At 64.0% G+C, this 90,470-nt stretch carries 76 protein-coding genes and 1 pseudogene (1 of these 77 running past the window's edge); 47 read left to right on the top strand and 30 right to left on the bottom strand.

Annotated elements, in window-relative coordinates:
- Together E0702_RS07820 and E0702_RS07825 are read left to right on the top strand one after the other, a co-directional pair.
- Nucleotides 1–352 carry the 3' portion of a cytochrome b gene (locus E0702_RS07820; RefSeq protein WP_132042559.1) on the top strand. It extends 200 nt beyond the left edge of the window, so 352 of the gene's 552 nt are visible here — the last part of the coding sequence; the start codon falls outside the window, past its left edge; its stop codon occupies nucleotides 350–352.
- 61 nt (nucleotides 353–413) lie between these two features.
- Nucleotides 414–998: a YceI family protein gene (locus tag E0702_RS07825; protein ID WP_132042560.1), complete on the top strand. Its 585-nt coding sequence runs from the start codon at nucleotides 414–416 to the stop codon at nucleotides 996–998.
- Nucleotides 999–1,231: 233 nt separating this feature from the next.
- Here the strand turns inward: E0702_RS07825 and E0702_RS07830 are convergent, their stop codons facing one another.
- The gene (locus E0702_RS07830) at nucleotides 1,232–2,026 is read right to left on the bottom strand and encodes a 2OG-Fe dioxygenase family protein (RefSeq protein WP_132042562.1); all 795 of its coding nucleotides are present in this window, start codon (nucleotides 2,024–2,026) and stop codon (nucleotides 1,232–1,234) included.
- Between the two features lie 265 nt (nucleotides 2,027–2,291).
- On the opposite strand from E0702_RS07830, the gene E0702_RS07835 reads away from it, so the two are divergent.
- Nucleotides 2,292–4,121 carry a putative bifunctional diguanylate cyclase/phosphodiesterase gene (locus E0702_RS07835; RefSeq protein WP_132042564.1) on the top strand — a complete coding sequence of 610 codons (1,830 nt, stop codon included), beginning with the start codon at nucleotides 2,292–2,294 and terminating at the stop codon, nucleotides 4,119–4,121.
- 124 nt (nucleotides 4,122–4,245) lie between these two features.
- Nucleotides 4,246–5,529: an MATE family efflux transporter gene (locus tag E0702_RS07840; protein WP_132042688.1), complete on the top strand. Its 1,284-nt coding sequence runs from the start codon at nucleotides 4,246–4,248 to the stop codon at nucleotides 5,527–5,529.
- A 35-nt stretch (nucleotides 5,530–5,564) separates the two neighbouring features.
- Here the strand turns inward: E0702_RS07840 and E0702_RS07845 are convergent, their stop codons facing one another.
- Nucleotides 5,565–6,155, bottom strand: a complete 591-nt coding sequence (locus E0702_RS07845; RefSeq protein WP_132042565.1) for a cupin domain-containing protein — start codon at nucleotides 6,153–6,155, stop codon at nucleotides 5,565–5,567.
- Between the two features lie 192 nt (nucleotides 6,156–6,347).
- Here E0702_RS07845 and mobA point away from each other — a divergent pair, with 192 nt between their 5' ends.
- From mobA to E0702_RS07880, 7 genes are all read left to right on the top strand, one after another.
- Nucleotides 6,348–6,953, top strand: coding sequence for a molybdenum cofactor guanylyltransferase MobA (gene mobA / locus E0702_RS07850; protein WP_132042567.1), 606 nt, complete (start codon nucleotides 6,348–6,350; stop codon nucleotides 6,951–6,953).
- Nucleotides 6,950–7,540 carry a molybdopterin-guanine dinucleotide biosynthesis protein B gene (gene mobB, locus E0702_RS07855; RefSeq protein ID WP_132042568.1) on the top strand — a complete coding sequence of 197 codons (591 nt, stop codon included), beginning with the start codon at nucleotides 6,950–6,952 and terminating at the stop codon, nucleotides 7,538–7,540. The genes mobA and mobB overlap by 4 nt, the downstream gene beginning before the upstream one ends.
- A complete protein-coding gene (gene moeA, locus E0702_RS07860) occupies nucleotides 7,537–8,805 on the top strand; it encodes a molybdopterin molybdotransferase MoeA (protein WP_132042570.1) in 1,269 nt (422 codons plus the stop codon). The genes mobB and moeA overlap by 4 nt, the downstream gene beginning before the upstream one ends.
- 11 nt (nucleotides 8,806–8,816) lie before the next feature.
- Nucleotides 8,817–9,629, top strand: coding sequence for a cyclic pyranopterin monophosphate synthase MoaC (gene moaC, locus E0702_RS07865; RefSeq protein WP_132042572.1), 813 nt, complete (start codon nucleotides 8,817–8,819; stop codon nucleotides 9,627–9,629).
- 3 nt (nucleotides 9,630–9,632) lie between these two features.
- A complete protein-coding gene (gene moaE, locus E0702_RS07870; RefSeq protein ID WP_132042573.1) occupies nucleotides 9,633–10,082 on the top strand; it encodes a molybdopterin synthase catalytic subunit MoaE in 450 nt (149 codons plus the stop codon).
- Between the two features lie 24 nt (nucleotides 10,083–10,106).
- The gene (moaA, locus tag E0702_RS07875; protein ID WP_132042690.1) at nucleotides 10,107–11,099 is read left to right on the top strand and encodes a GTP 3',8-cyclase MoaA; all 993 of its coding nucleotides are present in this window, start codon (nucleotides 10,107–10,109) and stop codon (nucleotides 11,097–11,099) included.
- Nucleotides 11,100–11,326: 227 nt separating this feature from the next.
- The gene (locus tag E0702_RS07880) at nucleotides 11,327–11,617 is read left to right on the top strand and encodes an H-NS family histone-like protein (RefSeq protein WP_132042575.1); all 291 of its coding nucleotides are present in this window, start codon (nucleotides 11,327–11,329) and stop codon (nucleotides 11,615–11,617) included.
- A 144-nt stretch (nucleotides 11,618–11,761) separates the two neighbouring features.
- Here the strand turns inward: E0702_RS07880 and E0702_RS07885 are convergent, their stop codons facing one another.
- The 4 genes from E0702_RS07885 to E0702_RS07900 form a co-directional block, all read right to left on the bottom strand.
- Entirely contained in the window at nucleotides 11,762–13,372 is a 1,611-nt protein-coding gene (locus E0702_RS07885; RefSeq protein WP_132042693.1) for a ribonuclease J, read from the bottom strand.
- A 168-nt stretch (nucleotides 13,373–13,540) separates the two neighbouring features.
- A complete protein-coding gene (locus tag E0702_RS07890) occupies nucleotides 13,541–14,302 on the bottom strand; it encodes an amino acid ABC transporter ATP-binding protein (RefSeq protein WP_132042577.1) in 762 nt (253 codons plus the stop codon).
- A complete protein-coding gene (locus E0702_RS07895; RefSeq protein WP_132042579.1) occupies nucleotides 14,299–14,973 on the bottom strand; it encodes an amino acid ABC transporter permease in 675 nt (224 codons plus the stop codon). The genes E0702_RS07890 and E0702_RS07895 overlap by 4 nt, the downstream gene beginning before the upstream one ends.
- A gap of 17 nt (nucleotides 14,974–14,990) precedes the next feature.
- Entirely contained in the window at nucleotides 14,991–15,758 is a 768-nt protein-coding gene (locus E0702_RS07900; protein ID WP_132042580.1) for an amino acid ABC transporter substrate-binding protein, read from the bottom strand.
- Between the two features lie 225 nt (nucleotides 15,759–15,983).
- Here E0702_RS07900 and purU point away from each other — a divergent pair, with 225 nt between their 5' ends.
- The 5 genes from purU (at nucleotide 15,984) to E0702_RS07925 (ending at nucleotide 21,543) form a co-directional block, all read left to right on the top strand.
- Nucleotides 15,984–16,838: a formyltetrahydrofolate deformylase gene (purU, locus tag E0702_RS07905; protein WP_132042582.1), complete on the top strand. Its 855-nt coding sequence runs from the start codon at nucleotides 15,984–15,986 to the stop codon at nucleotides 16,836–16,838.
- Nucleotides 16,839–16,850: 12 nt separating this feature from the next.
- Nucleotides 16,851–17,522 carry an energy-coupling factor ABC transporter permease gene (locus E0702_RS07910; RefSeq protein ID WP_132042584.1) on the top strand — a complete coding sequence of 224 codons (672 nt, stop codon included), beginning with the start codon at nucleotides 16,851–16,853 and terminating at the stop codon, nucleotides 17,520–17,522.
- Between the two features lie 5 nt (nucleotides 17,523–17,527).
- A complete protein-coding gene (locus E0702_RS07915) occupies nucleotides 17,528–18,892 on the top strand; it encodes an MATE family efflux transporter (protein WP_132042586.1) in 1,365 nt (454 codons plus the stop codon).
- 100 nt (nucleotides 18,893–18,992) lie between these two features.
- A complete protein-coding gene (locus E0702_RS07920) occupies nucleotides 18,993–20,174 on the top strand; it encodes an acyl-CoA dehydrogenase (RefSeq protein WP_132042588.1) in 1,182 nt (393 codons plus the stop codon).
- A gap of 163 nt (nucleotides 20,175–20,337) precedes the next feature.
- On the top strand, nucleotides 20,338–21,543 hold the full coding sequence (locus tag E0702_RS07925; protein ID WP_132042590.1) for a CaiB/BaiF CoA transferase family protein: 1,206 nt from the start codon (nucleotides 20,338–20,340) through the stop codon (nucleotides 21,541–21,543).
- Nucleotides 21,544–21,670: 127 nt separating this feature from the next.
- Here E0702_RS07925 and ppsR read toward each other — a convergent pair whose 3' ends face one another.
- Nucleotides 21,671–22,504, bottom strand: coding sequence for a posphoenolpyruvate synthetase regulatory kinase/phosphorylase PpsR (ppsR, locus tag E0702_RS07930; RefSeq protein WP_132042592.1), 834 nt, complete (start codon nucleotides 22,502–22,504; stop codon nucleotides 21,671–21,673).
- 431 nt (nucleotides 22,505–22,935) lie between these two features.
- Between ppsR and ppsA the strand changes: the two genes are divergently transcribed.
- A complete protein-coding gene (gene ppsA, locus E0702_RS07935) occupies nucleotides 22,936–25,308 on the top strand; it encodes a phosphoenolpyruvate synthase (protein ID WP_132042594.1) in 2,373 nt (790 codons plus the stop codon).
- Nucleotides 25,309–25,678: 370 nt separating this feature from the next.
- Here the strand turns inward: ppsA and E0702_RS07940 are convergent, their stop codons facing one another.
- The gene (locus tag E0702_RS07940; protein ID WP_205741901.1) at nucleotides 25,679–26,548 is read right to left on the bottom strand and encodes a glycine betaine ABC transporter substrate-binding protein; all 870 of its coding nucleotides are present in this window, start codon (nucleotides 26,546–26,548) and stop codon (nucleotides 25,679–25,681) included.
- Between the two features lie 184 nt (nucleotides 26,549–26,732).
- Here E0702_RS07940 and ggt point away from each other — a divergent pair, with 184 nt between their 5' ends.
- Entirely contained in the window at nucleotides 26,733–28,568 is a 1,836-nt protein-coding gene (gene ggt / locus E0702_RS07945; RefSeq protein WP_205741902.1) for a gamma-glutamyltransferase, read from the top strand.
- A 65-nt stretch (nucleotides 28,569–28,633) separates the two neighbouring features.
- On the opposite strand, the gene E0702_RS07950 is transcribed toward ggt, so the two are convergent.
- The gene (locus tag E0702_RS07950; protein ID WP_132042597.1) at nucleotides 28,634–30,532 is read right to left on the bottom strand and encodes a glycerophosphodiester phosphodiesterase family protein; all 1,899 of its coding nucleotides are present in this window, start codon (nucleotides 30,530–30,532) and stop codon (nucleotides 28,634–28,636) included.
- A gap of 30 nt (nucleotides 30,533–30,562) precedes the next feature.
- Nucleotides 30,563–31,090: a ribonuclease E activity regulator RraA gene (gene rraA / locus E0702_RS07955; protein ID WP_132042698.1), complete on the bottom strand. Its 528-nt coding sequence runs from the start codon at nucleotides 31,088–31,090 to the stop codon at nucleotides 30,563–30,565.
- A gap of 111 nt (nucleotides 31,091–31,201) precedes the next feature.
- Here rraA and E0702_RS07960 point away from each other — a divergent pair, with 111 nt between their 5' ends.
- Nucleotides 31,202–32,173, top strand: coding sequence for a YbgA family protein (locus tag E0702_RS07960; RefSeq protein WP_132042599.1), 972 nt, complete (start codon nucleotides 31,202–31,204; stop codon nucleotides 32,171–32,173).
- Between the two features lie 25 nt (nucleotides 32,174–32,198).
- Nucleotides 32,199–33,407 (top strand): methyltransferase, encoded by a 1,209-nt coding sequence (locus E0702_RS07965; RefSeq protein WP_132042601.1) that lies wholly within the window; start codon nucleotides 32,199–32,201, stop codon nucleotides 33,405–33,407.
- Between the two features lie 26 nt (nucleotides 33,408–33,433).
- Here the strand turns inward: E0702_RS07965 and E0702_RS07970 are convergent, their stop codons facing one another.
- The 4 genes from E0702_RS07970 to E0702_RS07985 form a co-directional block, all read right to left on the bottom strand.
- Nucleotides 33,434–34,612 carry an extracellular solute-binding protein gene (locus E0702_RS07970; protein WP_132042603.1) on the bottom strand — a complete coding sequence of 393 codons (1,179 nt, stop codon included), beginning with the start codon at nucleotides 34,610–34,612 and terminating at the stop codon, nucleotides 33,434–33,436.
- Nucleotides 34,605–36,353: a chloride channel protein gene (locus E0702_RS07975; protein ID WP_132042700.1), complete on the bottom strand. Its 1,749-nt coding sequence runs from the start codon at nucleotides 36,351–36,353 to the stop codon at nucleotides 34,605–34,607. The genes E0702_RS07970 and E0702_RS07975 overlap by 8 nt, the downstream gene beginning before the upstream one ends.
- A 124-nt stretch (nucleotides 36,354–36,477) precedes the next feature.
- The gene (locus tag E0702_RS07980) at nucleotides 36,478–36,870 is read right to left on the bottom strand and encodes a glutaredoxin family protein (protein WP_132042605.1); all 393 of its coding nucleotides are present in this window, start codon (nucleotides 36,868–36,870) and stop codon (nucleotides 36,478–36,480) included.
- Nucleotides 36,871–36,987: 117 nt separating this feature from the next.
- A complete protein-coding gene (locus E0702_RS07985; protein WP_132042607.1) occupies nucleotides 36,988–38,130 on the bottom strand; it encodes a ChaN family lipoprotein in 1,143 nt (380 codons plus the stop codon).
- 203 nt (nucleotides 38,131–38,333) lie between these two features.
- Here E0702_RS07985 and E0702_RS07990 point away from each other — a divergent pair, with 203 nt between their 5' ends.
- The 6 genes from E0702_RS07990 (at nucleotide 38,334) to E0702_RS08015 (ending at nucleotide 44,460) form a co-directional block, all read left to right on the top strand.
- Nucleotides 38,334–39,317, top strand: coding sequence for a metal ABC transporter solute-binding protein, Zn/Mn family (locus E0702_RS07990; protein WP_205741903.1), 984 nt, complete (start codon nucleotides 38,334–38,336; stop codon nucleotides 39,315–39,317).
- A gap of 3 nt (nucleotides 39,318–39,320) precedes the next feature.
- Nucleotides 39,321–40,133, top strand: coding sequence for a metal ABC transporter ATP-binding protein (locus tag E0702_RS07995; RefSeq protein WP_132042609.1), 813 nt, complete (start codon nucleotides 39,321–39,323; stop codon nucleotides 40,131–40,133).
- Nucleotides 40,127–41,341 (top strand): metal ABC transporter permease, encoded by a 1,215-nt coding sequence (locus E0702_RS08000; protein ID WP_205741904.1) that lies wholly within the window; start codon nucleotides 40,127–40,129, stop codon nucleotides 41,339–41,341. Before E0702_RS07995 ends, E0702_RS08000 begins: the two co-directional genes overlap by 7 nt.
- The gene (locus E0702_RS08005; RefSeq protein ID WP_132042611.1) at nucleotides 41,338–42,261 is read left to right on the top strand and encodes a metal ABC transporter permease; all 924 of its coding nucleotides are present in this window, start codon (nucleotides 41,338–41,340) and stop codon (nucleotides 42,259–42,261) included. Before E0702_RS08000 ends, E0702_RS08005 begins: the two co-directional genes overlap by 4 nt.
- Nucleotides 42,262–42,369: 108 nt before the next feature.
- Nucleotides 42,370–44,154, top strand: coding sequence for a mechanosensitive ion channel family protein (locus E0702_RS08010; protein WP_132042613.1), 1,785 nt, complete (start codon nucleotides 42,370–42,372; stop codon nucleotides 44,152–44,154).
- 63 nt (nucleotides 44,155–44,217) lie between these two features.
- Nucleotides 44,218–44,460, top strand: a complete 243-nt coding sequence (locus E0702_RS08015) for a hypothetical protein (RefSeq protein ID WP_132042615.1) — start codon at nucleotides 44,218–44,220, stop codon at nucleotides 44,458–44,460.
- Nucleotides 44,461–44,487: 27 nt separating this feature from the next.
- On the opposite strand, the gene E0702_RS08020 is transcribed toward E0702_RS08015, so the two are convergent.
- A complete protein-coding gene (locus tag E0702_RS08020) occupies nucleotides 44,488–45,393 on the bottom strand; it encodes a cation diffusion facilitator family transporter (RefSeq protein ID WP_132042617.1) in 906 nt (301 codons plus the stop codon).
- A 122-nt stretch (nucleotides 45,394–45,515) separates the two neighbouring features.
- Between E0702_RS08020 and E0702_RS08025 the strand changes: the two genes are divergently transcribed.
- Entirely contained in the window at nucleotides 45,516–47,078 is a 1,563-nt protein-coding gene (locus E0702_RS08025; protein WP_132042619.1) for a glutamate synthase-related protein, read from the top strand.
- 7 nt (nucleotides 47,079–47,085) lie between these two features.
- Here the strand turns inward: E0702_RS08025 and E0702_RS08030 are convergent, their stop codons facing one another.
- The 5 genes and pseudogenes from E0702_RS08030 to E0702_RS08045 form a co-directional block, all read right to left on the bottom strand.
- Complete coding sequence (locus E0702_RS08030) at nucleotides 47,086–47,796, bottom strand: SIMPL domain-containing protein (RefSeq protein ID WP_132042621.1); 711 nt, start codon at nucleotides 47,794–47,796, stop codon at nucleotides 47,086–47,088.
- A 132-nt stretch (nucleotides 47,797–47,928) separates the two neighbouring features.
- Nucleotides 47,929–49,518 (bottom strand): BCCT family transporter, encoded by a 1,590-nt coding sequence (locus E0702_RS08035; protein ID WP_132042623.1) that lies wholly within the window; start codon nucleotides 49,516–49,518, stop codon nucleotides 47,929–47,931.
- A gap of 304 nt (nucleotides 49,519–49,822) precedes the next feature.
- Entirely contained in the window at nucleotides 49,823–49,987 is a 165-nt protein-coding gene (locus tag E0702_RS20140; RefSeq protein WP_368816786.1) for an alpha-hydroxy-acid oxidizing protein, read from the bottom strand.
- A gap of 38 nt (nucleotides 49,988–50,025) precedes the next feature.
- Nucleotides 50,026–50,244 (bottom strand): annotated as a pseudogene (locus E0702_RS20145) (alpha-hydroxy-acid oxidizing protein); the annotation flags it as partial.
- A gap of 34 nt (nucleotides 50,245–50,278) precedes the next feature.
- Nucleotides 50,279–51,586, bottom strand: coding sequence for an NRAMP family divalent metal transporter (locus E0702_RS08045; RefSeq protein ID WP_132042627.1), 1,308 nt, complete (start codon nucleotides 51,584–51,586; stop codon nucleotides 50,279–50,281).
- A 346-nt stretch (nucleotides 51,587–51,932) separates the two neighbouring features.
- Here E0702_RS08045 and E0702_RS08050 point away from each other — a divergent pair, with 346 nt between their 5' ends.
- The 7 genes from E0702_RS08050 (at nucleotide 51,933) to E0702_RS08080 (ending at nucleotide 64,231) form a co-directional block, all read left to right on the top strand.
- Nucleotides 51,933–55,406 carry a DEAD/DEAH box helicase gene (locus tag E0702_RS08050; protein WP_132042629.1) on the top strand — a complete coding sequence of 1,158 codons (3,474 nt, stop codon included), beginning with the start codon at nucleotides 51,933–51,935 and terminating at the stop codon, nucleotides 55,404–55,406.
- 147 nt (nucleotides 55,407–55,553) lie between these two features.
- Nucleotides 55,554–55,733, top strand: a complete 180-nt coding sequence (locus tag E0702_RS20150) for a PAS domain-containing protein (RefSeq protein ID WP_132042631.1) — start codon at nucleotides 55,554–55,556, stop codon at nucleotides 55,731–55,733.
- A gap of 221 nt (nucleotides 55,734–55,954) precedes the next feature.
- The gene (locus E0702_RS08060) at nucleotides 55,955–56,407 is read left to right on the top strand and encodes a cupin domain-containing protein (RefSeq protein WP_132042633.1); all 453 of its coding nucleotides are present in this window, start codon (nucleotides 55,955–55,957) and stop codon (nucleotides 56,405–56,407) included.
- A 545-nt stretch (nucleotides 56,408–56,952) separates the two neighbouring features.
- A complete protein-coding gene (locus tag E0702_RS08065; RefSeq protein WP_132042635.1) occupies nucleotides 56,953–59,205 on the top strand; it encodes an OsmC domain/YcaO domain-containing protein in 2,253 nt (750 codons plus the stop codon).
- A 138-nt stretch (nucleotides 59,206–59,343) separates the two neighbouring features.
- Nucleotides 59,344–59,799, top strand: coding sequence for an aminoacyl-tRNA deacylase (locus E0702_RS08070; RefSeq protein WP_132042637.1), 456 nt, complete (start codon nucleotides 59,344–59,346; stop codon nucleotides 59,797–59,799).
- 263 nt (nucleotides 59,800–60,062) lie between these two features.
- Nucleotides 60,063–61,163: an efflux RND transporter periplasmic adaptor subunit gene (locus tag E0702_RS08075; protein WP_132042639.1), complete on the top strand. Its 1,101-nt coding sequence runs from the start codon at nucleotides 60,063–60,065 to the stop codon at nucleotides 61,161–61,163.
- Nucleotides 61,160–64,231 (top strand): efflux RND transporter permease subunit, encoded by a 3,072-nt coding sequence (locus tag E0702_RS08080; protein ID WP_132042640.1) that lies wholly within the window; start codon nucleotides 61,160–61,162, stop codon nucleotides 64,229–64,231. The genes E0702_RS08075 and E0702_RS08080 overlap by 4 nt, the downstream gene beginning before the upstream one ends.
- Here E0702_RS08080 and E0702_RS08085 read toward each other — a convergent pair.
- Nucleotides 64,203–68,786 carry an immune inhibitor A domain-containing protein gene (locus tag E0702_RS08085; RefSeq protein WP_132042642.1) on the bottom strand — a complete coding sequence of 1,528 codons (4,584 nt, stop codon included), beginning with the start codon at nucleotides 68,784–68,786 and terminating at the stop codon, nucleotides 64,203–64,205. The genes E0702_RS08080 and E0702_RS08085 overlap by 29 nt on opposite strands.
- A gap of 335 nt (nucleotides 68,787–69,121) precedes the next feature.
- Between E0702_RS08085 and E0702_RS08090 the strand changes: the two genes are divergently transcribed.
- From E0702_RS08090 to E0702_RS08140, 11 genes are all read left to right on the top strand, one after another.
- Nucleotides 69,122–69,385 (top strand): hypothetical protein, encoded by a 264-nt coding sequence (locus E0702_RS08090; RefSeq protein ID WP_132042644.1) that lies wholly within the window; start codon nucleotides 69,122–69,124, stop codon nucleotides 69,383–69,385.
- Nucleotides 69,386–69,681: 296 nt separating this feature from the next.
- Complete coding sequence (locus E0702_RS08095) at nucleotides 69,682–70,047, top strand: MliC family protein (protein WP_132042646.1); 366 nt, start codon at nucleotides 69,682–69,684, stop codon at nucleotides 70,045–70,047.
- 60 nt (nucleotides 70,048–70,107) lie between these two features.
- Nucleotides 70,108–70,791, top strand: a complete 684-nt coding sequence (locus tag E0702_RS08100; RefSeq protein WP_132042648.1) for a DNA-3-methyladenine glycosylase I — start codon at nucleotides 70,108–70,110, stop codon at nucleotides 70,789–70,791.
- A 127-nt stretch (nucleotides 70,792–70,918) separates the two neighbouring features.
- Entirely contained in the window at nucleotides 70,919–71,485 is a 567-nt protein-coding gene (tehB, locus tag E0702_RS08105; protein WP_132042650.1) for a tellurite resistance methyltransferase TehB, read from the top strand.
- A gap of 55 nt (nucleotides 71,486–71,540) precedes the next feature.
- Nucleotides 71,541–72,236 carry an aspartate/glutamate racemase family protein gene (locus E0702_RS08110; RefSeq protein WP_132042651.1) on the top strand — a complete coding sequence of 232 codons (696 nt, stop codon included), beginning with the start codon at nucleotides 71,541–71,543 and terminating at the stop codon, nucleotides 72,234–72,236.
- 208 nt (nucleotides 72,237–72,444) lie between these two features.
- A complete protein-coding gene (locus E0702_RS08115; RefSeq protein WP_132042654.1) occupies nucleotides 72,445–72,909 on the top strand; it encodes an SRPBCC family protein in 465 nt (154 codons plus the stop codon).
- A 128-nt stretch (nucleotides 72,910–73,037) separates the two neighbouring features.
- Complete coding sequence (locus E0702_RS08120; RefSeq protein WP_132042705.1) at nucleotides 73,038–73,442, top strand: hypothetical protein; 405 nt, start codon at nucleotides 73,038–73,040, stop codon at nucleotides 73,440–73,442.
- 213 nt (nucleotides 73,443–73,655) lie between these two features.
- Nucleotides 73,656–74,030 (top strand): hypothetical protein, encoded by a 375-nt coding sequence (locus E0702_RS08125; protein ID WP_132042656.1) that lies wholly within the window; start codon nucleotides 73,656–73,658, stop codon nucleotides 74,028–74,030.
- A 52-nt stretch (nucleotides 74,031–74,082) separates the two neighbouring features.
- Entirely contained in the window at nucleotides 74,083–74,622 is a 540-nt protein-coding gene (locus E0702_RS08130) for a hypothetical protein (protein ID WP_132042658.1), read from the top strand.
- 156 nt (nucleotides 74,623–74,778) lie between these two features.
- Entirely contained in the window at nucleotides 74,779–74,967 is a 189-nt protein-coding gene (locus E0702_RS20155; protein ID WP_132042660.1) for a DUF3140 domain-containing protein, read from the top strand.
- 68 nt (nucleotides 74,968–75,035) lie between these two features.
- Nucleotides 75,036–75,542, top strand: coding sequence for a GNAT family N-acetyltransferase (locus tag E0702_RS08140; protein WP_132042662.1), 507 nt, complete (start codon nucleotides 75,036–75,038; stop codon nucleotides 75,540–75,542).
- An 82-nt stretch (nucleotides 75,543–75,624) separates the two neighbouring features.
- Here E0702_RS08140 and E0702_RS08145 read toward each other — a convergent pair whose 3' ends face one another.
- From E0702_RS08145 to E0702_RS08180, 8 genes are all read right to left on the bottom strand, one after another.
- On the bottom strand, nucleotides 75,625–76,524 hold the full coding sequence (locus E0702_RS08145) for a hydroxymethylglutaryl-CoA lyase (RefSeq protein WP_132042664.1): 900 nt from the start codon (nucleotides 76,522–76,524) through the stop codon (nucleotides 75,625–75,627).
- Nucleotides 76,525–76,527: 3 nt separating this feature from the next.
- On the bottom strand, nucleotides 76,528–78,579 hold the full coding sequence (locus tag E0702_RS08150; protein WP_132042666.1) for an acetyl/propionyl/methylcrotonyl-CoA carboxylase subunit alpha: 2,052 nt from the start codon (nucleotides 78,577–78,579) through the stop codon (nucleotides 76,528–76,530).
- Nucleotides 78,576–79,442: an enoyl-CoA hydratase/isomerase family protein gene (locus tag E0702_RS08155; protein WP_132042668.1), complete on the bottom strand. Its 867-nt coding sequence runs from the start codon at nucleotides 79,440–79,442 to the stop codon at nucleotides 78,576–78,578. The genes E0702_RS08150 and E0702_RS08155 overlap by 4 nt, the downstream gene beginning before the upstream one ends.
- A gap of 135 nt (nucleotides 79,443–79,577) precedes the next feature.
- Nucleotides 79,578–81,185: a carboxyl transferase domain-containing protein gene (locus E0702_RS08160; protein ID WP_132042670.1), complete on the bottom strand. Its 1,608-nt coding sequence runs from the start codon at nucleotides 81,183–81,185 to the stop codon at nucleotides 79,578–79,580.
- A 161-nt stretch (nucleotides 81,186–81,346) separates the two neighbouring features.
- Nucleotides 81,347–82,516, bottom strand: a complete 1,170-nt coding sequence (locus tag E0702_RS08165) for an isovaleryl-CoA dehydrogenase (protein WP_132042671.1) — start codon at nucleotides 82,514–82,516, stop codon at nucleotides 81,347–81,349.
- 166 nt (nucleotides 82,517–82,682) lie between these two features.
- A complete protein-coding gene (locus E0702_RS08170) occupies nucleotides 82,683–83,456 on the bottom strand; it encodes a substrate-binding domain-containing protein (protein WP_205741910.1) in 774 nt (257 codons plus the stop codon).
- A gap of 109 nt (nucleotides 83,457–83,565) precedes the next feature.
- Nucleotides 83,566–84,291 (bottom strand): ATP-binding cassette domain-containing protein, encoded by a 726-nt coding sequence (locus E0702_RS08175; RefSeq protein WP_237561963.1) that lies wholly within the window; start codon nucleotides 84,289–84,291, stop codon nucleotides 83,566–83,568.
- Entirely contained in the window at nucleotides 84,288–84,992 is a 705-nt protein-coding gene (locus tag E0702_RS08180; protein WP_132042674.1) for an ABC transporter permease, read from the bottom strand. The genes E0702_RS08175 and E0702_RS08180 overlap by 4 nt, the downstream gene beginning before the upstream one ends.
- 112 nt (nucleotides 84,993–85,104) lie before the next feature.
- Here E0702_RS08180 and E0702_RS08185 point away from each other — a divergent pair, with 112 nt between their 5' ends.
- Nucleotides 85,105–85,983, top strand: a complete 879-nt coding sequence (locus E0702_RS08185) for a helix-turn-helix transcriptional regulator (RefSeq protein WP_132042676.1) — start codon at nucleotides 85,105–85,107, stop codon at nucleotides 85,981–85,983.
- A 147-nt stretch (nucleotides 85,984–86,130) separates the two neighbouring features.
- On the opposite strand, the gene E0702_RS08190 is transcribed toward E0702_RS08185, so the two are convergent.
- Nucleotides 86,131–88,149 (bottom strand): sigma-54-dependent Fis family transcriptional regulator, encoded by a 2,019-nt coding sequence (locus tag E0702_RS08190; protein WP_132042677.1) that lies wholly within the window; start codon nucleotides 88,147–88,149, stop codon nucleotides 86,131–86,133.
- A 326-nt stretch (nucleotides 88,150–88,475) separates the two neighbouring features.
- Here E0702_RS08190 and E0702_RS08195 point away from each other — a divergent pair, with 326 nt between their 5' ends.
- Nucleotides 88,476–90,272, top strand: a complete 1,797-nt coding sequence (locus E0702_RS08195) for an NAD(P)/FAD-dependent oxidoreductase (protein ID WP_132042679.1) — start codon at nucleotides 88,476–88,478, stop codon at nucleotides 90,270–90,272.
- The last annotated feature ends 198 nt before the right edge of the window (nucleotides 90,273–90,470 follow it).

The raw sequence follows: 90,470 nt of genomic DNA on the forward strand, positions 1-90,470 counted from the left end.
GTGGCGTCTGGTCAATCCGACGCCTCGCGCACTGGGTGGGCCGCTGGAGCGGGCGATAGCCCATCTGGGGCACCTGGGCCTCTATGTGCTGATGCTGGTGGTGCTGGTCAGCGGTTATCTGATCTCCACCGCCGATGGCAAGGGCATCGCGGTATTCGACTGGTTCACGGTACCGGCGGTGATCAGTGGTCTGCCCAATCAGGCCAGTGTGGCCGGTGAGGTGCACTGGTATGCCGCTCTGGCGCTGATGATCCTGTCCGCCGGTCATGCCGTCGCTGCGCTCAAGCACCATCTTGTTGATCGCAATCCAGTACTTCGTCGGATGATCGATCCCCATGCAGGACGACGCTGACCGATGTCGTTTCGCGAGGAGTATTCCTCAACGTGTCTTGTTCCAACAGGAGTCAATTTCGATGTTCAAGAAGAGTGCCATTGCCGCCGCGCTGAGCGCCACCGCCCTGATGGGCGTCGGTCAGGCCCAGGCCGCCGATTACACCATCGACAGTGAAGGGCAGCATGCCTTTATCCAGTTCAAGATCAGCCACCTGGGTTACTCCTATATCCTGGGTAGCTTCGAGGAGTTCAACGGCAGCTTTCAGTACGACCCGGAACAGCTCGAGGCCTCAAGCGTTCGGCTCGAGGTGCAGGTAGACAGCCTTAATACCAATCACGCCGAGCGTGACAAGCATATCAAGAGCGATGACTTCCTGAATGTCGGTGAGTATCCCACCGCAACCTTCAGCTCCACCGGCTTCGAGCCTGGCGGTGAGGGCGAAGGGGTGCTGACGGGCGAGCTGACCCTGCATGGCGAGACGCAGCAGATCGAGATGCCGGTCACGCTGCTGGGAGAGGGGGAAGATCCGTGGGGCGGTTACCGTGCCGGCTTCGAGGGAAGCACCACCCTGGCGCTCGCCGACTATGGCATCGACATGAGTAACTTCCCCGAGGCGATGCGTGAGCTCGAGCTCTACGTCACCTTCGAGGGTGTTCGCCAGTAAGCGTCGCTGCTCGAGCGACGCCGCGCACGACGAACCGCTCCCGGCCGAGGCCGGGAGCGGTTCTTGCATTCAGGGGAGGCTGGCTTCCCTGAGGGGCAGGCCTTTCGGCCTGCCCTGGTTGCTTTCATGCCTCAGTCAGTGTGTTTCGATCGAATCACTTCAATTGCATCACTTCGATCGCATCACTTCAGTCTCAGCATTGTGATATGAGTGTTGCGATATCTGCATCAATGTTAGCCCTCCGTATGCAGTATGGCGTGGGGGAAATGACGCCTCAGGATGCGGTTCTGGAACTCATCCACGAAGCGGCTGTTGATGATGATGATGAAGCGCTCGAAGGGGCGCGTCTCGTCGAGCTGGCGAATACCATCTACGCTGTGAAATACACGATCATCACGCAGATGCAGTACCTCGCCAGGCGCCAGGGTGGTATGTGCGATCGGATGCTGGCCGGCCTTGTCGCGGTAGAGATGATTCTCGGCCCCGGTGACGTTCTCGCGGTTGACCACCATGATGCTCAGCGCCTTGCAGCCGTCGGCATGGATCCCCTGGCCCTGCAGGGGGTCGACCTGGCCCTTGCCGCGTACGCCGGTGATCTGCATCAGGATGGGCTCACCCGCCCCGAGGTTCCAGAGTCCCGCCCAGCCGCGCACGAAGGCCTTGACGTCGGGCCGCGAGAGGAACTCCTCGGTCAGAGGCGCATAGTAACGCAGCTTGTCGGCCATGCTTTCGGCGTCGTTGAAGGCGCCGCCCTGTGCCATGGGGCATTCGCCCAGGTTGGTCACGTCACCGGTCGGCGTCAGGGCAAGCCAGGACATGCGCTTCCAGCGTTGATTCACATAGGGGTCCCGTGGCAGGTCATCAAGAAAGCCCTGCCATGCTGGCAGGTCGATCTGTTCGCGCAGATCGGCCTGACTCCAGTCCTGATGAGCGAGCGACTCGCGCACGCTGCGCGACCAGTAGTTGTCGTGTGCGGTGAGGGGGTGTGAATCGGTGCCGAGGCTGGACTTGAGGATGTTACGGTTCATGCGGTCTCTCCTGAGAGTGTTGGCTACATAGCCAGTTATGCCGGTCATGCTGCCGGCGGACGTGAATCGCCTCGGGTCGTGCGCACTCTCTCGAGTAGCGCAGTCACCGTGACGAGCGGGCAGTGTAAGTTCGCCCGACTGCGGCCGGCGAAACTGGCGTTGGGCAGGAGAGTGGCGATGAGATATTCTCATTCGTCTGTAGGAGATCTCTTACACGACTTCCCTGGTCATTCGGGGCAGGATCCATACAACGACGAGAGCCGGAATGAGTGGATTGGCATCACGCCTCAGGTACTGGCTGAAACATTGTCGAGCACCGAATTGTCGCCGGCGCTCTCGCCTGGCGGATGGGGAGGGCTCGTCGGAGGAAGCCGAACGCGTTCGCCGACAGTATCGAGAGAGCGAACAGCGCTTTCGTGCCCTGCTGGAGAGCCTGCCCAAGGTGGCGGTGCAGGGCTATGACCGGCATCGCCGAGTGATCTACTGGAATGAGGCCAGCACCCATCTGTATGGCCATACCGCCGAGGAAGCCTTCGGGCAGACTCTGGAGGAGCTGATCATTCCCGACATCATGCGGGATGATGTGATCGCGGCGCATCGTGCCTGGGTCGAGGAGGGGCGCGAGATTCCCGCCGATGAGCTGGAGCTTCGTCACCGCAGTGGCAAGTTGGTGCCGGTCTTCTCGCATCATGTGATGCTCAATGAGCACACCGATGAGCCGTTGATGTTCTGTATCGATGTGGACCTGTCCGAGCAGAAGCAGGCCCGTCGTGAACTGGACTTCGCCAGGCGTTTCGATCGACTGACCCACCTGCCGAATCGCGAGTTCTTCGAGGAGCAGCTGGACGAGGCGCTGAGGGACACCACGGCGCAGGGTAGGTTGCTGGTGCTGGTGTTTCTCGATATCGACCGATTCGTGGATATCAACGATGCCCTGGGGTACCAGGAGGGCGATCGGCTGCTGCTTCAGCTGGCCGCCCGACTGGGCCAACAGCTGCGTGTCTCGGACCTGATGTGCCGTGTCTCGGGCGATGAGTTTCTGGTCGCCTTCTCGGGGGTGACCCATGAACGGGATATTCCGCGGCGTGTGCTCAAGGTTCAGGAGGCCCTGCGCGCGCCCTTTGCGCTGAGGGAGACGTCTCGCAAGCTGACGGCCTGTCTGGGGGTGAGTGTCTTCCCCACCAACGGTGAGAGTGCCGCCGAGCTGATCCGCTGTGCCGATGTGGCGAAGAATCGGGCCAAGCTGGAGGGGCGAGGGCAGGTGGTCTATTTCGATCAGCGCCTGCACGATGAGCTGCTCTACCAGCACCGCCTCATTGACCGCCTCGAGCTGGCCGTGGAGAGAGGCGAGTTGATGCTGCACTACCAGCCTCAGGTGGCACCGGCCAGTGGCCAGGTCGAAAATCTCGAGGCGCTGTTGCGCTGGTACCCCGCCGATGGCCCCCCGATATCACCGGCCGAGTTCATTCCCCTGGCGGAGCGCTCCGGGCTGATTCATCGCATCGGTGACTGGGTGATGGAGGAGGCGTGCCGTCAGCGCGCGGCCTGGCGCCAGGCCGGCCTGGCGCTGGGGCGTATCGATATCAACTTCTCCGGTAGCCAGTTGAATAGCCCCGACCTCTTCGCGCGCCTGGATGCCTGTCTGGCGCGCTTCGCTCTTGGCCCCCGAGACATCGGTCTGGAGCTGACCGAAAATGTGCTGATCGACGCCGACCAGCGCGTTCTCGAGGGGCTGCAGCGGCTCTACCATCGTGGCTTTCGCATCGCCATCGATGACTTCGGTACCGGCTACTCATCGCTGAGCTATCTGAAGCACTTTCCGGTAACGGCACTGAAGGTCGACCGGGCTTTCGTGCGCGATGCTCCTAACCAACCCAAGGATCGCGCGATCATGGAGGCCGCCGTTTTCATCGGTCACCGGCTGGGCCTCGAGGTGGTGGCAGAGGGGGTGGAAAACGTGGAGCAGCTGGACTTGATACGCGAGATGCACTGCGATCTGGTGCAGGGCTTCTACTTCTTTGCGCCGATGGCGGCCGCGGAGGTCGAGCGCCTGCTGGCCGGGGTCTCGGCGTCTCCATCGGGTCTCTCCAGCTGAGCGTGACGCCATTCTGGCGTAGAATCGCGCCCTCACTCATCGATCTGGAGCCCGCGTGACTCGACCCGACTCTACCGACTCTTCCGAATCGCTCGGCGTAACCCTGTGGCGCCAGACCTGGCCGATGGCCATCGGCGTGCTGTCGCTGCTTGGCTTCCAGCTGGTGGACAGCGCCTTTATCGCCCGGCTGGGGACCGCGCCGCTGGCCGCCCAGTCCTTCACCTTTCCGCTCAGCTTCCTGATCATCGGCGTTCAGGTCGGCATGGGGATCGCCATCGCCGCCCAGATCTCTCGCTCCCTTGGCGCCGGTGACAGCGCGCGCGCACGGCGCCTGGGGAGCCTGGTACTGGTGGTCGGCGCCGCGGTCATCGGTGTGCTGGCACTGCTCCTGTGGGTCTTGCAGGCGCCGATCTTCCTGCGCCTGGGGGCCGATGCCTCGACCCTCGAGCTGATTCGCGACTACTGGGCGCCCCAGCTGCTGGCCGCCTGGCTGGGGGCGGCGATCTACTTCGGGTACAGCCTGTTTCGCGCCCATGGCAATACTCGCCTGCCCGGCAGCATGATGGTGATGACCAGTCTGGTGAACCTGCTCCTCGACCCGTTGCTGATCTTTGGCGTCGGCTCCTGGGAGGGACTGGGGCTGCCCGGCGCGGCCTGGGCCACGGTTGTCGCCTTCGCTACGGGGCTGGTGGTGCTGGGATGGCAGGTTGGTAGGACGAATTGGCTGGCCCGGCATGGGCTGGTCGAGGAGTTGCGTGCCTCGGCGCGGTCATTCGCCGGCATCGCCGGGCCGGCCATGATCAGCCAGCTGATGCCGCCACTGGCGGCGATGCTGGCGATCGCTGTCGTGGCGAGTCAGGGGGAGGCGCAGGTCGCCGCCTGGGGGCTGGCCAGCCGCCTGGAGACACTATCGCTGATGGTGGTGCTGGCCATGACCATGTCGCTGCCACCCTGGCTTGGCCGCTGCTATGGCGCCGGAGATTGGGATCAGGTGCATCGCCTGATGCGTCTGGCACTGCGGGTCATCATCGTGTGGCAGCTGGCGTTGGGCCTGCTGATGGCTCTCGCCGCCCCCTGGGTCGCGCTGGCACTGTCCGGCAATCCGGAGGTGCGCGATGACCTGGCGCTGCTGATCCGCTTCCTGCTGCCCAGTTATGCGGCCCTTGGCGTCTGCATGATCGTGGTCTCGGCGGGCAATGCCCTGGGCTGGCCGCTGCGTGCCATGCTGATGTCGGGAGCGCGGCTGTTCGTCTTCTATCTCCCCTGCCTGGCGCTGGGGGCCTGGCTGGGTGGATTTTTGGGGCTTGCCGCCGGGGCCGCCATCGGCAATCTGATGGCGGGTTTCGCCGCCTGGTGTGTGCTGCGACGCATTCTGGCCAGCCCCCGGCGGCGTGCGCGGGTGGCGTAAGCCTTATGCGTGATGAACTTCATGCGTGATGCACTTCATGCGTGATGCACTTCGTGGCCGCCATCCGAGAAGCCGGGCGGGGTGTTGGCGCTGACGATCACGCACTCCTCCTTGCCCAGGTTGCGGAAGCGGTGGGGGAGGCGCGACTCGAAGTAGTAACCGTCGCCCGCCCCGAGAACCCTGCTCTCGCCATTGACGGTGATCTCGATCTCGCCCGAGACGATGACACCACCCTCTTCACCGTCATGCTCCAGCATCTCCTCGCCGGTATCGGCTCCCGGGGGGTAGCGCTCATGAATGATCGAGAGTTGCCGCTCGGGTCGGCGTGCCGCGACCAGACGAAAGGACAGATGGCCGTCGCCGATCTCGGTAAGCTCCTCGGCGCGGTAGAACATCTGGGCCCCGCCGGGCTCGTCGCCGGCGAAGAAGGTGCTGATCGATACCGGCAGGGCGTCTAGTATTTTCTTCAATGAACTGACCGAAGGGCTGACGCTGTTCTGCTCGATCAGTGAGATGGTGCTGTTGGTCACGCCGGCGCGCTTGGCCAGTTCACGCTGTGAGAGGCCGTTTGCCAATCGTAGCTGGCGAAGGCGGCTGCCTACGTCGAATCCGCTTTCCTCTTGCATGAAGCATCCCGTCAAGAAAATTGCACATATGATAGCGGTTAACGCCTGCGTCGATAAGGGCCGTGAGACGCTTGAGACGCAGGGGCGGTGAGATGTATTTGTTACCTCTCGGGACAATGACTTGCGTCACGCTTCGACATGGCGTCCGGGTCCGGGGTCAGGCATCATGGTGGATGGATAAGGAGGCCTTCGATGACCCCGTTACACGACCTTACCGGATTGATCCTGGCCGGTGGCCAGGGGCGCCGCATGGGTGGCGTCGACAAGGGATTGGTGCCCTTCGCCGGTCGTCCGCTGGTCGCCCATGTACGCGATCGCCTGGCGGGCCAGGTGGCCGAGCTGCTGGTCAACGCCAACCGCAGCCTTGCCGATTATGACGATTTCGCCGACCGCGTAATCGAAGATGCCGAGGATGGCTACCAGGGGCCGTTGATGGGGATCTACAGCGGCTTGCGGGCGGCGCGTACCCCCTGGCTGCTGGTGGTGCCCTGCGATACCCCAAGACTGCCCGATGATCTGGTGGATCGCCTGGTGACCGGCATCGGCGAGGCCGATATCGCCGTGGCCGGCGATGGCCAGCGCCTGCACCCCGTGGTGGCTTTGATGCGCACGTCCCTGGCCGACGATCTGGCCGCGGCACTGGCAGACGGCGAGCGCAAGATCGACCGCTGGTATGCCCGCCACGCCTGGGTGCGGGTGGATTTCGCCGAGGGGGGTGAGGCATTCGCCAACCTGAATACCCAGGAGGAGAAGCGTCGCCTGGAGCAGGCGCTTGCCGAGGAGCCGGCCAAGCGATGAGTGAGCCTGTTGACACCCTGATCCTGGACGAACATCTGCCGCTGCTCGGCATCGCCGCCTGGAGCGGCACCGGCAAGACCACCCTGCTCGAGGCGCTGCTGCCTCGCCTGCGTGAACGGGGGCTGCGGGTGGCAGTGGTCAAGCACGCGCATCACACCTTCGATGTCGACCAGCCCGGCAAGGACAGTCACCGACTGCGCCAGGCCGGTGCCAGCCCGATGCTGGTGGCCTCCAGGGAGCGATTGGCGCTGATGATGGAAACCCCGAATCAGCAGGAGGCGGATCTTCAGGCGCTGCTCGCCATGGTGGCAACCCAGCGGCCCGATCTGGTGCTGGTGGAGGGCTTCAAGGCCTGGCCGCTGCCCAAGCTGGAGCTGCATCGCCCGACCCTGGGCAAACCCCTGCGGGTAGCCGAGGATCCCTGGGTGCGTGCCGTGGCCACGGATGCCCCGCTGGTGTTGCCCGATGGGGTCGAGCGGCTCGACCTCAACGATCTGCCAGCCCTGACCGAGTGGATCGCCGCCTGGCCGGCGCGCTGGCCCGCCGAGCGCCGGCCGCGAGAGGTGAGTGAGGAGACCACGCCATGACCCTTTCCTGCTTCGAGTTGGGCGAACGCATGCTGGCCGTGGAGGAGGCCCGTGAAGCGGTATTGGCGCTGGCTTCGGGACCGCTGCCCGCCGAGCGGGTGGCGCTCGCGTCACTGCATGGTCGGGTGCTGGCCGAGCCACTGCTGGCGCCCATCGATGTGCCCCAGAACACCAATGCCGCCATGGATGGCGTGGCCCTGGCCTGGCGGCCGGAGGCGCTGCCTGCCGGTGGTTTCCTGCGAGTCGCCGAGGTCCTTGCCGGCCATGCGATCGATCGGCCCCTCGCGTCCGGCGAGTGTGTCGGGATCACCACCGGCGCGCCGCTGCCGCCAGGCGCCGATACGGTGATCATGCGTGAGCAGCTGCATCTCGAGAAAAGCGCCGATGGCGAGATTCGCGTTCGGGTTGACCTCCCCGAGCGTGTGCGTCGCGGCCAGAACGTGCGTCAGGCCGGCGAAGACATCCCCCTCGGTGCAACCGCTCTGGTGTCCGGTACACGCCTGGGGGCCGCCGAGCTGGGGTTGATCGCCTCGCTGGGATTTCGTGAGGCCACGGTGGTGCGCCGGCCGCGGGTCGCGGTGTTTTCCACCGGTGATGAGGTGGTGGCGCCGGGCGAGACGCTGCCGAGCGCCGGGATCTTCGATGCCAACCGCTTTGCCCTGATGGCACTGGTAGAGGAGCACGGTGGCGAGGTGATCGATCTGGGGATTCTTCCTGACACTCGTGATGCCATTGCCAGTGGGCTGTCGCGTGCCGCCGGCGACGCTGACCTGGTGCTCTCCAGCGGTGGCGTCTCGGTCGGGGATGCCGACCATACTCGCGCGGCGCTGCTCGAGCAGGGCGAGCTGGGCTTCTGGAAGATCGCCATCCGTCCCGGTCGTCCGCTGGCCTGTGGTCGCCTGGGCACGCGCGGGGTTCCCTTCCTGGGGCTGCCGGGCAACCCGGTGGCGAGCATGGTGACCTTCCTGCAGTTCGCCGCGCCGCTGCTGGCTCGGTTGCAGGGGCGTGAGGGCGCCTGGCCGCGCCGGCTGACGGCGGTGGCCGAGCATCCGCTGAGAAGCCGTGAGGGACGTGTCGACTACCTGCGGGGCCGCTACGCCAGTGCCAGTGACGGCCGCCTGCTGGTGAGCGATGTCGGTGCCCAGGGATCCGGTATCCTCTCCTCCATGGTGCGAGCCAACTGCCTGATCGAGATTGACGACGCCCGCGGCAGCGTGGCCGCGGGTGAAAGCGTCACCATTCAACCCCTGTTCCGACTTCCATGAGGTGTCGAACCATGTCTTTGACCCATCTCAATGCGCGCGGCGAGGCCCATATGGTCGATGTTGCCGACAAGCCGGAGAGTCGCCGCGAGGCCTCGGCCTCGGGGCGTATCCGGATGCGCCCCGAGACCCTGGCGCTACTCGTCGATGGCGGGCTTCCCAAGGGGGACGTGCTGGCCACGGCGCGCATCGCCGGAATTCAGGCGGCCAAGCGTACCCATGAGCTGATTCCATTGTGCCACGCCCTGGCGCTGTCGAAGGTGGTGGTCGACTTTCACCTCGACGAGGACGAGAGCTGCGTCACCGTGACGGCCACCTGCCGTCTCAATGGCCGCACCGGCGTGGAGATGGAGGCACTCACCGCGGTATCGGTGGCCTGCTTGACGCTCTACGACATGTGCAAGGCGGTGGACAAGTCGATGGAGATCGGCGCCATCCAGCTCGATACCAAGCGCGGCGGAAAGTCCGGTGACTACCGGCGTGATGCCGTCGCGCCGCGGCCGGCCCCCATCGTGACCGGCGAGGGGCAGGCCGGCGAGGTTCGTCTGGGTAGCCGCTGTGATATCGCCACGCCGTGCATCCGGGTCAAGTGCCTGGCCGAGCTGCGCGAGCGCCTCGGCGTGGGCGAGGTTGCCGTGGAACTGGATAGCCTGGAAAGCTTCGATGTCGCCGGGCTCAAGGCGGCGCTCAAGGTTCTCGATCCGCGCTTCTCGCGGCTCGATGAGGGGCGGGTGCTGTGCGCCGTCAACCAGGTGATGGCCTCGGACACCACGCCGGTGACCAACGAGGATGAGGTCGCTTTCTTCCCGCCGGTCACCGGAGGCTGAATCATGATTCGAGTGCAGGAGGCGCCTTTCGATGCCGGTGCCGAACAACAGGCGTTGCTGGCCGGGCGCACCGATATTGGGGCCGTGGTGAGCTTTACCGGCCTGGTGCGTGACTTCAACGAGCATCCGGAGGTATCGGCGCTGACCCTGGAGCACTATCCTGGGATGACCGAGTCGGCGTTGAAGGCGATTGTCGAGGAGGCACGTGGACGCTGGTCACTGGATGCGGTCACGGTGATTCACCGCGTTGGACGCCTGACCCCGGGAGACCCTATCGTGTTGGTGGTTGTCGCCAGCGCTCATCGCCGTGCCGCTTTCGAGGCCTGTGACTTCATCATGGACTACCTCAAGACACGGGCCCCCTTCTGGAAGAAGGAACACGCCGGCGACGGTGACTACTGGGTGTCGGAGCGGGATTCCGATCACTCGGATGCCCGCCGTTGGGAAGCTTGAATCGGAGATTGCACCATGACCACTCTGCCACGCGAACTGATTGATGACTTTGGCCGGCGCGTCAACTATGTGCGAATCTCGGTGACCGACCGCTGTGACTTTCGCTGCGTCTACTGCATGAGCGAGGAGATGACCTTCCTGCCTCGTGCCCAGGTGCTTACCCTGGAAGAGCTGGCGATGGTGGCACGTGCCTTTGTCGAACTGGGCGTGGAGAAGGTGCGCCTGACCGGGGGAGAGCCGCTGGTTCGTCGGGATATCGGCTCCCTTGTCGAGCAGATAGGTGGGCTTTCCGGGCTCAATGACTTCGCCATGACCACCAATGGGGCCAGCCTGCGCAAGCATGCCAGGCAGCTTCGTGAAGGGGGGCTCAAGCGGCTCAATATCAGTCTCGACTCCCTGGATTCCGAGCGCTTTCGTCGGTTGACGCGCACCGGTGATCTCGACCGGGTGATCGATGGGATTCGAGCCGCTCGCGAGGCAGGCTTCGAGCGCATCAAGCTCAACGCGGTGATTCTCAAGGGGCGTAACGATGACGAGGTGCTCGATCTGGTCGAGTTCGCTCGCCATGAGAATCTCGATATCAGCTTTATCGAGGAGATGCCGCTGGGTGATGTCTCCGATCACAGCCGGGCCGAGACCTTCTGCTCCAGCGACGAGGTGCAGGCGATCATCGAGAGCCGTTATCCACTGATTCCCACCACCGAGTCGACGCCCGGGCCATCACGCTACTTCCGCATGGGTGACAGTGATTCGCGCATTGGCTTCATCTCGCCTCATAGCCATAACTTCTGTTCGACCTGCAACCGCGTGCGTGTGACGGTAGAGGGGCGCCTGCTGCTGTGTCTCGGTAATGAGCACTCGGTCGACCTGCGTCGTGTGCTGCGCTCTCATCCCGGCGACATGGAGGCCCTCAAGCATGCCATTGTCGCCGCCATGCCACTCAAGCCCGAGCGCCATCACTTCACTACCGATGGCGATGTTCAGGTGGTTCGCTTCATGAACATGACCGGCGGTTGAGGGCTCGGTGAGCGAGTTTTCAGTGCCAGCCATTCTTCAAGCGGCGCCATCGGGCGCCGCTTTTTGATAGTGATATTCGCCAATCAACAGCCGTATTTCTCACTCAAGACGATGGAAAGGCCCTCGATATTTCTTGCGACTTTTCTTGCCAAGCGGTGGCAACTGCATATACTTTTCATTGCGTAAGACAATGTCACCGTCTCATTTATTCGGCTCAGGAGGGACTGATGTCCAGCGAAACCCTGGAACGCATCGCTCGCAACAAGAACGTGGCACGCGCCGCGGCACGTCAGCTCAGCATGGAGCAGCTGCATAAGCTCGCCGAGGTGATCGAGGAGGTCATCGAGCAGAAAAAGGATGAAGAGCAGCAGCGTCAGCAGGAGGAGGCCGAGAAGGAGCGCAAGCGCTCCGAGATCCTCGAGGCGATCAACGAGGCGGGGCTTTCCGTGGATGATCTGGTAGTGGAGCCGCCGCGTCGCAAGCGTGGGCGTCCGCCGAAGAGTGCCAGCAAGGAGTAAGCTTTTTGGCCTGACTCTTTCACCACATGTCCGTCGCTACATGTCCGTCGCTAAACGTGTGTCGTGAAGGACAGGACAAGAAAAAAGTTGTGCAAAAAAAGCCGCTTCTGAGAAGCGGCTTTTACGTCACGGGCCGGCGTCGGGCTACCCCGTATGGCTGATTGTCGACGTCTCCATGGCGAGAATCTGCAGGTGAATCTCCGGCAGGCGGCGCAGGTGTTCGTCGAACCAGCCGATCAATCGTGGCTGCAGGGCCAGACGAAGATCGGCCAGTGTCTCGACGCGCAGTGACGCCAGGACCTCGTCGAGCCATTCGCCCAGGTCGGTTTCGTCAAAGGGCTGGCTTTCGCTGGCATCGAGCATCAGCCTGCCGATGCGAGTCCAGCCGCCCTCGTCGGTGGCGGCCACCGTCAAGGCGAGATAGAGGCTGCCATGGCGGCTCTCCCTGCGCTGCCTACCCCCCAGACCCGGGAGCGGTGCCACGGCATTCTGGTCGATGATACAGGGGGGCTGTGGATGACGAGCCTCCAGGGTAAGGCCATCGGCATCGAAGCGAATCATGTCGCCGTTCAGTGGCGACAGTGGCGCCAGGATGCCGAGCGACTCGGCGATCTCGCGATGCGCCTGCTGATGGCGGGGTTCGCCATGAACCGGCAGTAGATAACGGGGCTTTACCCAGCCATACAGCGTGCGCAGCTCCTCCTGAGCCGGATGCCCCGAGGCGTGCAGCTCTGGGTGGTTGAACTCATCAAGCACCTCGACCCCCAGCTGGCCCAGTCCACGTTTCAGGCGCTCGATCAGCAGCTCGTTGCCGGGAATCGCCTTGGCCGAGAAGATCACGCTGTCGCCAGGCGCGAGCTCGAGGGAGCGATGCCGGCCGCGGGCCAGTCGCTGCAGGGCGGCGCGTGGCTCTCCCTGGCTGCCGGTGGCAATCACGACGACCTCTTCCGGGGGCAGGTAGCCGAGGTCGCTGCTGGGTACCAGAGGCGGGAAGTCGTCCAGATAGCCGAGGCCACGAGCGACGGCCACCATGCGTTCCATGGAGCGCCCCATCAGGCTGACCCGGCGACCACAGCGTTCGGCGGCACGGCCGATGGCGAGCACCCGAGCCAGGTTGCTGGCGAAGCAGGTCACCACCACGCGGCCCCTGCAGCGGGCGATGGTGTGATCCAGCGCCTTGGCCACCTCGCCTTCGCTGCGTGACTCGCCGGGCAGCGGGGCGTTGGTGGAGTCACCGACCACCAGGTCCACGGGGGCCAGGGCGCGGAAGGTGGCCGGTGATATCGGGGCGCCGAGCAGCGGGTCGGGGTCCAGCTTCCAGTCACCCGTGTGAAGCACGCGATGCTCGCCGGCGGCGATCAGCAGCGAGCAGCTCTCGGGAATCGAGTGGGGCACCGGCAGGAAGCGCAGGGTAAAGGGTCCGGTCTCCATGGCCTCGCCGGGCTCGATCACCTGGATGGCGTCGCTGGCGAGCCCTCGTTCATGGAACTTGGCACGCAGCAGGCCGGCCGCCAGCGGGGTGGCGTAGATGGGGCAGCCCCATTTCGGCCACAGCCAGGCCGCGGCGCCGATATGGTCCTCGTGGCCATGGGTGATGATCAGCGCTCTGGGCGCGATGCCGAGCGTTTCCAGGCTGGCCAGGTTGGGCACCTGAAGTGGCGAGTCGGGAAGGTCCTGGCGAATCATCATGCCGCAGTCCACCGCGATCCAGGCCGCATCCTGGCCTTCCCCATGACCGTAGAGGCTGAGGTTCATGCCGATTTCGCCACAGCCGCCCAGCGGCAGAAAGCGCAGGGGAGGGCGGCGGCGAGGGCGGATCTGGACTCGAGACTTGAGCATCACGAAGGAGGCTTCCTGGTATATGACAGTTTCACTATACGGGAAGGCCCCCGGAGGTCACAACGCGCCCCCCGGATACAGGCGTCAGCTCGAGCCGTCCAGCGACACCTGGTTGGCGAGCACCTTGCGCAGGAAGTTGCGGGTGCGCGGGTCCCGGGGAGCACCGAAGAGCTGGTCGGGTGGTCCCTGCTCGACGATGCGCCCTCCTTCCATGAAGATCACCCGGTCCGCCACGTCCCGGGCAAAGCTCATCTCGTGGGTGACCACCAGCATGGTCTGGCGCTCTGTGGCCAACTGCTTCATCAAGCCGAGGACCTCCTCGACCCACTCCGGGTCCAGCGATGAGGTCGGCTCGTCGAAGAGTATTACCTCGGCCTGGGCCGCCATGGCGCGGCCGATGCCGACACGCTGTTGTTGGCCACCGGACAGCGAGGCGGGATAGGCGTCGGCCTTGTCGGCCAGCCCGATGCGCTCCAGGATCTCCCTGCCGCGCGCCAGGGCCTTCTCCTTCGGCCAGCGGTTGACCACTATCAGCCCCTCGGCAATGTTCTGAAGCGCCGTCTTGTTGGCGAACAGCGCATAGTTCTGGAACACGAAGGCGGTTCGCCGGCGTGCCGTGAGGATATCGGCACGGCTGGCCCGGGTGACATCGACATCGAGGTCCCCGATGGTCAGCCGGCCGGCATCCGGCCTCTCGAGGAAGTTGAGGCAGCGCAGCAGCGTCGACTTGCCGGTTCCCGAGGGGCCGATGACCACGATGATCTCGCCCTGCTCGATGGCCAGGTCGATGCCGTCTAGCACCGCCACCCCACCGAAGCGCTTGATGAGTCCCTCTACCTTGATCATCGCCGATATGCCTCGTTGAGCCGGGTCTCCAGGCGCCGCTGGAACCAGGCCAGAAGCTCGACGATGACCCAGTAGAAGAGCGCCACGGTGATAAAGGCCTCGAAGTAGAGGAAGCTGCCGGCGGCCTCCTTCTGGGTGGCGCCCATCAGCTCGGTCACCCCAAGCGTAAACGCCAGGGAGGTGGCCTTGATCATGTCGATGAAGTAGTTCATCAGCGTGGGCACCGCGACGCGGGTCGCCTGAGGCAGCACGATGCGTCGCATCAGCTGGCCATTGGTCATGCCAATGGAGAGTGCCGCCTCGGTCTGGCTGCGGTCGACCCCGACGATGGCGGCACGGATGGACTCCGCCATGTAGGCCGAGAAGTGCAGGGTCAGGCCCATGATGGTGGCGGTGATGCCATTGATCTGAGTAAGAAAGGCCAGCAGCTGGGGTAGACCGTAGTAGAACAGGAATAGCTGTACCAGTAGCGGCGTGCCGCGAAAGAAGGAGATGAACAGCAGGGTAGCGGCGTTGAGCCCCGGGATCCGCAATACGCGGATCACGGCGAGGCCACAGGCGAGCACCAGGGCCAGCGCCATGCCTGCGGCTGCCATCTGCAGGGTCAGCGGCAGATAGCGCAGCAGGACGGGGACCAGCCCCAGCATGTAGTCGAGATCGAGTACGGGCATGGGGGCGGCTCAGCGCATCACGGGGTGGTGATGTCGGTGCCGAACCACTGTTGCGAGATCGTGCGCAGCTCGCCCGATTCACGCAGGGTGGCCAGGGCCGCGTCGACCCGGTCACGCAGGGCGCGATCCTCCTCGGTGTCACGGAAGGGCAGGGCATTGCGAATCTGCGAGAAGGGCTTGCCGGCCAGTGCCAGGGGCATGGGTTTCTCCTTGATGACCTGGCTGGCACTCACCCGGTCCATGATAAAGGCGTCGACGCGGCCCAGGGCGGTATCCTGCTCGATATTGCTCTCATAGGTACGGATGTCGATCTCGTCGGCGTAGGGCAGCTCGCGCAGCAACTCCTCATAGTTGGAGCCGAGATTGACGGCCACGGTCTTGCCCTTCAGATCCTCGACGGACTGGATCGCGTCATTGCCCTTCTTGACCACGACCTGAGCGCCGTCATAGACGTAGGGCTCGGTAAAGGCGTACTTGGCGGTGCGCTCTTCGGTAATGGTGATCTGGTTGGCGATGGTGTCGATGCGGCCGGACTCGAGCATGCCGAACAGGCCCGAGAAGTTTGCCGTGATGAACTCGACCTCGGCCCCCATCTCGTCGGCCACGGCTTCCATGACATCGACCTCGAAGCCCTGAAGCTTGTCCTGTTCGACGAAGGTGAAGGGGAAATAACCGCCGGACATGCCCACCTTGATGGTGTCATCGATAGTGTCATCGTAGGCCTGAGCCAGGCCGGCGGTCACGATACCTGCGGCCAGTGTGGTAAGGACAATGCGCTTGAGCATGATGTGCTCCCGTGTGGTGTCTGGAGTAGCGCTAAGACGACGTAGCGTAATGGCTTTTCAGGGTGCCCAACCTAGAGAATATAGTCGCGGAGCTCCAATAGCGCTTAGTTATATATTGGTAATCGAATCAGGCATGGCGTCGATATGGGGCAGTTTCTGACGCGTGCCGGAATCCGTTGTTTTCGCTACACTGTCGCGCCCGTTACGCCCAGCCTGGAGCCTGTGATGTCACATTACTATCGTCTGGTGGTTTCCTGTCCCGATCGAGTGGGGATCGTTTCCCGCGTCTCCGGCTTTATCGCCGGCCACGGCGGTTCGATCACCGAGGCCAGCCAGCACTCCGATCTCGAGTCGGGGCGTTTCTTCATGCGCTACGAGATTCTGGCCGACTCCATCGGCATGCCGCCCGAGACGCTGCGCGAGGCGTTTCGCCCCATTGCCGAGGAGTTCGACATGACCTGGGCGCTGGCCGATACCCGGCAGCGGCGACGGGTGGTGCTGATGGTATCGAAGGCGTCACACTGCCTGGTCGACCTGCTCTACCGCTGGACCGCCGGGGAGATCGACTGCGAGATCGCGGCGGTGATCTCCAATCACGAGACCATGCGGGGCCTGGTCGAGTGGCACGGTATCCCCTATTACCATGTGCCGGTACCCTCGGATGAGAAGCAGGCCGCCTTCGATGAGGTTGAGAGCATCGTCGAGGAGGTGCGCGCCGACTGTGTGGTGCTGGCGCGTTATATGCAGATCCTCCCGCCGACGCTGTGCGAGCGCTATGCCGGCCGGGTGATCAATATCCATCATAGCTTTCTGCCCAGCTTCGCCGGCGCCAAGCCGTATCATCAGGCCCATCAGCGGGGGGTCAAGCTGATCGGTGCCACCTGCCACTATGTCACCGCGGAACTCGATGCCGGGCCCATCATCGAGCAGGATATCCATCGTGTCAGCCACTGCCATACCCCCGACGACCTGGTGCGCTTCGGTCGCGATGTGGAGAAGGCGGTGCTGGCGCGAGGGTTGCGCTGGCACATCGAGGATCGCGTGCTGATCCACGGCAACAAGACCGTGGTCTTCGCCTGACCGGGAGACATCATGTCCTTCTCCGAACCGGTGTTGGCGCCCTGGCTGCTGGTGAGTGCCAGCCTGGTCGCCCTTGTTCTGCTGGGATTGGCCCTGGCCCAGCGCCCGTGGCGGATGCTGCTGGCCGATAGCGGGTTGCAGCATCGCTGGCTGGCCGCCACCGTGGCGGTACTGTTGATGTGGCAGCTGCGCGCCCAGGCGGTGGACTGGCTGACCCTGCACCTGATGTTTACCGCGCTGCTGGTGTTGGTGTTCAAGGCGCCGCTGGCGCTGCTCTCGCTGCTGCTGGTCAATCTGGCGATGGTGGTGACCGGTCGGGTGGATTGGACCCTGCTGGGGGTCAACCTGCTGGTGACCGGTGTCATGCCGGCGCTGACCATGGTGCTTGTCTGGCGGCTGGTGGATCGTTACCTGCCCGACAACCTGATGGTGTTTCTGTTTGTCTGCGGCTTCTTCGGTGCCGCGCTGTCCTCGCTGGCCGCCGGTCTCTCCGCGGTAGGCTTGATGCTGCTCGGCGCCAGTGATGTCCATGCCCTCTATCAGGCCCTGGAGTACGCCCGCTTCCTGCCACTGCTGATGCCCTCGGAGGCGTTCATCACCGGCATGCTGATGAGCATACTGCTGGTCTACCATCCGCACTGGGTGGCGACCTTCAATGATCACCGTTACATCGATACCAAGTAGGCCCCATGAGTGCATCCTCTAGCGTGGCGCCGCGTCGACCGGCTCGCCGCGAGCTGCTGGAAGGTCCCATCGCCGCTACCTTGCTGAGAAAGACCCTGCCGGTGATCGGCGGCATGATCGCCATGCTCAGCTTCAATCTGGTGGACACCTGGTTTATCTCGCGGCTGGGTACCAAACCCCTGGCGGCGGTGTCGTTCACCTTTCCGGTGGTCTTTACCGTGATCAGCCTGGCCATCGGGCTGGGCATCGGCACCTCCGCCGTGGTGGGGCGGCGGCTGGGGCGTGGCGAATTCGAAGTGGTGCGACGGCGTGCCACCGATGCCGCCCTGCTGGGGCTGATGGTCGGCCTGGTCATGACCCTTCTGGGGTTGGCGAGCCTCGAACCGCTGTTTCGGCTGTTGGGGGCCGATGACGTGCTGATGCCGCATATTCGCGACTATATGGGGGTCTGGTACTTCGGGGCCGCGGCGATGATCGTGCCACGCGTGCTCAACAGCCTGCTGCGGGCCCACGGCAATACGGCGACTCAGGGCGTGATGATGGCGCTGGCCGCCGTGATCAATGTGGTGCTGGACTGGTGGCTGATCTTCGGCGCCGGGCCGCTGCCGGCCATGGGAGTCTCCGGGGCGGCCCTGGCCACGGTGCTGAGCTGGGGGCTGATGGCGGTGGCCCTGCTCTTCCAGCGCGAGCTGCGTGGCCTTATCGATATCCGCGGCATGACTCGTGGGGGAGTGCTCGAGTCGTGGCGGGAGCTGGGGCGCATCGCCGGGCCCGCGGCGCTGACCAGTGTGTTCACTCCGCTGGCCATGGGGTTGCTGACGCGTATCGTCGCCGGCCATGGGCACGATGCCGTGGCCGGCTTCGGTGTCGGCACGCGCCTCGAGGCGTTCGCCCAGATCGCCGTGCTGGGCCTCTCCATGACTCTCTCGCCCCTGGTCAGTCAGAACGCCGGTGCCGGCCAGTACGTTCGGGTGCGTCGTGCCATCTTCGGCTGCTTCGTGTTCGTGCTCGCCTGGCAGCTGCTGGTCTGGGTGGTACTGCAGGCGCTGGCCCCCTGGTTGGTGACTGCCTATGCCGAAAGCCAGGCCGTGGGCGAGGTGCTGCGACACTTCCTGTGGCTGGTGCCGCTGGGGCTGGGTGCCCAGGGCGTGGTGATCCTGGCGGTATCTTCCTGCAATGCCCTGCATCGCCCTTCCCGGGCCATGCGGCTCTCGGTGGTGCGGCTGTTCGTGCTCAGCGTGCCCCTGGCCTGGGTGGGAGGGCGCCTGGCCGGCACTACCGGCGTTTTCGCCGGCATGCTGATGGCCAACCTGCTGATGGCAGCGATCGCCTGGTGGCAGACGCGGGTGGTCCTCTCCCGTTACCGGTAGATTTTTTTTATCGCCAAGGGGCTTGGCAGGCTCGCGGTTCTGCACTACATTTGATGAAAATGTAGACATTAAAGCCCGATCACGCCACCGAGGACACCCCATGAGCCAGATCACCCCCCTTACCAGGGACGACCCCTTCCGCCTCGTCGACCAGCTCTCGGAAGAGGAGCGCATGGTTCAGCAGACCGCCCAGGATTACTGTCAGGAGAAGCTCCTGCCGCGGGTGCTGGAGGCCAATCGCCACGAGATCTTCCATCGCGAGATCATGAGCGAGATGGGCGAGCTGGGCCTGCTCGGTGCGACCATCGATGGCTATGGCTGCGCCGGCCTCAACTACGTCAGCTACGGGCTGATCGCCCGCGAGGTGGAGCGGGTCGACTCCGGCTATCGCAGCGCCATGAGTGTGCAGTCGAGCCTGGTGATGTATCCGATCCACGCCTTCGGCAGCGAGGAGCAGCGCGAGAAGTACCTGCCCAGGCTGGCGACCGGCGAGTGGGTCGGCTGCTTCGGCCTGACCGAGCCTGACCACGGCTCGGACCCGGGTGGCATGTCGACGCGCGCCGTTCGCACCGAGAATGGCTGGCGCCTCAACGGGACCAAGACCTGGATCACCAACTCGCCCATCGCCGATGTCTTCGTGGTCTGGGCCAGGGACGAGGAGGGGGTGATCAACGGCTTTATCCTCGAGAAGGGCATGCCGGGTCTCACTGCGCCGAAGATCGAGGGCAAGTTCAGCCTGCGTGCCTCCATCACCGGTCAGATCGCCATGCAGGACGTGGAGGTCTCCGACGCGCAGCGCCTGCCTCACGTCAAGGGGCTGAAGGGACCGTTCTCCTGTCTCAACCGGGCCCGCTACGGCATCGCCTGGGGCGCCATGGGCGCTGCCGAGGCGTGCTGGCACGCCAGCCGCGACTACACCCTGGAGCGCAAGCAGTTCGGTCGCCCCCTGGCCGCCAACCAGCTGATCCAGAAGAAGCTCGCCGACATGCAGACCGAGATCACACTGGGCCTGCAGGCGGCGCTGCGGGTGGGCCGCATGATCGATGATGGCCAGCTGGTGCCCGAGACCATCTCGCTGATCAAGCGCAACAACTGCGGCAAGGCCCTGGATATCGCCCGGGTGGCCCGCGATATGCACGGCGGCAACGGCATCTCCGATGAGTATCATGTGATTCGCCACGTGATGAACCTCGAGGCGGTCAACACCTACGAGGGCACCCACGACGTCCACGCCCTGATCCTGGGCCGTGCCCAGACCGGTCTGCAGGCCTTTACCGGCTGACGTAGCACAACGAAGCTGAATAACGATAACGAGGGGCGCCGGGAGCCAGCCGAAGGGGAGGTCCGAGGACCATGGATGGCCGAGGTAGTGTACAGGGAGGTATTCATAGCGCCTCCCTGCAGGCTGGCTACCGGATCAGCGCCGAGTGAGCAAGGAGCTGCAGATGAGTGGACCGCTTGAGGGCATCACGGTGCTCGATATGTCACGGGTGCTGGCGGGCCCCTGGGCGGGCCAGCTGCTGGCCGATCTGGGTGCACGGGTGATCAAGGTCGAGCACCCCGAGCGGGGCGACGACACCCGCGGCTGGGGACCGCCCTGGCTGGCCGAGGAGAGCGAGCGCGACCGAGTCGCCGCCTACTACCTATGTGCCAACCGCGGCAAGCACTCCCTGGCAGTGGATATCGCCTCCGAGGAGGGTCAGGCGCTGGTGCGCAGGCTGGCGGAAGGCGCTGACATCCTGCTGGAGAACTTCAAGGTCGGTGGTCTCGCCAAGTACGGCCTCGACTATGCCAGCCTGCACACGCTCAACCCGCGCCTGATCGGTTGCTCCATTACCGGCTTCGGTCAGGATGGCCCCTATGCCCACCGCGCCGGCTACGACTTCATGATCCAGGCCATGGGTGGGCTGATGAGCCTGACCGGGGAGGCCGATGGCCTGCCGATGAAGACCGGGGTGGCGATCACCGATGTGATGACCGGCCTCTACGCCACTGTGGGAGTCCTGGCGGCGCTGCAGGAGCGGGGTCGCACCGGTGTGGGGCGCCATGTGGATGTGGCACTGCTCGATGTTCAGGTGGCCACCCTGGCCAACCAGGCACTCAATGTTCTCGTCAGCGGGAAGAACCCGGAGCGTCATGGCAACGCCCATCCCAATATCGTTCCCTACCAGGTCTTCGCCTGCGCCGACGGGTATCTGGCCTTGACCGTCGGCAACGACGCCCAGTTCGCCCGCCTGGCCGCATTGCTGGAACGCCCGGAGTGGGCTCGCGACCCGGCCTATGCCACCAACGCTGCCCGGGTTGGCAATCGCGAAGTGCTGGTGTCGTTGATCCGGGCGATTCTCGTCACCCGCCCCCGGGATGAGTGGCTCACCGAACTGGAGGCCCGCGGCATCCCGGCCGGGCCCATCAATACCCTCAATGAGGTGTTCGAGGATCCCCAGGTGCAGCATCGCGAGATGTATCGCACCCTGAGGCGAGGTGAACTCGAGGTGCCCCAGGTGGCCAATCCGTTGCGCTTCGATGGTGCCTCCGCCACCAGCGAACTGGCCCCGCCGCGCCTGGGCCAGGACAGCGACGCCCTGCTTGCCGAGATGGGGCTGACCGCCGATGATATTGCCAGATTAAGACGGGCAGGAGTCGTCAGGTAGGGACGTGGTTTGAGGTTCGAGGTTCGAGGTTCGAGGTTCGAGGGGCGAGCCGGCCCCTCGAACCTTGTTTCTTGTTTCTTGTTTCTTGTTTCTTGTTTCTTGTTTCTTGTTTCTTGTTTCTTGTTTCTTAGCGTGGCGAGAATCGCCGTACCAGCCCCATCTCGGCGATCATCCGGGTGGAGATCTCCTCTACCGAGAAGCGGGTGGTGTCGATAAAGGGGATATGCAGCTGGCGGTAGACCCCCTCGGCCTGACTCACCTCCTGAACACACTGATCCATTGAGCTGTAGCGGCTGTTGGGCCGGCGTTCGTGGCGGATTGCCGCCAGCCGCCTGGGATCGATGGTCAGGCCGAACAGCTTGCGCTGGTAGGGGGCCAGCACCCTGGGCAGCTTGAGGGTGCCGTCCTCGTCGAGGTCGTCCTCGGTGAGCGGGTAGTTGGCCGCGCGGATGCCGAACTGCAGCGCCAGGTAGAGTGAGGTGGGGGTCTTGCCGCAGCGCGACACGCCGATCAGGATCACATCGGCCTTGTCGTATTGATGGGTGCGCGCGCCATCGTCATTGTCCAGGGCGAAGTGCACCGACTGGATGCGGTCCATGTAGGCCTCATCCTTGCCGATGGAGTGGGTGCGCCCCACGGTGTAGCTGGAGTGGGTCTTGAGCTCCTGCTCCAGGGGCTCGAGGAAGGTCGAGAAGATGTCGATGTTGAAGCCGTCGGAATCGCTGATGATCTGGCGGATATTGCTGTCGACGATGGTGTCGATGATGATCGGTGACTCGCCGTCACGCACCGCTACCCCGTTGATGACCTCCACCAGTTCGTGCGCCTTCTCGAGGGTGTCGATATAGGGCTTGGTGATCATGCGGATCTCGAGGTTCTCGAACTGCGCCAGCAGGCTGCGGCCCAGGCTCTCGGCGGTGATGCCGGTGCCGTCGGAGATAAAGAAGGCGGTACGGGTCATGGTGGATTCGCTTGGTCGATAAAAGCCTCATTGTCGGCCTCCATGCCTTCCACGACAAGCCGCCCCAGCGCCCGTAGGGTTAGCGCAGATAGCAGCACCGCTCAAGGCTATTCCGGCGACAGGCCGTCGAGGGGGCGCTACGAGTACTTCCTTGTAGGCTACCTCGGCCATCCCTGGTCCTCGGACCCCCTCTCCGTCCTATCCCCGGCGCCTTTCACTATCATCCTGTCGGTAACTGCGGTATCCCTACAGTGCCCCGTGATTTTTGCAGCAGACTACAGAATCGCTCGGAAAGTGGACGGTGTTGTAAAAATCCTCCAGTGACTTCGCTATTAGACCAATGGCGAATATTGCGATCGCTTGGTAGAGTCGCCAGCATTCCGTCATGCCCACTGGCATGACGACTCTTCGTCGCTAGCCAAGGGGGTCCCGTGGACGATTACATTCTGTGGTTCGATGAGCTGGGCATGGACGATGTGGAACGCGTGGGGGGCAAGAACGCTTCCCTCGGCGAGATGATCTCCAACCTGGCCGGCGCGGGGGTCACCGTACCCGGTGGCTTCGCCACCACCGCCCACGCCTACCGCGAATTCCTGTCCCACGAGGGCCTCAACGAGCGGATCAACCAGGCGCTGGCCACCCTCGACGTGGATGATGTTGCCGAGCTGGCTCGGGTTGGCGCCCAGATCCGTCAATGGATCATCGACACCCCTCTGCCCCCGACCTTCGAGCAGCACCTGCGCAGCGCCTACGAGACGCTGCTTGCCCGGCATCCCAACCTCAAGGCGGCGGTGCGCTCCTCGGCCACCGCCGAGGACCTGCCCGATGCCTCCTTCGCCGGCCAGCAGGAAACCTTCCTCAATATCGAGGGCTTCGACAATATCAAGCGCGCCGTGCATGAGGTGTTTGCCTCGCTGTTCAACGACCGCGCCATCTCCTATCGCGTGCATCGTGGCTACGCCCACGAGAACGTGGCGCTCTCCGCCGGCGTCCAGAAGATGGTGCGCTCCGAGACCGGTGCCTCCGGCGTGATGTTCACTCTCGATACCGAGTCCGGCTTTCGCGATGCGGTCTTCGTCACCGCCTCCTGGGGCCTCGGTGAGACCGTGGTGCAGGGGGCGGTGAACCCAGACGAGTTCTACGTGCACAAGCCGACCCTGGCCGCCGGCCGGCCGGCCGTGCTGCGCCGCAACCTGGGCTCCAAGCTGATCAAGATGGTCTACGGCCAGGAGGCCAGTGCCGGCAAGTCGGTGGAGACCGTGGATGTGCCGCTCAAGGAGCGCGGCCGCTTCTGTATCGATGATGAGCAGGTGATGGCGCTGGCTCGCCAGGCGGTGACCATCGAGCAGCACTATCAGCGTCCCATGGATATCGAGTGGGCGCTGGATGGCGATGACGGCAAGCTCTATATCGTTCAGGCGCGTCCCGAGACCGTGGTCTCCCAGCAGCAGGGTGGCAAGCTCGAGCGCTTCCAGCTCAAGGAGAAGGGGCGCAACCTGGTCAGTGGCCGAGCCATCGGTCAGCGCATCGGCAGCGGTACCGTCAAGGTGGTGTTCTCGCCGGATGACATGGAGAAGGTCAATACCGGTGACGTGCTGGTCACCGACATGACCGACCCCGACTGGGAGCCGATCATGAAGCGTGCCTCGGCCATCGTTACCAATCGCGGCGGCCGGACCTGCCACGCGGCGATCATCGCCCGTGAGCTGGGCATCCCGGCGGTCGTGGGCTGCGGTGATGCCACCGAGATACTCGCCGATGGTCGCGATGTCACCGTCTCCTGTGCCGAGGGCGACGCGGGCCATGTCTACGAGGGGCTGCTGGCGTTCGACCGCCAGGTCACCAGCGTCGATGCCATGCCCGAGATCCCCTTCAAGATCATGATGAACGTCGGCAACCCCGACCGTGCCTTCGGCTTCGCCAGCCTGCCCAATGCCGGCGTGGGCCTGGCGCGTCTGGAGTTCATCATCAACCGCATGATCGGCGTGCACCCCAAGGCGCTGCTCGACTTCGACACCCTGCCCGAGGAGCTTCAGCAGACCATCGAGCTGCGCACCGCCGGCTACAACAGCCCGGTGGAGTTCTATGTCGACAAGCTGGTGGAGGGGATCTCCACCCTGGCCGCGGCCTTCTACCCGGAGCGGGTCATCGTGCGCCTGTCGGACTTCAAGTCCAACGAGTACGAGAACCTGATCGGTGGCAAGCTCTACGAGCCGGGGGAGGAGAACCCGATGCTCGGCTTCCGCGGCGCCTCTCGCTATATCTCCGACAGCTTCCGCGAGTGTTTCGAGCTGGAGTGTCGCGCCCTCAAGCGGGTCCGCGAGGTGATGGGCCTGGACAACGTCGAGATCATGGTGCCCTTCGTGCGCACCACCGAGGAGGCCAGCGAGGTGATCGACCTGCTGGCCGCCAACGGCCTCAAGCGTGGTGACAATGGTCTGAAGGTCATCATGATGTGCGAGCTGCCGGCCAACGCCCTGCTGGCCGAGGAGTTCCTGGAGTACTTCGATGGTTTCTCCATCGGCTCCAACGACCTGACCCAGCTCACCCTGGGGCTGGACCGTGACTCGGGTATCGTGGCGCACCTGTTCGATGAGCGGAACCCGGCGGTGAAGAAGCTGCTGGCCATGGCCATCCAGGCCTGCAAGGCTCAGGGCAAGTATATCGGCATCTGCGGCCAGGGCCCCTCGGACCACCCCGATCTCGCCAAGTGGCTGATGGAGCAGGGTATCGATTCGGTATCGCTCAACCCCGATGCCGTGCTCGAGACCTGGTTCATGCTGGCCGGAGAAACCATCGGCTAGGTGTTGAGAAGGAATAAGTGCTAGTTGCGACAATGCCCGGCTTTTGGCCGGGCATTGTCGTCGTAGTGTGCCGTTCTGCCGTTACTTTCGATTCATCGCAGACTGATGTGAAACCTGTAGGTGGGGGATGCTCCGCTACCCACTGGTGGGTTCGCCACCCTGTGGGAGGCCGGGTTCCCCGGGCGATGGCGCCGACAGGCGCCTTGGTAGTGTTGCCCAGTACTGTGCCCTTACCGGGAGGCCGTTGGCCTCCATTCGCCCGGCCGAGCCGGCCTCCCACAATTTACCCTGGCCTCCCAATGCTCACTGCCGAACGGATTCATACTAGTTTGCGATGAACCTTATTTTCGGGACGGGGCGGACGGGAGTCTCAGTCCTCTTCGCTCGGACTCTCTTCCAACCGCTCTCCCAACCACTCTGCGACAAGTTCGGGGTGCGCCTCGACCCAGGCGCGGGCGTTGGCCTCGTACTCGCCGTTGGCCTGGTTGGCTTCCATCAGCTCCTGAACGTCATCGGCGCTCCAGGCGAAGCGGTCCAGGATGGCGGCGGCCTCAGGCATCTCCTCGGCGAGGCCCAGGCGCGTGATGGTGTGGATGCTCTCCTCCTGGGAGTAGAGGCCCTGGGGGTCCTCGAGATAGCGCAGCGACTGTCCCGAGAAGACCGGATGCGGGGCCCAGGCGGTGACGACGATGGGGTCCTGGCGCTCCGTCGCCGCTTCCAGGGTCTTGCTCATGGCCGCATCGCTGCCGGCGACCAGCCGCCAGTCGTCGAGGCCGTAGGCCGCCATGGCTTGCTCGGTCAGGGCCATGATGCCGGCACCCGGATCGATGCCGTGGATGCGCCGATCGAAGGCGTCGCCGGCCTCGGCCAGATCCGCAATGGAGCTCGCCTCGACATAGCTGGGAACGGCCAGGCCGACTCGGGCATCACTGAGGTTGGGGCCGAGATCCTCGACCTTGTCGCCCACGGAGGCGCGGTAGCTGGCCTGGGTCACCGGCAGCCAGGCGCCGGTAAAGGCATCCAGCTCGCCGACGGAGAGGCCCTGCCAGATGGCGGCCAGGCTTACCGAGCGGATCTCCACCTCATGGCCGGCGTCCTCGAGTACCGCCTTGAGCACATAGGTGCTGGCCTGCCCGGTGGCCCACTCACCGATGCCCAGGCGCAGGGTGTCGGCCTGGGCCATCGGGCTGATGGCGCCGAGCAGCAGGCCGGTGGAAGCGAGCAGCGAACGCAAAGTCATTACAAACATCTCCAGCAGAGGACAGGGGAAGCGGTCGTCGGTCCCTATGATACCTGTTCTCGTGTGATGACGAATCCGCTGGGGTACCTGGAGTGGCATCTCGGCAGCGACAGGGGCGTCGCATGGATCTCCTTCGGCTATGCTGACAGACTCTTTGATCCATCCGATGACAAGGAGCCGTCCCATGGGCACTTCAGCAGCCACGCCCTTCCGCCGCCGACTGCTGTTTCGGCTTGCCATCTCGCTGCTGGTCGGTCTGCCGTTCACCGTCCTGGGTGAGACGGAGTTCGAATATCAGCGTCCCGAGGTCGCGCCGGAAACCAGCTCGGGAAGCGAGGAGAAGCCCGGCTGGGCTACCCGGAAGTTCGCCGTGGCTGCCGCCAACCCGTTGGCCGCCGACGCCGGCTACCAGATTCTCGAGGCCGGCGGCTCGGCCATCGATGCCGCCATCGCGGTGCAGATGGTGCTGACCCTGGTGGAGCCTCAGTCCAGCGGCATCGGCGGTGGCGCCTTCCTGATGTATCACGATGGCGAAGAGGTCATGGCCTATGATGGGCGCGAGAGCGCACCCGCCACGGTGGACGAGACGCTGTTTCTCGATGGGGAGGGCGAGCCCCTGGCATTCGCGGAGGCGGTGGCCAGCGGCCGCTCGGTCGGTGTTCCCGGCACCCTGCGCATGCTGGAGATGGCCCACAAGGCGCATGGCAAGCTGCCCTGGGCCGAGCTCTTCGAGCCGGCGATTACCCTGGCCGACGAGGGATTTGTCGTGAGTCCGCGACTGCATCAAAGCATCGCCGACACCGACGCCCTGCGCGACGACGAGCGGGCGGCGGAGTTCTACTACACCGCAGAGGGCGAACCGCTGCCAACGGGACACCGGCTCAAGAATCCGGCCCTGGCCGTGACGCTCGATAAGATCGCCGCCGAGAAGAGCACGGCGTTGCATACCGGCAGGGTCGCCGAGGATATCGTGGCGCGGGTCCAGCACCATCCTGATATTCCGGGCACTCTGAGTCTCGAGGATCTGGCCACCTACTCGGCGCTGGAGCGCGAGCCTATGTGTACCGACTGGCGGGACTATCGGATATGCGGATTTCCACCGCCCTCGTCGGGGCATCTGACCATGATGCAGGTCCTCGGCATCATGGAGCAGCTGCCTGCCCTCGAGGTCGATCTGAACGACGGGCTTCCCGATGTCGAGTGGCTGCACCGCTTCCTCGAGGCATCGCGGCTGGCCTTCGCCGATCGAGGACGCTATATCGCCGACCCGGACTTCGTCGAGGCACCCGGGCAGGACTGGACGCTGATGCTGGTGCCTGACTACCTGGAGGAGCGTGCCGAGCTGATCGAGGCGGGACAGAGCATGGGCAGCGGTGGAGCAAGCCCGGGCAATCCCGGCAGCCTGGCCACCGCCTGGGCGGTGCAGCCGACCCAGCCCGAGCATGGCACCAGCCATATCAGCATCATCGACGCCCATGGCAATGCCCTGGCCATGACCGGCTCCATCGAGCAGGCCTTCGGGGCACGCATCCTCTCCGATGGGGGCACCGGCATGCCCGGAGGGTTTTTGCTCAACAATCAGCTGACCGACTTCTCCTTCGCCCCCACGGATGAGGAAGGCACTCCCATCGCCAACCGGGTAGAGCCCGGCAAGCGCCCACGCTCGAGCATGAGCCCGACCCTGGTCTTCGATCGCGAGAGCGGTGAGCTGGTGGCGAGCCTGGGCTCCTCCGGGGGCGCGGGGATCATTCACCATACCGCCCGCTCGCTGGTGGCGATGCTCGACTGGGGGCTGAATGCCCAGCAGGCGCTGGACCTGCCCCACGCCATTACCCTGGGCGGGCCGGTCTATCTGGAGGCGGGGCGCTTCCCGGCGGCTATCCAGCAGGCGCTGCGCGAGCGTGGTCACGAGCTTGAGGAGCGGGAGCTGACCAGCGGCCTGCAGGCCATCCAGCGCACCGAAGAGGGCTGGTTCGGCGGCGCCGACCCACGCCGTGAAGGGGTGGTGATGGGAGATTAGGGACGAGGTTCGAGGGGCGAGGTTCGAGGGGCGAGGTTCGAGGAGAGAGGGGCGGGGTTCGCCCCCTATTGCCTGAGCCAGTTATGCAGCTTGATCAGCAGCAGGGCGCCATCGCCGAGCTCTCGGCGCTCGGCGACCAGCTCCGCGAGGAGGGCGGGACGGTCGGTGATGATGGCGTCCACGCCCATGTCGATCAGCTGCGACATGCGTGAACGATTGTTGGTGGTCCAGGCGTGGAGCTCGTAGCCATAACGCTTCGCCAGGTTGACCTCCTGCTCGTCGATGCGGTTGTGGCGCAGGCCCAGGGCATCCAGACTTCGACGCTCCAGACTGCCGGGCAGGATCAGCTGGGCCAGCAGGGTCACCCGCAGTTCGGGGTGGCGCGTCTCGATCATCCGCGCCAGGCTTGGCGATGTGGTGGCCAGGCGGATCTCGGCCGTGATGTCGGGGTTGCCGCAGATAGGCTCCGCCCCGCTCATCTTCGCCGTTCCCGTTACCCTGTCGGCCAGGCAGCGATAGCGCGCCGCCTGCTCCTGCCTCAGCTCATCGACCACCGCGTCAACCAGGGCCTGTTCCCGAGCAGGATCGGTCTTCAGGTCGATCATCAGGCCGCTGCGGCCGCGTACCGCAGCCAGTGCTTCATCCAGGCCGGGAATGGTCTCGCCCACGAAGGGGTCGCCGAACCAGCTGCCGACATCGACATTGGCCAGGGTCTCGCGCTCGAGCTCGCCGATCCGCCGAGGGTCGCCGGTCAGGCGCTGCAGACTGCTGTCGTGGTAGATCACCACCTGGTGATCGAGGGTCAGGCGTACGTCGAGCTCGACCATGTCGGCGCCATCGTCCAGGGCGCGGTGAATCGCCGGCAGGGTGTTTTCGGGGGCGTCCAGGGAGCTGCCGCGATGGGCGATCACGGTCACCTCGTCCTGCAGCGTGAAGCTGTTGACGATCAACCAGGCCTGCCACACGGCGAAGAGCACCACGCCCAGCTCCACCATCCAGGCCAGGCGGCCGGGATGGGCATCGGCGGGAGGCGGTGCGGGACGCGCCTCGCGGTGGGTCAGGCGCAGATAGAGACACGTCGAGAGCAGCGCGTTGGCGGCGATGCCGGCGAAGGTGATCGCCAGGGTCACCAGCACATAGGCGGTCAGATAGGCCAGGGTGGCCGGGATCAGCACGGCGTTGCGCTCCGGCAGCCACCACAGCAGAGGGGTAATCAGCCAGTCGAAGGCGAGGGTGACCAGGATCGGCAGGATCAGGATCAGTGCCAGCAGGGCAAGGGTGATCACGGCGATGGTGCGCCGCTTCCCGTGCGTCAGGCGGGCGCTGTGCAGCAGGGCGCGACGCGGCGAGAGGGCCTCCAGTGCCACCAGCGGCAGGGCCAGGATCCAGCGCACATAGAGGCAGGCGGCGAGCCATGCCCAGGCCGCCACCAGGGGAAGTCCCAGGGCGAGGAACTGCCAGAGCGCCGGCGGCCGCACTCGCTGCACATAATAGGGGTCGAGGCCGCCAAGCAGGGCGCCATGCAGCCAGACCAGGGCGAGGGCGACCGGCAGTATCAGCAGCAGGTGGGTCCCGACCTGAATGACGACCAGCCCGGCCAGCGCCGGCAGGCGATGCAGGGACCACCACAACGCCTCGAAGGCCAGGCGCACATGGCGGTCGCGGGGGCGGGCCGCCACCAGGATCATCCCCGCCTGCTGCAGGTAGAGCACCAGGAAGGTAAGCCCGGTGGCCGCCAGTAGCCATAGGACGCCCGCCGGGCTCAGCAGCAGGTCGAGCAGCTCGGCGCCGCTGATCACCGTGCGCCCGAAGCGACCCACGAGACTGGTCAGGCTCCAGGCCACGGCTGGCAGCAGCAGGCTGGAGGCCAGCAGGGTAAAGAACAGGTGGTAGGCCACCAGCGGGCGCAGATGGTCTCTCAGGCTGCGCAGGAGGTCTCGGCTCAGGCTGGTGAGCGCCAGCATGTCAGGCTCCGGACGTTCGTCGAGAGGGTATCAGTCGAGGGGCAGGCGCTCGTCGGCGACCAGGATGCCGTTGTTGTCGGCGTAGAGCCACTGGCCGGGGGTGAGGGTGACGCCGGCGAAGGTCACCGGGACATCGCGCCGCCCTTCACCGTGCTTCTCGTTTCTGCGCGGGTGGGCACCGAGGGCCTGAACGCCGAGGTCGATCTCAGCGAGCACATCGACATCACGCACGCAGCCATACAGGATCACGCCGCTCCAGCCGTTACCGGCCGCCTGTTCGGCCAGCATATCGCCGAGCATGGCGCAGCGCTGAGAGCCGCCGCCATCCACCACCAGCACGGCGCCTTCGCCGGGTTCGGCCACGGCCTGCTTGACCAGGGAGTTGTCCTCGAAGCACTTGACGGTACGAATCGGACCACAGAAGGCCTCGCGGCCACCGAAGTTGATAAACAGCGGGTCGAGGGCGCGCACCTCGGGATGGGCGTCGCAGATATCCGGAGTGACGATCTGGCTCACGGCTGGGCTCCTTGCTTGATGAGGGAGTCCCGATGATGCCATACCGACCACCTGATCAGCATTGGCGGATTGGCGCATGGTGGTATCGGCTATGACACAATAAGAGAATAAACGAGGCCAGGCTGAGAGCGTCGAAGGACGGGGAGCGTGATCATGGGTGACAAGGTGATGGATGAACAACGGATTCCGGTGGGGATCAGCGCCTGTCTGACGGGGGAGGAGGTGCGCTACAACGGGGGGCACAAGCGATCACGCTACTGCCTGGAGGTGCTCGGTGAGCGTTTCGCGTTCGAGGCCTTCTGCCCCGAGCTCGAGGCGGGCCTGGGCGTGCCACGTGAGCCCATCCGCATGGTCGGCCTCGAGGGGGAGGAGCCGCGGGTGGTGGGCACCCGTGACCCCGAACTGGATGTCTCCGAGCGGCTCTCTACGGTGAGTCGTGAGTTTATCGCCCGCCACCGTCATCTGCGCGGCTTTATCCTGATGAAGGGCTCACCGAGTTGCGGCCTGGAACGGGTCAAGGTCTACCGCCCCGACAATGGCATGCCCAGCCACTCGGATGCCGGCGCCTTCGTGCGCGAGCTGCGCCGCCACTTCCCCGAACTACCCCTGGAGGAGGAGGCGCGCATGAACGACGCCGTGTTGCGCGAGAACTTCATCACCCGCGTCTACGCCTACGACGACTGGAAGCGCCATCTGGAGGTCGCCCCTAGCTATCATGAGCTGCTGCAGTTCCATAGCCGTCAGAAGTATCTGTTGATGGCCCACGACGTGGAGGCCTATCGGGAGCTGGGGCGCTATCTGGCCGACGCCAGCAAGCAGCCTCTCGAGGCGTCGTTGGCGCACTACCTGGAGCGTTTCATGACGTCTCTGGCGAAACCCGCCACCCGCAAGACCCATACCAATGCCCTGATGCATGTCTTCGGCTACCTCAAGAGGGCGGTGGATGGGGAGACCAAGCAGGACCTGCTGACCGCCATCGATGACTACCGGCAGGGGCATGTGCATCTGGCGGTGCCGATTCGCCTGCTCAGCCACTATCTGAAGCGGCATGGCTCCGACTATATCCGTGCCCAGACCTACCTGAACCCGCACCCCTACGAGCTGGGATTGCGCAATACCATCTGATCCTCGACCTGCCCCGGGAGAGCCTGTGTCCGATCCGTGGAGTCCGGCCCGGCGCCTCGAGCGCCTGACCGAGCTGCTCGCCACTTGGCGACCGCTATGGCACCCGCTGCCGTTTCAACACCCTGGGCTACCCTGGTCGGCCGAGTGGTCCGCCCTGGCCGAGGCGCTGCTGGCGCTCTCCGATGCCGAGGCGGCGCGCCTCCAGGAGACGCCCTTCATTGATTCGCCCCTGGCCGACTGGTTGCCGGTGGCGCAGCTCGAGGCGCTGACTCGCCTGCCACGGCTGTCGGCAGAGGGGGAGGGGTTGCCGGAGCGCTGGGCGGCGCATATGGGAGGGCGCAAGTGGCGCCAGGTTCAGGCCTTCCTGCCCAGGGTGTGTCTGCGCCAGGGGGAGTCGCCGCTCGAGTGGTGCGCGGGCAAGGGGCACCTGGCTCGGACCCTGGCGCGTCACCACGGCGTCGAGGTCACGGCGCTGGAGTGGGATGCCACCCTGTGCAGGAGCGGCGCTGCGCTGGCCCACGCCCAGAATGCGCCGGTGGTGCTGGCCCGACAGGACGTCATGGCGCCTGGCGTCGAGCGCTGGCTGGCGTCGAATACCCACGCCTGTGCGCTGCATGCCTGTGGGGATCTGCATCGCCGCCTGCTGGAGCGGGTCGTGGACGCCGGGTGTGCGGTGACGCTGGCGCCATGCTGCTATCAGCGCACCGCCGATGCCTGGTATCGACCGCTCTCCCGTCTCGCTGCCGACGGCATGGCGCGCTTCCGGCTTGAGCTTTCTCGGGATGATCTGTCCATGGCGGTTCAGGAGACGGTTACCGCTCCGCGGCATGACCGGCGTCATCGCCGGCGGGCGGGAGCCTGGCGGCTTGGTTTCGACCATTTGCAGCGCGAGGTTCGCGGCATCGACGACTATCTGCCGGTGCCGAGCCTGGCCTATGGCCGCATGCCGGCGACCTTCGAGGCGTTCTGTCGCTGGGCCGCGTCCCGCAAGGGCATCACGCTGCGCGGTGGCATCGACTGGGCCGCCCATGAGGCATGGGGGCAACGCCGCCAGCGGGAGGTGGCGCGCCTGGAGCTGGTGCGTCACCTGTTTCGGCGCCCCCTGGAGGTCTGGCTGGGGCTGGACCGCCTGGTCTTCCTCGAGGAGGCCGGCTATGACGCCGAGCTCGGCACCTTCTGCGGGCGCGAGCTTACGCCGCGTAACCTGCTGATCCGGGCGCGGCGGTCCTCCTAAGGCGATGATCGACGCGGCGTGATAATTCACGGGATCTTCTGGCGCTGGGTATCTCCGGCGGCGCTTTGCGATGCGGCCGCGCTCGGCCCGGCAGCGGCCGGAAAGTTGTCGCCCCGCGCCTCCAGCCAGGCCGCGAAGTAGTCGTTCATGCGCGTCAGGGTGCGCGCATACCAGGCCTCATCCTTGGTGATCGCGTGTTCGGCGTTGAGCGGATGTGTGGGGATATGCAGGCGCATGTCCACGCCGCTGACCGGATGGCGACCGACCTGGACGGCCGCTGATTCACGCGCCGGCCCGTAGGGAATTCGCCGAGCCAGGGCGGCGAGCCGCTCGGTGGAGGTGGCGAAGCGGATAAAGTCGCGGGCCTTCTGGGTATGGCGGGCATGGCGGGGAACCACCCAGGTCTCGTGCTCCTGAACCTGGCCGTCCCAGAGTATCTCGATGGGCGCGCCTCGCTGGACCATGGCATCGAAGAAGCGCCCGTTGTAACCCGACGCCATGACCACCTGTCCATGGGCGAGCAGCTCCACGGGCGCCTCGCCCTCTTCCCACCAGTGGATGGTGTCCAGCTGGTCCAGGCGCGTGAGGGCAAGGTTCAGGCCTCGCGGTGTGCTGAGCAGCCGGTAGAGCTCCTGGCGGGGGACACCGTTGGCCAGCAGTGCCCATTCGAGATTGACCGCCGGCGTGCGCTGCAGGGCCCGGGGGCCTGGAAAGCGCTGTTGGTCGAAGAGATCGGCGATGCGAGAGGGGCGCCGTCCCGGAAAGGCGTCGGGGCGATAGGCTACCACCGTGGCAAACAGCGTATGGGTGAGAGCGCAGGCGCCAATGGCCCCCGGGATAAAGTCCCGCTCGGCAGAGGTGCCGTCCGGGGCCGGGGCAGGTAGGCCCGGCGGAAGAGGCTGCAGCAGGCCCTCGTCACAGGCGGCCATGGCCTCGCTGCGGGTCATGTCGATCACATCCCAGGGCGACTCACCGGTGGTGACGGCGCGGCGCAGCTCGTCCAGTCCGCCGGCGTAGCGCGCCACCTCGATCTCAATCCCGCTCTGCTCGGTGAAAGGGGTGAACAGGGCCTCTCGCTGGGCGCGTTCGTAGGCGCCACCCCAGCTGAGCACTCGCAGGGGCTCGGCCGAGACCGCAGAGCCCCAGGCCATCAGTACGCATAGTGCCAATAGCACCATCCGCTGTGCAGGAGTCAGCCTATCCATGGCCATGCTCCTCGCGGCGCAGCGTATCGCTCTGGTCCAGATAGGCATGGGCGATAGTGACCTCGTAGACCACACCGCAGAAGACGCCGTCGTCGACCACGGCCAGGGCCTCGCTGGTGACCTTCTCGAGCAGCGCCATCGCCGCCCATAGCGTGGTGTCGGGGCTCAGTATCGGTCGCGTCATGTCCAGACACTCCCTGGCCTGCCGGGGTGGGGGCTCCTCCTGTCTTGCCGCCTCCAGATCGGCCAGCGTCACGCAGCCGTGAAAGTGCCCCCGGTCATCCACCAGGTAAGCCTCGGCGTGGTGCTGCCGGGCAATGCCGACGATGGCCTCGTCCAGCGATGCCCCGGGAGAGAGGGTGACACACTCCCGGGTCAGGTAGTCGCTTACCCGCGTGTCCATCAGCAGGGCCTGGTCACGCCCCGAGGAGAGGTCCAGGCCACGTTCACGTAGCTGAATGTCGAACAGCGAGCGTCCAAACAGCTGAGCGGCGATGGGGCTGGCCAGTGTCACGCTGGCCAGGGCCGCGGTGGTCAGGGCGTAATTGCCGGTCAGCTCGAAGACGATCAGCAGGCTGGTCAACGGGGCGCCGATGACCGGGGCGGTGACGGCGACCATGCCACAGACCGCATAGAAGACGAAGGTCTCCTGGGAGATGCCGGTCAGGCTGGCCGTCAGGGTGCCGCAGAGGGCGCCGAACAGCATGCCGACCACCAGGGCAGGGCTGAACACTCCGCCGCTGAAGCCCATGCCCAGACAGAGGGCGGTGGCCGCCACCTTCAGGCCCAGCACCAGCAGCAACTCGCCGCTGCCGAAGGCTCCGGCGATGGTGGCGAAACGCAGGGTCTCCTGGCCCATGCCGAGGATATCGGGCACCCAGAGTGCCGCCACGCCCAGCAGGGCACCCGCCAGGGCCGGCTGCAGTGCCGGGCGCAGCGGGAGTTGCCGGGCGAATCGACCGACGCCGAGAATGGCATGCATATAGCCCCCAGCCAGCAGGGCGCCCAGCCCGCCGATGGCGACAAACAGGGCGAACTCCCAGGCCTGGGGAACCACGGTCTCGGCGACATGAAAGAGGGCGCCCTGGGCCAGTGCCTGGGTGGCGATTACATGGCCGACGAGGGCCGCGGCGGCGACGGGTGCGAAGGCTCTCAGTGCATAGTGGCGCAGCACCACCTCATGGGCGAAGACAATGCCCGCCAGCGGCGCATTGAAGGCGGTGGCAATCGCCGCGGCCACTCCACAGGCGATGGTGATATTGTCGTCGGAACGACTCAGGCGCAGCAGTCGTGCGCCCAGGGAGCCGAGGCTGGCCCCCAGGTGCACCAGCGGGCCGTACTGGCCTACCGAGGCGCCGGCACCCAGGGAGAGCAGGGCGGTAAAGGCGGAGACAGCCCCGGCCTTGAGCGGCAGTCGGCCGCGGCGCGTCTGGACGGCGGCGATGGCATCGGTGGGCGTGTGAGGGCGCCGTTCGGGCAGCGTCTGGTGCAGGTGGCCGACGATCAGTCCGCCCAGGGCAGGCACGGCCACGGTGGTCAGTATCAGCCACTCCGGCCAGGCAAACATCATGCGGCTGCGTGGTGAGATCAGCAGTATCTCGTTGAGCCACAGCACGCCGCGCACGAAACCGGCGGCAAACAGCGCCGCCACGCCACCCACCGTGGCGCCCAGTACCACCAGTCCCAGGAAGCGCAGCACCGGCACAAGGCTGCGCGGCGTGGGAGGATCATGGATCTCCATATCCAAGGTGTAGGCGCCAGGGCCATGGAGGTCCAGCCGGGGCTTATGGCCGGACCAGCCCCGGGCTGTCGAATTGCCAAGCTAGCTGCGTTAACCCCGAGGCAGATCCCTTATGGGTGGACGGTCACGCCGTGGCGAAGCGCTGGTGCAACCAGGCGTTGATATCGTCGGACTCGTAGAGCCACTCGACCTCGCCATCGTCATGGGCGATACGCAGGCAGGGAACCTTGACGCGGCCACCGTTCTCGGCGAGTTCGCGGCGATGCTGCTGGTCGAACTGGGCGTCGCGGGTCTCGATGGGTAGAGCGAGGCGGGCGAGCTCCTTGCGCACCTTGATGCAGAAGGGGCAGGTGCGGAACTGGTAGAGGGCGAGGTCTTCACAGGCGCGATCGACCTCGGCCTGCTCCTCCGGTGAGCGCGACACGGCCTTGGGGGTCGTGAGCTTCTCGGAAATCAGCATGATGGGTGCCAGCACCAGGCGCAGGCCGCGGAAGAACAGGCGAATCAGGGGACGCATTGGGTCTCGATATCCTCGTTGGTTCTCTGGGGGGCGGCCATGATGCCATGCCCCCCGGTGAGCGGCCAGCCGGGGTTGGAGTGCGTCAGTTGGAGCGCATCAGTTGGAGCGCATCCGTCAGAGCGCCTCAGCGGGGAAGCGGGCGAGGATCTCGCGGGCTTCGCCATTGCGCTTGATCGTCAGTGGCAGCAGGGTACCGGGCGCCTGGCGGCTGACCCGAGCGATCAGCTCGCCGGGAGCCACGACCTCCCTGCCGGCGGCGGCCGTGATGATATCGCCCTCGCGCAGGCCGCTGTCGGCCGCCACGCTGTCGGCCTCGACTCGGGCGACCCGCACCCCCGCTTCGTCGGGCAGAATCAACACGCCCAGGCGCAGTGGAGCCGCCGGCTCGTACGGTGACTCGTCGCCGAGGCCGAACAGTACATCGGCGACCCCTTCGGAAGGCGGGCAGTCGTGCCGTGTCGACCAGGCCAGCAGCGTGCGGTGTGAGTCGAGCCCAAGGTCCTCGAGCTGGTGAGGAACTCCGTGATCGTGCTTGAGATGCCCCTCGCCGATCAGGCCGACGACCAGCGGCACCCGCTCGGCGGCGCTGGCGAGGCCTTCGGCCATGGCGCGATCCCAGACCAGCTGGGCGTCGATAAAGCGCTCGAGTCCTCCCGGGGTATCGAGTTCGCTTGGGTGGCTGGCATATAGCTCGGTGAGGAGGCCGACATAGTCGGGGGGTGGCGTGGCAGGTGGGGTCAGGCCGTGACGCTCTTCCGATGCCACTTTCTCCCAGCCCTGTGTGCTTAGCCGCCGGCGCAACTCGGGGGTGACGTTCAGCGCGACCAGCGGGATACGGTTCATGCGTGCAAAGTGCAGGATCGGCAGGTAGAGGTCGGGGTCATAGCCCCAGGCCTCGTGCCAGTCGCTGGTGGAGAGGAAGGCCGCCTCATTCAGCTCTCCGGCCACCCAGGCATCCAGCGCCGGCTGGGCCTTGCGCGGTAGCATCTCGAGACCGATCGCCATCGCGGGCTGGTGGGCGTGCAGCGCCGCCAGGGTATGCAGTTGCCAGCGGTGGTGGGCCAGACGCTCATGCTGTTCGCCGAGCAGAACGACCCGCTGGGAGGCGAGCTCGCGCATCAGGGCGTCGGCGGGTACGGCAACACCACCGCGTTGCCACTCCCCCGGTCGAGGACATTCGCCGGCCATGCTGATGGCAGGCAGGCCACCCAGGATCAGGGCAAGAAAAGGGGCGGCAAGCAGATGACGGCATAGCATGGCGTCTCCTCTGGGGCAGGGGGCTATCGAGGGGTTACCATACCCCAGGCCAGGAAGCGTCGCGATCATGCCCTGATGGGCGCCATCAGGCGAAGTGCCAGGGGGGAGGTGAACGGCTAGTAATCGTAGCGATTCGCGTTATCCTGTTGTGTGTTGTGACGTACAGCTTGCATTGCGCCTCGCCACCTGTTCAGGAGCTATTCGTGCCAAAACTCTCTCGTCGACTCGCCTCCCTGCTGGGGCTCACGCTGATGCTGTTGACTCTCCCCAGCCTTGCCGATTCACGCTTGAACGTGGTGGCCACCACCGGCATGATCGCCGACGTCGTGCGGGAAATAGGCGGCGAGCGGGTCGAGGTGACGGGGCTGATGGGCCCCGGGGTCGACCCGCACTTGTACCGCCAGACGCGCAGCGATGTGGTCGCCATGAGTCGCGCCGATGCGGTGTTCTGGAACGGTCTCTATCTCGAGGCGCAGCTGGCCGAGCTGTTGGGCCGGCTGGCCCAGCGCAGTCCCGTCTTTGCCGTGGGCGAGGCGGTACCCAAGGAGGAACGGCTCGCCCATGAGGACTACGTTGACCAGCCCGACCCCCATATCTGGATGGACCCGAGTCGTTGGCGTCATGCGGTCGTCGCCGTGCGCGATGCGCTGATCGAGCTGGACCCTGAAGCCACCGAGGAGTTCGAGGCCCGCACCGAGGCGTATCTGAAGGAGCTCGAGGCGCTGGACGCCTATGCGCATGAGGTGCTGGACACCATTCCGGCGTCATCCCGCGTGCTGGTCACCGCCCACGATGCCTTCGGTTATTTCGGCGAGGCCTATGCGCTGGAGGTGATGGGCATTCAGGGCTTCTCCACCGAAAGCGAGGCGGGACTCTCGCGCATCGAGAACCTGGTCGATCTGCTGGTCAAGCGTGAAATCGGCGCCATCTTCGTCGAGACCTCGGTCTCGGAGCGCAGCATCCGCGCACTGATCGAAGGGGCGGCCGCCGTGGGTCACGAGGTGCGCATCGGTGGCGAGCTATTCTCCGATGCCATGGGGCCCGAGGGAACCTACGAAGGCAGCTGGCTGGGCATGCTCGACCACAACGTGACCACCATCGCCCGCGCCCTGCAGGGCAGTGCGCCGGAGCTGGGCTGGCAGGGGCGTCTGGGCAGGGATGCCTCTCACACCATCGAGGAGGAGTAATCCATGCCCGATTCGCGTCTCGGCAAGGAGGTGATCGCTAGTCCCCTGGCGATTCAGGGGCTCACGGTCAGCTACGATCATCGCCCGGTGGTGCACTCGGTGGATTTTGTCACCCCGCCGGGCAGCATGAGCGCCATCATCGGGCCCAATGGCGCCGGCAAGTCGACGTTGCTCAAGGCGGCGCTGGGCATCACCCGACGACTCTCCGGCGAGGTGCGTGTCTTCGGTCGCCCTCTCGACCAGGAGACCCGCCACCTGGCCTTCGTGCCCCAGCGCTCCAGTGTCGACTGGGACTTCCCGGCGCGCGTCATCGATGTGGTGGGCATGGGACTCTATCGCGATCTGCGCTGGTGGCAGTTCGGCTCTCGACAGTTACGCCTGCGCGCCATGGAGAGCCTGGCACGGGTCGGCATGGAGGGTTTCGCCGACCGGCAGATTGGTCAGCTCTCGGGAGGCCAGCAGCAACGGGTGTTTCTGGCCCGGGCCCTGGTCCAGGAGGCCGATCTGACCATCCTCGATGAGCCCTTCGCCGGGGTCGATGCCGCGACCGAGGCGGCCATCATCCAGGTGCTCAAGTCGTTGCGAGACGAGGGCCGCACCCTGCTCTGCGTGCATCACGACCTGGCCACAGTGCGCGACTACTTCGATCATGTGTTGCTGATGAATGTGCGCCGCATCGCCGCCGGTTCGGTCGACGAGGCCTTTAGCGAAGAGAATCTACAGGCCACCTACGGCGGCCGGCTCAGTCCGGTGCAGCTGGCACGACTCATCGAGACGCCAAGCGGCGGACACAAGGCGAAAGAGGGAAAATGGTGATGGAAACCTGGTGGCGGGCACTCACTTTCACCCTGGGCTACAACACCAGCCTGGTGACAGTGGGCGCCATGCTGCTGGCCGCGGCGGCCGGCATGGTGGGTAGCTTCGTCCTGCTGCGCAAGCGTGCCCTGGTCAGCGATGCCATCAGCCATGCGACATTGCCGGGGCTGGCTTTGGCCTTTCTGGTCATGGGCCTGTGGCAGGGAGATGGCCGGGTGCTGCCGGTGCTGCTTGGCGGTGCCGCCGGAAGCGCTGCCCTGGGGCTGTGGTTGGTGCAGCGTATCGGGGAGCGTACTCGACTCGGAGAGGACGCCGCCATCGGTGCCGTGCTCTCGACCTTCTTCGCCTTCGGGGTGGTGCTGATCACCGTGATCCAGACCCTCTCGGTACGTGGCCAGTCGGGCCTGACCAGTTATCTGGTAGGGGCCACCGCCGGCATGCTCTACTCCGAAGCGCTGCTGATCGCCGCCTGCGCCCTGGGTCTGCTGCTGGCCCTGATGGTGTGGCGGCGTGACTTTCTGCTGCTCTGTTTCGATCCGGCCTTCGCCCGCACCCAGGGGTTCAATACCGGCAGGCTCGATCTGCTGTTGCTGCTGCTGCTGATGGCGGTCGTGGTGATCGGTCTCAAGGTCACCGGGCTGATCCTGATCGTGGCACTGACCATTATTCCTCCGGTCGCGGCGCGTTTCTGGACCGACCAGCCCATGCGCATGGTGGCCCTTGCCGCACTGCTCGGCGCCCTGGCAGGCTATCTCGGGGTGACGCTCTCCAGCGTGCGCGAAGGGCTGCCCACCGGTCCGCTGATCGTGCTTTCCGCCTTCGGCCTGTTTTTGATCTCTTTTCTGTTCTCACCGCGTCGCGGGGTGCTGGCCTCCCTGCTCGCCTATCAGCGTCTGCGACGGCGTGTGCACCTGCGCCAGGGGCTGCTTGCCCTGGAGCGTGATGAGCCGATCTTCGATGGGCTGACGCTGAAGCTGTTGCGCCGCCGCGGCCTGGTGCGTCGCGATGGGGTCGCCACCCCGGCGGGCGAGGCGGCGGCACGCGACGCCGAGCATGAGGAGCGGCTATGGGCCCTCTATCGGCGCCGCTATCCGGATGATGCCCTGCATCGGGAGCATGCCGGACTGACGCCGATCGGCCAGGTGCTTTCGGTGGACGCCATCATGGCTCTGGAGGCGGAGCTGCCCCCCGCGGAGGTGACACGATGAATGAGTTCATGATGTTCAGCCTGGTGCCGCTGACAATCGCGATCATCATCTCGATGACCTGTGCGCTGCTCGGCAACTTTCTGGTGCTGCGCCGGCAGAGCCTGATCGGCGATGCCATCAGCCATGTGGCACTGCCCGGGATCGTGGTCAGTTTCCTGATTACCGGCACCCTGGCCTCGCTGGCCATGATGCTGGGCGCCGGGGTGGCTGCCCTGGTGACGGTGGCACTGATCGAGCTGATTCGCCGCCTGGGGCGAGTGGAGGGGACGGCCGCCATGGGCGTGGTCTTCACCAGCCTGTTTGCCGTCGGCGTGCTGCTGCTGGAGTGGCATGGCGCCGCTGGGGTACACCTGGACGTCGAGCATGCCCTCTACGGTAATCTGGAGAGCCTGATCTGGTTCGAAGGGGTGGGTCTTGGTGCGCTGTTCGATCCGGTGGCGCTGGCCGATCTTCCTCCCCAGCTGGGCCGGGCCGCCTGGGTCGGGCTGGTGGTGGTGATCTTCGTGGTGATAATGCGCCGCCCGCTGGTGCTGGCCAGCTTCGACCCCGACTTTGCCGCCAGCATGCGAACGCGTCCGGCGCTGGTCGACCTGATGCTGGTGACCCTGGTGGCGGTGGCCGCCATCGCTGCCTTCGAGGCGGTGGGGTCGATCATCGTGATCGCGATGTTCATCTGCCCGGCCGCCGCCGCGCGGTTGATGACCAATCGTCTCGGCATACAGATCGTCTGGAGCCAGGTGTTCGCCCTGCTGGCTGCGGTAGGGGGCTATCTGTTGGCCGGTGAGGCGCCGCGCTGGCTGGGCTTCGATACGTCGCTCAGTGCCGCCGGCATGATCGCCAGCCTGGCAGGTTTGATCCTGCTTGCCGCCTGCCTGTTCGGCCCCTGCCGCGCTCGTACGGGGGCGGCGCATCAAGACTGAATCGACCGCGGAGGGGGTAGACGGTACGGCGAGCATCGCGTGTACTGCCAGTAGCCTGGCCGCGGATGGCCGGGTAGGGGAGGCTCACGACGGTAGGGAGGGACCGACATGAGGCGCTATCTCTCGCGCTGCTTGCTCCGATGGCGCCGAGTATCACCGACGCCGGTGCCGGTGCCGGTGCCGGTGCTTTGGGTGTTGGTGTCGCTGGCACTGCTGCTGGCGGGTCCGGTATCGGTCCAGTCCTCTCAGCATGAGGATGGTCCATGGTTCACCCTCGAGACGCTCAACAGCGGCCTCGGCGAGCCACCCGAGCAGGTGCGGCGCCAGACACCCCGTGAGGCGTTGCGCAGTTTTCTTACCCTGAGCGGCAAGGGTGACTACGAGACAGCGGCGCATCTGCTCAACCTCACCGAACTGCCGGCTGAGGAGCAGGCCACACGAGGTGGCGAGCTGGCCAAACAGCTCGCCTCGGTGCTGCAGCGGGGCGACTGGCTGCAACCCTCGGACCTCTCCAGTCGACGCGATGCCATGGTCGAGGACATGTCCGGCAAGCACCCCCTGGCGGGCCAGGCACGCCGCAATCTTCTGCTGACCTCGCTGGAGGCCGACGGCGAGTCCCACGCGATTCGCATCGCCCGCTATCGCGCCGGCGATCAGGAGCCGGTGTGGTTGATCACCCCCGACACCCTGGCGTTTATCCCTGTCCTCTATGAGGCCTACGGGCCCTCATGGCTAGAGCGGCATATTCCCGAGCCGTTCCAGCGTTCGCTGGGCATGCTGCGGTTATGGGAGTGGCTGGCGATTCCGCTCTTTCTGACGCTGATCGGCCTGCTGGGGTGGGCCGTGTACCGCCTCACCTCGGCCATGGCGGGCTGGTTACCGGCCGGTAGCCTGGCGAAGCGTTTCGTTGCCCGAATACCGGTACCGGTGACCTTTATCGCCATGTCGCTGATGGCCCAGGTGCTGCTGGGCAGCGTGGTCTCCTTCTCCGGTGTGGCGACCGCCGGCTTCCGTATCCTGCTTATCGTGATCATGGCCTGGGGCATGGGACTCGCCGCCCTGCGCCTGGTCGACGCCTTCCTGCAGAGGATGACCCAGCGCCTGGTGGGCGAGATCGATGACACCCGCCACCGAGATGAACGCAAGCTGCTGACTTCCCTCTATGCCCTCAGGCGCGGCATCATCCTGATCACAGTCATCGCCGTGACGGTCTATATCCTGGCGGAGATCAACCTGTTCGGTACCCTCGGTCTGTCGCTGCTCGCCTCGGCCAGTGTCCTGACGGTGCTGGTGGGCATCGCCGGCCAGGCCGTGCTGGGCAATATCCTCTCCTCCTTCCAGCTGTCGCTGGCCAAGCCGATCCGGATGGGGGATCTGGTGGTGTTCGAGGGGCAGTGGTGCTATGTCGAGGGCATCTTCTATACCTTTATTCGTCTACGGGGTTGGGACGAGCGGCGTCTGATCGTGCCGGTCAAGCACTTCGTCTCTCAGCCCTTCTATAACCTCTCCGCCAAGGATGCACGTCTCTATCGCCAGCTGGCGCTTACCCTGCACATCAGTGCCGATATCGAGTGCCTGCGGCAACGCTTTCAGGAGCTGGCCGAGCAGGAGCCCGACGTGATCGAGCCGGACAGGCTGTGCTGCTACGCGACGGCCCAGAACGAGGCAACGATCGAGGTGCGTTGCTACATGATGACGCGAGAGCCCATGGGAGGGTGGGTCGCCGAGGCTCGGCTGCGCGAGAAGCTGCTGGCCTTCATTCGCGACGAGCACCCCGAGTGGTGGCCCCGGGAGGTGGTGGCCGTCAGCCGCCGTGATGTGACCATTGCCGAGGGCGGCGAGGCATCATTCGACTCGAGCCAGGCGGGTGAGGGGCACTCTGGCTCGTCATGAATCCTCACACCGGTACGCCCCACACCGATAATACCCCTTAGCCAGAAGGAGAGTCTGGTCGACATGAGTCACCCTGAGCGAGCCCATTGGCTGGCCCGCGAGCACAAGGTTCGTCTGGCGCTGTGGCGTCATGGTCCGGTGAGCCTGGAGGCGTTGACGCGCCATGCCTATGACGATGTGCCCGAGGCGAAGCAGGGGCTGGCGACACGCTCGGCGCTGGCCCACCTGCTCAAGCTGGAAGCGGAGGGCCGTGCGGTGCAGCGCGAGGGTGTCTGGGACAGTCCGGGCCGTTCATCAAGACGATAGGCCCGATAAGGGCCTAGTCGTCCGCGTCTAGGCCCAGCGCTCATCGGCGGTAAAGGCCACGGTAAACCAGCGCCGCTCCGGTGGCGGGCTGAGGCGCTCGGCGATCTGTTCGCGTATCTCGTCCATCACTGCCACGCCACGCTCGGCGGCGAAGTCTGGCGTGGTGACGATATGGATCTCGATATAGTGGCCGCGCCCCGCCTTGGCGACATGGCTGTAGTAGGTCAGCAACCCCTCGCGCTCCATCACCGGGGCCATGGCCGCATGCACCTCGGCGTCCAGTGCACTTGGCGCAATCAGGAAGATCTCCTTCATCGCTCGGCGCACGATGCCGATGGGGACCGGCATGAAACCGGCAGTCAGCAGCATCAGCAGCACCGAATCCACATAGGGAGTGAGATGAGCCCAGCCCGTCCCCTGCAGCAGCCTTGCGATGATAAACGCCACCAGCAACGCACTGGTGATCAGCGCGGCCATCAGCCAGCCCTGCATGTCGATGCGCACGAACTCGGAGTCTGCCGTGCGATTGATCCGTCGTTGATAGGCGGTCATCACGAAACAGGCAATGGCCACCACCACGGCATAGGCGATGGCCAGATCGAAGGCCAGTTCGCGACCTCCTTCGCGCAGGTCGAGCAGTGCAGTCAGGAAGGCGTAGAAGCACAACAGCATCAGGATGCTGCCGTTGAGGGCGGCCACCAGCGGCTCCAGATGCCAGTAGCCGTGCTGGAAGCGCTGGCTGGCCTCGCGCACGGCCAGCCTTGCCACCAGCAGAGCCAGCCCGGACATGGCGGCATCGATGGTGGAGAAGACGCCATCGAAGAGGATCGACTGGGAGCCGGCCAGCAGGCCGACGGTGACGCCCAGGCCCGAGACCACCAGGGTCATGACGATGGAGAGCTTCAGCGCGCGCTGCTCGAGGGTGGCTTGCATGGTTGCGGCTCGTGGTCAGGGACAAGATCATATTAGCGAAATGGGGAGGAGCGTGGAACCTGGCCGCCATGCGGGAACTGTCCCAGACTACGGGCAGTGCCCTTGGCCAACTGGAGGATCCCATGCGCCAACCGATCATCGCCGACAACAAGCCGAAGAAGGTCATGCTGGAGAAGGGCAAGGAGTACGTCTTCTGCCGCTGTGGTCGTTCCGGCGATCAGCCCTTCTGTGATGGTTCGCATCAGGGCACCGGTTTCACACCGCTGGTGTTTACCGCCGAGAAGGACGGTGAGGCGTATCTATGCCGCTGCAAGCAGACCGGCGATGCTCCCTACTGCGACAGCACTCACCAGCAGTTCAGCAGGGAACAGGTGGGCCAGGAGGCACCGGATCCCGATAAGGTGAGCGAAGCCAGTGAAGAAGATAATGACCGGATGCCCAGGGCCAAGGCCACCGAGGAGGAGCCCACGGTAGCGCTGATTCATCGCCTCGCGCGGGAGGGGCTCGATGGGGTGGGTCCCCATGGCCCCATCGATGCCATGGGCGTGCCGCGTCATACTCTGCCCCAATGGGACGACCTGCAGCTGATGGTGGCGCAGCTGGCGACCCAGCCGCTGCTCGATGATACCCGAGTCGATACCCGACTGGTGGTCGGCCCCGCGGCAAAAAAGCCGCTGACTCTCGACATGCCGCTGCTGGTCTCCGACATGAGCTTCGGGGCGCTCTCCGAGGAGGCCAAGATCGCCATGGCACGAGGCGCCGAACGCGCCGGCACCGGCATCTGCTCCGGCGAGGGTGGCATGTTGCCCGAGGAGCAGGCCGAGAATTCCCGTTATTTCTATGAATTGGCCAGTGCTCGATTCGGCTTCGAGGAACGCCTGCTCGAGAGGGTCCAGGCGTTTCACTTCAAGGGCGGCCAGGCGGCGAAGACAGGTACCGGTGGCCATCTACCCGCCGGCAAGGTGTCGGCGCGGATCGCCGAGATCCGCGGCTTGAGGGAGGGCGAGCCCGCCGTGTCGCCGGCGACCTTCGAGGACCTGCACACGGTCGATGACTTTCGCCGATTTGCCGATCGCGTGCGCGAAATCACCGGTGGTATTCCGATCGGCTTCAAGCTCAGTGCCAACCATATCGAGCACGATATCCAGTTTGCCCTCGACGCCGGTGCCGACTATCTGATTCTCGACGGCCGTGGTGGTGGTACCGGGGCGGCGCCCTTGATGTTCCGTGACCATATCAGTGTGCCCACCATTCCGGCCCTGGCGCGTGCCCGCCGTTACCTCGATGATGAGGGAGCGAGCGGTCGCGTGACCCTGATCGTTACCGGCGGCCTGCGCCTGCCCATCGACTTCGTCAAGGCGCTGGCGTTGGGAGCCGACGGGGTCGCCATCGCCAACAGCGCGATGCAGTCCATCGGCTGTGTGGCGGCTCGTATCTGCCATACCAACAACTGCCCGGCAGGCATCGCCACCCAGCGAAACGATCTGCGACAGCGTCTCGATGTCGACAGGTCTGCCGCTCAGCTCGAACGCTTCCTGCGCGCCTCGATGGAGCTGATGCAGGTAATGGCGCGGGCCTGTGGTCACGACAGCCTGGCCGGCTTCGGGCCTCGGGACTTGGCGACCTGGAAACGTGAGATGGCTCTGCTCAGTGGTGTGCGCTATGCCGGTGTCATGGATCTCTAGTGAAGCCCTAGTCGAGATAATACTCGATGGTGGTGACCACCCTGACGGTCTTGATCGGCTGCTGCTCCTCGGGAATTCCTGCCGCCTGGTCACGGGCACGAATCTCGAATACCCCCTGATTGGCGCGACGCAGGGTGCCAATGTCGGCATTGGCATCCCGGGCAAATTGCTCCGCGGACTCCCGGGCGGCAGCGGTGGCTTCGGCGATCATGGTTGGCTTGATCTCGTTGAGGCGATTGAACAGATAGATCGGACCGCTGGGGCCGTAGTCCGATGAGAGGACCACCCCGGCGTCGAGCAACTCGCCCACTGCCTGGGCCGTGTCACGAATGCGCTCAATCTCCGTGCTGCGCACCATCAGGGTCTGATTGATGATGAAGCGTGGCTCGGTATCGCCGCTGCGATAGGGGTTGGCGGCGGTGTCGTTGACATTGAGACGCTGAAGCTCCACCTGCTGAGCATCGATATCGTGACGCTCGATAAAGGCGAAAATGGCCTCGCGGCTGACGCGGGCCTCTTCGCGAGCTTGCTGCAGGGTCGTGCCCGAGGCCACGAAGTGCAGCGGCCAGAGGGCGAGGTCCGCCTCGACCTCACGCTCGGCGAGTCCCTTGACGGTGACGTAGCGGTCGCCGGTCCGCAGATCGGTAAGCCCCTCGCCAATCAATGAGGCCGCCACGATGGTGGCGACGGCGAGTACCAGGGCAGGCAGTACCTTCATGATGATGACTCCTGTGCGTCAAGATGACACCGAAACGATCTGCAACTCACGATGCCCCAGGCACACCATAAAAGAAAGGAGGCACCCATATGGGTGCCTCCTTTTACCACTTCACGGAACCTCGGTCGTGGCTCAGCCGTTATGGGTAACGGTCGCCACATTTGGGGTGATGACGCCCTGTTCACGGGCCATGGCATAGGCGGCTCTGGGGCCGGCCCAGAGTGAGGGCAGCAGTACCAGCGAGACGGGTATCGCGGTGATCACGATAAATTGCTGGAGTGCGCCGATCTGGCCGGCGCCCATATGTAGCAGAATACCAGCCATCACCGCCATGGCGAGACCCCAGAAGGCGCGCACCAGCGGGCTCGGCGCGTCGTGGCCGGCGCATACCACGGCGATGGCGTAGCTCATGGAGTCGCCGGTGGTCGCCACGAAGATGCTGGTCAGCAGCAGGATGGCCAGCGCCATCAGGGAGCCGCCCGGCAGTGCCTGAGCAACGGTCAGGGTGGCGACATCGAACTGGAAGTTGTTCAGCGCCTCGGTGAGATCGATCGCCCCGATCAGCTGATAGTGGATGCCGGAACCGCCGAGCAGGGTAAACCAGAGGGTGGTGGCAACCGGCGCCATCACCGCCACCGCGAGGATCATCTCGCGAATGGTGCGGCCGCGGGAGATGCGTGCCACGAAGATCGCCATCAGTGGTGCGTAGCCGATAAACCAGGCGAAGAAGAATACCGTCCACCACTGCATCCACCACGCCGGCGCGGTTTCGGCGCTCATGGTGGCCATGGTGAAGAATGATGAGAGGTATTCCCCGAAGCCCTGACTGAAGGCGTTGACCAGATACAGGGTCGGACCGGCGACCAGAATCACCGCGGCAATCGCCAGTGCCAGGAAGACGTTGAAGCGCGACAGGATCTGGATGCCCTTGTGCACACCGGTCATGGCCGAGGTGATGTAGACCCCCGCCAGCACCACCAGAATGCCGAGCTTGGTGCCATACCCTTCGCTGATGCCGAACAGCTCATGCAGGCCGAAGCTCACCTGGGTGGCGAGAAAGCCGATCGGGCCGACGGTGCCGGCGACCACCGCGATCACGCAGCAGGCGTCGACTATGCTGCCAAGTGCGCCGCGCATGACCCGCTCGCCGAAGACCGGATAAAGCAGGGTGCGGGGTTGCAGTGGCTGACCCTTCACGTAGTGGGCATGGGCAAGCACGATCGCGCTGAGGGTTCCCAGCACGGCCCAGGCAAGAAAGCCCCAGTGCATGAACGACTGGGCCAGGGCGCCGGCAACGGCATCGGCGGTGCCTGGTTCGGTATCGAAGGCCGGTGGTGTCACCACGAAGTGGTAAATGGGCTCGCCGGCGGCGAAGAAGACGCCACCTCCGGCCAGCAGGGTACACATGATCATCGACAGCCACTTGAAGGTGCTGATCTGCGGGCTGTCCATGTTGCCAACCCGGGCGCTGGCGGCGGGGGAGATGGCCACGCCGATCGCGATCATGAAGGTCAGCAGCAGCAGTAGCTGGAAGTAGGTACCCAGCGTCGTGGCGGTCCAGGCAAAACCGGCACTGATGCTGTCGGCCACCATGTCGATGTCGTAAAGCGAGAGGCCGACGAAGGCCACGATGAAACCGACAGTAAGCAGCAGAACGATGGGATCGCCCAGACGCGAAAACGCCGAGTTCCCGGCGGATGCAGGGGCAGTGTTGGGAGGCATGAGGGGATTGCTCTAGTTGCGAGAATTTTGGCACCGAGGGGGGGGGCGCCGACTAGAACGACGGAATACTAACAAGAGTTGACTTATAAGTCTAAAGGGGGTTGCTGCCAGTCCTGTACCTCTGGGGTCCCGGACACCGCGAGGTGCTGTCGATACCGGTCTGGCCTCAAGGTTCGCTGCGGAGCCTGGGAGTGGGCGTGAAAGTGTCGAATAGTTACTTAAAATTCAATATGATATGCCAAAAACAACAAGGCCGGAATGGCTGCGCCGCCATGCCAGGGTTCCTGGCTGGCGGCGACGCAGGCTATCGAGGGGTCGAGGGGGCGGGTCGGCTCGGCAGGGGATAGCTGCCTGGGCGCAGGATCCGGGTATCGACATCATGGATATCCCGCAGGCCGCATAGCGCCAGGGTGGTATCCAGCTCCTTGTGGATGATGCGCAGGGATTCACTGACACCCTCCTGGCCCAGTGCCCCGAGCCCGTAAGGCCGGTGGGGACGAGCGCCAGCGGCAGGCTCACTCGCTCGCCGAGCATCTCGCTCTCCAGGCGGCGATTGCTCATATCCACCATTACGCGTTGGCGAAGCCCGATGCTTGAGAAGTCGTTGGCATTGGCCCGGTAGGTGCTTTCGGTCCAGGCGCCGGAGTCTACATAGTCGTAGAACATCCTGGGCACTCGGCGCCGTGCCAGGCGCTGTAGATCGTCGATGCAGGTAATGGTCGGCATGCTGAGTCGTCCCTGGTCTCAGAGGGTCAGTGGGTCAGTGGATAAAGCGCACGTAGAGATACCCCAGCGAGAGCAGCACCAGGGTGGCGATGGCCAGCAGACTCCAGGCATTGATAAGCCGCGAGGGGCGTTGCTCAAGGGGCACGCTGGTGCCATTGGCGGTGAAATGGTTGAGCGCCGCCAGAATGGGGCTAAGCAGGAAGGCCGACACCATCACGAAGTCCATGAACAGGCGAAAGCTGCCCATCAGGGTGAAGAGGATCAGGATGGCAAGCAGCGACAGACCAAGCATGGCGACCAGGTAGGCATGGCTTCCCTCGACCCTGCGCGTCTCCTCCTCGATCTCATCGGGGCGGGTAATGGCATGGTAGGCGGCGGTCATCATGCGCGGGAAGCCGTCCAGCACGGTGAGCAGCGTGGTCAGCATCACAGTGAAGGCGGAGATTCCCACCACAACGCCGCTCCACTCACCCAGGGTCGAGGTGTAGAGGCCGACGACTTGGCTGGCGAAACCCACCGCACCGTCGGCCGGGGTGATGCCCTGACTATGCATCACCCCGGCGCCCATGATCACGAAGCATGCGGCAAGGATCGCGGCGCCGATATAGCCGATATCGAAATCGAGCTTCTCCGCCTCGGTGTCGCAGCGCTCGCCACGGGTCTTGTTACGAGCCTCCGACCACAGCGAGTTGAGGATCGCCAGAGTGATATCCGAGGGCATCAGGCCCAGCACCGCCACCAGGGTCACCAGCGTGGCGGCGCTGTAGAGCGGCGAAGCGGCGGTGGCGGGATAGAGACTCCAGTCGACCATCGGCCACGCCGCCAGCGTGGCCAACAGGGTGGTCAGGGTGAGAATGACGATAAACACCTTGTTGACCCAGTCCAGCATTCGGTAGCCGCCGGTATAGGTGAGCAGGCAGCCGCCGGTGATCAGCACGGTGGCGATAGCCGGAGCACTCAGGTCCAGTGACAGCAGGGTGCCGGCCAGGCCCGCCGTGGTAATGGCGATGGCGGCGATGATGATCGCCAACATCGGCAGCTGTACCAGGGCGAAGAGCGCCACCACGTGCTTGCCGAACGTCTGGCGATAGCCCTCGATCAGCGACTTGCCGGTGACGCTGACATAGAAGGGGCCGAAGAAGAAGGTGGGGTACTTGATGAGGATCGCCAGCAGGATAAACCCCAGCAGGCCGATGCCATATTCGGCTCCGGCACGGGTCGCTTGCACCACATGGGAGGTGCCGATGGCAGCCCCGGCGAAAAGGAAGCCGGGACCGAGGGCCGCCAGGTATTTGGCAGGGACGAAACGAGCGGATGCCGCGGAGGACAAGGGTTGATTCATGGCATGGCCTGACTGCTGATTCGGGGGCAGATGTAAGGTCATGTTGGCCGTTCAGGCACCGAGCTCGGCAACGGTGGCGCGGCTCAGACGGCCTCGGTCGCCAGACCGGCTATCGACCAGGCGGTAAGCAAGGCCAAATACTCTACTCAATTTAGCTGCAGGTGAATATGATTGCTTGACTAACATTCCTTGTGGTTTCGGCATGCTGGCGTCATAAGCCGTGAGGGGGGATGACCTGCCTGTCTCGCGTCTCCATCGTTGCTTCAGGTATCGGGTTTCGTTCCAATAGCAGCCTTGTCTTCATACGTTAAGTCTTCATTCGTTAAGTCTTCATTGAGGAATCATTGTGCCGGATGCCCGACCTGCCGTTCCTGAGTTGACGCTCTACCGCGCCCTGAAGGATATCCATTGGCAGCTAAGTTTCGATCCGCAGTCGTTTTCTCGCGGACAAGCCTATGCACAGCAGGGCAAGGTGCGCAATCGCCCACGTATTGAGCATGAGGGAGCGATGCTGGTGCTGCGAGCTCAGGTAGATGGCAGCGGGCGTAGCCGCTATCTCACCAGCCTGGCCGTGGATCCCGACAACCCCGAGATGGGGGTGATCAGCGACTGCAGCTGCCCGGTGGGGCGCCAATGCAAGCACGCGGTAGCGGTGATCCAGTGCTTTATCGATGCCAGAGAGGCCGAGGGCATACCGTCGGAGGATGATGCCGGCATGCTGGAGCAGCGCTGGGAGGCGTGGCTAGCCGAGCTCCAGTCGCCACTTGGCGGCAGGCGATACGTCGAGGAGCTCGAGGAGGATCATCGCCTGGCGCTGTTCCTGGATGTTGACCCAAACCCTCGCTCGCCGGCGCTTCAGGTATCACCGGTCTGGGTGCGGCCCACCAAACGACGCGCCCGCGGCAACGGCTGGGTGAAGCCACGACCCATCAATGTGCGGCGCGGTGGGGGCCTGACGCCCAGGCCACCTCAAGGCCTTGCCTCCGATCAGGAGGAGGCCCTGGAGCTACTGATGCTCGGCGAGCAGCGCCGCCAGCTTTCGGGCTCGGGACAGGAGTATGCCTGGAGTTCGGTCACCCACGCCTTTCAGGCACGGGCGCTATGGTCACTGCTGGAGAGCGCCGCACCGCCGCTGCTGTTCTATCCCAAGCAGACCGGCGCCATGCTCGATACCGGCCCGGCCGCTCGCCTGACCCTGGCCTGGGAGCCCGATGCCGACGGCAACCAGCGTCTGCGTGCCGATACCGAACCCGCCGAGGTCATCTCCGATGCCGCTGTCATCGTGCGCGCCGGTGCCGAGCTCTGCTATCTCGATGAGCGTCGCGGGCGTTTCGGGCGTCTGGAGGGCGACCCCGGGCTGCTGATGCGTCTGCGCCACGCGCCCCCGCTGCCCCCGGAGATGAGTGGCTGGCTCAACGAGCGCTTGCACGCAGCGCCTGGCCTGGCGGAACGGCTTCCGGCACCTCAGAAAATCGAGGAATACACCCTGGAAGGCGTCGCCCCGCGTTTAAAGGTCACCATGCAGATTGGATCCGGGCAGCTGGGCTATCGTGATGGCGCCATGGTTCCCCGCTGGGTCGAGGTGGGGGCCGCCGTGGTGAGCTTCGACTACGATGGCGTCGAGGTGCCGCCGGAGCCGGGCGAGAGCATTCAGGCCTTTCGCGATGGGCAGCGACTGACCGTGATGCGCGACTCCCAGGCGGAGTTGGCACTGGTGAGGTCGCTTCCCCCCGGCATGGTGACCCTGGAGCGCCTGCAGCAGATCGAGGCGGTGCCCACTTACCTGGAGCTGCCCGAGTGGACGCTGCTGCTGCCTCTGGAGGGTACGCCGCCGGCCACTGCCGCCGAATGGCCCACACACCTGGCCGGCCCCGACGAGTGGTGGGAGATGATCGCCAGGCTACGCCAGGCCGGTTGCCTGGTAACGTTCGACGACGACTTCCCCGAGGAGCCGACCTACGTCGAGCCGGACGACTGGTACGGTGAGCTGGAGCCGGCGGGCAACGGCTGGTTCGATCTGGCGCTGGATATCGAGGTGGAGGGCGAGCGCCTCAACCTGCTGCCGATTCTGCGCCGTCTGTTCAAGGATCCTGAGTTTCCGCTGGAGCCCGCCGAAGACGAAGCTGACGACGCCACCTGGACGCTGATCCTGCCGGAGAACCGCCGCCTGGTGATGCCCCTTGCTCGGCTGCGTTCGCTGATGGCGCCCATCCTCGACTGGCTGGGCGACGAGAGCGATCCGGAGGCGGCATTGCGCCTGCCACTGACCGCCGCCGAGAGGGTCGCGCCGTTGGCCGAGCATGAGCGCTGGGCGGGGCGCGAGGATGTCACCGACCTGGCCCGACGCCTGCGTGCGTTACCCACCAGTCTGCCGGCGCCCCCTGGCTTCGCCGGCGAACTGCGCGACTACCAGGGCCGTGGCATCGCCTGGATGCGCTTTCTCTCGGAGCTCGGTACCGGTGGCATCCTGGCCGACGACATGGGGCTGGGCAAGACGATACAGGTGCTGGCACACCTGCTCGATGAGCGCGCCCGCGGTGCGTTGGCAGGTCCTAGCCTGGTGGTCGCGCCGACCAGCCTGGTGGGTAACTGGTGCGCCGAGGCGGCACGTTTTGCCCCCGAGCTCAAGGTGGTGGCCCTGCAGGGCGGCAAGGCCCAGCGTGAGCGGCAGTTCGACGCGGGGCTGGCGGATGCCGACCTGGTGATCACCACCTATGCGCTGCTGATCCGTGATCTGGAGCGTCTGCGCGACTATCGACTCGGATTGCTGGTGCTCGACGAGGCTCAAGCGATCAAGAATGCCGCGAGCCAGACCGCCCGTGCGGTGCGCCAACTCGACGTCGAGCGCGCCATCGCCATGACCGGCACCCCCCTGGAGAACCATTTGGGTGAGCTATGGGCCCAGCTCGATGCCGTGGCGCCCGGGGCGCTGGGCAGCCAGCAGTGGTTCGGCCAGCGCTTCCGCACGCCGATCGAGAAGGAGGGTGATGTCGCACTGCGTCAGCGCCTCTCCCGGCGCATCGCACCGCTGATGCTGCGCCGAACCAAGCAGCAGGTGCTGGCCGAGCTGCCCGAGAAAACCGAGACTCGCCGCGAGGTCACCCTGAGTGGCGTCCAGCGCGAGCTCTACGAGAGCTTGCGTCTGGCCCAGCACCAGCGGGTGCAGCAGGCGGTGGCCGAGCGTGGCCTGGCGGGCTCCGGCATCGTCATGCTCGATGCGCTGCTCAAGCTGCGCCAGGTGTGCTGTGATCCACGGCTGGTCAAGCTGCAGAGTGCGCGCAAGACGAAGCGCTCGGCCAAGCTGGAACAGCTGCGCGAGCTGGTGGCGCCGTTGGTGGAGGAGGGCAGGCGAATCCTGATCTTCTCCCAGTTCACCGAGATGCTGGCGCTGATCGGCGAGGCCCTGGAACACGACCACATTCCCTTTACCACTCTCACCGGCGAGACGCCGGGCAAGACCCGAACCCAGCGGGTGGCGCTCTTCCAGCAGGGCGAGATCCCGGTGTTTCTGATCAGCCTCAAGGCCGGCGGTACCGGCCTCAATCTGACCGCCGCGGACACGGTGATTCACTACGACCCCTGGTGGAATCCGGCGGTAGAGGCCCAGGCCACCGGCCGTGCCCACCGCATGGGGCAGCAGAACCCGGTGTTCGTCTACAAGCTGGTGTGCGCCGGCACCGTGGAGGAGCGCATCCTCGATCTGCAGGCGCGCAAGGCGGATCTAGCCGCCTCCATCCTCGAGGGTGGTGCCGAGCACAGAAGCGATGGTCCGCTGTTCGACGAGGAGGATCTGGCGCTACTGTTCGCGCCGGTGGCGTAACTTCATGATCTCGATCAGCCCATGAAGGCAGAAGGTGATTGATGGCATATGCAGGAATATGCTGACTCCTGCTATCGGCTTATTTACCAATGAGCGAACAAGGGTCTGCACGGACTGCACCCGGCTGGTACACCTCAATGAGATCTGATGGAAACGGCACAGGAAGGTATTGTGGTCCTACAGGACAGGCGTCTGGTCTATCTAAATCCGCGCAGGTGCGAAATGACCGGGTACACGAAAGAGGAATTGGACAGATCATTGCTTACAGCTGAATACGCTCAGGGCTGTGTCATCGATTTCCTGGCAGGCATTGCGGCACGAGCCTAGACTTCAAGAGCGAGCACACGAGCTAGCACCTGCCCCTTTTCTTGCCGCCTCCAGCGGCCGTTGCTACAGGCGCTCTCCCGATAAGGCCCGCCTTTCCCTCCGGTGCCATGCGTGGAGACCTGCCACAACCTGTCGTACCGCTTTGGTCTTGCCGCTGGTACGGGGATCGGAGACACCCCTGCCGGTGCCTGGCCCGACAGGACAATAGCGAGGCAAGAACCATGAATCCCCATGCGACAATTCTTAGCCCGAGGGACCACACATCGCCCCTGTCGGTCGTCGGTGTAGACGTTACCGTGCTGATATCGAAAAACGAAGCCAATGGCCGGGAAATCACCCTGCAGCGGGGTGACGAAGGCGTGGGTCCACCACCACACAGCCACCCCTGGGACGAAAGCTTCTATGTGCTCAAGGGAGCCGTTCACTTCTCGGCCGGCGACCAGTCAGCGCTCTGTGATGCTGGAACGCTGGTCCACGTGCCCGCCGGCGCGGTACATGCCTTCCACTTCGCCAAGGGTGGCGGTGAGATGCTCGAGATCACCGAACAAGGCCAGGCCGTGGCGATGTTTCGCGCCGTGAATGCGCGGGTGTCCCCTGGCTCACCGGATCTGCCCACACTGCTCGAGGTGCTGGATCAGCACGGCGTCACGGTGCATGGCCCCGAGGGAGCCTGATCCTAAACGGCGTCTTAGTCGCGGGCGTTCCTGGCGTGGACAAGAGGCGCTCCGGCACGAGCCGCGGTGATCTGAATGGCACCAGAGCGTAGGGGAGCGGGCACCCCGATACGCTTAACCTCATCGAAACGCTGCTAGAGCATCCCGAGGGCGCTTTCGGTTGCGCCGAAAAAGTTGCTGAAAATGAGACGGGCGTACGGAGCCAATGGTGATGCCTTCGATCTCGAAAAGGCGCGTGATGCCTTGACGGCCTCTTTTCGGGTCGCCGAGTCGATATCCAACAGGGGGACCCGCCTGGCCGTCATCACCAATATCACCTTTTACCGTACGTTTCTTGAGCTGTACCACGAGCAGCCCTGTGAAAGCGTCGCTCCATTTATCGAGCTCCTACAGGAAGTGCGCTTGGAGGGACCGGATCAGTGTTTACGGAGGTCGCTGCTGACGGCAACGACCTTCCACTCCGTGGATTCGGCATGACGCCCGGCGCCAGAGCTGGGATAATGCGCGGTTACGCTCGTTCACGCTCAACGCTCTGTCGGTGCCTCATGGAAATCAAGGTCAACTATCTCGACAACCTCCGCCTGGAGGCCAAGTTCGACGACTTCACGGTCATCTCCGACCAGCCCATCCGCTACAAGGGTGACGGCTCGGCGCCGGGGCCCTTCGACTACTTCCTGGCCTCCTCGGCGATGTGTGCGGCCTACTTTGTAAAGGTCTACTGCAACGCCCGGGATATTCCCACCGAGAATATTCGGTTGTCGCAGAACAACATCGTCGACCCCGAGAACCGTTATAAGCAGATCTTCCGGATTCAGGTCGAGCTGCCCGAGGACATCTCCGACAAGGACCGCCAGGGTATTCTGCGCTCCATCGATCGCTGCACGGTGAAGAAGGTGGTGCAGACCGGCCCCGAGTTTCAGGTCGAGGCGGTGGAGAACATCGACGAGGACGCCCAGGCCCTGCTGATGGGCGGTGAAAAGAGCAAGGCGCTGGGCGATGAAGAGGGCGGCGGCACCTGGATCGAGGGCAAGGACCTGCCCCTTGAGCAGACCATCGCCAACATGACCGGCATTCTGGCCGACCTGGGCATGAAGATCGAGATCGCCTCCTGGCGCAATATCGTGCCCCACGTCTGGTCCTTGCATATCCGCGACGCCGCCTCGCCGATGTGCTTCACCAATGGCAAGGGTGCCACCAAGGAGAGTGCGCTCTGTTCGGCGCTGGGCGAGTTCATCGAGCGGACCAACTTCAACTTCTTCTATAACGATCAGTTCTTCGGCGAGGAGATCGCCAACGCCGAGTTCGTTCACTACCCCAACGAGAAGTGGTTCCTGCCAGGGCCCGACGATGCCTTGCCGGAGGGCATCCTCGATGCCTACTGCCGCGAGATCTACGACCCGGAAGGGGAGTTGTGCGCCTCGAACCTGATCGATACCAACTCCGGCCGGGCGGATCGCGGTATCGTTGCGCTGCCCTTCGTGCGTCACTCCGACGGCGAGACGGTCTACTTCCCCTCGAACCTGATCGAGAACCTCTACCTCAGCAACGGCATGAGCGCCGGCAATACCCTGGCCGAGGCCCAGGTGCAGTGCCTCTCCGAGATCCTCGAGCGAGCGGTGAAGAAGCAGATCATCGAAGAGGAGATGGTGCTGCCCGACATTCCTCAGGAGGTGCTGGCGCGCTACCCCGAGATCGTCGAGGGCATCGAGGCGCTGGAGGCCCAGGGCTTCCCGGTGCTGGTAAAGGACGCCTCCCTGGGCGGCCAGTTCCCGGTGACCTGCGTGACCCTGATGAACCCCAAGACCGGTGGCGTGTTCGCCTGCTTCGGTGCCCACCCGAGCTTCCATGTGGCCCTGGAGCGGACCTTCACCGAGCTGCTGCAGGGTCGCAGCTTCGAGGGCTTCAACGACTTTCTGCCGCCCACCTTCAACTCCATGGCGGTCACCGAGCCCAATAACTACGTGGAGCACTTCATCGATTCGTCCGGGGTGATCTCCTGGCGCTTCTTCAGCTCCCGCTCGGAGATCGAGTTCTGTGACTGGGACTTCACCGGCGGCGGCACCTACAGCAACGAGGAGGAGAGCGCGGCCCTGTTCGGCATCCTCGAGGAGATGGGGCTGGAGTCCTATGTCGCGGTGCGCGAAGAGCTCGGCGCGCCGGTGTGCCGCATCCTGGTGCCTGGCTTCTCCGAGGTCTATCCGGTGGAGGACCTGGTGTGGGACAACACCAATATGGCCCTCGGCTACCGCGAGGATATACTCAACCTGCACCGCCTGAGCGACGGTGAGCTCGCCGATCTGCTCGAGCGCCTGGAGGAGAGCCAGCTCGACGAGCATATGACGATCATTTCGCTGATCGGCATCGAGTTCGACGAGAACACCATCTGGGGCCAGCTCACCATCCTCGAGCTCAAGTTGCTGATCAATCTGGCGTTGGGTCAGCATGAGGAGGCGCTGGAGCGAGTCGAGATGTTCCTGCAGTACAACGACAACACCGTGGAGCGCAATCTCTTCTATCAGGCGGTGCAGGCGGTGCTTGAGGTCATGCTGGATGACGAGCTCGAGGTGAACGACTTCCGCTATAACCTGGGGCGGATGTTCGGCGAAGAGACCATCGAGGCGGTGATCGGCTCGGTGAACGGCAGCGTGCGCTTCCATGGTCTCACCCCAACCAGCATGGCGCTCGAAGGGCTGGAGAAGCATCAACGCTTGATCGAGAGCTACCGAAAGCTACATGCCGCTCGCGCCATCAAGGCCGGCATGCGCCCGCAGGACGTCTATGCTCCGGCGGATGCCTGAACGCCGCCGGGTCTCCGCCAGCGATGCGCCGCCGCACAACAGCGTGCGGCCAATGGATATAGGGGGACGTCTGCTCCGTTGCTGACTATCCTTTAAGGGATAGTCGTGCTTCGACGAGACAACGAGCAGGTGGTCGCCATGTCCATGGAGCGAGTGAAACAGTATCTCGATGACCAGAACGTCAGGTATTCGATTCTCCAGCACTCTCCGGCCTATACCGCGCAGGAGATTGCCGAGTCCGTCCATGTGACGGGCAGGCACTTCGCGAAGTGCGTAATGGTGAAGATCGATGGGCGGCTGGCGCAGGCGGTTCTGCCGGCATCCGACCGGGTGGACCTGCAGCAGATGGCACGCTCCGTCGGCGCCATGTCCGTTGAGCTTGCCGAAGAGGACGAGTTCAAGGACAGCTTCCCGGATTGCGAGGTGGGGGCGATGCCACCCTTTGGCCATCTTTTCGGGATGGAGGTGTTTGTTTCCCCGCATCTGACCGCCGCCGACCGTATCGCTTTCAATGCCGGCAACCACACGGGCGTCATGCAGCTCTCCTATGGGGATTTCGAGCGGCTCGTGAATCCCATTGAGGTCGCATTGTGATGACGCTGGCTTAGCCTGCATCGCTCATTCGCGTTAAGTGAATGATATCGCCCCCGCGTCGGTTATCTGACGTGGGGGCGATGCGTTGAGGGGGCACGAGCCGGTGGGCGATTGGTCCCCTGAAAACATCTGGTATGATCGTTTCAAATAGATGTTTGAAACCTTGGTGGCATTACCCGTGACAGCCTCCCGACGGTCACGGAGCGAGACGTGCCTGGTTTTTCGGGCGACTCGCTTGTCACCGCCACGACCAAGGATGCGCGATGCAGCTTTCCCTTCGAATCCTGTCGAAGTCGCTCCTGCCGCTGGCGGCCCTGCTGCTGTTGACCCTACCGCTGCTGGCCGGGTGTCAGGATCAGGGGCCCGAGTCATCGGTGGCGGACTCACCGCGCTGGGTCAAGACGGCCCCGCTGACGGCGAGCTCGGCTCCCACGCTGTCGCTTACTGGCGTGCTGCGTGCCCGCTATGAAACGCCCATGGCCTTTCGGGTCAGTGGTCAGATCGCCACGCGCCACGTCGATGCCGGGCAGCGCGTTAAGCAGGGCGAGGTGCTGTTCACCCTCGACCCCAGCGATCTTGAGGAGTCACTTGCCGCCGCCCGAGCGGAGCTTGCCGCTGCCGAGGCGGCGCTGGATGTGGCCGAGGCCGATCTGTCTCGCGACCGACAGCTGTTGAACAAGGGGTATCTCAGCCGCCAGGCCTTCGAGCGTGCCGAGCTGGGAGTACGTGAGACGGCCACCCGTCGAGAGGCGGCGAGTGCCAGGGTTACTCAGGCGCGTAACGCCCTGGATCATGCGAGCCTGCGTGCCGAGGACGATGGTGTGTTGATCGATGTCAGCGGCGAACCGGGGCAGGTGGTCGGCGTCGGTCAGGCGGTCGCCAGGCTGGCCCAGGAGGGGCCGCGCGAGGTCGAGGTCAACTTTCCCGCTCGGTCGCGGCCGCCCCAGACGGGCGAACTGTTGGTGGGGGAGAAGCGCATTACGTTGATCCGACGTGAGGTGGCGGGAGCGGCCGACCCGGCCAGCCGTACCTGGCGAGCCCGTTATCGACTGGAGGCGCCGCTGGAGGGGCGTAGCCTGGGCGATGTGGTCCAGACACGCTTTATCCTGGCGGAAGCCGCATCTCAGACACGTTTCCAGGTGCCGGTGGCGGCGCTGGATGAGCGCGGGGAGGGCCCGAGGTTATGGCAGATCGTGGAGGGGGAGGCGCAGCCGCTGCCGGTGACGCTGGAACAGGTAACCCGTGATCACGCCTGGGTCAGCGGTGACGGGCTCGAGGCCGGGGAGGTGGTGATCAGCCTGGGGACCCACCTGCTCACGGCAGGCATGGCGGTGCGGCCGCTGGACGAGAAGGAGGCGCCGTGAGCTTTCCCAACCTTTCGGCGCTGGCGGTTCGTGAGCGGGCCGTCACACTGTTCTTCCTGGTGCTCGCGCTGCTGGCGGGGGCCTATGCCTTCGCCTCCCTGGGACGAGCCGAGGACCCAGACTTCACCGTAAGAGTGATGATGGTCTCAACGGCGTGGCCCGGTGCCTCGCCGGAAGAGATCCAGGAGAGCGTGGTGGATCCGCTGGAGAAGCGTATCCAGGAGGTCGACGATCTCTACCGCATCGAGACAACCATCCGCCCCGGGCGCGCCGATCTCAAGGTGGAGTTCGAGGATACCGTGCCTGGCGAGGCGATAACCGAGCGCTTCTACCAGGTGCGTCGTCGCATGCAGGATGCCGCTCCCACACTCCCCGACGGCGTGATGGGGCCGATGATCAACGAGGACTTCGGCGACGTCTACTTCTCCTTGGCAGCCTTGACCGCGCCCGGCATGCCGATGCGTGAGCTGCTGCGCGAGGCCGAGGAGATTCGGGACCGGCTGCAGCGGGTCGAGGGGGTCAACAAGGCCGAAGTGCTGGGGGAGCGTCAGGAGCGCATGCATGTCGACTTCGACCTGGCTCGGCTGCAGAGCCTGGGCATCTCCCCTGACGCCGTCTTCTCCGCCATTCAGGCGCACAATCGACTGCTGCCGGCCGGGCGCATCGATACCCAGGGGCCACGCCTCTATCTGCGCCTGACCAATGACCTGTCGGACCCCGAGGCGCTGGCCGATGTGCCGATCCGTATCGGAGAGCGGCTGATTCGCCTGGGCGATATCGCCGACATCTCCCGCGGCTACGAAGATCCACCCGGCTATCTGGTGCGCGCCTTTGGCGAAGAGAGTCTTCTGCTGGGGGTGGTGATGGAGCAGGGCGTCAATGGTCTCGCGTTTGGCGACCGCCTGTACGCCTTCTGGCAGCAGGAGCGCAAGCGCCTGCCGCTAGGCATGTCCCTCGAGGTGATGACCAACCAGGCCGATGCCATTGCAGGAGCCGTGAATCTCTTCCAGGTGAAGTTTCTGGTCGCCGTGCTGGTGGTGATGCTGGTCACCATGCTGGCGGTCGGGTTGCGCGCCGGCATCGTGGTGGGGGTCGCCATTCCGGTCACGCTGGCGCTGACCTTCGTGACGATGCTGGCGATGGGGATCAATCTGGACCGCGTCACCCTAGGCGCTCTGATCATCGCCCTCGGGCTGCTGGTCGACGATGCCATCATCGCCCTGGAGATGATGATCGTGAAGATGGAGGCGGGCTGGAATCGGCTCGATGCGGCCACCCACGCCTGGAACGTTACCGCGGCACCGATGCTGTTCGGCACCCTGGTGACGGTGGCAGGCTTCGTGCCGATCGGCTTTGCCCAGTCGGCCGTGGGCGAGTACACCGGCAATATCTTCTGGGTGCTGTGTGTATCGTTGTTGCTGTCGTGGATCGTGGCGGTGGTCTTCACCCCCTACCTGGGCGTCAAGCTGTTGCCCGAGCAGAAGGCGGCCCATGGCCAGCACGAGGCCTACCAGTCACGGGGCTATCGTCGCCTGCGCGGGATCATCAGTGGCTGTGTACGCTATCGCAAGAGCGTGGTGGCGCTCACGGTGGTGCTGCTGGTGGCGGCCGCCGCCGGCCTGGCCGTGCCGGTAGAGAAGCAGTTCTTCCCAAGCTCCGACCGACCTGAGGTGCTGGTCAGCGTTTATCATCCCCAGGGCACGGCGATCGGCGCCACCGATGCGACGACGCGACGCCTCGAGGCGCTGATCGGCGAGGCCAACGGGGTGGAGTCACTCTCCGCCTACGTCGGGGCCGGTGCGCCGCGCTTCTTTATCTCCGCCAATCCTGAACAGCCGAATCCGGCGTTTGCCAAGCTGATCGTGGTGACCGAGGGAGTCGAGGCGCGGGAGCGGCTGATCGAAAAGCTCAATGACCATATCGCCGCCGGTGACTTCCCCGAGGCGCGAGTCCGCGTGCAGAAGCTGCTCTACGGGCCACCGGTCGACTGGCCGGTCAGCATTCGTGTGCTGGGCGATGACCCCGATCGCCTGCGCGAGATCGGCCATCAGGTGCGTGAGACAATGGCTGACCATGCCGCCACACGCGACCCCCATCTGGAGTGGGACGAGCGGGTCCCGCGGTTGCACCTGGCGATCGATCACTCTCGTCTGCAGCTGCTCGGCCTGACTCCGGACGAGGTGGCGCGTCAGCTGCAGTTCCAGCTGGATGGCATGACCATCACCGAGCTGCGCGACGGTATTCGCCTGGTGCCTGCCGTGGGACGTGGGGCGATGATCGATAACGTCGACCTGCAGAGCCTGGAGATCCTCAACCGCGATGGGCGGCGCATACCGCTGGCCCAGCTGGGCGAGCTGGAGACCGTCTTCGAGGAGCCCGTGATCCGGCGTATCGACCGCCAGCCGTTCCTGGCCGTCAATGCCGAGATCGAGGATGCCCAGCCCAACGACGTGACCCGGGAGGTCTGGCAGGCGCTCGGCGAGCTGCGCGAACGCCTGCCAGTCGGCTATCGGCTGCAGATCGGCGGCTCGGTGGAGCAGTCGACCAAGGCGGAGGCCTCGATTCAGGCCCTGCAGCCGTTGATGGTGGTGCTGATGCTGATCTTCATCATGCTGCAGATGCGCTCCTTCGCAGGAACCTTTATCGTCATGGCGACGGCCCCGCTGGGGCTGATCGGGGCGGTGGCCGCACTGCTGCTGTTCAACCAGCCGTTCGGCTTCGTGGCCACCCTGGGGCTGATCGGCCTGGCGGGGATCCTGATGCGCAATACCCTGATCCTGACCCAGCAGGTGGCGGATAACGTCAGATCCGAGATGACGATGCGCGATGCCGTGGTAGAAGCGGCCGTGCAGCGGGCCCGCCCGGTGGTATTGACCGCGCTGGCGGCGATACTCGCCTTTATTCCGCTGACCCTGGACAGCTTCTGGGGGCCACTGGCCTATGTGCTGATCGGTGGCGTGGCCGTCGGCACTCTGATCACCCTGTTCTTCGTGCCCGCGCTCTATGCGCTGGGGTATCGTATACCAGCACCCCCAGCCACTATCCGACAAAGCCCTGCTTCAGCGTGATCTCGTTCGACACCGAAGAGCCGAGCCGGTCGGTGCGGTCGAACCAGGCTTCTATCACCATGGTTTTGGCGCCCTGAATGATGGTGTCGAGGAAGAAGCTGCCGTCGGACTGGATCGCGACGACCCGCCAGTTCGGGCCGCCTTCCGGTCCGTCGGTCAACATCCTGATCCGGGCAGCCAGCGGCTGATCCTCGGCGAGATCGATGGCCGTATCGGTCAACACATGCAGTTTACCGTGCACCACGACCCTGCCCTGGAACCAGGAGCCCTGTAGCAACTCGAGGTTCGTGCGGTAACGCGGGCGAATATGGTAGAAGCAGCTGCCCCAGATCTCATCGGCTTCCTCGGCCCGGCGCCATGCCGTCAGCAGAAAGCCACTGTCATTGTTGCAACCCGGCCGAACCACCGCATCATCCAACTCCAGTGTGCAGTTGAACACCCGTGCCTGGCCCGACGGAATCGCCTGCTCGCGCGGCGAAATCGTCAGCTTCGACCCGTAGGGCAGGTCGCTTGGAACCAGGGCGGCGATTTCGGTGCCAACTCGGTCATTGTGGACCTGCATAAGGAAGTTGATCGGCAGGTAGGGCGAGCTGGTCAGTGCCTCGAAGTCAAAAACGTTCTGCTGTGCGTTGTTGTTCTGCAGCTTCACGTCGTCGGAGGCCAGCGCCACCGTATCGCCCGTGGCCGGATCGACCTCACTCGGTACTGTCCAGTCGATAATCTCCATCCTCATGCACTGGTGCACATTGGTGGCGTTATCGACCTGCCAGTCGAACACGGCGATCTCGTTGGTGCCTGGTCCCACTTCCGATATCACCTGGGTGCCGCGATTGACCCAGCGTCCGTCATCGCCCGCCCCCGGAGGATCGCAGACGAACCAGCGGACCTTGACCTCTTCGGCACGAACGTTGCCGGCATTATGGACGCGTGCCACCACATAGTGCGGCTCGACACCACTGCTGGGAAAGCGCACGGTTTCCCCCTGATCGGTCGGCGTTCCCACGGGATAGACTCGGGGTACCGTCGGGTCCGGATTGTCCCCCGGCCAATCGATCCAGATATCCGGACTCTTCCAGCTCGGCACGTGGTCCTGGAAGTAGAGATCGATGTACTCGGCCTGCTCACGCTCGACACGCACCCGGTAGACCGGGATTGACCCGCGCACCGTGCGAATGTCGGCGACCTCGGCCACACACCCCTTGACCGGAAACTCGGGGGCGGTCGCGAAGTCCCAGGTATCGTTGATTGCCCGCAATTCGGTGCCGTCATTGAGAAGATGCACGGAACGCCGGTAAAGGCCGTTCACCGCCCAGTGCCGATCGGAATTCGGGTCGAGCCCGTTGGTGGCAATCACCGTCGGTTCGGGGCTCAAGTTCTGTGAAAAGTTGGCGCCTTCGGCCCTGAGCTCGAGAAATGCGGTAACACCGCCGTCGCTGCCCAGATTCAGTTTCATTAGCTGACCGATCGGTACCGACCCACCGACTTCGTTGCGTACGTCGTTGCGCATGGCGTTGTCCCAGTACTCCACGGGGACAAGCCAGGCTTCGGTCACCGAGGTGCCCGTGGGCGAGGGGAGGTCAACGAAGATCGTGCGATTTACATTCGGATCCGGATCGTCGGCGATCCAGCCCATCGCCCACTTGGACCAGCCGCAGAAATGGTGGAAGTTCGTATTGCCTCCCGCCATCATCGCCCAGGGATCCACGTAGTCAACGTCGTCGCGATACCCATTGGCCGAATAGAGATCCGGCAACCCGATTGCATGCCCGATCTCGTGGGCCATCACGCCTGCCTGGTTGGTCATTTGCGGATTGTTGAAGGCGTTGAATCGCTGACCGATGATCCTCGCGGTGCCCATCTGCACGGGATCCTCCCCGCCGGGCGGGTTCTGGTCAGTGGCATAGTGGCTCCGAGCGTACATGCGCTTGCTGCCGAAATCGGCCGGCTCGTCGCAAGCCCATTGGTCGGCAGGCGGTATTCCGGCATGCGGCGCGCCGACATGCGCAATCATCATCACGTCGAAGTTGTCGAACATCGATTCGACCGTACTCCGGTTCCATGCGGTAGTCGCCCGGATGTGGTCGAGCACCGCGGTAAAGGTGTCGTCGGCCAGATCGACGGCGTGACGCAGCGCGTTGGAGTTGTTTGGCCCACTCTCGCTACCCGGATTTGGGCTGGCCGTATCCCAGCCCGTACCCGCCAGTTCCGAGCTTGAGAGTCGCTCGATGGTGGCGAGCTGGCCGCCGGTATCGGCGGTAAGGTTTACCCCGACAGTAATCTCCTGAGCGACGGCGTCGAAATCCGTGGAGACGGAGGTATTGAAATAGGCCATGGTACCACCGATGCCTTCGCCGGCATCGGCTTGGGCCGCCCGCAGGCATTCACGGAAAAATGCGCTGACGGCACCGCTGGAATCCATCACCCCCGGGGTGCTCGCCATCGAAAGGCCAAGCGCGGCGAGGGGGGCCGCCGGCATCGCCGGCCCAGTTACCGATATCTGTCCTTTCTGGGTGGCGGCGCCACCGGCTGATGTGATCCTGAATCGGCCTTGTGCACGCCCGAAGGCGGTATCGGCGCTGGAGGTGCGTATTCTGCGGAATTCGACATCCTGGATCAGTACGGGGCTACCCGTGATCGTGGCCTCGGCGGCACGGATCGCATTGGTCAGCAGATCACCGAGATCTCCAAGGAAGCCGGCCATGTCACCGCCTTGATTCACCGTCAGGGTAGTGGCCGGAAAGTTCAGCGTCAGGACATGGCTGTCGCCGGTCTGGGTCACTACCGCCAGCTCCAGTGTTTCTGTGCCGTCAAAGGTCAGTGAAATTGGGAAGTTGCCAAGATTGGCGCTGCTCCACATCGCCGCGAAGGGCAAGTCGTAGGTCTTGACGGCACCCGCGCGCGGATTGGCCTGCATCTCGAACGCTTCGGTCCCGTCGAGAATCACGGGGTCTGACCAATCCGCGGGCATCACCGCCTGCAGACCGCCTGCCCTGAAGCCGTCCCACCAATAGCTGGCTTGGGGCTGGGGAAGCACCAGCGGCTTGCGCGCGCCGCCGATATCATGCCCGAAGACGGTGAAGTTGATGGCCATCTCGCCAAAGCTGGTTTCATCGTAGTAGTCGTCCACGGTCGCGAAGATCTTGGCCGAAACCTGGTCGACCAGCTCGGTCATATCGGTATCGCCATAGGTCTGACCACCGTCGATCACGGGGAAAATGCAGATCTGTAGCGTCGGGTTCAGCGCCGCACGCGGGTTCCTGCGTCCCCAGTAGGTAACCGAGGGGGCCGGCACCGGGACCAGAGTGCCGAAATCATCCGGCAGCCGTGGCTTGAGTTGCGCCACATAGTCGGCGACCCGCCATGCTTCGACTTGTGCCGTTCGGGGTAGGTGAATCAGCAGGTTCTGTGTGTGACTCTGCCCTTCGGAAATCTCTGCCCCGGCACGGTCGAGGCGGCGTTCGAACTGCACATTCAGCCGCCGGTCCAGAACGGCCATCCGTGTTGCCGACGCGCTGAGCGCGACAAGGTGGCCCCCAGCCCGATGAAAGCGGTGGACCGTGAAACCGACCTTGGCCGAGTGGCGATCGCCACAGGGCTCATCATCGCCGGGGTCGTTGGGATCGCGCGGTCGATCATCGTCTTCGCCAGTGCCGGGCCCACACTTGCAGTCGCAACCGCAGCGCTTGAGTAACGTCCTGAGCAGGTAGCATATCCGTGCCAATGGGTCGGCTTGTCGAGCCGTTACCGCGGGCAGGGCAGCCCGCATATCCAGCGTCCTGATCAGTCCACCTTTCCGAGCGATTACCAGGTGTGTTCCATTGGCCACGGCCGCCGCCGTCACCCGATCAACGTCCAGGCGATGAATGTCGATACCGCCCCGCTGGCTATCTTCCCCGGTCAGGATGAATCGTAGTTCTCCCTTGTGGCGGCCCATCAGGATGTTGTGACGCGCCGGGTCCAGTGCGCTCAGATCGCCATCGAGCTCAAGCGTGCCGAGCGTCTTGGCAAGACCGGTGCGCCTGTCGACCTCCATCAGCACCTTGCCTTTCTCGGGTGCTGTTACATGCAGCATCAGTTTCCGTCTCAACACCACGATCTCGTTTATCGGGCCCTCCGCGCGTTCTGCGACCCGTTTAATGCGTGGTTGTGCCGAGAGGCCTTTCGCAGTGGGGCAGCCCGGAACTGGTCGGAAATCGATCGACCAGGCCTTTCCATAGCCATCAATGGCATAAAGCAGCAGTGGCGTAGCGCCGCCTGGGGCATATGCTTTTACGATTGTCGCGTCGAGTTTTGTCTGGATCAGCGTCTCGCTATCGTCACCCAAGGCGTCAAAATCGAAGACCGAGAGCGTCTTTCTGCCGAATTCCGCGACAAAAAGATCATCGGGGCCAAACAGGACAACTGGACCATCACCTGCGGGCCCACTGTCGTCAGGACCATTGCCGTGAGTGCCCCCTGGCCGGCACCACCCCGCAATGTCGGCTTTTCCCCCTTTCTTGATGGCGCGGTATCCGGACTGACGAACTGCTTTCGACTTTCCACTGGACTTGGTCATGACGGAAACCTCCATCAATATTAGGAATCTAGCGCAGGAAGGTGTGAGTTATTTTGTAGGGAAAGTTAAAGCGTAGTGAGCAGTGTGATTATTTGCTAATAATTTTGGAGTAAGTCTAAACAGTCATGGGGTTTGTTGGTCGTCTTTATTTTTTGGTCTGTTTGCGTGTCAATTAACTTGTTGTTTAGTAGAAGTTTGTATATATAGATTTCTTATTACGTTAAATGATTCCTGGCTAATGTCAGCTCCAATCTGTAAGGTTCGTGGCACTTGGGGCCTGAGACCGCCCGCCTTGGGGCCGATATCGAATCCCAAATTCACGATAGGCGAGCAAGATGAAACGAGGAATTGTTCCTGGTGTGCTGACATCCCTGGCGGGAGTCGCGCTAGTTGTCTGGTGGCTATCCTACGGGACACATCTACCCGTTTACCGGTGGCCCGCGGAGGCCTTTCAGGGGCTGGCCTTTTTTCTTGCCTGGGGGCTTGGCGTGCCCGAAGCGCTTGCCTATCTGCTGGCAGGCCTGGCCTTTCCCGCCGTGTTGATCGTCTGCTTTTTTCCCGGTTACTGGGCGGCGCGTTGTCTTGTTAAGCGGCGTTAGGCGTCGTCCATATCGCCCAAAGTGGCCTCCATGCCTTTGATCAGGGGTATCGCAGTTACCGACAGGGTGATAGTGAAAGGCGCCGGGGACAGGTCGGAGAGGGGGTCCGAGGACCAGGGATGGCCGAGGTAGCCTACAAGGAAGTACTCGTAGCGCCCCCTCGAAGGCCTGTTGCCGGAATAGCCTTGAGCGGTACTGCCATCTGCGATAGCCCTGTGCCTCTGATTTGCTGCGTTGGGGGCGCCGCGGTAGCATGAAAAAAGTCGCATGAAACCCATACCCAACCCAAGGCTATTATGAAAACTCTGACTCTCGTTTCGATCGCTTCCCTCCTGTTTGTTGCGGGCTGTACCACCTCACCGCAGGAGAGCGGGGATGCCCATAAGCAGCAGGCCTCCTCTGGGTCTTCCCTGCAGCAGTACCAGTGCGAGAGCGGTGAAACGATCGCCGCCGCGTATCCCGATAGTGACAGCGCGACGGTCGAGTATCAGGGTAACCGTACCGATATGCAGATCGCGGTTTCCGCCAGCGGCGCACGCTATGTGGGCGGCGGGCTGGAGTGGTGGACCAAGGGCACCGGCTCCGGCGCCGAGGGGATGCTTCTACAGCATCAAGCGGATGGCACCTCGGGTGAGATCATCGAGCGCTGCACGGCACGCTGATCGTGCGTTGATCGAGTGGATTGAAGAGGGCGGGAATGGCACAGCCTGAGCGAGGCCGTTATGGCACTTGATTACCGATGGCTCCAGGATACGGTTCGCGACCGCTTCGACTCCGACGACGCCATGGAGGCCTTCCTGCCCAGGCCGCTGACGCCTGACCAGCTGAAGCAGCTGGGCGATGATCGCTACCTCTCCGCTATGAGCCTGCGAGTGTTTCGGGCCGGCATGACACACTCGGTGGTCGATGCCAGGTGGCCCGCCTTCGAGGAAGCCTTCTGGGGCTTCGACCCCGAGAAGATGGTGTTGCTCACCCCGGAGCAGGTCGATGGCTACATGCAGAATGATCGCATCATCCGTCATCGCACCAAGCTGCAGACCATCCCCAGGAATGCGCAGTTTATTCTGGATATTCGCCAGGAGCAGGGCACAAGCTTCGGCGAGTTTATCGCCGACTGGCCGAGTCGCGACATCATCGGCTTGTGGCGCTTACTGGCCAGGCGTGGCGCTCGCCTGGGGGGACGCTCGGCCGCCGGCTTCCTGCGCCTGATCGGCAAGGATACCTTCCTGCTGACCAGCGATGTGGTGGCACGCCTGGTGGCCGCCGGGGTCGTTGACCAGCCGCCGACGAGTCAGCGCGACAAGCAGCGGGTCCAGGATGCCTTCAATGCGTTGCAGCAGGCCTCCGGAAGGCCATTGTGCCAGCTCTCGACCATGCTCTCGCTGACGATCAATCCACGCTTCTAGCCGATGATGCCGGGCCGATGACTCGGCCCGCAAAATTCCTGGCTGTCGGTATTTCGTCATGTCAAAAAAGTAGTAACATGAATGCATCTTATGGTGATGTGTTTGATAAAAAGGCAAGGGGATTACGATGCCATCTGATCTGAATAGCCGCTACGGCCTGAATCCCGCGCACAGTGAGGTGGTCGAGACATGCGGTCTGGTGGCGCCCTGCAGCGCCCTGGACATGGGGTGCTCCAACGGGCGCAATGCCCTCTACCTGAGCCAGCATGGCTTCGATGTGACCGCGGTGGACAACAACCCCGGCGCCATCGACATGCTGCAGCAGATCGCGAGCCGGGAGGGCCTCGATAACTTCGAGGCCCAGGTGTACGACATCAACCGTGCCGCGCTGGACACGGGCTATGGACTGATTGTCTGCACCGTCACCCTGATGTTTCTCGACCCGAGTCGTGTCGATGCGGTAATTGCCGACATGCAGGCGCACACCCTGCCCGGTGGCTACAACACGATTGTGTGTGCCATGGATACCGCCGAGCACCCGTGCCCGGTGGGCTTCCCCTTTACCCTTGGCGCAGGGCAGCTGCGCGAGGCCTACGCGGGCTGGGAGCTGATCAAGTACAACGAGGATGTCGGTACCATGCACAATGGTGCGCGGCTCCAGTTTGCCACCCTGCTGGCGCGCAAGCCCGAGTAGCGAGAGAGGCATGTCGACTGGGGCCTGCGGCGTCTCTAGCCCAGAGGAGGTGAAGATGAGAACGATCGGGCTGATCGGCGGCATGAGCTGGGAGTCGACCCAGACCTACTACCGGCTGATCAATCAGCGGGTACGAGAGCAGCTGGGTGGGCTGCACTCCGCTCGGCTGGTGCTCTACAGCGTGGATTTCGCCGAGATCGAAGCGCTGCAGCGCCGCGGTGACTGGGCGGACACGGCGCAGATTCTCGGGGCGGCGGCTCGCTCGCTAGAGGCGGCCGGTGCCGACTTTCTGGTGCTCTGCACCAACACCATGCATATCGTCGCCTCCCAGATCGAGCAGGCCGTGACGATTCCCCTGCTGCGTATCGCCGATGCCACCGCCCGGGAACTGCACCGGCAGGGCGTCAGCCGGGTGGGGCTGCTGGGCACCCGCTTCACCATGGAGCAAACCTTCTACCGGGAGCGCCTGGAGACGCAGGGCATCCAGGTGCTGATTTCCGATGCCGCCCAGCGCGAGCGGATACACGCCATCATCTTCGAGGAGCTGTGCCGCGGCGAGATTCGAGCAGACTCGAAAGCCGACTACCTGGCAATCGTCGCCTCGCTGGCCGGGCAGGGCGCCCAGGGCGTGATCCTCGGCTGCACCGAGATCGGGCTCTTGATCCAGGCTGACGATACGGACGTTCCCCTGTTCGATACCACCGAGATACACGCCGAACAGGCGGTGGCGAGGCTGCTGGCCGACGCCTGAGCTACGTCTCGCCACAGGAGATGAGCCGGGTCGTCTCTGTGGGCAGAGCGATCCTGAGGACCGTTGCCCCGATGCTGGCTATTCTTGTAGAGAAAGCAGTGCTCTAAAAGGCAATCAGAAGGTGATCGCCATGACCATGGAGCGAGTCAGACTGAAGTGGTGTTGTGATGATGGTTAGCCGGGCATGATGCCTGATGGCAGCGCAGGCATGGCGACTTACTCCCTCACTACCATCTGGTATCTGGATGCGCCAATCATCCGGGTTTTCGACACGCTCGGCGAGGCGCCCAGGTGGCCCGATTGGTGGCCGAACCTGATCGCCGTGGAGGAGCGTGACGTGGGGGCAAATGACGGCACGGGGCGGGTCTACCACTACACTTGGCGAAGCCGGCTGGGCTATCGTCTGTGCTTCGATATTCGGGTGACCCGTGTTGTCAGGCCATGGTTCATCGAAGGCGTGGCCAGCGGGGATGTGTGCGGTGTTGGCCGCTGGCGGTTCAGTGAGCAGGGTGGGGTGACGCGGGTATGCCACGAGTGGCAGGTGCACACCACCCGGCCGTGGATGAACCGGGTGGCTCCGCTGGCTCGGCCGCTGTTCGTCTGGAGCCACCATGCGGTGATGCGAGATGGCGCTCAAGGGCTCGCTCGCCGTCTCGGTGGACCTGGCTCATGAGTGATCCGCTGGCACGGGATGGCCTCTACGCCTCCCTGTGGAGGCGCGCCAGGCCGGCGGCCTTATCGGGGTGGAGGTGGGGGTGAAGCCGGCTCTGAGCGCGGTGGAGCGTCAGTTCGGTGAGCCGCATGGTGGCGAGGATGATTGTTGTAAGGTCGCTGATAATCTGGTTCGTCATCCTGATGCTGGCGATTGCCAATGGGGTGCTGCGTGAGTCCTTGCTTGTCCCGCTACTGGGAGTGCCGGCGTCCCTCGTGCTGAGCGGAATTCTGCTCTCGCTGTTGATCCTTTGCGTGGCGTACCTGTCGCTTCCCTGGCTGAAGCTCCATCGCCCCCTGCCGCTCTGGCTCATCGGGGTCGGGTGGTTAGCCCTGACACTCGCCTTCGAGTTCGCCTTCGGGTTCTGGCAAGGGAAGTCCTGGCCTGAACTGCTCGAAGCCTACACTTTCAAGGGGGGCAATATCTGGGTTGTCGTCATCGCAGTGACGGTCTTGGCCCCGCGTCTTGCCGCCAGGTTAAGGGGCTGGGTGTAGTCCCGTCTGCTCCGTTACATCTCCGTCTGGCGATTGCTGTTACCTTTGCTTACGCTTTTTATACGGCTGGGCAGTGGGGGCGGCCGATGAGTCGAGCTCGAGAGGAGAGACACCATGCGCAGTAATACCGTTGTTGCCAGCGCATATCGTGCGCTTGCGAAGCTTTGCCTCGCGTCGGCACTGTCATTGCCGGCCTGGGCGGATACCGGGGACATGGCACAGGCGGGTACGGTCCGGCAACTCTACGAACAGTTCGGCACCCTATGGTGCAGCGAGCGTGAGATGGCCAGGGTGTTCGACGCTGCGTTCGCGAGGGATATGGCGACTGCCTGCGATCGAGACCTGATCATGGCGATCGGCATGCCCGCGATTCCGGGTAACGACTACGACCTCGGCGAGATCACGCGCACCCTGGATATTACCTGTGACTCGGCGCAAGAAGTTCGATGTGTGGCAAGGTTCCAGAGCTTTGGCCAGCCGACTACCGTGACCTACCGGTTAGGCCAGCAGGGCGGTGGCTGGGTCATCACCGATATCATCGATGACCGAGGCGACTCCTACCGGCGTGCCGTGTCCCAGGCGCTATAGCGACGGCGAGCTACCCAGCCTCGATACTGGAACGACAGTCTGCAAGAGATGAATGTGGCCTGAAGAAAAGGGGTGCGTCATGTCGAATCATAATGATGATAAAGGGATATTCTCCGAATCAAGTGAAAAGGATGAGCTGACGAGAGAAGAGGTAATGCATTATATCAAGGCCTGGAAGGAAAGCCTTGAGTTGAGGGAAGGCTACTACAACAAATACCTAAGTGCGGCGATAGGTGGCGTCGTTACCCTGATTATCTCGGTAGGCTTGAATTTCGATCTGGTGGGAAGTCTATGGTGGTTGGAAAAGGCGTTGCTGATAATTGCCATGGTGCTCCTAATGGTAGCAGCTGGCAATATTCTTAACTGTTCCACATTCGTGTATAATTGCCGTTTACAGCTATTGAGTTTTGAGAGAGAGATTATCCTGAAGGACCAGGAAGTGATCCCCAAGGAGAAATTGCTTACCATAGATACTGCTATAAAGGTCGAGAGAGATAGGGTTCATGTTTTTTATCAATACTCTTATTCTAGTGTGCTGCTGGCCATAATTATTGGTGTCTTGGGATTCTTGATAATTCTCATCAGGGTGTAATTTCAATGTCACAAGGCGTCATTGAAGACTCCGTCATCGCCCTATATGCATTTGATTTTATATATAGGGGCATGGTTTAAATTATATTAAGCATGGTTTAAATTGGCTAGATTTATTGGAAATGACATCTGGTGAAGGCAAAGGGGGTAGATTGCAATGTCGCCTAGAAAGTCTAGAGAGGGAGTATGGAAAGAGTGGAAAGACCTTGTGAACATGCTGCCAGCAGAGCTTGAGGAGTGGCTCGTATCTGACGAAAGCAAGAGCGTGGGTGATTCGAGTGATGGTGAATCGACGGGGCCTGCGTCAGGAAGAAAGACTCAGAAGATCAAAAAGACCAACAAGTGAGATCTGACGCGACCAGGTGGTCACTGTTACTGGGAAAGATCACATCAAGCGTTCAACCAGAGATTGACATGCCGACAGTATCCGATACCGAGCGACTGACCATTCGACATTTCGCCCACGAGGATGCCGACTTTATCGTGCGGCTGCTGAATGAGCCCTCGTTCATTCGCCATATCGCCGACAAGCATGTTCGCACCCGGGAGGAGGCCGTTCGCTACCTCGATAGCGGCCCGATGGCGAGCTACCGCACCCATGGCTTCGGTCTAAACCTGGTGCAGCTGAAAGGCGAGGGCACGCCGATCGGCATGTGTGGCCTGGTGAAGCGGTACGAGCTGGAGGGGCCCGATCTCGGCTATGCGTTCCTGCCCGAGTTCTGCGGTCAGGGCTACGCCTTCGAAGCCGCGACCGCGGTGCTCGAGCAGGGCATGCGAGCGCACGCGCTTGAGTCGGTGCTTGCGGTGACGCTGCCGGACAACGCGCGTTCCAACCGCCTGCTGCGCGCGCTGGGCTTTCGTGCCCGGGGGACCGTAGACCTCTACGGGGCACGGAACAACCTCTACGAGTATCGTCGCTAGCCGTATAAACTCACCAGGATGTTCACGAAAAGCCCCTGAACCGGTGTCCCGGCTCAGGGAATTTCTCGTTCTGGTGCGGCAGTTACCTGGCGGCCAGCGCCACGCCTACCTTGGAGCGATTGGGGCGACCGATGGCATGGGTGATCCAGGTACCGGTGGCGGCAAGCTTATCGAGGTCGATGCCGGTCTCGATGCCGAGGCCGTTGAGCAGGTAGACCACGTCCTCGCTTGCTACGTTGCCGGAGGCACCCTTGGCGTAGGGGCAACCGCCGAGGCCGGCCACGGAGCTGTCGATGACGGCGATGCCTTCCTCGAGCACGGCGTAGAGATTGGCGATCGCCTGACCATAGGTGTCGTGGAAGTGGGCGGCGAGCTTCTCCATGGGCACGTCGCGGCTGACCGCCTCGAGCATGCGCTTGGCGGTGAGCGGGGTGCCGGTGCCGATGGTGTCGCCGAGCGAGACCTCGTAGCAGCCCATGTCATGCAGTGCCTTGCTCACTTCGGCCACCTTGGCGGGGGCGATCTCGCCCTCGTAGGGGCAGCCCAGCACGCAGGAGACGTAGCCGCGGACCCGCACTCCGGCTTCTCGTGCGCGTTCGAGCACCGGCTCGAATCGGGCCAGGGACTCGGCCACCGAGCAGTTGATGTTCTTCTGCGAGAAGGCCTCGGAGGCGGCGCCGAATACGGCAACCTCCTCGACGCCACACTCGAGTGCCGCTTCCAGCCCCTTGAGGTTGGGGGTGAGCGCCGCGTAGGTGACGCCATCGCGTCGCTTTAGGCCGGTCATCACTTCGCGATGGTCGGCCATCTGTGGCACCCACTTGGGGGAGACGAAGCTGGCCGCCTCGATATAGCGGATGCCGGCCGCACCCAGGCGGTCGATCAGTTCGAGCTTGGTGTCGGTCGCGATCGGCGTCGACTCGTTCTGCAGTCCATCGCGGGGGCCGACCTCGACCAGGCGTACCTGCTTGGGAAATGCCATGGGTTACTCCTCCGGTGCGAACTCGAGCAGCACGTCGCCCTGGCCGACGGTGTCGCCGGCGGCGAAGTGGAAGCTCTCCACATGGCCGTCGGCGGGGGCGGCCATGGTGTGCTCCATCTTCATGGCTTCCATCACCATCAGCGGCATGCCTTTCTCGACCCTCTGGCCCGGCTCCACCAGCAGCGCCACCACGGTGCCGTGCATCGGAGCGGTGAGGGTAGATTCCGTCTCGTGCTGGCCGTGGTCGATGGCATCGATGCGTCGCCAGAACAGGCGGGTCTCGCCGCTGCTGTCGGCCATCACCACCACGCCGTTGTCGGCCAGGCGGGCCTGAAGACGACGACGGTGCCCATCCAGGGTGACTGCCACGGCGTCGCCTTCCAGGTGCTGGATGCGTGCGGTCAGCGTGCGGTCGCCGATCACCAGCTGCCAGGGACCGGAGGCGGCCTCGCGACGGCCCTCGACCACCACCACCTCCTCGGCATCCGGTGCCTGGGCGCGGCTGAGGTCGTGGCCGGTGGCGCACAGGGCGATGCGGATGGTGTTGGGTGCGTTCAGGCGGAAGCCGTCATGACGATCCCAGGGGGAGTCGCTCTCGCACTCCCGGGAGAGTTGCTTGAGGCCGATCAGGGCCGCCGAGGCGTAGGCTTCGGTGGTGATCTCACGCGGCGCGAACAGGCTCTCCTCGTGCTTCTCGATAAAGCGTGTATCGAGATCGCAGCCCTTGAAGGCCGGGTGGGTGGCCAGGCGCTGCAGGAAGGCGCGGTTGGTCACCACCCCTTGCACGTCCAGTGCGGCCAGCGCGCGGTTGAGGGTGGCGAGTGCCTGGTCGCGGTCGCCGCCGTGCACGATCAGCTTGGCGAGCATGGGGTCGTAGTGCATGGAGACGGCATCACCGCTCTCCACGCCACTGTCGAGGCGCACCTTGTCGGGATCCAGTCCCGCACCCTCGAGGTCCAGGGCAAAGCGGGTCAGGGTGCCGGTGGCGGGCAGGAAGTCCTGCTCCGGGTCCTCGGCGTAGAGGCGTGCCTCGAAGCTATGGCCGCTGATCGTCAGCTCGTCCTGGGCCAGCGGCAGCGTCTCGCCCATGGCCACGCGCAGCTGCCACTCGACCAGGTCCTGGCCGGTGATCATTTCGGTGACCGGGTGCTCCACCTGCAGGCGGGTGTTCATCTCCATGAAGAAGAACGAGCCGTCGACGTCGAGCAGGAACTCGACGGTACCGGCGCCCACGTAGCCGATCTCCTTGGCGGCGCGTACGGCGGCCTCGCCCATCTCGCGGCGAAGCTCGGCAGTCATGCCCGGCGCGGGCGCCTCCTCGAGTACCTTCTGGTGGCGGCGCTGCACGGAGCAGTCGCGCTCGAACAGATAGACGCCGTTGCCGTGGCTGTCGCAGAAGACCTGCACCTCGACGTGACGTGGCTGGGTCAGATATTTCTCGATCAGCATGCGCTGGTCGCCGAAGGCGGCCTGGGATTCACGGCGGCAGCCATCCAGGGCGGCCTGGAAGCCATCGCTGGACTCGACCACTCGCATGCCCTTGCCACCACCGCCGGCGCTGGCCTTGAGCAGCACCGGATAGCCGATCTTGTCGGCCTCGGCCTTGAGCAGGGCGTCGTCCTGGTCGTCGCCGTGGTAGCCCGGCACCAGCGGTACGCCGGCGTCATGCATGCGCGCCTTGGCGGCAGACTTGTCGCCCATGGCAGCGATGGCGGAGGCGGGCGGGCCGACGAAGGTGATGCCGGCCTTGTCGAGGGCGTCCACGAATGGGCCGTTCTCGGAGAGGAAGCCGTAGCCGGGGTGGATGGCGCCGGCTCCGGTGCGCTTGGCCGCCTCGACCACTGCCTCCACCTTGAGGTAGCTGTCGCGAGCGGCGGCCGGGCCCAGGCGCACGGCCTCGTCGGCCTCACGCACATGGCGGGCATTGGCATCGGCATCGGAGTAGACGGCGACGGTGCGCAGCCCCATGGCGCGCGCGGTGCGCATCACCCGGCAGGCGATCTCGCCGCGGTTGGCGATCAGTACCGTATCAAATTTCTTCATTTCAGTGGTCATGAGCGGGGCTCCGCGGCACGGGGGTTCTGTTCTTTGGAAACAGGTTCTTCGGAAGCAGAGGGTTGCGTCCAGGCGGGGCGACGCTTCTCGAAGAAGCTGGCAAGGCCTTCCTGTCCCTCTTCGCTGACACGCAGCTCGCTGATCACCCGGCAGGTATGTTCACGGGTGGCATCGCTGTCGGGCTCGCGGGCCACATCGGCGAGCAGCGCCTTGGTGGCGCGCTGGGCCTGGGGCGAGCCGGCCAGCAGGATCTCGAGCATTGCCTCCACGGCCTCGTCGAGTTCGTCATGGGGGACGATGCGATGGGCCAGGCCCAGCGCCAGGGCGGTGGGGGCATCGATGACCTCGGCGGTCAGCGCATAGCGGCGCATCTGACGAGGGCCGATGGCACGCTGGACATAGGGGCTGATCACCGCCGGTGACAGGCCGATCTTGACCTCGGAGAGACAGAACTTGACCTTCTCGGAGGCGACGACCAGGTCACAGCAGGCGGCCAGGCCCACGGCGCCACCGAAGGCGGCTCCCTGCATGCGACAGAGCGTGGGGCAGGGCAGGGTGTCGAGGCCGTGCATCAACGCCGAGAGCTTGCGCGAGTCGGCGAGGTTGCCCTCGAAGTCGTACTCGACCATGCGCTTCATCCAGCCCAGGTCGGCGCCGGCGGAGAAGCTCTTGCCCTCGGAGCCCAGCACCACCACGCGCACCTCACCCTTGCTGGCAGCCTCGTGGAGACGCTCCAGATGGGCGTTGAGCTCGGCGATCAGGCTGTCATCGAAGGCGTTGTGGATCTCGGGGCGTTCCAGCGTCAGCCAGGCGACACCGCGCTGATCGACGTCCAGTTTTGAGTAGGAGGGGGTAGCTGACATAGCAATTGTCTCTGCGTTGGGAGTAGGAGCTCGACTTGTCGGGCGAATGACGCCGAAGGCGTCCAGGTTGGCCGCAGAGCGGCGGTTCGCGCGATACATCGCGCTCCTACCACCTCCCTTGCGTGGCAAGGGAGATCACATCCGGAACACGCCGAACTTGGTCTCTTCGACCTCGGCATTCATGGCGGCGGCGAGCGACAGGCCGAGCACATCGCGGGTCTGGGCCGGATCGATGACGCCGTCGTCCCACAGCCGAGCGCTGGCGTAGTAGGGGTGGCCTTGGTGCTCGTACTGCTCGCGGGTGGGCCGCTTGAACGCCTCTTCCTCTTCCGGAGACCACTGCTTGCCTTCGCGTTCGATCTGCTCGCGCTTGACCTGAGCCAGCACGCCGGCGGCCTGCTCGCCGCCCATCACGGAAATTCGCGCATTCGGCCACATGAACAGCAGGTTGGGGTCGTAGGCGCGGCCGCACATGCCGTAGTTGCCGGCGCCGAAGCTGCCGCCGATCAGCACGGTGAACTTGGGCACCCTGGCGCAGGCCACCGCGGTGACCAGCTTGGCGCCGTGCTTGGCGATACCCTCATGCTCGTATTTCGAGCCGACCATGAAGCCGGTGATGTTCTGCAGGAAGATCAGCGGAATCTTGCGCTGGGCACACAGCTCGATGAAGTGGGCGCCCTTGACCGCGGACTCCGAGAAGAGCACGCCGTTGTTGGCGACAATGCCCACCGGATGGCCGTGAATGTGCGCGAAGCCGGTGACCAGGGTGTCGCCGTAGTAGCGCTTGAACTCGTCGAAGTCGGAGTCGTCGACGATGCGCGCGATCACCTCACGCACGTCATAGGGCTTCTTGAGATCGGTACCGACGATGCCGTAGAGCTCGCTGGGGTCGAGTCGCGGAGCCTTGGGCTCCTGCATCTTCAGCTGGCCGCGCTTCTGCCAGTTGAGGCGCGACACGCTGGCTCGGGCCAGCTGCAGGGCGTGAGCATCGTTCTCGGCGTAGTGGTCGGCCACGCCGCTCTTCTTGGCGTGAACATCGGCGCCGCCCAGGTCCTCGGCGCTGATGCTCTCGCCGGTCGCGGCCTTCACCAGCGGTGGCCCACCGAGGAAGATCGTGCCCTGTTCGCGCACGATGATCGACTCATCGGCCATGGCCGGCACATAGGCGCCGCCGGCGGTGCAGGAGCCCATTACCACGGCGATCTGCGGGATGCCTTCGGCGGAGAGGGTGGCCTGGTTGTAGAAGATGCGGCCGAAGTGGTCGCGATCCGGGAAGACCTCGTCCTGGCGGGGCAGGAAGGCGCCGCCGGAGTCGACCAGGTAGATGCACGGCAGACGGTGCTTGCGGGCGATCTCCTGGGCGCGCAGGTGTTTCTTCACGGTAAGCGGAAAGTAGGTGCCACCCTTGACGGTGGCGTCGTTGGCGACGATCACGCACTCCACGCCGGAGACGCGGCCGATGCCGGTGACCACACCGGCGGCGGGCACCGCGGAGTCGTAGACCTCATGAGCGGCCAGCGCCGAGAACTCGAGGAAGGGTGAGCCTTCGTCGACCAGGTGGTCGATACGGTCGCGCACGAACAGCTTGCCGCGGCTCTCGTGACGAGCGCGGGCCTTCTCGCCGCCGCCCTGGGCGATGGCGGCGGTAAGCTCACGCAGCTTCATCACCTCATCACGCATCGCCGTCTCGTTGGCCTGAAAGCCTTCGCTGCGCGGATTGATCTGGGTTTGCAGGATGCTCATAGCGAATCCTTGAATTGATATGCCAACACAGGGTACCGGTGGTGTTGTAGGAGGGCAGCTCCGCTGCGCGACAGGCGCCGCCAGGCGTCTCGAGGCTTTCCGTGGGAGGCCTGCGGCCTCCGGTCGCGATGCGAAGCATCCCTCCTACAGAAGCCGGTGGCTCAGGCAGATTCGTTGAACAGCTCGCGGCCGATCAGCATGCGGCGGATCTCGCTGGTGCCGGCGCCGATCTCGTAGAGCTTGGCGTCGCGCAGCAGGCGGCCGGTGGGGTATTCGTTGATGTAGCCGTTACCGCCCAGCAGCTGGATGGCATCCAGCGCCACCTGGGTGGCCTTCTCGGCGCAGTAGAGGATGACGCCGGCGGCGTCCTTGCGGGAGGTCTGGCCACGATCGCAGCCAGCCGCCACGGCGTAGAGATAGGCACGGCAGGCGTTGAGGGTGGTGTACATGTCCGCCACCTTGCCCTGTACCAGCTGGAATTCACCGATGGACTGGCCGAACTGCTTACGCTCATGGATATAGGGCACCACGATATCCATGGCGGCCTGCATGATGCCGATGGGACCGGCGGCGAGCACGGTGCGCTCGTAGTCCAGGCCGCTCATCAGCACGCGTACGCCCTTGCCGACCTCGCCGAGCACGTTCTCTGCCGGTACTTCGCAGTCCTGGAACACCAGCTCACAGGTGTTGGAGCCGCGCATGCCGAGCTTGTCGAGCTTCTGGGCGGTGGAGAAGCCGGGCATGTCCTTCTCGATGATAAAGGCGGTGATGCCCTTGGAGCCAGCGTCCGGGTCGGTCTTGGCATACACCACCAGCACATCGGCGTCGGGACCGTTGGTGATCCACATCTTGTTGCCGTTGAGGATGTACTTGTCGCCATCCTGGCGGGCACGCAGCTTCATGGAGACCACGTCGGAACCGGCACCCGGCTCGGACATGGCCAGCGCGCCGATATGTTCACCGCTCATCAGCTTGGGCAGGTACTTGGCCTTCTGCTCCGCGTTGGCATTGATCTTGAGCTGGTTGACGCACAGGTTGGAGTGAGCGCCGTAGGAGAGCCCAACCGATGCACTGGCCCGGGAGATCTCCTCCATGGCGATGCAGTGGGCCAGATAGCCCATGCCGGTGCCGCCATCCTCCTCGGAGACGGTGATGCCAAGCAGCCCCATGTCGCCGAACTTCTGCCAGAGGTCGTTGGGGAACTCGTTCTTCTCGTCGATCTCGGCGGCACGCGGGGCGATCTCGTCGCGCGCGAAGGCGTTGACCTGTTCGCGCAGCATGTTGAGTTCTTCGTCGAGGCCGAAGTCGAGGGGCTTGAAGGGCGTGTGCATGGGGGAACTCCCGTTCTTGTCTGAGTTGTGGCGTCTAGCGTTGGGGTAGGGAGACGCGCACAACGGGCCATATCGGGTGATAACACCGTATATGGCCCAAGACTAGGACAGGTTTACGTTAACGTAAAGTGCACCTTGTGGCTTGTACGACGAATGTCCTATCCCCTTACTCGGCATTGGGGAAGAACAGCTGCTGCCCCTTGACCTCGAAATCGCCGATCGCGTTCTGACCCTCCTCGGAGAGTAGCCACTGGTGCCACTGTTCGGCCAGGTCGTGCTTGAGGTGAGGGTGGCGCTCCTCGGAAATCAACAGGCTGCCGTACTGGTTGAACATCGCCTCGTCGCCGGCAAACAGCAGCTCGAGATTCTGAGGGTTGTCGAAGGCGACCCAGGTGGCACGATCGCTCATCACATAGGCACCCATGCCGGCGGCGGTATTGAGGGTCGGCCCCATGCCGCTGCCCAGTTCGCGGTACCAGTCACCGCCTGGCTCGACCCCGGCGGCGTCCCACAGACGAAGCTCGGCGCGGTTGGTGCCGCTGTCGTCGCCGCGGGAGGCGAAGGGCGCCTCGGCCTCGGCGATCAGCTGCATCGCCTCGGCCACGGTCTCGGCATCGGCGATTCCGGCCGGGTCGCCGCCAGGCCCGATCAGCACGAAGTCGTTGTACATCACGTCGGCGCGCTCGGTGCCGTAGCCCTCTTCGACAAACTGCTCTTCACCGGCGGTGTCGTGCACCAGCAGGCTGTCGGCGTCGCCACGGCGGGCGATCTCAAAGGCCTGGCCGGTGCCCACGGCGACGACACGTACCTCGATGCCGGTCTTGTCGGTGAACTGCGGGATAATGACGTCGAACAGCCCCGAATTCTCGGTAGAGGTGGTGGAGGCCAGGGTGATGTACTTTTCCCCGTCCTGGGCCTGGGCGGCCAGCGAGAGGCCCATCAGGCCGATGGCGGTCAGAGCAATGCGTGCCTTGTATTGCATGGTCGCTTCCTTGTGTTGTTGATGAGTGTCGCGATAGGCGACTGCTTGAGTGGTGCGGAGAGTCCGGTTAGAGCACCAGCTCTCCACGGATAAAGGCCCTCGCCTCGGACGAGGCGGGAGCCGTGAAGAAGGTGGCGGCATCGGTGTGTTCGATCAGCCGCCCCGCATTGAGAAACAGCACCTCATCAGCAAGACGACGGGCCTGGTGCAGGTCGTGGCTGCTCATCAGGATGCGGATACCCCGGGCGTGGAACTCCTGCACCGCGCTCTCCACCGCCAGGATGGCGGCGGGGTCGAGGGCCGAGGTGGGTTCGTCGAGAAACAGCACCTCGGGGTCGAGGAGCCAGGCGCGGGCCAGGGCGAGGCGCTGTTGTTCTCCGCCGGAGAGCACTCGGGCCGGTCGTCGCTCCAGATGACTCAGACCGAAGCGCTCCAGTGCCTCGCGGGCGCGTGCCTTGCGTTTTTGACGTGGGGTACCGTTGACCGCCAGGGCATAGACCAGATTGGCCAGGGCCGAGCGCTTCAGCAGTACCGGGCGCTGAAAGACCATGGCCTGACGTGGGGTGCGCCCCTCCCAGTGAAGCTCCCCCTGGGTGGCAGACAACAGTCCGTGAGCGAGGCGCATCAACAGGCTCTTGCCGGCGCCGTTGGGGCCCATCACCAGGGTACGTTTGCACCCGGTCAGGCGCAGGTTCACGGGGCCGAGCAGACGCTGCCCGCGATGAGTGAAGCTCATGCCCTGCAGATGCTGTGTCGGGGGCTCGGCCACGAAGCGTGCCGTCATGTCGTTCATCCCAGTCGTCTCCTCGCTGCTTCGCCGACCATATAGGCGCCGGCGTTGACCAGCGCCACCAGTCCCAGCAGCACGATACCCAGGCCCAGTGCCAGTGCCAGGTTGCCCTTGCTGGTCTCCAGCACGATGGCGGTGGTCATCACCCGGGTCACGCCATCGATATTGCCCCCCACGATCATCACCGCGCCCACCTCGGCGCTGGCGCGGCCGAAGCCGGCAAGGATCACCGTGACCAGGCCCAATCGGGCATCCCACAGCAGGGTAGGAATCATGCGTTGCCGTGACAGCCCAAGAGAGGTGAGCTGTTCGTGATACTCCTGGTGCAACTCTTCCACCTGCTGGCGGGCCAGGGCGGCGATGATCGGCAATACCAGAATGACCTGGGCCACCACCATGGCGCCTGGTGTGAACAGCAGTCCCAACTCTCCGAGGGGCCCGGCACGGGAGAGCAGCAGGTAGACGCAGAGACCCGCCACGACCGGCGGTAGCCCCATCAGGGCGTTCAGCGCCACCACCAGGGCGCCACGACCCGGAAAGCGCCATAGCGCCAGGGCCGCGCCGAGGGGGAGTCCGATCAGGCTGGCCAGCAGTACGGCAACGAGCGACACCCTCAGCGACAGGGCCACGATCTCCATCAGTGCGGGGTCGAAGCCGAGGATCAAGCTGAGAGCGGTGGTCAAGGCGCTGGCGTCGCTGGGCATGCAGATCTCCATTGGATGACTGGCATCTTGTGCGTTTAGGTTCCAAGATGCATGCAGTCGTGTAAATAAGACATCTCAGAACATTAGTATGCAGTACCAGCGGAGAACAGGCATGCAGACCTACCTGACCACCAACGAGGTAGCGGACTACCTGCGCCTCAAGGAGCGCAAGGTCTACGACCTGGTACGCCAACAGGCCATCCCCTGTGTGCGGGTGACGGGCAAGTTGCTGTTTCCTCGCCACAGCATCGATCTTTGGCTGATGAACCACCTGGAGGGGGATCAATCCACGGCACGGCCGGTGCCCATGGTGCTGGCCGGTAGCCAGGATCCGCTGCTGGAGTGGGCGGTGCGGGAGAGTGGCTCCCAGCTGGCGCTACTGTGTCAAGGCAGCGGGGATGGGGTCCGACGTCTGCTGGAGGGGCGGGTGATGCTGGCCGGCCTGCATCTGCTGGATGCGGCGAGTGGTGAGTACAATCGCCCCGAGGCCCTGGGGATGGGCGGCATGCGCGATCTGGTGATGGTGCGCTGGGCGATTCGGCGTCAGGGGTTGCTGCTGGCATCGGACAACCCGTTGGGTATTCGGCGCCTGGCCGACCTGGCACGGCCCGGAGTGCGGGTTGCCCATCGTCAGCCGGATGCGGGGGCAGGGCGGCTGCTGACCTGGCTGCTGGATCGGGAGGGCGTGGAAGCCTCGCAATTACGTTTTTCCGAGCACCCTTCGCTCTCGGAAGATGATCTCGCCCTGGCGGTGCGCCAGGGCGAGGCGGATGCGGGACTCGGCGTGGAAGCGGCGGCGAGGCGCCAGGGGCTGACCTTTCTGCCCCTGCAGCAGGAGCACTTTGATCTGGCGATGCGACGGCGCAGCTACTTCGAACCGCCGATTCAGCGACTCCTTGCCTTCGCCCAGGAGCCTCGCTTCGTCGAGCGTGCCGAGGCGCTGGGCGGGTACGACATCGGCGAGCTCGGCAGGGTGGTTCATAATGCCTGAGTGAGATGGGGACGACGCCAGCTGTTGCAATATAGCCCAGTGGCTTTAATTACTCAGATTGGGGCCTGAGCCTTTGATGCCACTCGAGGTTCGCCGAGGCCGGCTATGCGACCTGGGGGTATTTTGGGGTCTGAAGAAGGTGGAGTTTCAGGCCTTGGATCTCGGGGCCAGGTGATATTTGTCAGACTCCTCCATGTCAGTCATTTCGTCGATACTGCGTCGGTTGGGTGACACCAGTGCATGCCGGCGCATGCGTCGATATACGGTAGGGCGCGAGACACCCAGTCGGCGCGCCACATCGCTGATATTCCAGCCGGTCTCCTGTAATAAGGTGTGCAAGGCTTGGCCACTCTCGCAGACATCAGACTGTGGGGGCGACTCGATGACCTGGGGAGTACTCGCCACCCTACCTCGGCACTCCTCGGGCAGGTCGTGGACGGTGATCTCCTCACCCTCTGTCGTGGCCAGAGCAAACCTCAGTGCATTCTTCAATTGTCGGATATTGCCTGGCCAGGCGTAGGCCAGCAATGCGCTCATCGCGTCGGCGCGAAGACGCACGTCGCACTGCCGTTCGGCCACCAATGATCCGTAGATACTCCTGATAATGAAATGCTTGTCGGCCCGCTCGCGGAGTGCTGGAAGGCGCAGCTGTGCGCCGTTCAGGCGATAGTACAGGTCCTCGCGGAATTGACCGTGGGCGATCAACTCATGCATGTCACGATGGGTGGCAGTGATGACACGAATATCGACGCGCACAGCCTTCTCGGCGCCCAACGGCATGACTTCACTCTCGGCCAGCACGCGCAACAGACGGGTCTGCAGTGTCAGCGGCATGTCGCCGATCTCATCCAGGAACAGCGTGCCACCGTCGGCCTGTTGAATCAGTCCGCGCATGCCCTTGCTACGCCCGCCGGTAAAGGCTCCTGGCAAGTAGCCAAACAGCTCACTTTCGATCAACGACTCCGGTATCGCTGCGCAGTTGACCGCCACGAAAGGCCCTTCGGCGCGCGAGCCGCTGTCGTGCAAGGCTCTGGCAAGGACCTCCTTGCCAGTCCCCGTTTCTCCGGTGATCAACACGTTCACCAGCTCGTTGCGTAGGCGGCGTGCCAGCTTGATAAGACGGTGCATGGCAGGGTCGTCTGAGGCGAGGCGGTCCAACGCCGGAACTGGTGTGGGGGTGGAGGGGGTGGGGCGCTGGTAAGCCCGTGGTCCACGGGGTTCCATCAGTGTAATGAAGCAGATCGCTTCGCTGGCGCGTACACGAAATGCGCGGATCTGATCCTCACTTGAAGAAGGGATACTCAGCAAGTCGCTGACTTCACAGTCGAACAGTTGGTTGGCATTTGGTAGAAGGTCAACTGACCACGGTGGCCAGCGTTGCAGATGCGCCTCGATTAGTCCACGCCCTTCGCCATTGGCGGCGATGATGCTGCCGTCTTCCTCGATTGCAATCAACCCCTTGCCGTTGAGGTGAACGAAAGCGCGGGTGGTATCAAAACGTAGAATTAGGCTGTCACGGTAGCGATGCAGGAAGTAGGCATCTTCGATCATCCGTGCGTAGAGGCTGACCATGGGTAGACAGAAATTCTGACTTTCCGAAGCGCGTGGCGAGCGCAGGGCTGAGATATCCAGCACCGCGATGACATTCCCCTGAGGGTCGGTTATTGGCGCTGCTGTGCAGGTTAGATCGATATGCGTAGCATCAAAATGTTCGTTCTGATGGCAGGTAATGGCGCGCGCCTCATGTAGGCATGTGCCTACGGCACAGGTGCCCGCATGACGTTCACCCCAGTCGAGCCCAAGATGAAGGCCGGCTCGGCGCAGGTCCGCCTCCTGGTCTCGTTGACCTCGGAAGTCCACGGTAATGCCACGCTGGTCGGCAAGCAGCAGCACATAGCCCAATGGGGCCACCTGTGCGAAGAGCTGATCGACACCGGCACGAGCGACGTGCAAGAGCTCGTCTACCGGCTCGCGATGCTCCTTTAGTGCTTGCTGGGTCAAGACGCGCACCGAGCGTGGGCGAGTTGGGTCGAGACGATACTCGCCCATACAGCGCTCCCAGGAGCGCCGGATCACATCTCGGTATGTGTCCAGACCACTCATTTGATCCTCGGCGAGCCGGGTTAAAGCATGAATATGCTGATGTTGTTCGTTGCGTAGTCGCATTGCTGCCTCTCCGTACCCCCGCTGTAATCCCAGCGGCTCTTGTTGTTGTGTGGCAGTCACCCGTTCAGCCTATGCCGACCGCGCAGGGAGTCAATCGGTTGGACCTCCACCCTTCGTCGAGCATTACAGGTGTAACGCGCCGTTTCTCCCGTTACATGACAGGTGTTTCATCTGTATCCATTTCGTTCATCACTTCACGCTGTTTCTTGTAATAGTATTTCTAATATTATCAGTTTTTTATCGGTGTTTTCGGTTGGGCGGCCGGGATTGGCACACTTCATGCTATGGAATGGGCGTGTCACCTACGAACAAGACGGAGAACAACGATGACGACACACACGCCTACCCAGGAAATGCAGCTTTGGCTCGCTGATTTCGAGAACGCGCTTGAACAGCGAGATATCGCAAGCGTTCTGACCCTGTTCGGCGAGGAGTGCTACTGGCGCGACCTGGTCGCCTTTACCTGGAATCTCAAGACGCTGGAAGGCAAGGACGCCATTCAGTCCATGCTCAATACCACACTCGATCAGATTCGCCCTACGAACTGGCAGATCGACGGCGAAGCCACTGAATCCGACGGAGTTACCGAAGCATGGTTCACTTTCGAAACCGCGGTGGCGCGTGGCAAGGGTCTGGTGCGATTGAAGCATGGCCAGTGTTGGACTTTGTTGACCACCATGAAGGAGTTGAAGGATTACCCTGAACCGAGTGGTCTGCGTCGTCCCATGGGAGCCCAGCATGGTGCCAGCAAGACTCGTGAAACCTGGCTTGAAGCTCGTGAGCGCGAAGAAGAGACGCTTGGCTACAGAGAGCAACCTTACTGTGTTGTCGTCGGCGGTGGTCAGGGGGGCATTGGGCTGGCGGCTCGCCTGTGCCAGATGAACGTGCCTACGATCGTGCTCGACAAGCACCCTCGTCCCGGTGATGCCTGGCGTAATCGTTACAAGTCGCTGTGTCTGCACGACCCTGTGTGGTACGACCACATGCCCTATATTCCCTTTCCCGACAACTGGCCAGTCTTTGCGCCCAAGGACAAGATCGGCGACTGGCTGGAGATGTATACCAAGGTCATGGAGCTCAATTACTGGAGCTCTACCGTGTGCGAGAGCGCCAGTTATGATGAGGCTAGCGGCGAGTGGACGGTAAACGTCAATCGAGATGGAGAACGTGTCACGCTTCGCCCCAAGCAGCTGGTCCTGGCGACTGGGATGTCGGGCATGCCCAACGTGCCGCAATTTCCCGGTGCCGAAACCTTCGAGGGGGAACAGCAACACTCGAGCCAGCATCCGGGACCTGATGCTTACCGCGGAAAGAAGGTGGTTGTCGTGGGGGCTAACAACTCGGCTCACGATATATGCGCGGCGCTGTGGGAAAACGATGCGGATGTCACCATGCTGCAGCGCTCCTCCACCCATGTCGTGAAATCTGACTCTCTTATGGAGATTGCCCTTGGGCCACTCTATTCCGAAGAGGCCGTCCGCCAAGGGATCACTCATGACAAGGCCGACCTGATCTTCGCTTCCATTCCCTACAAGCTGCTACCCGACTTTCAGCGTCCTCTCTTCAACCAGATCCGAGAGCGCGATGCCGAGTTCTACAAGAGACTGGAAGATGCCGGATTTATGCTTGATTTCGGCGATGATGATTCTGGACTGTTTCTCAAGTATCTGCGGCGGGCCTCAGGCTATTACATCGACGTGGGGGCATGCGACTTGATCGCCGACGGTGAGATCAAGTTGCGTAGCGGCGTGAGTATTGAGCACATCAATCCGCGCTCAGTAACCCTCACCGATGGAACTGAGTTGCCCGCCGACCTGATCATCTATGCCACTGGCTACGGCTCCATGAATGGCTGGGCGGCTCGCATCATTTCGCAGGAGGTGGCCGACAAGGTGGGAAAGTGTTGGGGAATGGGCTCCGATACCACCAAGGATCCTGGCCCCTGGGAAGGCGAGCTACGGAATATGTGGAAGCCGACGCAGCAGGAAGCGCTATGGTTCCATGGCGGCAACCTGCATCAGTCTCGACACTATTCCCAGTATCTGGCCTTGCAGCTCAAGGCTCGTATGGAAGGCATCGCTACACCAGTGTACGGCTTGCAAGACGTTCATCATCTCGCCTAAGTCGCGATGGGCCGGTAGGAATGAGCCGGCCTGCTTAACAATTGTCATCAAGGAGTTCACCATGATTTATACCAATCCGAGCCAGTCCGGTGCGGTCGTCGCCTTCGAGTCGCGCTACGGCAACTATATCGGTGGCGAGTTCGTTCCGCCGGTCAAGGGGCAGTACTTCGACAACGTCAGCCCGGTCAACGGCGAGGT

This window comes from Halomonas marinisediminis, from assembly GCF_004347715.1.
GTDB lineage: Bacteria > Pseudomonadota > Gammaproteobacteria > Pseudomonadales > Halomonadaceae > Halomonas > Halomonas icarae.

Excerpts from the sequence above, each read along its gene's own strand:
- E0702_RS07825 (WP_132042560.1), top strand. The coding sequence starts at position 414 with ATGTTCAAGAAGAGTGCCATTGCCGCCGCGCTGAGCGCCACCGCCCTG.
- E0702_RS07830 (WP_132042562.1), bottom strand. The coding sequence starts at position 2,026 with ATGAACCGTAACATCCTCAAGTCCAGCCTCGGCACCGATTCACACCCC.
- E0702_RS07835 (WP_132042564.1), top strand. The coding sequence starts at position 2,292 with ATGAGTGGATTGGCATCACGCCTCAGGTACTGGCTGAAACATTGTCGA.
- E0702_RS07840 (WP_132042688.1), top strand. The coding sequence starts at position 4,246 with ATGGCCATCGGCGTGCTGTCGCTGCTTGGCTTCCAGCTGGTGGACAGC.
- E0702_RS07845 (WP_132042565.1), bottom strand. The coding sequence starts at position 6,155 with ATGCAAGAGGAAAGCGGATTCGACGTAGGCAGCCGCCTTCGCCAGCTA.
- mobA (WP_132042567.1), top strand. The coding sequence starts at position 6,348 with ATGACCCCGTTACACGACCTTACCGGATTGATCCTGGCCGGTGGCCAG.
- mobB (WP_132042568.1), top strand. The coding sequence starts at position 6,950 with ATGAGTGAGCCTGTTGACACCCTGATCCTGGACGAACATCTGCCGCTG.
- moeA (WP_132042570.1), top strand. The coding sequence starts at position 7,537 with ATGACCCTTTCCTGCTTCGAGTTGGGCGAACGCATGCTGGCCGTGGAG.
- moaC (WP_132042572.1), top strand. The coding sequence starts at position 8,817 with ATGTCTTTGACCCATCTCAATGCGCGCGGCGAGGCCCATATGGTCGAT.
- moaE (WP_132042573.1), top strand. The coding sequence starts at position 9,633 with ATGATTCGAGTGCAGGAGGCGCCTTTCGATGCCGGTGCCGAACAACAG.
- E0702_RS07880 (WP_132042575.1), top strand. The coding sequence starts at position 11,327 with ATGTCCAGCGAAACCCTGGAACGCATCGCTCGCAACAAGAACGTGGCA.
- E0702_RS07885 (WP_132042693.1), bottom strand. The coding sequence starts at position 13,372 with ATGAACCTCAGCCTCTACGGTCATGGGGAAGGCCAGGATGCGGCCTGG.
- E0702_RS07890 (WP_132042577.1), bottom strand. The coding sequence starts at position 14,302 with ATGATCAAGGTAGAGGGACTCATCAAGCGCTTCGGTGGGGTGGCGGTG.
- E0702_RS07895 (WP_132042579.1), bottom strand. The coding sequence starts at position 14,973 with ATGCCCGTACTCGATCTCGACTACATGCTGGGGCTGGTCCCCGTCCTG.
- E0702_RS07900 (WP_132042580.1), bottom strand. The coding sequence starts at position 15,758 with ATGCTCAAGCGCATTGTCCTTACCACACTGGCCGCAGGTATCGTGACC.
- purU (WP_132042582.1), top strand. The coding sequence starts at position 15,984 with ATGTCACATTACTATCGTCTGGTGGTTTCCTGTCCCGATCGAGTGGGG.
- E0702_RS07910 (WP_132042584.1), top strand. The coding sequence starts at position 16,851 with ATGTCCTTCTCCGAACCGGTGTTGGCGCCCTGGCTGCTGGTGAGTGCC.
- E0702_RS07915 (WP_132042586.1), top strand. The coding sequence starts at position 17,528 with ATGAGTGCATCCTCTAGCGTGGCGCCGCGTCGACCGGCTCGCCGCGAG.
- E0702_RS07920 (WP_132042588.1), top strand. The coding sequence starts at position 18,993 with ATGAGCCAGATCACCCCCCTTACCAGGGACGACCCCTTCCGCCTCGTC.
- E0702_RS07925 (WP_132042590.1), top strand. The coding sequence starts at position 20,338 with ATGAGTGGACCGCTTGAGGGCATCACGGTGCTCGATATGTCACGGGTG.
- ppsR (WP_132042592.1), bottom strand. The coding sequence starts at position 22,504 with ATGACCCGTACCGCCTTCTTTATCTCCGACGGCACCGGCATCACCGCC.
- E0702_RS07940 (WP_205741901.1), bottom strand. The coding sequence starts at position 26,548 with ATGACTTTGCGTTCGCTGCTCGCTTCCACCGGCCTGCTGCTCGGCGCC.
- ggt (WP_205741902.1), top strand. The coding sequence starts at position 26,733 with ATGGGCACTTCAGCAGCCACGCCCTTCCGCCGCCGACTGCTGTTTCGG.
- E0702_RS07950 (WP_132042597.1), bottom strand. The coding sequence starts at position 30,532 with ATGCTGGCGCTCACCAGCCTGAGCCGAGACCTCCTGCGCAGCCTGAGA.
- rraA (WP_132042698.1), bottom strand. The coding sequence starts at position 31,090 with ATGGCATCATCGGGACTCCCTCATCAAGCAAGGAGCCCAGCCGTGAGC.
- E0702_RS07960 (WP_132042599.1), top strand. The coding sequence starts at position 31,202 with ATGGGTGACAAGGTGATGGATGAACAACGGATTCCGGTGGGGATCAGC.
- E0702_RS07970 (WP_132042603.1), bottom strand. The coding sequence starts at position 34,612 with ATGGATAGGCTGACTCCTGCACAGCGGATGGTGCTATTGGCACTATGC.
- E0702_RS07975 (WP_132042700.1), bottom strand. The coding sequence starts at position 36,353 with ATGGAGATCCATGATCCTCCCACGCCGCGCAGCCTTGTGCCGGTGCTG.
- E0702_RS07980 (WP_132042605.1), bottom strand. The coding sequence starts at position 36,870 with ATGCGTCCCCTGATTCGCCTGTTCTTCCGCGGCCTGCGCCTGGTGCTG.
- E0702_RS07985 (WP_132042607.1), bottom strand. The coding sequence starts at position 38,130 with ATGCTATGCCGTCATCTGCTTGCCGCCCCTTTTCTTGCCCTGATCCTG.
- E0702_RS07995 (WP_132042609.1), top strand. The coding sequence starts at position 39,321 with ATGCCCGATTCGCGTCTCGGCAAGGAGGTGATCGCTAGTCCCCTGGCG.
- E0702_RS08000 (WP_205741904.1), top strand. The coding sequence starts at position 40,127 with ATGGTGATGGAAACCTGGTGGCGGGCACTCACTTTCACCCTGGGCTAC.
- E0702_RS08005 (WP_132042611.1), top strand. The coding sequence starts at position 41,338 with ATGAATGAGTTCATGATGTTCAGCCTGGTGCCGCTGACAATCGCGATC.
- E0702_RS08010 (WP_132042613.1), top strand. The coding sequence starts at position 42,370 with ATGAGGCGCTATCTCTCGCGCTGCTTGCTCCGATGGCGCCGAGTATCA.
- E0702_RS08015 (WP_132042615.1), top strand. The coding sequence starts at position 44,218 with ATGAGTCACCCTGAGCGAGCCCATTGGCTGGCCCGCGAGCACAAGGTT.
- E0702_RS08020 (WP_132042617.1), bottom strand. The coding sequence starts at position 45,393 with ATGCAAGCCACCCTCGAGCAGCGCGCGCTGAAGCTCTCCATCGTCATG.
- E0702_RS08025 (WP_132042619.1), top strand. The coding sequence starts at position 45,516 with ATGCGCCAACCGATCATCGCCGACAACAAGCCGAAGAAGGTCATGCTG.
- E0702_RS08030 (WP_132042621.1), bottom strand. The coding sequence starts at position 47,796 with ATGAAGGTACTGCCTGCCCTGGTACTCGCCGTCGCCACCATCGTGGCG.
- E0702_RS08035 (WP_132042623.1), bottom strand. The coding sequence starts at position 49,518 with ATGCCTCCCAACACTGCCCCTGCATCCGCCGGGAACTCGGCGTTTTCG.
- E0702_RS08045 (WP_132042627.1), bottom strand. The coding sequence starts at position 51,586 with ATGAATCAACCCTTGTCCTCCGCGGCATCCGCTCGTTTCGTCCCTGCC.
- E0702_RS20150 (WP_132042631.1), top strand. The coding sequence starts at position 55,554 with ATGGAAACGGCACAGGAAGGTATTGTGGTCCTACAGGACAGGCGTCTG.
- E0702_RS08060 (WP_132042633.1), top strand. The coding sequence starts at position 55,955 with ATGAATCCCCATGCGACAATTCTTAGCCCGAGGGACCACACATCGCCC.
- E0702_RS08065 (WP_132042635.1), top strand. The coding sequence starts at position 56,953 with ATGGAAATCAAGGTCAACTATCTCGACAACCTCCGCCTGGAGGCCAAG.
- E0702_RS08070 (WP_132042637.1), top strand. The coding sequence starts at position 59,344 with ATGTCCATGGAGCGAGTGAAACAGTATCTCGATGACCAGAACGTCAGG.
- E0702_RS08075 (WP_132042639.1), top strand. The coding sequence starts at position 60,063 with ATGCAGCTTTCCCTTCGAATCCTGTCGAAGTCGCTCCTGCCGCTGGCG.
- E0702_RS08085 (WP_132042642.1), bottom strand. The coding sequence starts at position 68,786 with ATGACCAAGTCCAGTGGAAAGTCGAAAGCAGTTCGTCAGTCCGGATAC.
- E0702_RS08090 (WP_132042644.1), top strand. The coding sequence starts at position 69,122 with ATGAAACGAGGAATTGTTCCTGGTGTGCTGACATCCCTGGCGGGAGTC.
- E0702_RS08095 (WP_132042646.1), top strand. The coding sequence starts at position 69,682 with ATGAAAACTCTGACTCTCGTTTCGATCGCTTCCCTCCTGTTTGTTGCG.
- E0702_RS08100 (WP_132042648.1), top strand. The coding sequence starts at position 70,108 with ATGGCACTTGATTACCGATGGCTCCAGGATACGGTTCGCGACCGCTTC.
- tehB (WP_132042650.1), top strand. The coding sequence starts at position 70,919 with ATGCCATCTGATCTGAATAGCCGCTACGGCCTGAATCCCGCGCACAGT.
- E0702_RS08110 (WP_132042651.1), top strand. The coding sequence starts at position 71,541 with ATGAGAACGATCGGGCTGATCGGCGGCATGAGCTGGGAGTCGACCCAG.
- E0702_RS08115 (WP_132042654.1), top strand. The coding sequence starts at position 72,445 with ATGGCGACTTACTCCCTCACTACCATCTGGTATCTGGATGCGCCAATC.
- E0702_RS08120 (WP_132042705.1), top strand. The coding sequence starts at position 73,038 with ATGGTGGCGAGGATGATTGTTGTAAGGTCGCTGATAATCTGGTTCGTC.
- E0702_RS08125 (WP_132042656.1), top strand. The coding sequence starts at position 73,656 with ATGGCACAGGCGGGTACGGTCCGGCAACTCTACGAACAGTTCGGCACC.
- E0702_RS08130 (WP_132042658.1), top strand. The coding sequence starts at position 74,083 with ATGTGGCCTGAAGAAAAGGGGTGCGTCATGTCGAATCATAATGATGAT.
- E0702_RS20155 (WP_132042660.1), top strand. The coding sequence starts at position 74,779 with ATGTCGCCTAGAAAGTCTAGAGAGGGAGTATGGAAAGAGTGGAAAGAC.
- E0702_RS08140 (WP_132042662.1), top strand. The coding sequence starts at position 75,036 with ATGCCGACAGTATCCGATACCGAGCGACTGACCATTCGACATTTCGCC.
- E0702_RS08145 (WP_132042664.1), bottom strand. The coding sequence starts at position 76,524 with ATGGCATTTCCCAAGCAGGTACGCCTGGTCGAGGTCGGCCCCCGCGAT.
- E0702_RS08150 (WP_132042666.1), bottom strand. The coding sequence starts at position 78,579 with ATGACCACTGAAATGAAGAAATTTGATACGGTACTGATCGCCAACCGC.
- E0702_RS08155 (WP_132042668.1), bottom strand. The coding sequence starts at position 79,442 with ATGTCAGCTACCCCCTCCTACTCAAAACTGGACGTCGATCAGCGCGGT.
- E0702_RS08160 (WP_132042670.1), bottom strand. The coding sequence starts at position 81,185 with ATGAGCATCCTGCAAACCCAGATCAATCCGCGCAGCGAAGGCTTTCAG.
- E0702_RS08165 (WP_132042671.1), bottom strand. The coding sequence starts at position 82,516 with ATGCACACGCCCTTCAAGCCCCTCGACTTCGGCCTCGACGAAGAACTC.
- E0702_RS08170 (WP_205741910.1), bottom strand. The coding sequence starts at position 83,456 with ATGGGCCTCTCGCTGGCCGCCCAGGCCCAGGACGGGGAAAAGTACATC.
- E0702_RS08175 (WP_237561963.1), bottom strand. The coding sequence starts at position 84,291 with ATGAACGACATGACGGCACGCTTCGTGGCCGAGCCCCCGACACAGCAT.
- E0702_RS08180 (WP_132042674.1), bottom strand. The coding sequence starts at position 84,992 with ATGCCCAGCGACGCCAGCGCCTTGACCACCGCTCTCAGCTTGATCCTC.
- E0702_RS08185 (WP_132042676.1), top strand. The coding sequence starts at position 85,105 with ATGCAGACCTACCTGACCACCAACGAGGTAGCGGACTACCTGCGCCTC.
- E0702_RS08190 (WP_132042677.1), bottom strand. The coding sequence starts at position 88,149 with ATGCGACTACGCAACGAACAACATCAGCATATTCATGCTTTAACCCGG.
- E0702_RS08195 (WP_132042679.1), top strand. The coding sequence starts at position 88,476 with ATGACGACACACACGCCTACCCAGGAAATGCAGCTTTGGCTCGCTGAT.